Genomic DNA, 115,343 nt, shown 5'->3' with positions numbered 1-115,343 from the left:
TTATCGATGTCAGTGCAGCAAATATGGCAGGGATGAAAAAAGCCTTATCCCTTGCTAATCGCATTATTATCCCTGTATGCCCCAGTCAAGCCGATTTATGGTCGACGCAACGTTTTCTCCTCACAATAGCTAGCCTGATTAATACCAACGCCCCACCGCCTCAAGTACTCGCCTTTATCAATCGCGCCGATACCCATTCCGCCATTCGTGAAACAGAAGAAACCGAAAACGCATTAAGCAGTCTGCAAGGCATTCGTGTGTTAAAAACACGGCTATGTCAACGTACCGTTTACCGTCGCTCTTTTAGCGAGGGTTTAGCCGTTTACGAACTAGAACCAAGTTCTAAAGGAGCGCAAGAGTTTGAAGCCTTTGCACAGGGAATTTTTGGCAATTTATCGTAATTTTTTATTGTGTAATCAGTATTTAACCGCCACGCCGAATATAACTTAAGGTATGATGGGTTAATAACTCACCTTTTAAATTCATGCATTTAGCAATTCCAAAAATAATCCGTGCGCCAACTTTGAGTAGTTCTGCTTGACATAAAAAATCTTCTTGTTTTGCCCCTTTTAAAAAAGCCGTTGTCATTTCTGATGTTACTGACATTTCAGCGTGTTTAAACTTTGTTAAAATGGCAAACCACATAGCAGCATCAGCCGCTGCCATGTATAAAGGGCCACTGACAACCCCACCTGGTCGCTCAAAGGCATGATTAAAGGGAACACGCAAAGTGCAAACCCCTTCGCTGATACGCTCTACTTGAAAGCCATAAACATGTAAAAAAGGCTTATCATCAATAAGTTGCTGTAACTCTGCCTTACTCAATCCTGCTAATGGGGTATGCATCATGATGCCCTCTCGTGCAATTTATTATTTTTCTTGGTTGACTCGTTTTACATATTCTTCTATTAATTGACAGATTTCATCTAATTGAAATCCTTTCGCTAATTGGCGAATCTGATGGATAAAAGGTTGTAACACTTGTTCTGTATCTTCATTCTCTAACGTATTTAATTGTTTGAAAATACCATTAATATGTCCCATCGTGGCGAGTTCATGTAAAGATTGCAGAATAAATACAGAAGGTAGTGGGATTGCTTGTGGAGTTATCAGTTGTTCTTTATCGTCATGTGTAAATAAAGGGTCTATGGTTTTAACAGCCATATGCGGCTGTGAACCAGCATATATCCATGTTAATCCTAATAATTCTGATAAAACATTTAATAATTCTTCTATTTTAATGGGTTTGCTTAAAAACGCATTAATTGTGAAAGAAAAAGAATCATCCAGTAAACTGCTGGAATCTGCCACAATTGGAATATTTTTTAATTCTGGTAGCTTACGTATTTGACGGATGACCTCAAAGCCATCCATCACAGGCATGACAAAATCTGTAATTACTAAATCAGGGTAATATTGTTTAGCTTTTTCAATGCCATCTAAACCATTAATTGCTTCAAAGACATCAAAGCCTAATGGTCTGAGTAGATTGCATAATAGCTCTCGATTTTCCCAATGGTCATCAATCACTAAAATTTTACGGCGTATGCCAACATAACCCGTAACCATGGCATATTTATCGAATTTTTCGATCTCGTGTTCTGCAACTTCTGGTAAATGCAGAATAAAACTGAAACAACTGCCTTTTCCAACTTCACTATTAACTTTTAGTTCTCCGCCCAACATTTCTAATAGGTGTTTGGTAATTGCCAGCCCTAACCCTGTTCCATCAGGACGATATTTAGGGTCGCCTACTTGTTTAAAAGGTTCGCAGATATGTTTCAAATCGTCTGCTGCAATGCCAATGCCTGTATCTTTAACTTGGAAATGTAAGCAGTCACCTTGATAACTGACACAAAATGTAATGCCGCCGCGATGAGTGAATTTAATGGCGTTACTGAGTAAGTTGATTAAGATTTGTCTTAAGCGTTTTTCGTCCGTACAGATAAAACGGGGTAATGGAGTGAGTACTTCATACCAAAAACTCACATTTTTTTGTTGTGCATTATTCGTAAAGTAGCTGACTAGCCCCTCTAATAGTTGGATTAAATTGAAGTTGGTAGGATAAATTTCTAGGCGATTGGCTTCTATGCGGGTTAAATCCAAAATATCGTTAATCAGGGTTAATAAGTATTCGCCACTGCGTTGAATGGTTTGAATGCCTTCTTGTTGTAAAGCGGTTAAATTTTCATCGTCTTCTAAAATTTGGGTGTAGCCTAAAATGCCATTTAAAGGTGTTCGTAATTCATGGCTCATGGTTGCTAAAAAGGTGCTTTTGGCACGGTTAGCGGCTTCTGCGGAGGCTTGCGCTTGGGTACGGGCGATGATTTCATCCTCTAAATTTTTAAAGGAAATGCGCAGTTGTTGTGCCATTTGTTGAAAAGAGTTTGCTAATTCGCCTAATTCATCTTGGCGGGAAATTTGGAGCAGTGGCTGGGATTGCCAATCCCCATTGGCGAGCGTTTGTGCCGCGTGATTGAGTTCTGTAATTGGGCTAATAATCCAGCGGGTAGTTAAAAATCCGATAAAAATCGCAACTAATAAGGCAAGTAGCGATAATATAATGGTTATTCTTGTGCTTTCGTGAATCTGTGCCATAAAGTCTGATTCAGGAATTAAGACAACGATTAGCCAATCTAAACCGTAGTTGTCTTTGTAGGGAGTTACTTGTAAAAAGTAATGTTCGCCTGACCACGTAATATCAAACTGTTGTTCTTCGGTAATATTGGTAAATTGTGATACTGTTTCGAGTAAACTTTGTGCGGTATAACGGGTTAAGTTATTGTGACTTTCCATCACGTTTAAGCGTTTTTTTGTGTTGTCATCCCCCATTTTGAACAGTTCTTCTTCTGTTGAGCTTGCGACTAATAGACCGCTTTTACGCTCAATCACAAACATTTGTCCTGTCTGGCTTTGTTTTAAATTACTTAAAAAATCACTGATATAGTCTAAACGTAAGGTACTGGCTAAAATGCCTAATGGTTTTTCATTGTGATCAATAACAGGAATGCTTGCTGTTAATTGTAAGGCGGAGGTATCTAGGGCGATAAAAATATCACTCCAATACAGCCCATGATGTGTCATCGGATTGGTGTACCAAGAACGGGTGCGGGGGTCAAAGTGGTTAGAACGGGCGATTTCTTCATTGGTGTAATAATCGTAATTAATGAGATTGAATTGTGTTTTTTGGCTAGAGAGTGCAAAACTAAATTTTTCGTTTTCAATGCGGCGAATGGCTAGAAAATCTTTTTCTTCATTCGCCATGGCTAATGAATTCACCGTTTTATAAGTATGAATTTGTTCACGGAAAAAGACTTCCCATTGTTTTAAATCCTGCATTTTAAAGAAACCTTGTTTTACAAGGGTTAAATTACTTTGCACGATGTATAAGGGGGTTGATAAGTAGCTGGCTAAATTGTCTTGAATATTTTTAGTGATTTCACTACGTAAATTTTTGCTTAATTTTTCAATGGCTTCTTGTCCATTAGAAAAAGAGAGCCATGCAACAAGGCTGGCTGTTAGCACCAGTTGAATAAGGAATGGAACGGTTAAAATAATCCGTAGTGGAAATGCTGAAATGTAATGAGTCGTTTTTTCTAAAATAGCGTTAGTATTCCACATAAATAATTCCAACCTTCCCTATATTCAGATGTGCTATCTATGGATAGTGAATAGTCCATTTTAAGCATTCTTTATTCTTTCTTTGTTAAAAACTTGAGTGGGCATTATTAGAAAATATTGAAAGTGTCATAAAACAATGGTTCATCTTTATTATTATTAAATATTAAACCCATTCTCATACGTTATAACAAGTTAAGCCTCAAGTTTTAAACAAAAACTATACCGTATTTATCTTAAATTATTGTAAATATATTGTTTAAAAAAGTGGCATAACATCCTATTTGTAGTAGGCTTTAAATAAGTAATGGAACTATTCAACAGCGAATTTAAAAGAAATTAGTGACAATGAATAAGACTACTCAAGCTGTTATCACAAGGAGGCTATATGCGTACCTTAAGGCATTTTTTATCCTTTTTTAGCTATATTAGTTTGTTGTTATTAAGTGGATTGGTAGGGAGCAGTTCTGCATTTGCCATTAGTTATCCCCTATTAGAAGGGGCGATGGGCATGGATACACAGGGAGAGTTGTTTTATCCAGATGTCCAATTTTCTGGGGGGACTGCAATTAATGGGCAATCCACTTATCAAACGCAAATTTCACAAAAATTAACGGATACAGCCGATGTTGTTGGCACAATTCAAGTTGCCCCAGCGGATGTCGGCAAGCAAGCGGATATTTTTGTGTTCGCGGTGACAACGCTGGAAGGCTTTTCAGAAGAATATTATTTTATGTTAGGCGCGAACCTATATATCGATTTATGGGATCAATATACCAATACCATTGTGCCATTTATGCCAAAAGTTACATTAGGAGAGCAGGAAAGTTTTACTATTTATAGCGGTAGATTTTTCTATGCAGGACAGCTTGATGTATTTTTTGGCTATCGTTTAGCTGATGGCACGTTTATTTATAGTAATCAGCCTATCATTATTACGATTAAGAGTAGCAGCACAGAGCCAGACCCGAATGAGCCTGATATACCAACAACAGACAATGACCCCATTAATGGCATCTCAGCCTTAACAACTTATCGCTTTACTGGTCAAGAGAGTAAAACCCTTGTTGGTACAAGCACAGAATCCGCTTCAGGATTTAATTGTACAGGCACGGTAAACAGTGCTGACCAAATCGGACGTTTAGCCCTTGTTTCTCTGTTTTATGATAATGGGTGTTATACGGATGGACGATATAACAATAACAATTATTTAGTTGATAAAGGTCTAGTTAGTAGCTCAACACAACAGCAATTTGAAGCGTATCGTATTTCCCCACCTACTGCGAAAGCACAATCGTTTTTAGCGTCTCAACATGCCATTTATTATCAATTTCCAAGTCAAGTTGATTACAACGTTTATCGCTTAGATAGTTCAGGCTTAAATAAAGTAGCCAGTGTCAGTGCGGCAAATATTCAATTAAATCAATGGACACCTATCAAAACATTGATAGTCAGTGAATTAAGCGAAGCAGTGACTTATGTCATGATACCCGCCAGTCAAAACATAAGCGCGTATCCCAGCATTGCAACGGGCATAGAAGCGGCACATTTAGCAACAACAAGTTTAGGTACACCGTTTAAATATCGGTATAGCCTTAATGGTTTTCCGTTTGATACAAAAACAGACTTTCCTTATAGTCCGAATCAATGGCAAAACATTTATGCACAACCCCGTCAATTTTTCTGGGTCAGCCGTAGCGATGGGCAAAAAGGCGTTATTTGGCAGGATAAGAATAGTAACAATGTACAAGTCACATGGTTAGCGAACGATTTACGAAGCTACAGCACACAAGCGTTAAACACCAATGGGGCAATGCTTGTCGCAGCAACCAGTGACGGCAACGGCTCATTGTATGTCTTAACGATACAAACGGGTGACGGTAGTAGTAATAACAGCGCACGCACAGCCATGTTATATAAATTCGCGGAAAGTGGGATGTTAAGCACGATGCAAACCCTAGATACTTCAAAAACTGGGTTAAATATCGTCAGCTTTAACACGGATAATGTGGCGAGTTTACGTTACAGCCAAGGATTGCTAGGACTTATCATTGGACGCAAAATGCACGCGGGTAATGATGGTTTAAATCATCAAGGGGCAATTGCCGTTGTTTTTGATGCTAATTCTTTAAGTTTGCGGAAGAATTTTGGGCAAACATCAGGACATTCTTTTGAAAATATCCTGACTGTGAATGCACAAGCGGAATTTATTGGCGTGGACTTAGGCGATAACTATCCGCGTGGTATTCATTTACACCGCTTCACCGATAGCCGTATCGATTCCCGTGTAGTGTACACGTTTAAAACCGAGCATGGCACGAGTGCCACAAATCCCGCAGGTAATAGCTATCCTTTTTATGCAAGCATCAGTGATAGCACACATCCTTATTATCAATGGTCAAATGACAATCGGGTTTATACCGAACTGGGTGGCGTGATTGAAGGACAACAGGGTTATACCGTAGTGTTTGCAGGCGAGAAAAGCCCGACAGGGGTTGCTTTAGACAATAGTCGTGTGGGTAACTATCTCAATGACCCGCGCAATATCGGACTTGTGCAAGTGGTTAAAGATTTTGCCAATGTCAGCACAACTGATAACAATGTTGTTCCTGATGGTTTGGTAACAACGAATGGTCTAACAGAAACGGGTGGATTCTACACTTTTAACGGTACATGGGCAGCACAACGTAATACAGGCATTGTTTGGCTAACAGATTATCAGGATAAAACAACTGCTAACGTTTCGCGCCTTAAATCTCTCAAACTGAACGATGGCAATATCTTGTTATTATGGGAATTATGGACAAATAGCCATTACGTCAATACTTACGCCCTAAAAATTACCGAACAAGGGCAAAAACTCAGCGAAATTACCGCACTGGGTACAGAAGTTCGCTTGCAACGTACTGACGACATTTGGCTAAATAACAACAGCGTTTATATTGCTAATGGTAATAAAATGGAGCAAAAGCTAGAAATCATTGTGTTGCCTTTAGCAAACTAGAGGTCATGATATTATAATTTAAGAATCATCCCCTTCTTTAACTGAGGAAGGGGATGAACTTAACCATACCATCTAAGGATAAATTATGATGAACTATGAACAACTGCGATTAGAGAAAGAAGCACGACATGCTAACTATTACAAACATATTGAAGATATTATGAAAGGAGTATGCCCACCCAATTCTGCGATGCGCTCCTGTAAATATAATAATGCACGTACATCTTCACATAAATTAGTCCATCCATCTTCGCTTAAATCTGCTTTATAAGCATGATTGACTATTTATCACCATTTGAACAGTTATATCAACTCAATTCCGAAGCCTATGCAAAACTAGATGAACTTAGTCGCCCTCCTATTGCTTGCTTGAAGAGCCGCCTTGCTAATCATGCTAAACCACATATAAAACCACAATCTCTTGAACGTACACGAATACGCCTTCTGATAATGCCTATTATTTATTACCTTCAAGACCAATTAATTGAAAATGGTTTCCGCCAAACTAAAAAGCAAATCGATTTATTAATACAACTAATTGAATCACAAGAAAGTATTAACTTATCTCTATTACATCAGATTTATTTAATAGAAATACTAGAATTTTTTGCAAATCCGCCTGAACCAATAACAGAATTACCAACACATTTCATACAAGAAGAATTACCTAGATGTTTAACGAAAATTTCCACGAAAATAGAAAAACGGAGAGCACGACTTAATCATGTTTAGCATTCAACTAGGAAAAACAAATGCTAACAGTTGATTTTTTTGGACAACAAGACCAAGCACGACAAAAAACGCGCTGGTTAATTATCTACTTTATCATTGCGTTAATTGTCATTGTGGGTTTTATTAACCTCACTTTTTTCTTGTTGGGGGGAATATTTCATTTCCACCACTATAGTTTTCTTCAATGGTGGAGCAGTTTGCCCAGTCATTGGATAACAGGCATTACCCTAAGCATTATCATAGGGGGAACAATACGCCGTTTGTATCAATTGCGCGAAGGTGGAGAAGCACTCGCCATGCTCATTGGTGCAATTCCTGTAGAACTAGATACCTATCGTGAAGAAGAACGGCGTTTAATGAATGTTGTAGAAGAAATGGCAATTGCGGCGGGCATTCCTGTCCCTAAACTCTATGTGTTACAAAAAGAATACGGCATCAATGCCTTTGTTGCAGGCTATCGCCCTTCAGATGTGACGCTGGTTGTCACCCGTGGCGCGTTAGAACAACTAGACCGACGTGAACTGCAAGGCATTGTTGGACACGAATTTAGTCATATCTTACATGGTGATATGCGTTTAAATTTACATTTAATCGGTATTCTTGCGGGCATTCTTGCCATTGGACAAATGGGCTTTTATATCTTTAGTGGTGGTACTTATCAATATGAAAATCGGCTAAACCGTGATTTACGCAACGTCTATTTTTTTCCACTTGCTTTGCCATTTTCCATCCTGCTCGTGAGTTTAGGCTATATCGGCGTGTTTTGTGGCAGAGTTATTAAAGCCGCGATTTCCAGACAACGTGAATTTCTCGCTGATGCCGCCGCAGTCCAATATACCCGTGACCCTGCGGGCATTGTGGGGGCATTACTAAAAATTAAAGGTCATTACATCGGCTCAAAACTCTACAATTATCGTGCAGAAGAAATGAGTCATCTATGTTTTGGCTCTACATTCAGCTTATCGCGTTTACTCTCAACTCATCCGAGTTTAGATGAACGGATTACCCGCATCGACCGTGCGTATCCTTATCGTTTAAAGTTTGGCAAATTGGGTGAAAAAACCACCAGTCAATACACAGCCCCGTTAAGCGAGGAATATCTCGGTTTAAATGACACACTCACGTCTTCAGCCCCAACACCGACAACGGTTAAAACCGTCATTGCCTCAATTGGTAATCCAACCCCTGAGCATTTAGCTTATGCAACAAATATTTACCAACAAATTCCCACTGATTTATTAACCCTCGTACATCAACAAACAGGGGCAAAAATTCTAATCTACGCCTTATTATTTCAAGGCAAGCCGACAGACAGACAAGTACGGGAAACATGTTTAAGTCGAGCAGAATCAACAGAGATTTTGCAACAAGTGATTGTTGTACGCCAACAATTGGATAAATTGGGCGATAAATTTCGTTTACCTTTACTAGACCTCGCGTTGCCTGCCTTGAAAAAATTACCCTATCAAGCGCGTACCCAATATTTAGAAACAATTCAACAGTTAATTCAATCAGATGGTAAAGTAAGTTTGTTTGAATATGTTTTAGAAACTATTTTGCGTCATCAGTTAGAAACATCATACTTAAAACCCACGTTAGGACAAAAACGTTACACACAATTAGCTGATGTACTTCAAGAAATCAGTATCATCCTCTCGTTATTAGCCCATGTCGGCAGTGGTAAAACTGCCTATCAACAAGCCTTAAAAACCCTAACGCCGCAAAAACTTCCCTTTCTTTCGATTGCCATGTGTAAACCACATCAACTAAACATTGCAATCAGTCATTTACAGCAACTTCCGCCCCAATTAAAAAAACAAGTTATTGATGCCTGTACAACCTGTATTCTTGCAGATAATCAAGTAGAAACGACCGAATTAGAAGTGTTGCGTGCTATTGCTGAAAGTTTAGATTGTCCCATGCCACCATTAATTGGATAATGAAGATGAGAGTAATAAAATAATGAATGATTTTTTAATATTGAGGCGATGCTGTGGAACAATTTGACGGAACAACAATTTTATCAGTGCGACGTAATGGGCAAGTTGTGATTGGTGGCGATGGACAAGTCACATTTGGCAATACCACCTTAAAAGGAAACGCCCGTAAAGTAAGACGCTTGTATCAAAATAAAATCATTGCAGGATTTGCAGGTGGCACAGCGGATGCGTTTACCTTATTTGAACGCTTTGAAGCAAAATTAGAAAAACATCAAGGGAATTTGACCCGCTCAGCAGTTGAATTGGCAAAAGATTGGCGTACTGACCGCATGTTACGCCGTTTAGAGGCGATGCTTGCCGTTGCTGACCAAACCGCTTCATTGATTATTACAGGAAATGGGGATGTCGTTGAGCCTGAGCATGGCATTATGGCAATTGGTTCAGGCAGTATGTTTGCCCAATCAGCCGCTCGCGCTTTGTTAGAAAACACAGAATTAACAGCGGCAGAAATCGTCGAAAAATCCTTACATATTGCCGCTGATATTTGTATTTACACCAATCATAATTTAACCATTGAAGTGTTAAATGCGGGGTAAACAATATTGTTAAAGCGTGCATCATTATTTAATGAGCACGTTTTCCCATGCTTGAATATGGGTGAATGGTTTCCAATATTCTTGTTTCATTCTGGCGTTGCTGTGCCTGATATAAATCCCAACGCAATTGTAAGTTCATCCAGAACTCTACTGATATGTCAAAGAATTTTGCTAAACGTAGCGCAATATCAGGTGTTATGCCTTTATGTCCATTAATAATTTTATTAATAAAAGAATGATGAATATGAATATGAGTTGCTAAACATTTTTGACTAATACCCATTGGTTTCAAAAACTCTTCTAATAGCATTTTTCCTGGGTGGGTAGGCACACGGTGAGTAGGTACACGAACCATGTTTTAACTCCTGTGTATCTATGAATATCTAATGATAATCAATAATTTCAACTTGCTCAGCACCAGAATCTGTCCATATGAAGCAAATTCGATATTTATCATTGATACGAATGCTATGTTGACCTGCTCGATCACCAATTAATGTCTCTAACTTATTGTTAGGTGGAATACTTAAGTCACGTAATGAACTAGCAGAATCAAGTTGGTCTAAATTTTCTAACCGCAACGTCCCAAATGGTAGATGGAGATATTTTTCTTGCTAATTTAGTGTTTTTACCATTAAAAATATCTTCCGTTCCGCTGTTCTTGAATGATTTTATCATGATGTGTTCTTTTCTTATAAGAAATTATAAAATGGCATAACGTCTAATAGGAATTAGAGACATCTCGTCATTTAATTCTTGTAGAAAAGTTATCATATCTCGTATTGGTTTTAAGCTACGCACCTATAATTGTAATATAGATGCGCTTTGCTAAAAGCTGTGTAATATAAATTGTGTTTTTCTCAAATTAAAGTAAAGCATTTCATATTTAATTTTGAAAGCCTTATTTTAAACAGGCACTTACCGTTTTTATTCCACCGTCACCGATTTCGCTAAGTTTCGCGGTTTATCTACGTCCGTGCCACGAATCAGCGCGACATGATAGGCTAATAGTTGTAATGGAATGGTGTAGGCAATCGGGGAAATATATTCGTTAATTTCTCCCAATTCAATGATTTTTACAAAGTCAGAGCCTTGCATAATGGCGCGATGATTAGCAAAAATAAAGAGTTGCCCACCACGTGCATGAACTTCTTCTAAGTTAGATTTCAATTTCTCTTGAAGTGTATCATTCGGTGCAACGGCAACTACGGGCATATCCGCGTCGACCAGTGCTAGTGGACCATGTTTTAACTCACCAGCAGGATAGGCTTCAGCGTGAATATAAGAAATTTCTTTCAGCTTTAACGCCCCCTCCATTGCAATGGGATAATGTACTCCCCGCCCTAAAAAAAGCGTGTGATGCTTATCTGCAAACTCTTCTGCAATTTGTTTAATCTCCTGATTCAACTCTAATAACTTTTGTAATTGATCAGGCAGTGAGCGCATCGCCCGCACAATCACTTTTTCTAATTCTGAAATTGTGCCATTTCGTCTCCCTAAGACCACAGTCAGCATCAGTAAACAAAGTAATTGCGTGGTAAAGGCTTTTGTAGAGGCAACGCCAATTTCAGGACCTGCACGAGTCATCAAGACCATATCTGCTGCACGGGCTAATGCACTTTCAGGCACATTGCAAATGGCTAAACTAGGGCCAAAACCTAAGCGTTTTGCTTCGTGTAAAGCGGCGAGTGTATCCGCAGTTTCTCCTGATTGAGAAATACAGACAACCAGTGCATTGGGATTGGGTAAGGGTTGACGGTAGCGAAATTCACTGGCGACTTCAACACTACAGGGCAATTTTGCAAGGGATTCAATCCAATAGCGTGCAACTAATCCTGCATGGTAACTAGTCCCACAAGCAATAATTTGTACTGCATAAATTTCATCTAATAAATGATGAGCATTTGCACCAAATGCCGCTTCTAATATTTGGTCATTGTGAATACGACCTTCTAAGGTTTCTGCTAATGCGTGCGGTTGTTCAAAAATCTCTTTCAGCATGTAGTGACGAAATTCGCCCCGTTCGACTGCATCCGCACGTAATTGACTGATGTGAATAGGACGCTCGCAAACTTTACCCGCCAAATTGGTAATACTTAACTGGTCGCGTTGTAAATCGACAACGTCACCATCTTCTAAGTAAATAATCCGTTGTGTCACTGGGATTAAAGCGGCAACATCGGAAGCAATAAAGTATTCACCAATTCCTACCCCAACAACCAGCGGGCAACCTTGGCGCGTCGCATAAACATGACCTGAAGCAAGTGGGCTAATCATGGCTAGAGCATAATTGCCTTCTAGGCGTTTTAGCGTTAAACGAAAGGCTTGGAGTACGTCATGCCCTTGTGTGGTGTAATAATGGATGAGATGGACAACGACTTCTGTATCTGTTTCAGAATGAAAGACATATCCTTGTTCTTGTAAAAAAGAACGCAACGTTTGATGATTTTCAATAATGCCATTGTGTACAACAGCAATAGTATCTTGAGAAATATGCGGATGTGCATTTTTTTCAGTGGGTTTACCATGGGTTGCCCAACGTGTATGCGCAATACCTGTGGGTGAATATAATGATTTTTGTTGCAATACGCTTTCTAAGGCATTTACCTTACCGACTACACGGCGACAGGCAAGCCCTTGTGTTTGATAGTCAATGATTGCAACGCCTGCGGAATCATAACCGCGATATTCAAGGCGTTTTAACCCTTCTAATAAAATAGGAACAACATCACGTTCTGCAACTGCGCCAATAATACCGCACATACCAATTAATCCTTCATGTTAAACAGGCTTATTAAATAGGCTTCACAGGTCAATATTAATCGCTTTTGGAAGCAAAATTTAGTCATCTTAACGAATTTTGTCGCCTAAGACTTGTACCTTACCCATTTTTTTCAGTAAGGTATCTATCTATCTCTACTTTTCTCGATGGATTGATTTATGACCAGTGCAAGCGAATGGAATAGCCGTTATTTGGCGGCATCACCTCAAATTTTACAGCCCTGTGACTTATTACAACATAATGCACATTTGCTACCCAGTACAGGCATAGCGTTAGAGCTTGCGTCGGGTTTGGGAGCGAATGCTTTATTTTTAGCCCAACATGGCTTAATCACCCATGCATGGGATCATTCTGAAGTCGCTCTGCAAAAACTGGCAGAACGTGCGCAAGAGCAACAATGCCCTATTCATACAAGCGTGCGTGATGTTGTTCTCAACCCGCCACCCGCAGAGAGTTTTGATGTCATTGTTGTTGCTCACTTTCTGACACGCTCAATTGCAAAAGCATTAATGGATGCATTAAAACCACAGGGGTTATTGTTTTATCAAACTTTTACCCGTACTTGTGTCAGTGAAACAGGGCCAAAATGTGATGAATATCGTTTAGCAGATAATGAATTACTGCAACTCTTTCAAGCATTAAAACTGGTTTTTTATCGTGAAGAAGCCCGTATTGGTAATCTACAACAAGGATTTCGTGATAAAGCACAATTAATTGCGCAAAGAGTATAAGTAATATTAATTCGTTAGCTGACTTTTTTGAGAAAACTATCAGGTAAGTTCACCACTTTACGGCTGATATAGTCAAAGAAAACAACGCCCGTTTTTGCACGGGCAATTTCTTTTTGTGTTTGTTGACTACTGAGTTTAAAAAGAAAATCACAACCATATTTATTAAAATCGCAACAAACCACTTCAGCAATTAATATATCACCATGAAATGCTTCTGCTTTATAAATAATTGCGGTATCTGTCATGATAAGACCTAAGCCATTAATATCCAATTCAGAGGCATAGCCCAAGTGTTTTAAATAGCGCAAACGGCTTTCATGGATAAACGATAAAATCGCATCATTTCCCACATGCCCTCCATAATTGATATGCCCAATTAAAATGGGTATTTCTGTGGTAAACGCAAATTGTTCGGGTAAATCGAGTGTGAGTCTAGCCATGCTTTAAGCTTACCTATTGACAAATGCAGGTTATATTTTATAAGGTCAATTCAGACAATGAATTAACGTACTATGATGTAAAGTAAAGTCAATATTTGGCACAAAAAATATCTAATTATTGATACATTGGAAGAATAGTAAAGAAGAAATATACTACTTATAAATAAGCTCTTTGATTAAATTGACTAAAATAGCAAGATAGCTATTGAACTTTTCCTGCATTTACTGTTTAGAACATTATGCGCCGCCCTTATTGGATTCCTCAACATGCAAGCCCTTTCGACTTCCCTAACATTGACAGTGCGTTAGCTCATCCTGATGGCTTATTAGCAATTGGTGGTGATTTAAGTCTAAGTCGTCTTATCATTGCTTATCGTCGTGGTATTTTTCCTTGGTATAGTGAAGACCAACCTATTTTATGGTGGTCTCCCAGTCAACGAATGGTACTTTATCCTGACGCGCTAAAAATCTCCCGAAGTTTAAAGAAAACGATTCGTAAGCAAATTTTTACCATTACTTTAGACCAAAATTTTCGCCAAGTCATGCAAGCCTGTGCAGAGCCACGAGTGCATCAAAAAGGCACATGGATAACTGCCGATATGATAGATGCTTATTGTCGCTTGCATGAATATGAATTCGCACATTCAGTGGAAGCGTGGCATGATGGACAACTGGTAGGGGGGTTGTATGGGGTTGCAATGGGAAAAATATTTTTTGGAGAATCGATGTTTTGTCGAATGACTGATGCCTCTAAAGTTGCATTCACACACTTAGTTTTGCAATTGCAACGATGGGGCTTCAAATTAATCGATTGTCAAGTTTATACCAATCATTTAAATAGCTTAGGTGCACAAGAAATTCCTAGAAAACAATTTCGTCTGCTATTAGAGCATTTATCTGAAATGCCATCTTATACAGGTAGTTGGAAATTTGATGAGGATTTAATTCAAACAGCATTTATTTTGGAAACATAGGTGGTATGATGAATTTTCGCACTCAATTTAATTTATATGCCACCCCACCTCACGAGTGTAGTTATCTTTCTGGCAGACAAGCAACCACTATTTTTATTGACCCTCATTTCCCGAAAGACAAAGCCTTATACAGTACCTTATCACAACATGGCTTTCGTCGTAGTGGTGAACATTTATACCGTCCGCATTGTCACAGTTGTGATGCCTGTGTTCCTGTACGAATTCCTGTTTGTTTTTTTGAGCCAAACCGCACACAACAACGAATTTGGCGTAAAAATCAAGATTTAGTAGTTAAAGCAGTAGCGGGTGGTTTTCGTGAAGAACATTTTCAATTATATAGTCGCTATTTAGCCGCTCGACATGCTGGTGGTGGCATGGACAATCCAACTCGTCATAGTTATATGCAATTCCTAACTAGCAGTTGGGCAGAAACGATTTTTTATGAATTTTACTTACAAGATGAATTAATTATTGTTGCAGTTGTTGATCATTTTGAACAAGGGCTTTCTGCGGTTTATACATTTTTTAACCCTGACTATCCAAAACGGAGTTTGGGTGTTTATGCGGTTTTATGGGAAATTGAAGAATGTAAACGATTGAGAAAAGAGGCTTTATATTTGGGATATTGGATTAAAAATTGCCAAAAAATGAGTTATAAAGTGAATTACCAACCTTTAGAATATTATCGACATGGTTTGTGGCAACCAAAACCCTAGAAATTAAAAAGCCTTCTTATCGAAGGCTTTTTTGTGTGCTTAATTTTGATGAGTTGTGTCTGATGCAGGCGTTGCTGGCGGTGTGGTTTCAACAACTTTTTCTGCTTCTAGTCCTGCTTCTTTACTGGCTTTCACAGGTTGTGAGGCAATCAACTTATCACGGTTATTCAAAAACAACTTTTCACCGATTCCAGGTACATGTTTTAATTCTTCAATGGATTTAAACAAGCCATTTTCAGCACGATATTTAATAATAGCCGCCGCTTTTTTAGGGCCGATGCCGATGAGTTCTTCGTCTAACACAGCTTCGGTTGCAGTATTAATATCAACTTTTGAGATAGTCGCAGCCGTTGCAACTGCCTCAGTTGATTGTGTTTCCGTTGCGGAAATAGGTGATGCAGATAATATAAACAAACCCAATACGCCTACCAACATTTTTTTTAACATTGTTATAACGCTCCTAATTACTTAACATATTGGTTATGATGATTTTTCCAAGTGTTTTTTTGTAAAAACCTTAGAAAAACAGAGTATAACAAATTTATTCTTGTTTACAAGTGCCTATCGTCTTTTTTTGTTTTTCATAGGCATAAAAAAAGCTGATTTACTATTCAAAGTAAATCAGCTTTAATTTTTTAAGATTTTATAAATAGTTACAGTTAAACACCCATTGCACTAAAGCAGAAGTTTAAAAGAACTTGAGGAACTAGCCCTAATAATAGGATAAATAAGCCATTAGTGCTGAGTGCGACTTGCATATCAGTTTGTGGTGTAATTGATGTTGTATCTTCAGGTTTATCAAAATACATCAGTTTTATAATACGTAAGTAGTAGAAAGCACCAATCACTGAGAAGATAACCGCAAAAATTGCTAGCCAGATGTAACCCGCTTGAATCACTTCTGCTAATACAACCCACTTTGCCCAGAATCCTAATAAAGGTGGAATGCCTGCCATAGATAACATTAGGATTAACATAATGAAAGCGAACCAGCCATTGCGTTCATTAAGACCTTTTAAATCTTCTAACCGCTCCGCATCAAAACCAACACGGCTTAATAATAAGAGAATGCCGAAGCTACCCAATGACATTAAGGTATAAACGATGGTGTAAAACATGGCAGCACCATAGCCTTTAGCAGAGCCAGCAATCACACCTAACATTAAAAAACCAACATGGGAAATCGTAGAGTAGGCTAACATCCGCTTAATATTGCTTTGAGCAATTGCCACAATATTCCCTAACCCCATAGACAGGAATGATAGCAATACTAACATGCCCTGCCAGTGGCTTTGTAAACTGCCTAAGCCTTCAACTAACAGACGGATTAAAATCGCAAACGCTGCAATTTTAGGTGCGGAGCTAATAAATAGTGTTACGGCCGTGGGCGCGCCTTGATAAACATCAGGTACCCACATATGGAAGGGAACAGCCCCTAATTTGAATGCTAAACCAATAACAATGAAGACTAAACCATACACCAGCATGGTTTTATTAGCCGTATTTGCATTAATGGCTTGTGCAATTACATTTAAGTCTAATGAACTCGTTACGCCATAAAGCATAGACATGCCATATAGCAGCATGCCTGAAGCAATTGCCCCTAAAACAAAATATTTCATTGCAGCTTCAGTTGCTTGATGGGAATCCCGTTGCATTGCAACCATGCCATATAAGGATAAAGATAATAATTCTAATCCTAAATAAACTAATAATAGGCTATGGGCAGAGACCATAACGAGCATGCCTAATGTTGCAAATAAACCTAAAACGAAAAACTCACCTCTTAGCAAGCCCCTATCACGTAAATAATCGCGTGAGTAAATAAACGCGAAAAATACTATGGTTAAAATGAATAACTTGAGAATAGCAGCCATCGCGTCATTTACATACAAGCCACTCATTACGACCATTCGACTGTCAGGATAAGTCGCAATCACCATTAATGCAGCCCCTATCAATGTTCCTTGGGTTAATTGATAGGTAAGATTCCGCAACTGTTCAGGCAAGTAAACATCTACCAACAGTACCACACATGCCAGTGTCAATAATAAAATTTCTGGCATCAAATATCCTAGCTCTGCGGCTACAAACTCAAAACTCATGTTCATTTTCCTTGAAATAAACAACGGTTAGGCATGTTCTGATTGAAAGAACATGCCTAAACCGCTTACATCAATTTGGATTGCGAGATATGTTCTAACAAGTGTTGTACTGAAACTTGCATCACGTCTAACAAAGGAGCGGGATAAATACCAAAGAATAAAACTGTCACAGCAAGAATTGCTAAGATAGTTGTTTCTCTTGCATTAAGATCATGCAACGTTGCAACGCCTGTAGGCGCAAGTTGCTCAGATTCAGCACGCCGTCTGCGACGATTAGAGAATTGCTCTAAGTGGTCTAAGTTGTAGTTATGCACCTTTCCAAAAATAACCCGTTTTACCATCCATAAGGTGTAAGCAGCCCCTAAAATCAGGGTTGTTGCTGCTAAAAAGGCAATCCAGAAGTTTGCTTTGAACGCGCTCAGAATAACTAAAAACTCACCCACGAAACCAGAAGTACCTGGTAATCCCGCATTACTCATTGCAAAGAACACAGAGAACATCGCAAATAGTGGCATTGTGTTAGCGACCCCACCATAATCATGAATCATCCGACTATGTAAACGGTCATATAACACACCAACACACAGGAACATCGCGCCAGAAATGAAACCATGGGAAATCATTTGCACCATCGCGCCTTGAATGCCCATTGCAGCACCAGCAGTTGCAGCCTCTGGCGGAATTTGCGTATTGGCTAAAATACGAAATACCATGAAGAAACCCAATGTTACAAATCCCATATGAGAAATAGAAGAGTAAGCAATGAGTTTTTTCATGTCTTTTTGCACAAGTGCAACAAAGCCAATATAAACAACTGCAACTAGTGATAAAAATATCATGAACCAATCTAAATCTTTACTGGCATCGGGCACAATAGGTAAGGTGAACCGTAAGAAACCATATGCACCTAATTTCAACATGATAGCAGCTAGAATGACAGAGCCACCTGTTGGTGCTTCCACGTGTGCATCAGGCAACCATGTGTGTACAGGCCACATCGGTACTTTCACCGCAAATGCCATAAAGAAAGCAAAGAAAATTAAAACTTGTGCTTGAAAGCTAATTTTTAATTGGTGGTAATCTAAAATGTAGAAACTGTCTGATTGTGAGTAGAGATATAACAACGCAACCAGCATGAAGACAGAGCCCAAGAAGGTATAGAGGAAAAACTTAATCGTTGCATAAATACGATTAACTCCCCCCCATATCCCAATGATGATAAACATGGGCACTAACATCGCTTCAAACATAACATAAAAGAGAATTGCATCTAATGACGCAAACACACCAATCATGACACCTTCCATTATCAGGAAAGATGCCATGTATTGAGCTGATTTATATTGAATAACTTCCCAACCTGCTAATACAACAAGAACGGTTGTAAAGGTCGTTAATATAATCAGAGGCATAGATATACCATCAACACCTAAATGATAATAGATGTTAAATGAAGGAATCCATGCCAATCTTTCACTGAACTGCATAGCAGGGGTTGTGCTATCAAAACCAAAGAAAAGTGGTAATGACAACACAAAAGTGACGATGGAAATTGCCAATGCCACGGGTTTTGCTGTGGTGCCACTATTGTCCTGACGACCCACTGCTAACACCCAAAAACCACCAAGAATAGGCAGCCAAATTAATAAACTGAGTAAAGGTAAGTCAGCAAACATCCTGTTTTCCTTAAATTAAGCAGTACCGTAAAGGACAAACACACTAAGTAAGACAGCAAGCCCGATAATCATGGCAAACGCATAATGATATAACAGCCCCGTTTGTACATGTCGGATTGTACCTGATAGCCAAGCAACCACTTTTGCTGACCCATTGACGATATAACCATCAATTGTTTTTACGTCACCAAATCGCCATAACCATGTTCCAACGTGTCGCGCACCGCCCGCAAAGAACCATTCATTAAATTGGTCAAATCCATATTTATTGAGTAGCACTTTTTGAATCTTTTGCACAACAGATAGTTGCGTAATACGTGTGACGAGTTGAGGATGAATCAGATAAAGATAAGCCGCTGTAAATAATCCGCCCATTGCCAACCAGAAAGGTGGCATCATCATCCCATGCTTAATAAAGGCTAAAACGCCATGATATTCTTCTGCTTCAAAAACACGATGTGTTTCCTCAACAAAAATCGCGCCTTCAAAGAACTTGCTATATAACATTGGTTCTACAAACAATGCACCTATGATAATAGAAGGTATTGCCAGTAATATCAGCGGAAGGGTAACAACAGCGGGGGTTTCATGCAGATGTTCACGTGTATGTTCATCAATACGCTCTTTTCCATGGAAAACGAGAAAAAACATACGGAAACTATACAAAGCGGTGATAAAGACACCAATTAAGACAGAGAAATACGCAAAACCTGCCCCAGTACGTCCCATTTCACTTGCATGATGTGCGGCTTCAATAATGGCATCCTTAGAGAAGAAACCAGCAAACCCAGGAAAACCAATCAATGCTAACGAACCAATTAATGAAGTGATATAAGTAATCGGCATGTATTTATATAAACCGCCCATCTTACGAATATCTTGCTCATGGTGCATGGCAATAATGACAGAACCCGCTGCTAAGAATAATAAAGCTTTAAAAAAAGCATGGGTCATTAAGTGGAAAATGCCTGCTGCATACGCAGATGCCCCTAATGCAACTGTCATATATCCCAATTGAGACAGCGTAGAATAAGCAACTACACGCTTAATATCATTTTGTACTAGCCCTAAGAATCCCATGAAGAGAGCAGTAATAGAACCAATCACTAATACAAAACTTAATGCTGTTTCACTCAACTCAAACAGCGGTGACATTCTGGAAACCATGAAAATACCCGCTGTCACCATTGTTGCCGCATGAATTAATGCAGAAATGGGGGTAGGACCTTCCATAGAGTCTGGCAGCCACACATGTAACGGAACTTGTGCAGATTTACCCATCGCCCCAATAAATAACAAAATACAAATGACCGTCATTAATGACCAATCCCAACTTGGAATAATTTGTATTGTTGTGTCTTTAAATGTTTCTGTTTGTGCGAAGACTTCAGCGTAGTTAAGGCTATTGAAGTACATCAATACGGCCGCGATGCCTAATAAAAAGCCGAAATCACCAACACGATTTACTAAAAAAGCTTTTAAATTTGCATAGATTGCGGTGTCACGTTGAAACCAGAAGCCAATGAGGAGATAAGATACCAAACCAACAGCTTCCCAACCAAAGAAGAGCTGTAGGAAGTTATTTGACATAACCAACATCAACATGGAAAAGGTAAACAACGAAATGTAACTAAAGAATCGTTGATAACCAGCATCATCAGCCATATAACCGATGGTATAGATATGTACCATTAAAGAGACAAAGGTCACTACAACCATCATGGTAGCGGTTAAGGTATCAACTAAAAAGCCAACCTCAAAACGAATACCACCTGAGACTAACCAAGTGTATAAGGTTTGATTAAAAGGCTCATTTCCATCAATAGCGATGTACTTAAAGGTAAATATGGAGAGAATACAGGCGATTGCAACGCCAAGAATGGTCACCGTATGTGCGGTACGACGGCTAACGGAAAACAATCCCGCAGTAATCGCACCTACCAAAGGTGCCAGCACAATAGTCAGGTAAATTGTTTGCATATCAACCCTTCATGCTGTCTAAGTCTTCAACGTTAATCGTATTCTTATTACGGAATAAGACGACTAGGATAGCTAATCCAATAGCAGATTCAGCAGCAGCAACAGTGAGGATGAAAAATACAAAAATCTGTCCTGTGATATCTGCATTAAAATAGGAAAAAGCGATAAAGTTCATATTGACTGCGAGTAACATCAGCTCAATGCACATTAATAAAATAATGACATTCTTTCGATTAAGAAAAATACCGGCTACACTCAGACAAAATAAAACCGCTCCTAAAATTAGGAAGTCAGAAAGAACAAGCATGGGAATTAGTCCTTCTTTTCGGCTGGCATCTTAACAAGGCGAATACGGTCTGCACGGCGAACATGAATCTGCTTTTCAGGTGTCAGATACTTTGTGCGACGGGAAGAACGCATAGTCAAGGTAATTGCGGCAATAATAGCAACTAACAAAATCACTGCTGCAATTTCAAATGGATAAACGTAAGTCGTGTAAAGCACTTGAGCAATTGCTTCAGTATTCGATTTACCATCGATCATCATACCAATGGGTTCAACCGCATGACCTTTTGCATTCCACAAGACTAAAACCATTTGGATAAGAATCAGCGCACTCACAAATGCACCAATAGGCAAGTAGCGTGTAAATCCTTCTCTTAAGACTGTGATATTAATGTCTAACATCATCACAACGAAAAGGAACAACACCATGACCGCACCAACATAAACCAGTACTAAAGCAATTGCGAGAAATTCTGCATGCAATAGCAACCAAATAGCGGCCGATGAGAAAAATGCCAGCACCAAAAACATAGCAGCATGAACAGGGTTACGAACACTAATCACACGGCTAGCGGCAAACACCAAAACGAGGGAGAAAAGATAAAAAAGAAGTTTTTCAGATATCATATAGTACTCTATGCTGTTTTTGTTTGAACCAAATGACTCATTACCAAAGTCTGAAACCTGTCACACGTTGGCGTTTTACAAGGCGATCATCCTCATAGTACCGCTCGGCAACTAACTTACCGCTTTTATCGTACTCTTCCGTAATCCCATTGAGCTTGCCATTTTCAAAATGGTGCTTCATCCATAATTCACCGCTACGATAATAAATAAGGGCAGAGATAGGCTCACCATCCAAAAACTCCCAATCTCCCTGCAACTTACCGTTATTATGATAACCTTTAGCGTTACCATGACGTTTATCATTTCGATAATTACGAACAGCCTTTAACTGCCCATTTTGGTAATACTCAGTTTCCTGCCCATTCAACTTATTATTAAGCAGTGTTCGCTCACGCAATTTCTCACCAGTTTGATAAAACTGAATTTGAGTTTCTTGCCGATTACCATCTACTATCTTGATTTCACGTTCTAGTTTGCCGTCTTTAAGAAATTCTTTAGAAGAAATCAACTTGCCATCTTTATAATTGAATTCCCCTTTTTTCTCCCCTGTCTCATAAAACTCACGTACTAAACCGTGAAATTTACCGCTCAGATAAGAATATTCAAAATGTAAAGCCCCATTTTCATAATATTCTTTTTCTGGTAGCCCTGCTGGCAGGGTAGGTTCTGAATACGCTACTGGTGCAATTCCCAATAATAAAGGAAAAAGTAGAACTTTCATAAACCGCATAAGTATTTCTCCTTATTGAGCTAAGGAGAAGCAAAGTATTAACGATAACGTGAATCCTTAGCACGATCAGCGGCTAACTGCTTCTCCATTCTATCGCCAACAGCCAGTAATTTTTCCTTGGTCATTAATAAATCACCACGTTGTTCACCGTGATATTCAAAAATACGTGTTTCAACAATGGAGTCAACTGGACAGGATTCTTCACAAAAACCGCAGAAAATACACTTTGTTAAGTCAATATCATAGCGTGTTGTACGTCGTGTGCCATCTTCACGCACAGCAGAATCAATCGTGATAGCAACTGCAGGACAGACAGCTTCACATAGTTTACAAGCGATACAACGCTCTTCGCCATTAGGATAACGCCGTAACGCATGTAAGCCACGGAAACGATGTGATAAAGGGGTTTTTTCATCAGGATACTGAACGGTAATCTTTCTATCAAACAGGTAACGCCCTGTTAACTGCATCCCTTTTACTAATTCCCACAAGAAAAGGCTTTTTAAGTAATTCAATGCTCTGTTCATAATCTAGTAAACCTTTATGCAAACCAAGGTGGCAATTTAGCAACCACAGCAACCCCAATAACAACAATCCAAACAATTGTAATAGGGATAAAGACTTTCCAACCTAAACGCATAATTTGGTCATAACGATAACGGGGGAATGTTGCACGGAACCATAAAAATAGGAATAAGAACAGAGATACTTTTAAGGCAAACCAAATAAAGCCATGTTGTGCTAAGAAAGTACCATCAAATGCGGAGATGCCTTGGAAAGGAGATAACCAGCCACCGAGGAACATGAGTGCGGCAAGGGCAGACACTAGAATCATATTGGCATATTCTGCAAGGAAGAATACCGCGAATAACATCCCTGAATATTCCACATGGAAACCTGCGACAATTTCAGATTCCCCTTCAGCAACGTCAAAGGGAGCACGGTTTGTCTCTGCAACTGCAGAAATGAAATAAATAATAAACAGCGGGAATAAGGGCAACCAATACCAGTGAAGGATACTACCAGATTGTTTTAAGACAATTTGACTAAGGTTTAGGCTATGTGCTGCCATCAACACGCCCACTAAAGCAAACCCCATTGCAATTTCATACGCAACAATTTGTGCAGCAGAGCGCATTGCCCCTAAAAATGCGTATTTAGAGTTAGATGCCCAACCCGCAATAATTACTCCATAAACCCCAAGTGATGTCATTGCAAGGATGTATAACAGTCCTGCGTTAATATCAGTCAGAACTAATCCTTCTGCAAATGGAATAACCGCCCATGCAGCAAGTGCAGGCGCGATAGAGAGAACAGGTGCAGATAAGAAGAGAAAGCGATTTGCATTAGAAGGAATAATAATTTCCTTAAACATTAACTTAATCGCGTCCGCTAAAGGCTGTCCAACCCCTCTCAAACCTAACAAATTAACACGGTTAGGGCCTATGCGAATTTGAATATAACCGATGACTTTACGCTCTGCGAGCGTTAAGTAAGCCACACATCCCATCAAAGGCAAGACAATGGCAACAATCTTAATGATGTAATAGAGTGTTTCAAGCATGGGGAAGTCCGTATTTACTGAAAACTGTAGGGTTATTCGTTAAGTAAGGCAGTAAGGATAAGGTTTTTATCCTTACTCCACTTCATGACCTATGCAACACTGAGTTTTAAACGACCATGCCATGAACCTAACACAGCCGTTGTTTCCTGTCCTGCATAAATCAGGGCGCAATCATCAGGAACACGTTCATCAATCACAATCGCTAATTGAAGCGTTGCATCACCTTGTTTAACTTTAACTTGTGCTGCTTTACCTAATCCTTGCTTATTAAGGGTCAGGGTATTTAAATGAATACCTTGTGTTGTTTTTGCATCTGTCGTGTTTTGTAGTGCATCAGCACGTCTGACTAAAGCATCCACTGCATATAGCGGTAATTCAGTAATGCGTTGTAACTCGCCATTGATTTGGCTGGTAGGCAAGGCAGTTGGTAAGCGAATACTGTTTGTTGTAACCGCATTTGCTCTGTCTCCAACTTGTTGTTTTAATTCATCACGTACTTCTTCTGAAGAAACATAGTCGAATCCTGCCAAATTAAAGAGATTGCCAAGCACACGCAGTATTTTCCATGCGGGGCGAATTTCTCCTGTAGGCTTCACTGCACCTGTAAAGCTTTGCCATTTTCCTTCAGTATTCACAAACGTACCTGACGTTTCTGCAAACAAGCTCATTGGCAGTACAACATGGGCATAGCTTTCTATTGCAGGCGTACAGTAAGCGGTGATAGAGACAACAAAATCAGCTTGTTTTAGGGTTTGAAGTGTTGCTGTTCCCCAAATACTGTCTAGTTCAGGTTCAACACCTAATAAGACATAACCTTTTACACCGTTGTCGGTTAATAACGCCTGTGCATCTAGCCCTGCTGTTTTTAGAGATTCACCCGCAGCACCACGATGTGGTAAAACGCCTGCTAAGTATGCGCCCACCGTATTAGCTGATTCAGCCAAATAACCTAATTTACTATTGCTTAATTGAGCAATCGCATTGGCTAATGCGTTGATAATCGCATATTGAGGATGACTGGTTGCTAATGCACCTAATAATAAAGTACTTCGCTCACCCGCTGATAGGTAGGTCGCAATTTGTTGTTGTGTCGTGTCAGGATTTATTGAAGCTACAAGAGATTCAATACCTGTAGGCACAGTTGCTGGCTGTTTCAATAATAATGCTTTTGCAATCCCTGCTAAATGAATAACCAGTTGTTCAGGGGAACTAATTAACTCTGCGGCAACAGGATAATTGAATTCATAGCGAACAGGGTTTACAAACATCACCTTGCCCCCCCGTAAACTTGCCTTACGTAAACGGTGGTTTAATAAAGGTTGTTCTTTACGAATATGTGAACCAATTACTAAAACGGCATTTGATGCTTCTAAATCGCTAATTGATTGACCTAATGAAGGGTATAACGGCGCAAATTCTTGCTGGCTGAAATCTGTTTGCCGTAATCGATGGTCAATATTATTACTGCCAATCCCACGCATTAGTTTTTGTAATAAATATAATTCTTCTAATGTTGCGGTGGCACTTGCTAATGCACCAATTGCTTTACTTTGATGGGTTTTAATGACTTTTTTCAAGCCATCAACAGCAACACTTAATGCCGTTTCCCAATCAGTTTCATGCCATTGTCCGTCCTTCTTAATCATTGGAACAGTTAAACGGTCAGCGGCTTTTAAAGCGGTATAGCTGTAACGGTCACGGTCAGATAACCAGACTTCATTAATCGCTTCATTTTCTTTGGGAACTAAGCGCATCACTTCGCCACGACGGACATGTAAATGTACATGTGAGCCAATTCCATCATGTGGCGCAATCCCATCATATTGCTGCATTTCCCACGCGCGGGCAGAGAAACGGAACACTTTATTTGTTAGCGCGCCAACGGGACAGAGGTCAACAATATTGCCTGATAATTCAGAATTTACTGTTTTTGCAACATAAGTCCCAATCTTAGTATGTTCGCCACGACCTGTTGCCCCTAATTCTGTTGTTCCCGCGATTTCTTCGCTAAAACGCACACAACGAGTACAGTGAATGCAACGGGTCATTTCTGTCGCAACAAGAGGACCTAGGTTCTTATCGGCAACAACTCGCTTACCTTCTTGGTAGTTAGACGCATCACCGCCATAACCGATGGCAATATCTTGCAACTCGCATTCACCGCCTTGGTCACAGATAGGACAGTCGAGCGGGTGGTTGATGAGTAGAAACTCCATCACCGCTTTTTGTGCTAACAGGGCTTTCGTTGAACGGGTATAAACCTTCATCCCGTCCATGACAGGTGTCGCACAGGCAGGCATGGGCTTCGGGGCTTTTTCCACTTCAACGAGGCACATACGGCAGTTAGCGGCTACCGACAGCTTTTTGTGATAGCAAAAACGTGGAATATCGATCCCATTTGCATCTGTGACTTTAATCAACATCGTGCCGGGTTCTGCTTCGTAAGTCTTGCCGTCTATTTCAATGGTTGCCATTCTTCAATCACCAAATAGTAGGGTAATACGCTTATTATACTAACGTTATCATGCTTAAAATCAGGGATTAAGCGGCCTGAGCACGCTTTGCATCCAGCATGGAATGACCGTGTTCAATGTAGTATTGAAATTCTTCAGGAAATTCACGGACAAAACTTAATACTGGCATAGAAGCCGCGTCACCTAAGGCGCAAATTGTTCTACCCATGATTTTATTTGCAATATTGCTTAATAATTCTAAATCTTCGGGCTTACCTTGTCCTATACGAATACGATGGACAACACGGTGTAACCAGCCTGTCCCTTCACGACAGGGCGTACATTGTCCACAAGATTCTTCATAGTAGAAGTAAGAAATACGGTCTAATACACGCACCATGTCAGTGGTTTCATCCATGACAATGACAGCACCAGAACCTAACATAGAACCTGCTTTCGCAATGGAATCATAGTCCATAGTGAGTTGCATCATCACATCGCCTTTTAAGACGGGAACAGATGAACCCCCAGGGATAACCGCTTTTAATTGGTGTCCTGTACGGATACCGCCAGCCATTGCTAATAATTCAGAGAAGGGTGTGCCCATGGGAATTTCATAATTTCCTGGTTTATTCACATGCCCAGAAATGGCAAAAATTTTAGAACCACCATTATTTGGCTTACCTAAGCCTAAGAACCAATCCGCCCCTTTTCTTAAAATTGTAGGGACAGAGGCAAATGTTTCTGTGTTGTTAATGGTGGTTGGTTTGCCGAATAAACCATAACTAGCAGGAAATGGGGGTTTATAACGAGGTTGACCTTTTTTTCCTTCAATGGACTCTAACAGGGCAGTTTCTTCACCGCAAATATAAGCCCCTGCGCCGTGGTGAGTATAAAGGTCAACATCAACACCAGAACCTAAAATATTTTTGCCTAACAACCCTGCATCATAGGCTTCTTGTAAAGCGGCTTCAAAACGCTCAATAGATTCGCGGAATTCACCGCGCATGTAGTTGTAGGCGACCGTTGCACCGATGGTATAAGCGGCAATTGCCATACCTTCAATAACCGCATGAGGGTTATAACGCAATATATCGCGGTCTTTAAAAGTGCCTGGTTCACCTTCGTCAGAATTGCAAACCAGATATTTTTGAATATCAGGACTTTTTGGCATGAAGCTCCATTTTAATCCTGTGGAGAACCCTGCACCACCACGTCCACGCAGACCAGATGCTTTTACTTGATCAATAATTTGTTGTGGCGGTGTTTTTTCTTGGAGAATCTTACGCCAAACGCTGTAGCCTTCGACACTTTCATAAACAGGGAGTGTCCAAGACTTTTCTAAATGAATATGCTGGAAACAGACTTCATTTGCCATAATCGTTACTCCAGACTCGCTAGAATTTCATCTACTTTGGCAGGGGTTAAGTTTTCATAGTATTTATTGCCAATTTGCATCATTGGCGCACCACCACAAGCAGCGAGGCATTCGACTTCTTTTAAACTGAATTTGCCGTCAGCTGTCACCTCACCAAAACCGACACCTAATTTATGTTGCAAATGCTCAACGATTTCATCAGAACCGCACAACATACAGGAAACATTTGTACAAACACAAATTTTATAACGCCCAACAGGTTTGTGTTCATACATAGAATAGAAGGTTGCCACTTCATAAACGGCAATGGGTTCCATGCCTAAGTAATCGGCAATCGCATCCATTAGTTCTGTAGTAAGCCAACCCCCATTTGCATCTTGCACAAGAGTGAGTGCAGGCATTACGGCGGAGCGTTTCCAATCGCTGGGATATTTTGCAATCCAACGGTCAATTTGCGCTTTAATATCAGCTGACAGTAATTTGTCTGCCATTCCTTTATGCGGTTTGCTGATGTAAGTAAGAGGAGTCGTAGAAACTGTTTGTTCTGCCATCGGATTTGTTTCCAAGTCTTATTAAAGGTGCAATGTTTAACGGTCAATTTCACCAAAAACAATATCTATCGTACCGATAATTGCCACCACGTCGGCTAACATGTGTCCTTTAGACAATTCGTCCATTGCGGCGAGATGTGGGAAACCAGGTGCACGAATTTTTAAACGGTAAGGTTTATTTGAACCATCCGACACTAAGTAAATGCCAAACTCGCCTTTAGGATGTTCGACCGCAGAGTAAACTTCTCCTGCTGGCACGCTGTAGCCTTCTGTGAACAGTTTGAAATGATGAATTAAGGATTCCATATCCCCTTTCATCGTTTCTCGGCGTGGCGAGGTTACTTTATTGTCATCCACCATCACAGGACCGGGATTTTTACGTAACCAATCAATACACTGTTTAATGATGTGATTAGACTGGCGCATCTCTTCGATACGGACTAAGTAACGGTCATAACAATCGCCATTGACACCCACAGGAATATCAAAATCGAGACGGTCATAAACTTCGTAAGGTTGTTTTTTACGTAAGTCCCATTCAATCCCTGAACCTCGCAATAAAACCCCAGAAAAGCCTAATTGTAACGCGCGTTCTGGTGTAACCACACCAATGCCGACAGTCCGTTGTTTCCAAATACGATTCTCTGTTAACAGGGTTTCATACTCATCAACGTAAGCGGGAAAACGTTCTGTGAAGGCTTCGATAAAGTCTAATAATGAGCCACGACGATGCGCATTTAACCGATCAACTTCTTTAGGATTATGCCATTTAGAAACTTCATAAGGTGCCATCACGTCGGGTAAATCGCGGTAAACACCACCAGGACGATAATAAGCAGCGTGCATCCGCGCCCCAGAAACTGCTTCGTAACAGTCCATTAAGTCTTCACGTTCACGGAAAGCGTACAAGAAGACGGTCATCGCGCCGATGTCTAATGCGTGCGCACCTAACCACATAAGGTGGTTTAGAATACGGGTAATTTCATCGAACATGACGCGGATGTATTTGGCGCGAATAGGCGGTTCAATCCCAAGCATCCGCTCAATTGCCATCACATAAGCGTGTTCATTACACATCATGGAAACGTAATCTAAACGATCCATGTAGGGGACAGATTGGTTAAACGGCTTGTTTTCTGCCAATTTTTCAGTGGCACGGTGCAACAAGCCAATGTGTGGGTCAGCACGCTCAATTACTTCGCCATCTAACTCCAAGACTAAACGCAACACCCCATGTGCGGCGGGGTGCTGGGGTCCAAAATTCATGGTGTAGTTACGAATTTCAGGCATTTTGTACTTCCTTAGTCAATAGCTCGTTGCTTTGCCTTGACGGGTGCAAACAGAAAACACGAGATTACGTGTAAAATTCAGTGAATTAATCTACATAACGGTTGTCGTGACGAATGACTTTCGGCACAAGCACGCGATTCTCAATCGTAACAGGCTGGTAAATAACCCGTTTTTTCTCTGGATCATAACGCATTTCGACATAACCATTTAAGGGGAAATCTTTGCGGAATGGATGCCCAATAAAGCCATAATCGGTAAGAATGCGTCGTAAATCGGGATGTCCTTCAAAGAGGATACCATACATATCAAAGGCTTCACGTTCGTACCAATTGGCTACATTCCAAATGTCAATAACGGAAGGAATTCGTGGTGGTTCGCCGTCGGTAAATACTCGTAAACGTAAGCGTTGATTATGTTGAATAGAAAGCAGGTGGTAAACCACCGCATAACGACGTTGAGTGGCTTCGGTGTTTTCTTGATAGATAGCTGTGCTTACACCACGACTAAATCCTGTCCCTGTCACACGGGATGAAGGTTCCCAATCGGCAATCCCATAATTCAGGTAGTCTATCCCGCAAAGGTCAATCAGGATTGAAAAACCAAAGTCGTCACGTAAACATTGGCAAGTGCTGAGAAGTTGACTGCTACTTACTTCAATAGTGATTTCGTCTAGCTTAATACAGGATTGTTGGAGCGTTACGCCAAAGTGTTGCTGTAAACGTGTCAGTAGTATTTCTTGTGCGTTAGACATAGAGAATAAGACCCTTCGGTTTAACTGGCACGTGCAATAGTATTCGTGCGACGGATTTTATTTTGGAGTTGGAGAATGCCGTATAGAAGGGCTTCTGCAGTCGGCGGGCAACCAGGAACATAAATATCAACAGGCACAATACGGTCACAACCACGAACAACTGAATAGGAATAGTGGTAGTAGCCACCCCCATTCGCACAGGAACCCATGGAAATAACCCAGCGAGGTTCAGGCATTTGGTCGTAAACTTTACGTAAAGCAGGTGCCATTTTATTAACGAGTGTCCCTGCAACAATCATCACGTCTGATTGACGTGGGCTAGGGCGGAAGACGATACCAAAGCGGTCTAGGTCGTAACGTGACGCGCCTGCTTGCATCATTTCAACGGCACAACAGGCAAGACCGAAAGTCATCGGCCATAAAGAGCCAGTTCGTCCCCAATTGATGAGTTTATCAGCCGTTGTTGTGACGATACCCTCTTCTAAAACACCTTCAATTATTCCCATTCCAAAGCCCCTTTCTTCCACTCATAGATAAAGCCAACAACCAAGATACCTAAGAATATCATCATGGCAGTAAAACCAAACCAACCCAGTTGATCGGAGACTATCGCCCATGGAAAGAGAAACGCAATTTCTAAGTCGAAAATAATAAAGAGAATGGCAACGAGGTAGTAACGTACATCGAATTTCATCCGTGCATCTTCAAATGCTTCGAAACCGCATTCGTAGGGAGAATTCTTTTCTTGATCAGGTTTATGCGCTCCCATTAGGAAACCGATACCAATAGGCGCGATGCCGACTACAAGGCCAATTATGATAAATAAAAGTATAGGAAAATAAGCTTCCAACATGACTTGGTATTACCCTCTTGGTTGCCCACTAGGAGAATGGAATGCGTATTTTAAGCTGAAATACGCAGAAAGCATATAGTAATTTTATCATTCAGATTAAAAAAAACGGCTAAAAAAACCAACAAAAATAATCAGGTTTACTAACGTAACGTTTATTAAGTTAATTTTAGAATTATTCTAATATTGTGCGTTAATCATCTTTATTGCCATTTTCACTGCACTTAATAAGCTATCTGCTTGTGCTTTGCCTGTGCCTGCTAAGGTTAATGCTGTGCCATGATCAACAGAAGTCCGAATAATGGGTAATCCCAACGTAATATTAACCGCATCTCCAAAACTTTGTTGTTTTAACACAGGTAATCCTTGATCATGATACATGGTTAAAACGACATCTACACTTTGTAACATCTGTTCCGTAAAAGCCGTATCTGCGGGGACTGGTCCTGTGAGTTGCATTCCCTGTTTTCGGAGCATTTCTAAAACGGGAATAATCGTTGTAATTTCTTCTTGCCCTAAATAACCACCTTCGCCTGCATGTGGATTTAGCCCACAGACAAGAATGTGCGGGGTTTTGCGTCCAAAACGTGTTTGTAAGTCTTTATGTAAGATTTGGATAACATTAGTTAATTTTTCCTGTGTGATGGCAGCACTTACTTGAGTTAAAGGTAAATGTGTTGTAACAAGTGCAACGGCAAGATGTGTTGATCTCAACATCATCACTACTTCAGCTGTGCCCGTTTGTTCTGCAAAAAATTCAGTATGTCCGCTAAAAGGGATTCCAGCCTTATTAATAACACCTTTATGAACAGGGGCTGTCACCAGCGCATCAAATTGATTTTCCATACATCCTTGACAAGCCTGTTGGAGCATGGTCAGTACATAGTGTGCATTACGGGGGTCTAGCACGCCTGTTTGACAGGGAACAGCTAGGGATAACGGTTTAATTTTTAAAACCCCTGCCTGTTGTGGACTAGACTGATGTCTTTCTTGTACATCAAAGCGAAGTGTCATCCCCAATTGTTGTGCACGTTCATTGGCTAATTGCGGGTCGGTAAATGCTACGATATGCGCGGGTAAAGACAGTTGTGCTAGTGCTAGGCTAATATCGATACCGATACCAGCAGGTTCACCAGTTGTTAATGCAATACGGGGTAGTTGAGAGGACATCACAATTTTATACCTTGATAATTTATTATCACTTAACACAAATGAGTCATTGCATCGATAGGGCAAATATAGTAACCGTACCATAAAGTGATTTAAATCTAGGACTAGCAGTTCTGTGAGGACTGCCAGTCCTCCATGTCGTTTTATAATACGTTTGCTATAGAATGACTCACTCACCTATCAATCACATGTATAGAAAAGGCTTTCCGTGCGAATTCTGCTTATAGAAAAAGATGGTCAAGATTATTTAAAACTTCGCCAATTAGTCGATGAACAACAGGATGATCCTGTAACGATGGAATGGGCACCCAATCATGAAAATGCGATACGATTAATTAAAAAAAATAACTATGGTATTTTTCTAATCGCTTTTTATGATGAAAGTCAACAAAGTTTTATAGATTGGTTATATGAATACACAACTGCCCCTATCATTTTTCTGATTAAATCTTGGTTTCCTAAAGCAGCACCACGTTTAGATTCGCTACGAACCGAATATATTAATAAAGCTCATATCAGTTGGGCACTCATCAAGCAAATGGTGCATCATTTTGAAACCTTGCACCAATTTCAGGAAACAGGAAATAAATTTCTTTCTGCTTTTATGCAAGCCTCAACCCCACTGTGTTTGCTCAATTCAGTGGGGACTATTATTGAAATTAATGATAATGCACTAACTTTTCTAGGTTTATCTCATGAGGAAGTTGTTAGCACACCCGCATGGGATATTCCATGGAATAAACTCACCGATAAATTACGCCGCCGTTTTCATATCGCCATTCGCATTGCCCGCCGCGCTAAAACCGCAAAATATGAAATCAATATTAAAGGAAGAACGAATAAAGCAACGACCCTAGAAGTAGCCGTGACTCCAATTGTGAATTCACAAAGCGAGGTGATTTGGATATTAGTAGAAGCCCATGATTTAAGTGCTTACAAACTTGCTGAACAACAATTACTACAGGCAAGCCAATCCGACCAACTCACAGGACTCCCCAACCGACACTTTTTTCTTGAATCATTAGAACGGGCAATGCTCAATGTACAAAATAATAAAAATTATAGAATTGCCGTTTTATACATTGATTTAGATAGGTTTAGAGTTGTCAACGAAAGTCTAGGCCCCGACATGGGCGACTGGCTGATTATGGAAATCGCACTACGCCTACAAAACTGCTTACCATCTAATGGACTACTTGCACGCTCGGGCGGTGACGAATTCATGATACTGCTGGACGAACTTTCTAATTTAACCGATGCCATTCGTCTTGCACGTACCATTAACAATGAAGTCGCTCAAGCCTTTTTACTAGACGGCTACGAAGTCCAAACTTCTGCCAGCATTGGCATTGCTTACAGCACCTATCATCAATCTAGCAATGACTTATTACGCGATGCTGACATTGCCATGTATCGGGCAAAAGCGGGCGGAAAATCCTGTTATAGCGTGTTCAATAGTAATATGCACGCTGAAGCCATGTCGCGCTTACAAATTGAAGCAGAACTCAATCGCGGGATAGAACAAAACAATTTTGTACTGGTATATCAACCTCAAATTGACTTACAAAATAAAGCATTATTAGGGGTAGAAGCCCTAGTCCGCTTTTATCACCCTAAATATGGACTGATGTCCCCATTAAAATTTATTCCTATCTTAGAAGACACAGGCATCATCATTAAAATTGGAGAATGGATTTTACAAACAGCGTTAAAACAACTGAAAAAGTGGCAAGACGAAGGCTTATCCATTAAACATGTCGCTGTTAATCTCTCAGCAACCCAATTTCGCAATAAACATCTACTCGAATCAGTGAAAGAAGCCTTAACCATGTCAGGAGTAGCCGCTGAATATTTAGAACTAGAACTCACTGAAAGTTTACTGCTTGAGGATACCGAATCTGCTGTAAGAACCCTTAAACAATTTAAAGATATGGGAATTCGTGTGACCATTGACGACTTTGGAACGGGTTACTCATCCCTCAGTTATTTACGTCGCTTCCCTGTTGATAGTCTTAAGATTGATAAATCTTTCATAAAAGGCGTTGTTTCTGAACCTGAAGATATCGCCATTACGGTTGCAACTATCGACATGGCACATGCCTTAGGCTTAAATGTGATTGCTGAAGGGGTAGAAAACGAGGAACAACGCGATTTTCTCCGCGACCATGGTTGTGACTGTGCACAAGGCTACTTTTACTCCCCCCCTATCAATCACGAAGACTTTTCCAAATGGGCAACCACCTACCGAGAAACCCTGAACCCAACAGGGACAATTAACACGCCCTAGCCTTCATTCACCAACTTATTTAGATAGTTAATGCGTTATGCTCTACTGGCGACTTTCCAGTTTTTACCTCATTTACTTTACCAGTCTTGGCGTGCTATTACCTTACTGGGGGTTATATTTACACTCACTGGGTTTTGATGCGCAAACCATTGGACAACTTGTTGCGATTCCAATGGCGACAAAAATTATTGCGCCCACTTTATGGAGCTGGATAGCGGATCGAACAGGCGAACATGTCCGTCTTATCCGCTTAGGTTCTATTGGCGCATTATTCTGTTTTTTAGGGGTTTTCTATGTAGAACATTTTCTTGCCTTTGTGACCGTGATGATAGGCTTTAGCTTTTTTTGGAACGCCTGCATTCCACAAATGGAAGTGACAACACTTGCCCATCTTGGCGAAAAAAAACACCAATACACCCGTATTCGTCTATGGGGGTCTATCGGATTTATTATTACTGTTACTACAACGGGATATTTACTTGATAAATATGGTGTATATTTAGTACCTTATTTACTCGCCAGCACATTTGCACTGATTTTTATCGCCAGCTTTACCGTTCCTGCTCCCCCTGAGCACACGCTCGCCAACACCACCGCAACAACGCATAAAGCTGACAGCGTTATTTTTTGGCAACTTTTAAAACGCCGTCCTGTAATTGTGTTAATCATTGCTTTTTTTCTCATGCAAGCCAGCCATACCCCTTACTACACCTTTTTCACATTACATTTAGAAGAGAATCACTATAGCCGTGAAATTATTGGCTATTTATGGGCATTAAGTGTGGCTGCAGAGGTAATAGTTTTCTGGGGTATGCATCATCTACTGCGACATTTTCAGTTAAAAACGCTCTTAATTCTCTGTTTTGCATTAGCAGCAATACGCTGGTTAGTCGTTGGTTATTATGCAGAACTGATGATAGTGATTGTCTTTTCGCAACTTTTACATGCGGCTAGCTTTGGACTCTATCACGGTGTTGCTGTGCAATTTATGCATCATTACTTTATAGGCAACACCAGTAGTCGAGGACAAGCACTATACAGTGGTTTAGGATATGGAGCAGGTGGCGCGATGGGCACATGGTTGAGTGGTTATAGTTGGTCATTCTTGGGGGCGCAAATCAGTTTTACCCTTGCAGCATTGTTGTGTATTATTGCAATGATATTATGTGCTTGGGGATTAGAAGAGATTAAAACGGGTAAAAATAAGCTAACCTGAGTTCTACGAGTTTATTTTAAAAAGACAACAGCTTGTCTGAATCAGGATTTTCAGGATTAGCAGGATTTAAAACCCTCAAACCAAGAAATTAATGCGAATCACGCTTTTTAATTCTGCTAATTCTGAAAATTCTGTGAATTCTGATTCAGACAAAAAAAGACCTGCTAGGATTTGAAAAGCTAGCAACTTGAGTTCGGCGAGTTTTATAAAACAAAACAGAGACCTGCTAGGTTTTTAAAACCTAGCAGGTCTTTTTTGCCTAAATTTTAAGGTAATAACACGGTTGACCCTGTCGTTTGCCGAGATTCTAAAGCCTCATGCGCTTTAGCCGCATCTTTTAACGCAAAAGTTTGATTGACATCAATCTTGACTGCCCCTGACGCAACGACGGAGAATAAATCTGTCGCACAAGTCAAAAATTGTTGGCGGGTAGCGGTATAACTCATTAAAGTAGGACGGGTTAAGAATAATGAACCTTTCGCGCTGAGTATGCCAATATCTAAGGGGGGGACAACGCCAGATGATTGCCCAAAACTGACTAACATGCCTAACGGTTGCAAACAATCTAAGGATTGCATAAAGGTATCATTGCCCACCGAATCATAAACGACGGCTACGCCTTTCCCATCGGTTAATGCTTTTACCCGTTCAACGAAATTTTCTTTCGTGTAAATAATCGTATGGTCGCAACCATGCGCTTTGGCTAATTCCGCTTTTTCCGCACTACTAACAGTACCGATAACCGTCGCACCGAGCTTTTTCGCCCACTGACAAGCAATTAATCCCACACCGCCCGCAATTGCGTGAAATAAAATTGTATCGCCTGCTTTTACAGGGTAGGTTTGACGTAATAAATACTGTGCAGTCATGCCTTTAAGCATCATTGCCGCAGCAACAGAATCACTCACACCTTGCGGAATTTTAACGACTCGTTCCGCATCAATCAGACGGGTTTCGGCATACGCGCCAAGGCTAACCCCATAAGCAACACGGTCGCCAACCGCTAAATCTGTAACGGCAGAGCCAACCGCTTCAACAATACCCGCCGCTTCCATTCCAGGGATAAAAGGATAGTTTGCTGCTTTATAAAGCCCTGTTCGGAAGTAAACGTCGATGTAGTTCAGCCCTATTGCCGTGTGACGAATGCGCACTTGTTGCGGAGCAGGCTCGCCAACGTTGACAGCTTCCCAACGTAATACATCGATGCCACCCGTTTGATGAATTTGTATTGCATGACTCATGAGTATTGACTCTCTACAATCAAGGAAAAGGTCATTGCATATTGATGTTGAATCATTAACGCTTCAAGGTCTCAATCGGTTTTAACCATCCGCGTGTTGCATCTAATGCCGAATAACGGGTTAAATCTACATGTAGTGGGGTGATAGAAACAAAGCCATGACGAATTGCATGAAAATCAGTGCCAACGCCTGCATCTTGTTCTGCACCTGGTGCACCGACCCAGTAAATATTCCGTCCGCGCGGGTCTTGGTCTTTAATTACAGGGGCGGCACGGTGGCGACTGCCTAAACGGGTGACTTGCATCCCTTGTAATTCCTGAAAAGCGACATTTGGCACGTTGACATTTAAAATTGTATCAACAGGTAGAGGTAAATCACCGCCGTGAAATTGTTGCAGTAACAGTTCGACAACAGTGGCAGCCGTTTCATAATGTTGGGGGTTTGGATAACCTGCCAATGAAACCGCAATCGCGGGTAAGCCTAAAAATCGCCCTTCCATTGCAGCGGCAACAGTGCCTGAATAAATCACATCATCCCCTAAATTCGCTCCTTCATTAATGCCTGACACAACAATATCGGGTAATTCTTCCAATAAGCCTGTAATGGCTAAATGCACACAATCTGTCGGCGTTCCATCTACATATAAAAAACCATTTTCTGCGGTATAAGCACGTAAAGGATTTTCTAGCGTTAATGAATTACTGGCTCCGCTGCGATTTCTATCGGGCGCGACAACGGTAACATCGGCAAAGTTTTTCAATTTCTTAACTAAACACGCAAGACCCGCAGCGCGATAACCATCATCATTACTGACTAATATTTTCATGAGTAATTTGTCGATATCAATTAAGTGTTAAAGGAATGATTGAATGATTTGCGTGAGCTAACTTAAAGTGTTTTTTCTTCAAACTCGCAAAATTCAGCAATCTTGCACTGTACACATTTAGGATTGCGTGCTGTGCAGGTATAACGACCCTGTAAGATTAGCCAATGATGTGCACCCATTTGATAAGCGGGAGGAACGACTTTTAACAGTTTATCCTCCACCTCACGCACCGTTTTTCCTTTGGCTAAACCTGTCCGATTGGAAACGCGGAAAATATGTGTATCAACGGCAATCGTTGGCTCGCCAAACGCTGTGTTTAAAATGACATTTGCGGTTTTCCGTCCTACACCTGCTAATGCTTCTAAAGCCGCTCGTTCACGTGGGACTTCTCCCTGATATTTTTCTATCAATGTTTCACAGGTTTTTAAAATATTCTTTGCTTTAGCATTATATAAGCCAATCGTTTTAATATACGCTTTTAAACCTTCCTCACCTAAGGCAAGTATGGCTTGTGGCGTATTTGCGACTGCATATAAGCGAGCCGTTGCTTTATTCACGCTCACATCGGTTGCCTGTGCTGAAAGAATAACCGCAATTAATAATTCAAAGGTAGAGCGATAGACTAATTCTGTTTGTGGGGTTGGGTTTTGTGCTTCTAAACGGGCAAAAAGTGCCTGACATTGTGTTGCGTTCATTATGTCTCATCATTCATAAAGATAAAGTAAGCTACGAGGCTTGTTCAGTGGCAGGAATAGCTCGAGAGAAAGGGCGAAACAAGAACGGATAGCGTTTTATAAACTGCATGGTTAAAACAACTAATAAATCTAGTAAACAATAAAATGCACCCGCACCTAAGGGCGGATTATGGCTATTTATCCCTAACCAAGCGACTTCTGGCAACCAGTACCAATTCCCTAACCCTGTACCTACAATTTCCAAGCTTAATGCCATGACAAACATGCTGGCATATAATTTCTTCCAACGTCCAAACAATATGCACAACATAAAAATTAATGACAGCAAACTGCTTAATGTATCTATTTGATGGAAAACATTAAATATTACTAAAGGCAAGGTTAAACTGGGGACAACCCAAATAATCCAATTTGGCAACCGTCGTGCAACTAATAGCCCCGTGATGAATAATAAAACATGCCCTGCTGGAACAAATAAAGGCACATTATCCAAACGATAAATATACAATCCCCATACTAATGAGAGAAAAAGCTCCCCTAACGTGGCATAAACAAGGCACAGGATGAGCTTAACGCGAAGCACAGGACTGTGTTGCCAAAGAATGCGTAAAAAAATTGCCCAAACAATCAGATTAACGCCCAGTTGACCATAATCAGGAACATATTGGTCAATAAATAACCCCGAAATAAATAGGCAAGGAAAAAAAAACAGTGTCATTGTGTGCCAGATAATAATGCTAAGAGTAATAGGGAAAGTATCGATAAAAGCAGGATTTTATCTACTCAGCCCAAGGATAAAAAGCACAAAATCATTGCTCATGCACCTTGATGTTACGATACGTTTAAAAAATTTAAGCTTTAATACAACGCCTATAATGCTTATTCAATTAGCCACGATTTAACACAAACATAACCTATGTTGACGAATACCCTTGATGTGACCAGCGAAAACCCAGATATAAGCCGCTCCCCCGATTGGACAGCCCTATATCTCTTTAATTTTTATCGCTTAATCATAGCTCTTTTATTTGTCATCACCTTTATTACAGACTCTGCTCCAAGCTTTTTAGGACGCTATGACGAACCCCTATTCCTAATTGTTGCGTGGGTTTATCTTGGCTTTGCCCTGACTTGCATCTTTATGACCGACTACCGCTACCCCTCTTTTAATCTGCAAGTGCTAGGACAAATCCCCATTGATATCTTACTCATCACCCTATTAATGCACACCAGTGGCGGGGTTAGTAGTGGTATGGGCATGTTATTAGTTGTTTCAGTGGCAGGGGGGAGTTTACTGTCTGAAGGACGCACGGCGTTTTTTTTCGCTGCAATTGCTAGTCTTTGCGTATTAGGACATGTTTTTTACGCAGATGCCTTTAACTGGTTTCAAACAACCAGCTATACACACGCCAGCATGTTAGGGGCAACCTTTTTCGCAACTGCATTTTCAGCCTACACACTGGCAAAACGTGTTAGAATCAGCGAAGCTTTAGCACGACAACGCGGCTTGCATGTTCAATATCTCGCCCAACTAAATGCCGAAATTGTGCAACACATCCAATCAGGCATTTTAGTCATTGACGTAGTAGAACGTGTTCGCCTATTCAATGAAGCCGCTACGCGATTATTATCTCTCCCAGAGGACCCTTCAGGACGCACACTCACTGCGGTTTCTCCTGAATTAGCAAAACAATTTACCCATTGGCAAACAAAACGCTTCAACACCTCCGAAGTATTCCGTCCTCCACGCGGTGAAACAGAAATTATTGCAACCTTTACCTATCTAAATCGTGGAGAATCCCTAAGCGTTCTAATCGTATTGGATGATGCCACCCTCACAACCCGACGCGCCCAACAACTTAAACTTGCCTCATTAGGACGTTTAACTGCTAGCATTGCGCACGAAATTCGTAACCCCTTAGGCGCAATCAGCCAAGCAGGACAACTCCTTGCAGAGTCAATCCAATTAAATGCCAGTGAAACACGCTTAGTACAAATCGTCGTGACCCAAGCACAACGAGTCAACAATATTATTGAAAACGTACTCCAACTCAGCCGCCGCGAAACCAATACCCAACAATTCTCACTCAGCGAATGGCTATTAGAATTTGCCGAAGAATACCGCATACAACACGGTTTAACGAATACACAATTCGTCGTAGAAACCCCAAATCAACCCCTATTTGGCTACTTTGACCCGACCCAACTTTACCAAGTCGTTAGCAACCTCTGTGATAATGGTCTGCGTTACAGCCAACATGAACCATTATTAACCCTCGCATTAGGCGATACAGAAGACTCTAAACGTCCCTATTTAGAAGTGATTGACACAGGTAAAGGGATGCCTGAAGCCGTTGCAGCCCAAATTTTCGAACCGTTTTTCACCACAGAAGCAAAAGGTACAGGCTTAGGACTGTATTTAGCGCGTGAAATTTGCGAAGCAAACCAAGCCGTTTTACAGGTAGTGAACAACAGTGAACAAGGCTGTTGTTTTCGTATTTTATTGACCAATCATACAGACAACGCCATTTCTTACATGATGTAAAAAAGCGATTATTTTATCTGCCTCACCGTTGTCTTTAGTTCCTGTCATTTTTAACAAATACTGAGAAAAATTATGTCACGTCCGAAATGTCTTGTTGTTGATGATGAACCCATCATTCTTGAACTCTCAGCACAGACACTTAGTCCGATGAATATTGATTGTGTCGGTGTTGGCACATACACAGATGCCTGCGAACAACTGAAGACACAAACCTTTGATTTGTGTTTAACCGATATGCACTTACCTGATGGTAATGGCATTGATTTAGTCAACCTTATTCAACGGGAATATAGCAACATCCCTGTTGCCGTCATTACTGCTTTTGGTAGCGTTGAATCTGCCGTACAAGCCTTAAAAGCAGGCGCGTTTGATTTTGTCACCAAACCTGTCGATATTAAAGAATTACGTAATCTTGTTGCCACTGCCCTAAAACTCGCGGAAAAACATGAAGAAAGTTTTTCCTCACTGGTCGGCGAATCCACAGCCATTCAAGCCCTGCGGGTTAAAATTGCCAAATTAGCGCGTAGCCAAGCCCCTGTTTACATTCGCGGTGAATCAGGTGTTGGCAAAGAAGTCGTTGCCCGATTACTTCACGCACAAGGCGCACGTGCCAGTAAACCCTTTGTCCCCGTCAACTGCGGTGCAATTCCCACTGAATTGATGGAAAGCGAATTTTTCGGACATAAAAAAGGCAGTTTCACAGGCGCGACGGCCGACAAACAAGGCTTATTCCAAATTGCACAAGGAGGCACTTTATTTTTAGATGAAGTTGCCGACCTCCCATTACATATGCAAGTCAAACTCTTGCGCGTCATCCAAGAAAAGCAAATGCGACCTGTTGGCGCGACCAAAGAAATACCCGTCGATGTCCGCATTCTCAGCGCAACACACCGAGACCTTGCTGATTTAGTCAAACAAGGCAAATTCCGCCAAGACTTATTTTATCGAATCAACGTAATTGAGCTACATGTCCCACCATTGCGAGAGCGTACACAAGATATTCCCTTACTGGTTGAACGCATTTTACAAAAACTCACTGAAGGCAACGGCAATGCAAAATTACGCTTGTCCGCCAATGCGATGGCATTTTTACAAAGCTATCATTTTCCGGGGAATGTACGTGAATTAGAAAATATTTTAGAACGTGCAATGACACTGTGTGATGATAATGTCATTCAAATAGATGACTTACAGTTACCCAAATTAGAGGAAGCCTCAAATAACCATGATGAATATACCGAAGATGATTTACTGAGCATCGCCACATTAGAAGAAAATAGCGCAGGTTTAGACCCTTTACTTGAAGATTTAGAACGCGATAAAATCATGAAAGCCCTAGAAAAAACAAAAGGTAATAAAACCCGTGCCGCACGTTTATTAGGCATCAGTTTTGGCGCATTACGCTACCGCCTGACTAAATTTAAATTGCATTCTAACTCTGAACAAAATGAATAAATAAATCGCTTCATTTTCATCTCGTTTTCATCGAGTGGATGAAAACGAGGAATTCTGATTAAACCTGCCAAACGCCATGCACTATGCCCACAAAGAAAAATCCAAACACATCCGCCAAAAAAAGCGATAAAAATAAACCTGAACACGACCCAAGCTATAAACGTTTTTTTTCCTATCCTGAAATGGTAAAAGATTTATTAGAAGGGTTTGTGCATGAAGAATGGGTAAAAGAATTAGATTTTAATACATTAGAAAAAGTCAGCGGACAATTTACCAGCCACGATTTAAGAAGCCGTGATAATGATGTGATTTGGCGAATTCGTTGGAAAGGTAATTGGTTATATGTCTATATTTTGCTGGAGTTTCAATCTACGGTTGATGATTACATGGCAGTGCGTTTAATGGTTTATATTGGTTTACTCTATCAAGACCTATTAGACGCAAAAATTATTACTAACAAAAAACTCCCGCCTGTATTACCGATTGTGCTCTACAATGGACAAAGTCGTTGGAACGCACCGCTCAATGTTTCTGATTTAATTGAACCTTCTCCCCTTCAAAAATATCAACCTCAACTACATTACTTATTAATTGACGAAGGTGTTTATAACCCGAGCGACTTATCAAGTTTACATAACCTAGTTGCAGCATTATTTCGTTTAGAAAAAGCCCAAAATGAAATAGAAGTGTCGCAAGTACTAGACTTATTGATTAAGTGGCTAAAAGAGCCTGCACAACAAGAGATAAGACGCACTTTTGCAGCATGGTTAAATCGGGTTTACCTACCACACCATTTACCGAAGAGCACAATCTCAGAATTAGTAGACTTACAGGAGATAAACGTTATGTTAGCGGAACGAGTCGCCAACTGGTATGAATCAGCAACACAAAAAGGTTTACAAGAAGGGATACAACGGGGAATAGAACAAGGCATACAGCAGGGTATACAGCAGGGCATACAACAAGGCATACAGCAGGGTGTGCAAAAAGGTGTACAACAAGGCAAACTTGAAGGTCTTGCAGAAGGTGAAGCAAAAGGCACATTAAAGGGCATCAAAACTGCGTTAATGGCTATTTTAACCATGCGTTTTGGTGAAATATCTCCTACGATACAACAAAATATCGATACCATTCAGGATGTAGCACAGTTAGAGCAATTAACGTGTCAAGCTATCGTAGTCGACTCTTTGGAAATATTTCAGCAACAGCTTTTACCAACAACACACTAATTTTTATCAAGACAGGTTTAGCAGACACGTTATGATTTGCTAAACCTACACTTTATCCTAAAAGCTTAATAAATTTTGGTTTATTGAGACTAAAACAGATACTTTGGTCATTCCCCTGTTAAACGCATATCCTTGATGTTGTAAGCCATGACTGAAGAAAAAGCCCCCGTAAATTCCGCCCCACCCGTCCCTGCATCACCACCAATTCAAAATTTTCCTTCATCTGTTTACGAATCTTCTACCAATAAAAATACTTATTTGCTGAAAGGTTTGGCAGCTGACCGATTTGAATTATACGGTGATGATGTTGTTGGTTTATTAGTCCAAGATTTGGCAAAAAGCCTTGAGTTATATCGTAAAGAGGCAGAGTTAGGCATCCCCGAAGCGCAGAACCAACTCGGACTTATTTATGCGTTAGGTAAAAATACCGACGTGGATTATAAAAAAGCGGGCTATTGGTTTCGGGAAGCGGCACAACGTGGGCATTACCGCGCACAGTACAATTTAGGATTATTTTGTTATCGTGGTCGTGGCTTACCTAAAGATGAAGAACAAGCCGTTTATTGGGTGACTAAATCCGCACAACAGGGTAGCCCAGAAGCACAAAATTTATTAGGTCTATTTCATTGTTTAGGCTGGGGTGTGCCTGTAAATACAGAACGTGCCGTGTTTTGGTTTCAACAAGCCGCGCAACAGGGTTATAAATACGGTGGCTTTAATCTCGCCATGATGTATAACAATGGTTTTGGTTTTACAGAAAAAAATCAGCTGTTAGCGTTTCGTTATTTCTTAAAAGCAGGTGAGCTAGGGATTGCAGAGGCACAAAATCAGGTTGGTTTTGGATATAGTTATGGGATTGGAACAACCGCTGATAAAGTGAAGGCAGTTGAATGGTATCGTAAAGCCGCAGAGCAAGGGCATGTTCGTGGACAATATCATCTTGGGGTAATGTATGAACAGGGATTAGGCGGATTAAATACTGATGAAAAACAAGCCTTAGAGTGGTATCGAAAATCTGCCGAAAAAGATGATTGTGATGCACAATATCATTTAGGACTGTTTTATTTAAATGGCATGGGGGGATTGCGTAAAAATATGGAGGAGGCGGTTAAATACTTAAAAAAAGCCGCAGCCGCTGATATTAAAGACGCAAAAGATGCACAGATACGTTTAGCAAAATTGTATCAAACAGGTAGCGGTAATATTGGGATAGATATGCAGCAAGCATTGCATTACTACTCGCTAGTCGCCCAACAAGGCGACGAACAAGCCCAATTTCAATTAGGCTTGTTGTATGAGTATGGTTATGAAAACGGCGACGATGTGATTAAAAAAGATTTTGTTTTAGCAAAGCAGTGGTATCAAAAAGCAGCAGAACAAGGACATGTAGAGGCTTGGATTAATTATTTATGGCTACGTTGGTTAAAGTGGCTCATCCCTTCACTTTAAATCCGCTGTGACCTTTTTCGTAACCGTCATTTTTATGACAGGTGTAACACGTTACACACTGAGCGTGGAATCCGTAGGTATTTCCCGTTTTTACTGTAAAGAAAGTTGAAAACTGGGTAAAACACGTTTGATATTCGTCAACATACGGTCTTGCCAAGTAATATCTCGTAATCCATGCACCACAACTTGCGTTTGTTGTTTGCGTTCCATGAGCATGAGGAATTTAGATAAGGTATTAATCCCTGAGCTATTCATCAGCTCTAATGCACGTAAATCAATAGTAATTTTAGGTAAATCTTTCGCAGCTAATTCGTTTAGCATTTCTAAAATAGGGGTATAAGCCTTGCTGTCTTGTAATTGCAATTTTCCCTGAAATGTCACTGTTCCCGTGAACATATTGCTTTCAATACGATAATCTTCTGCTTTTAATTTCTTAAACATGATAGATAACTCCTAAAGTCCGATTGTTCTGAAATACCTTGATTTCCCCTTTTAGCAGAAAACATGCCATCGTTTAAAGATTAGCACGATATCAGGGTAACTCTATTATATATAAAGTATTTTATTAAATAATAAATACCTATTTTGCAATCGTAACGGAAAGGGATAAACGCTATATAATGAATAATTCACGTTAAAGTATGATAAACCAACACCCTTAATATGACTGTCAATCATTTTATGAAAGACAGATGACTATGGCAGGACGGTTAATGAGCGCGTTATATGACCAGCAACAGCCTTTTTTAGAATTAATCCCACAGTTAGCAGAAGCACTACTCGTTTACCAGCAAGACGGTAAAATCATTGCGTGTAACCCACAAATGACACAATTATTGGGGGTTCGTGCAGAACAATTATTGGAACAAACGCATTTACCCTGTTCCTGTATTTGGGAAAACGGAATGGAAATTAGTCCAGAAGATTTTCCTGCTCATATTGTGCTACAAACAAAACAACTTTATGCGAATCAATTAATTGGTATTTATCGCGCTGACGACCAACTGATTTGGACATTAGTCACCGCTTATCCACTGAATATTAACCATCAAGAACAATGTGTGATTTGTAAATTTGTTGATATCAGCACTTATATCCAACGTGAAGAATCTTTATCAACCAAACTCAATTTTTTTACCCAATTATTTGAAAATACCACTGTTGGCATGGCAATTACCGATATTCAAGGACAATTTGTTTATCTGAATACGGCTTTTTGCGACCTGTTTGGCTATCGTTTTGAAGAATTGATTCACCAGCCTTTTACCTGTTTATTAGCCCCCGAATTGCACACTAAGGCAATGCAATGGCATGTCAGATATTTGACAAATGCCTCCAGTAATAGTGGTAATTGGCCATTACAGCACCGTGACAAACACCTGTTACGCCATCATATTGCCGAAAGTCAATTAATGGACGAGAAAGGACATTTATTTAAAATCACCACAATTACCAATTTACAACATTATTATCAACATAATAACCTGATTTTACCTGATTTAAGTCACTATACGATGTGGCTACCGCAACTGTTACGGGCTTTATCCATTACATTACTCAGTGTTGATAAACGAGGTATTTTAGTTTTTGCTCAAGGCGATAATTTAGAAATTTTAGGTATTCATGCCGATGATTTAGAACAACCCCTGTTTAAAACTGACTCCCCTATCCTGCGTTTTTCTGCCCAAATCAAACAAGCTTTGCTTGGCGAGACATTACAAGAAACTTTTCAGCAAAATAATCGATTGTTTAATCTACATTTCTTGCCACTCATGGATTTAGATTTCTGTGTTGGTCTCTTACTGCTTTTACAAGACACCACCGAACAGCATCGCCTCTCTGCCCGTGTTAAAACCCTAACCCAAGAAACTAATTTACTCATAACTCATGCAGAACTAGGATTGCTCACAACACAAGGGCAATACATCACTCGCGTTAATCCGCGTTGCGAATCGTTATTCGGGTATAGTCAAATTGAATTGCTGAGTCTGTCTATACAACAGCTATTTGTAGATTCAAGGGATTATGACTATATCAATCATCTCATCACTGAAAAAAATTTCGATTATCAACCGCGCCAATGGTTACGTCGCAAAGATGAAACCACGTTTTATGCGCATATTCGCTTACAACCCAGCCAAACCCAAAAAACCCTATGGCTGGTTGAAGACTTGACAGTTAAACAACAAACACAAGAATCGCTTGCAATTGCAGATATTGTTTGGACAAATAGTGATAACGCCGTTTTTCTACTTGATAGTGAACACCGAATTCTCCGCGCAAATCCTGCCGCGACCCATTTTACAGGTTACTTTGAAGCAGAATTGACCGAACGTTTTTTACAAGATTTACAAGTTGAATGGTTAGATAATCATATTAATGAAGCAATTACCAGCGCGTTACAACATAATCGCCATTGGCAAGGCATGGTATGGCAACGACATAAACGTGGCGGTATTTATCAATGCCATTTAACCGTTCAACCCTATCAGCCCGCGTCGCTCCCTGAACGACGCTATATCGTCATTCTTAACCAACTTCATAACCAACGTTCTGCTTTACATGACCCCTTAACGCAATTGGCGAATCGTGCGTTATTCTGTCATAACCTCAATAAAACCCTTACTTCGGCAAAGCGCAATCATAAAACCTTCGCCTTACTACTGATTAATATCGATAACATGGCAGATATTAATCAACAATTTGGCTACGTATTAGGGGATAAATTTTTACAACGCTTAGGCACGAGTTTTGAGGAAATTTTAAGACATAGCGATTTAGTCGCACGTTATGACGGTGCACAATTTATCATTGCCTTGGGTGAAATCAGCGAGCCACAACACGCGGGATTAGTGGGAGAAATGCTCCTGTTTAAAGCAACCCAACCACTGAATTTAGAAGATTGCTTATTACAATCTAAAGCCAGCATTGGCATCGTGGTTTATCCACAAGACCAAGGAGAAGTCAATGAATTACTAACCATGGTTGAACTGGCAACCCAACAAGCGCAACAGTTAGGCGGTGACCAATGCCTGTTTTATAACCTTGCCTTACAAGCACTCCATAAATCTTAAGTAATAAATATAGATACATCGCTATGAAACTGCGTCGAGCTTTGCAAGATTGCCAAGAGACCGTGAAAAAGTTTCACACGCATCATTTACGGGTACTCAATGACTTTCGACTGGTCGCTACGGCTAAAGCCCTACCAGATTTTGCGATGGAAGCCAAAATACCTAAAGAAAGCGAGCTATTACTGCTATATGAAAAATTTCAACAAGCGATTCAAAACCAGCAGTGGCAAACCATTACCGCACGTGATTGGCGACGGGCGGCGTGGGTGCTGTGGTATGGTCAGCGCGGGCGCACATTAGCTGAAAATGACTTATTTTTAAAATATTTCTGGCGACAACTACGTGGCAATGCGGCGGCAATTAAACGGCTTATCCGTGTATATTTACGCGAATTTGACCAACAACCGCCGAATTTATTAGAAATTTCGCAATTCATTCTTGCGCAAGTGCTCAAAGCACCAGCAGATTCTATGCTGGCACGCTGGAAACAGTATAATGAGGTATATCAGATATTTATCCCGCAAGGCAATGGGATTGATAAATTAGCACAAGCCTGTTTACATGCTGATACGGCGCAAATATTGACGGATGCAGGTTTAACAGGGGAATTGTTAAACAGCGGCTATGCCCGTGTCGCTTACCGTAAAGCCCTTGAAGAGTTGGAGGAATATTTATTACAGGGTTCAGAAAAAGAACTCTCGCGCTTATTAGCATGGACAGATGACGGTGGACGCTTGCGTTATCCCAGTTGTCGGCGCGAATTAGCTCATGCCTTACTACTCCCTTGGCAACTGAACGAACCAACCCCCGCACTAAAACAACGAATTCAAATTTTTTTATTGCAATATTTACAAGACCCGCGTGTCTCTCCTGCATTATGGCAAGGTGTGCAAACAGAGGCTTTACAAGTATTTTACCGCTGGATGGTAGGTTCTACCCTAGAAACTTTTTTCAGTATCCTAGACCAATGTGCATTAGATGCACAATGGCGATACCGCCGAGCGTTTTGGTGGGCATATTATGAACGGCAATATATCGATGAAGCATGGCTTGCCGTGGGTAAAACCATTCAGAAATTTCTAGCAAAACGTCCAGAATTAGCACAAAGCCTGCAAAATGCTTACGGCACATTAGATGGGGCAGGGGTGCGCGGGAATCAAACCGTTTTATTGTTCCGAATTCGGAATGTGATTATCGCGGAATGGAGTCATGGCGGAAAATGTCATGTATGGCTCACGGATAGTCCTGATAAACCTTTGTTTTATCAAGAAACTTATTTGCGCGATATGGTCACGGCTAATTCACTGAAGTTAAAAGAGAAAAATCGTCAAGCAGGGATTACACATTACAATAATGAAGCGGGTGGCTGGCAAACTGAGCTAGAACATTTTATTTATGAACAAACCCGTATAGACATGTCACCCGCCGACTATATGCCGAAAATTTAGGCGTACCAGTAAATAATCACTATCAGGAACAGGACTATCGGCGCGATACCGACAATGCGTAAAATTTGATGGTAGTCGTTGATTTTATCGCTAATGACGCTAGTTGCATAATTTTCGCTGGGGTCATCCGCTTGATAAACGACTTCGACAGTGTCGTCATTGCCTAAATAAGCCAGCTTTGGTGTGGGGAATAACACAGTATTCTGATAAGTTTGTTGATTAATGTTAAAAACATAACTCACAGCCGTAGTACGACTTCTCGCTTGCTTTTGCATAATTTGCGCACGAACACGTTGTCCTGCACGCTCAAGTAATTGTAAATCAGCAATTTTACTGGACAAAAAGACAAACATCATGCCCGCTACCATCAGTAATGTTACCATGAGTGCCAGTAAAAATAATAATGTAATCATAGAGTCCTCATATTTTTGTGGAGGGGAATATTGGTTTTAGTCATTATGCACTTTATATCTTAACCGCTGTCAGGTCGGACAGATTTATTATTATAACTGGTTTGCAATAAACAACTTTGATATTAGAGGCATTATGATTGAAAAACAGATTGAACGTGTAATTTTTGGCAGTCGCTGGTTGCTTGCCCCGTTTTATATTGGTCTTGTTGCAACCTTAGTCGTGTTATTAGTCAAGTTCCTATTTAAGTTCGTGGAGATGCTGTTTAGTATCTGGAGCATGGAGGGAACGGCGTTAGTCTTGCCTATTTTAGGATTAGTTGACCTTGTTTTAGTCAGTAATCTGCTGATTCTAATTATTTTTAGTGGGTATGAAAATTTTGTTTCTAAGATTGACGAAGCGAAAACACATGATGACCGCCCTGATTGGATGGGCAATGTCGATTATGGCTCTTTAAAAATTAAAGTAATTGGTTCTATTGTGGCGATTTCTTCTATTGATTTGCTCAAAGCCTTTTTTGCGATTGAGCATTATGATAAGGAGGATTTAATGTGGTTAGTGATTGTGCATTTAACCTTTGTAATTTCTGGAGTGTTATTTGCGGTGATGGAGCGTTTATCCCATCCTGCTCATCCTGAACCTGCTACCGCAACAGCAGATAAGCCTCACCACTAAGCTATTATTGAATAATATAAGTTGTATGACGCGATTTAGCCATTCATCGATGATAAATCGCGTCATAGCGCGATAATTATTTAAGAATGGGTTTTATCATGCGTGATGAAGATGATGATTTAGACGATAAGGTACGTTTAGATAAATGGTTATGGGCTGCCCGTTTTTTTAAAACGCGCAGTTTAGCCATTGATGCGATTACTGGTGGAAAAGTCCATATTAATCAGCAACGCACTAAACCTGCAAAAGAGGTGCATATTGGTGATGAGGTGCGTATTCAGCAAGGCTATTTTGAACGCACAGTGATTATAAAAGGTTTATTAAAACAACGTCGCCCCGCCGCTGAGGCGGCTTTATTATATGAGGAAACCACAGAGAGTCTTGCAAAACGTCAAACTCAGCAAGAGCAACATCAGTTAGAGAGGTTAGTACGTCCTACAAAAGCAGGTCGTCCCACGAAACGCGATAGACGCTTGATTCATCGCTTTACGCAGGACGAAGGCGGGAAAAAGGATTAAAGTTAAAATTGATAATGTACTTGTAAAGCGACTTCCCGAGAAGTGACAGGTAACGGCGCGTGTCCGCCATTGTAGGGCTGAATCAGTTCTAAATTTTCTGCAAAAATATCATAAATGCCTAAGCCAAACTCCCATTGTTTGGCAGATTTAGGCTGATAACGAAAAAAGAGATTTGTCAGCATTGTATTCGGCGATTCAAATAAAATGGGGGTTTCTGTTTCATCTACTCGGGCATAACCATAACGCTGACTGAGGAAAATCCACGAGGGATTAATCGACCATGAAGCAGATAATTTAATATGGCTATTCAGCGTAATTTTATGGGCAGGAAAGGCTAAATTAAGGTCGTGCTCTTCTCCTGTTTGCCAGTTCATTGATTTATAAGTATTAGCACTATCATTAGGGATGGCATAGCTGTAATTGAGCGTTGCGTATCCCCACGACTTTATCAAACGAAATTCTGCTTCTAATCCTTGTGTTCCCGATTGTTCTGCATTGAAATAGGTTTGCGTAATGGTGTTGGGGATAACATCATAAACAATCGTATCTTTGGTTTGGATATGAAAGAGGTTAATGGTTAAAACCATTTCTTTATTGAATTGATAACCTACTTCTGTTTCAAATACATCGGTCTGCTCTGGCTTTATATCGGGATTTAAGTAGTCATTTTCTACCGTTGGACTACGATACGCCCCACTGTATAACAGTTTAAAATGCCATTGATTATTAAAATATTTGGTATAAGCAAGGCGTGGTGATAAATCATCCCCAAATTTGCTATGTTTGTCATAGCGTGCTCCTAGGGTAAAATTTCCCCATGGACTTTGCCACGCACCTTCTAAAAAAGCGGTGAGGTTGTGATAGTTGGATAAATGCCGTACTTCGGTCGAGCGGTCTATATTGCGGTCATAAAACATTTCTAAACCGCTAGATAGGGCTAGCGTATCACTGAATAAATAACGGGGATTAATATTGAGTAAAATACGGTCAGTTGTTGCACGGGTTTGATATTGGTCTATTAATAATTGATTCCATGTATCTTGGTGCGATAGAGTCACTTGCGTGTCGATGGAAAGTTTAGGGTTAATATGCTCAATATAGCGGTTTTGCCATGCAAGGGTACGAAAATCATTATTCCATGCAATCGGTTCAATTGTGCCAAATAAATCGCGGTTAGTAGTTCGATAATTATCAACTAATAAGCGACTGCTAAAATTTTTATATTGAAAACCTAAATTTAAAAATGCAGGGTCTAATGTATTTTCATTTGCCAGTGAAAAACGGTCGCCATAAGGGTCGATATAATCGCGGTCGCTCCGTCGTCCTGTGCCAAGATAACCCATTGCGGTGAATTTAGCGTCTCCAAGACTTTTTCCTGCCATTAAATTTATAGATTGTCGTGCTGTTGCCGATTCCATTTTGCCATAAGTGACAGAGGCATGAACCCCGTTTAAATCACTTGCTTGCTTACTAATAATATTAATAACGCCTAGTTCAGCAAAACCGCCATAGAGCACAGAGCCTGCCCCACGAATAATTTCTATACGTTTAATTTGTTCAACAGGATAATGATTGCCCAATGGATTATTGCCGAAACGTCGTTCGGTCATTTCTATCCCATCGATGAGCAATAAAATTTTTCCTTCATGTGCCCAACTGCCCCGCATACCTAAGCCAACAATATTGCTCACATCGACACCAAAGTTAAACCCTGGCACAAGGCGGAGAATATCGATTAAATCCCGCGCGCCACTGTTTGCAATTTCTTCTTCTGTCACAATGGTTACGATGCTCGGTGTTTCTGCTAAATTCTTTTCTAGCGTTTTAGTCGCAACTTGAACCTTAACATGCATTAGCTCTTCTATTGATAAATCAATGATTTCATCATCAGTATTAGCATTCGTGGTGTATGCAATGGTCAAGGAGCTATAAGGTAGTAGTAGGCTCAAGAGAGGGAGTATAGAAAGGTGATTGAACATAACGTGCTTAACTCATCAAAAATTAAAATTGGGTTTAGTATCAATTAAAATAACAGGAGTAATAAGAATAAGTTAAAATTTATTGTATTGTTAAAGTTGATACACTTAGGGATAGCAACGAGGAAAATTGTAAAAGATGCGTAAACATTATCTTTTCCCCATTTTTGCTGGTTTAATCATGCTGATGGGTGTTAGCTTATTAGCCGTCGGCTTTATAGAATTTAATCACGCCCGCGATAGTGTGAATTGGCTAGAAACAACAGGAAAAATCATTCAGTCTCATGTGAGTCAAAAATCCGTGAGTCGTGATCAACATGAACAACTGATGTACATTCCACAAATTCGTTATGAATACACATTTGAAGGTCGTATTTATCAATCTGACCGTGTTAATTTTTTGCCTCAAAGTACAACACAAGTAGATGCAGAAGCGGTTAGCCAACGCTATCCCGTTGGTAAAATCGTTACGGTTTATTGTAATCCTGATAATTTACAACTGGCTGTTTTAGAAGTTGGCGCAAGTCAGCAAAACTATGAACCTTTGATTTTAGGTGTTTTTCTATTGGTTCTGGGTTCATTTTTACTGAGAAAGCACTATAAAAAGTAGTTAATATTCTTGTACGCAAAATATATGCCCTGAGTGAAATATTAATCATGTCTTATCAAATAGAGGTTCATTATAATCGGGCGATGATTCGTTATGCGTTGAATCGCTTTATGTTGCAACGGATTGGTGTATGGACATTATTACTCACTATTGCCGCTCTGTTTTGTATGCCTATTTTGTTGATTTTTTGGAATAATTTAATTTTATTAATGTTTACCATTGGTTTATGGCTGGGGGTTAGTCTATGGGGGATTATTTATCTATTACGTCTGCGTCAAAGTGAATTAATTCTTTCTAAAATGTCTTGCCCTGTTGCACAAATGACATTCACGCCCCAGCATGTCATTGTCTCTTCGAGCTTAGGCTCAAGCGAATTAAAATGGTTAGCATTCGATGAAATTCTCCAATTTAAGCAAGCGTGGTTGCTGATTTATGCACGCTCAGGCTATATCAATATTCCTGTTCAGGCGATGTCTGATGAATTACGTGCTTTTATTCTGGCTTGTTTTAAACAAGCTCACGCCCAGCAAGCACCGTTAAAATAAGCAGTCTTAATCTTAAGGAATGCCTAATAATTTATGTGTTTGCAAACTCAACCGCCATTGTGGATGTGTTAAACAATACTGAATTGCTTGCTGTGTGTTTAGCTGATGGTTTTCGTTATCCAGTGGTTGTAAAAAAAAATGTTGGAAATTTAAGTGTGCAAACCGTTCAGGCATCGCGTGGTATTGAGGGTACACTAATTTTAATTCTTGCCCACTGGTTAACACTAATTGGGTATTCGCTTTTGGACTGACACAAATCCAATCAATGCCTGCGGGGGCTGGCAGTGTTCCATTGGTTTCTATGGCAACGCTAAATCCTGCACGGTGCAATGCAGAAACTAGCGCGCTATCGAGTTGCAATAAGGGTTCGCCCCCTGTGCATACAACATAAGGTTGAGCGCGTGCGTCTTGTTGCGCTGACCATGTTTGTGCAATTGCAGCAGCAAGTTCATTGGCTGTTTTAAATTTGCCACCGCCTTCCCCTGTAATACCATTGAAATCAGTATCACAAAACTGACAGGTTGCGGTCGCTCTGTCTATTTCTTGTCCTGACCATAAATTGCAGCCCGTAAAACGACAAAACACGGAGGCTCTGCCAGTTTGAGCACCTTCACCTTGTAAGGTATAAAAAATTTCTTTTATATGATACGTCATTGTTTTACAACTACCCTTGTCACTCGCTTGTCTTTCCAAACGTCTGGTTTCTGATTATCCTGTTTACCCTATTTTTTACTGTTTAACGCCTTTCATCACTCATGTCTGCTACCGCTATTTTACGTTCTCCCCGCTTCCAAATCTGTTGCCTGCTGGTGTTTTTTCTTGGGTTATGGCTTACTGCTTGGTTGCCTGTTTTTTCTTTTACCTTTCATGATGATGATGGGCATGTGATGCGGGTTGCTTTAAGTTATCCGTGGCATACATTTTTAACAGACCCCGCAGCGTATCAAGAATTATCAACCGCGCATTATATGCCATGGGTCTTATGGAGCTATCAACTGGATTTAGGGTTAGCAGGAGATGCAAATCCTGATATTTTTTTTATCCATCAATGGCTATCTCTGACGGTTTTAATTTTATTAATCAGTTTATTGGCGTGGCGAATTGCAGGACGTTATCAAGCGGGTGTCATTGCGTTATTACTCTTACTCACCCATCCTAGTTTATTTCAATTATTAACAGAAAATTATACCCGTCACTATGTCGAAGGTGGCATTAGTATCACCGTATCGAGTTTGGCGTTATTGCAGTGGTGGCGAACTGCACAAGCACGTTGGTTGGGACTTTGCTTATTTTTTTATGCCTTGGCAGTGTTGGCAAAGGAAATTTATTTAATCGTTCCATTACTGTATTTCTGGCTACCACAATTTCAACTGTCGTGGGTGAATTTACGCCGTATTACAGGATTAATTGCAGGTTATTTCTGCATTGCTGTTGCTTATCTCTTGTTACGTCAAACCCTATTAAGTACGGTTGGGGGGGGCATGGAAGGGATGAGTTTGCAACCTTTATTAACCGAAGTATTTCAAGGATTAACAAACGTAACAACTTGGTTTACCGCGCAAAATATGCTGGTTTTGAGCGCGACCTTACTGGCGTTAGTCTTAAGTCAATCACGCCTTAAATTATCTTTTTTCCTCATACTCGCCAGTGCCTTTTTAATCTTACCATCCATTTTTGCCCCGCATATGTGGCGTAGTCCTGAAGAACATGCCGCCCGTATTTTATTATCAAGCTATTTATTTTTAATTCTTTTTACCGCTGTGACGCTTCCGATAGGGTTTGCACATTATCGTCAACGCTTTACGGAACAAACACAAACACGTTTAGTGATTATCAGCTTATTGTTCGTGTTTAGTTGGGGCGTATGGGGAAGCGTACAAAATCATGCCCGTGCTGAAAAAACACAGCAATCTGCGAATGATTTAATCACCAATGCATTATTAACGGTTCCCGTTACTTATGATGCCTTAGTTGCGCCTAAAGGTTTTGTGATGGGGGAATTGCACTGGACTGTCCGTTATTTTCACGGTAGCACGCCAGAATTATTATGGTTAGAGCAGGATATTGTGCAACGCTTACAAACAGGAAAACGGGTCGGTTATGTTGACCCAGCTTGTCATTGTGTGAAATTGTTAGAAACTCCGCCACAACACTGTCAAACCTATTTGCCCAGTGACGCAATTCAAGCTGTATTTCGCTATGAAATTTCAGGGCAACTGATGTGGGATATTCAATTGCAGGGGCGTACAGGAGAGGCAGGCGTTTTTTTTATTGATCGTCAACATGTCGCGCCTTTACGGGCATTTACAGCGCGAGTCAGTCGTGCCCGTCAGGGAGAACCCTATCGTTTTTACTTTACAGGAGAGACGGGAGAATGTTGGGTTAGTCCGATTTATCATATTAATTTCTAATTAACCTGAGGTTGGTGAGTTTCTTTTAAAAAGACAAGCGTTTGTCTGAATCAGGATTAGCAGGATTAAAAGGCGTGATTCACCTGACTTTTGGGTTTGAGGATTTTAAATCCTGTTAATCCTGAAAATCCTGATTCAGACAATGTTTTAATCTTGTCTGGTGAATCCAGATGAAAAACAAGAGAATAATCTCTGCCAGTCCTTCAACCCTTTTCGCGTGTTCCGACAGACCTGCTAGGTTTTCAAAACCTAACAGGTCTCTGTTTTATTTTATAAATCTCGCAGAACTCAGGTTAATTAATTAGAAAATACAGACTATTAAGCAATACAATTTAAATAAGCCTGTTCGATATTCGGACTGTTGAATTGTGCGCAACAGTCGGCAGGCGTTCCCACAAAACGTAATTGTCCCGCGTGTAAAATTGCCATGCGGTCGCATAAGTTTTCAACATCTACTAATAAATGCGTACTAAAAAATAGGCTCACCCCTTGAACTTTTAAGTCCAATAAATAACGCTTTAAATAAGCGCGTGCTTTAGGGTCTAAACCGCTCATAGGTTCATCCATGACCAATAATTTTTTTTGTGCGGCAAAACAAGCCGCTAACCCTAATTTTTGCGCCATGCCTTTAGAATAACTTTTTATCGGTCGTTGGAGTGCATCAACTGCTAAATCAATTGCCTGACAAATTGATATGATTCTTTCAATTTCATAAGGTTGTTGATGCAGTCGTGCCATATACTGTAAAAATCCTTGTCCTGTTAAAAATGCAGGCGGGGCAAACTGTTCAGGAAAAAATGCCAATTGTTGTCTTGCATTAGGATTGGTATGTGCTTGATTAAATAAATAGATATTTCCTTGATTAATATTGCAAAAATCTAAAAGGCTTTTGATTAAAGTCGTTTTTCCTGCACCATTAACCCCTACTAAGCCGAAAAACTCCCCTTGCTTTACTTGCAAATTAATATCAGTAAAAACAGGATGTTTCTGGGTGTAGTGTTTACTCACCGCTTGTAATTCAATCACTATCTCTTCAGGCATGATATTTATACAGATTTTGCCGCTTCAACTTTCAATACACAAAGAGAGTCACCCGCAGCAACGCATTTAGCGCGACGAACGCATGTTTTTGGCAGGCTTGGGTGTTGGTTGAGTATGCCTTGCACGATTCCACTAATCACATAACAACGTTCTTGGTCTAAACCGAATAGCATTTTTAATTTACTGCTTGGCACACTGACAAAATCAGAGCGAATAAGATGTAAGGCATTGTCTTTAATCTCAGCTTCTATAAATGTGCCCAGTGCAGGAATAACAACCTGTTGCAATGCTGCTTCAATCGTATCTTGGGCGGATAAGGCATCACGATATTCTTGAGCTAACTGTATGCCAATTAACTCGCCAAATGGGACAGATTTTTGTTCACGCTCTTTACTTTTAAACTCGCTTTCAAACTGTTGAATCAGCTCAAGTGCTCGCGGTGTTTGCCAAAACTTCAGAATATTTTCAACGGTGGGTTGGTCAGGTTGTAACAACGCTTCGGGAGATTTTTCTTGATTGGCTTCAATGCTGACAACGGCATGAACACCTGGAATGGCGACTAAATTTTTCCGCAATGAATCAGGTACATCACCTGTTGCTTCTAATGTGAGAAAGGTTTCCGCGCCGTTATTACTCAGGCGATGCCGCTCATATTTCATTCCTGATTCAATGAGTAACGCAACAGTATGTCCTAATACACCGTGATTTGTGTCGATACTGAGGGTAATTGCAACTTTAGGTCTGCTCATAAGTGGTATATCTCCATCGTCACTATTTTATTGTTATAAAATCATTGTTAGCTACGAAAAATAAAGTAAACCGCTCCCATTAAACAAAGTGCCGCCCATAAGTAATCTAGCTTTAACGGTTGTTGCATGTAAAAAAGGGAAAAAGGCACAAAAATGCTTAATGTGATGAATTCTTGCAAAATCTTGAGTTGTGGCAAACTTAACTCGGTGTAACCAATACGGTTTGCAGGTACTTGTAATAAATATTCAAATAAGGCAACCCCCCAGCTTAACAAGGCAGCTATGTACCAAGCTTGCGTATTTAAATGCTTAAGATGCGCGTACCACGCAAATGTCATAAAAATATTGGATAAACTTAACAATATCACAGTTTGTAGAATAACGGGCATAACGGTTTAACCATGTAATGAAATAAATTCCTAGAATCTTTGCCAATAGTCACAGGCATAAAATTGTTATATAACGTATTTTTGAGGAGATTGCTAGCTGTGTGTATAGCGAGAAAGTAGCGATAGAATATCATCTAACATATTAGTTTTTTATTTGAGGGTTTTTAATCCCATTAATCCTGAAAATCCTGATTCAGACAATCAGGTTTTATGCGTTTAAAACCTGAGAGGTATGAGATGTAATAGGTGTGTATAACTTTTTGCTATCAAAAAGAATAAATAACTTGCTGTTTGGGGGTAACTTCATTAAAATATATTGCCATTTTGTTTACCCCTTAGAATTACACACCCAGCATAAAATATTGAGGTTTTTAGTTATTATGAAGCCTGAAATTCATCCCGCCTACGCTGAAATCAATGTGACGTGTAGCTGTGGTAACACCTTTAAAACCCGCTCTACTACTAAAAAAGACTTACACATCGATGTGTGCTCTGCCTGCCATCCTTTTTATACAGGTAAGCAAAAGATTTTAGATACGGGCGGTCGCGTTGATAAATTCCGTCGTAAATATGGTAGCAAAGCCGCATAATTTTGTACTTTGTCGCTTATTATGGTGTTGTCCTGTTTTCCTTGAAACACGCCTACCATCCTTTTTCCCGGCAATCGTTCTCCCTGAAAGAATCAGACTGAATTTGTTCCAGTTAGCCGGGAAAAATTTCCGCTAGTCTCCTTATTCCTGCCTTTGTCTGACATGCAATCGCCTTCTCATATTCGTAGTTTTGTCCGTCGTAATGGACGCATGACCCCTTCTCAACAACTGGCTTATACTGACCTGTGGTCGCACTACGGTATTGAACCTGATGGCGTGCTTGATTTAAATGCTATTTTTGCACGAACGCAACCGAAACATTTAGAAATCGGTTTTGGTATGGGAGATGCTTTGATTGCTATGGCACAACAACATCCTGACGTTGACTACATCGGCATTGATGTTCACTTACCGGGTTTTGGTAAAGTCTTAAAGCAAATTGAAGCCGAACAATTAAGTAATATTCGCTTAATCAATGGTGATGCCGTCTTGTTGTTGCAACATCATCTTGCTATCGCTAGCTTAGATGCGGTCTATCTCTTCTTTCCTGACCCTTGGCATAAAAAACGCCACAATAAACGCCGTTTAGTTCAACCCGATTTTGTCGAATTACTCGCAAGTCGTTTAAAAGTTGGAGGACTCTTTCATTTAGCAACAGATTGGCAAGATTATGCTGAACAAATGTTGCAAGTTGTCGAAGCCTGCCCACACTTTCAAAATCTAACCGCTCCAAACAGTTACGCCCCCCGTCCTGCTGACCGTCCCTTAACAAAATTTGAATTGCGCGGGCAACGCCACGGGCATGGCGTTTGGGATTTGCGTTATCAAAAAATTGAACCAACTCAAGACTAATTAATTGTATTAAATTAATATAATTCCAGCTTGTCATCTAATTGTCATTAAACTGTCAAGGTTATTTCATACGCCTATGCTAGCTTAACCCGTCCTTAAGAACCCGTTATAGCATGAGCCAGAATTATGAAAGACAGACAATTTTATGATTTACCAGAAGAAATTGGCAATCCACACCCAAATAATCCACACTTTAACGATATTTTAGAAATTCGCTTATCTCGTCGCCAAGTGTTACAAGGAAGCTTAGGTTTAGCCATTACCTCCATGTTTGGTGTTAGCCTTGCTGGTTGTAATAGTGATGATGACGAAGAAGATTTACCCAGTCTCGGTTTTAAATCCGTTCCTGTCAGTGCAGAAGATAAACATGTTGTCCCTGAAGGCTATAGCGCGAAAGTGTTATATCGCTGGGGAGACCCTGTTTCTGATGGTCCTGCATTCCGCTTTGATGCCTCCAATACCGCAGCGGAACAAATGGTACAAGCTGGCGCGCATCATGATGGGATGCACTACTTCCCCATCGACCAATTAACAGGTGGTAACTCCTCTAGTCATGGCTTATTAGTCATGAACCATGAATATATAGACGATGCCTTGTTAAATACAACGGGTGGATACCGCGACGATAAAGCGGGCTATACCATTGAAAAAGCCAATAAAGAAATGGCTGCACATGGGGTTAGCGTCATTGAAGTGCGTAAAAGTGGCAGTGATTGGGTTGTTGTTCGTCCCTCTAACTATGCACGTCGGATTAGTACTCATACCCCGATGACCTTGAGTGGCCCTGCGGCTGGTTCACGCTTAATGCAAACCAGCGCAGATGCAACAGGGCGTGAAGTAATTGGCACAATTAATAATTGTGCTAACGGCATGACTCCTTGGGGCACTTATTTAACCTGTGAAGAAAACTATCAAAACTACTTTATTGTGCCCAATGCCAGCGAATTAACGACTGAAATGCAAGCCATTATTAGTCGTGACCGCGTCAGCAGTAGCGGAACAAATTATTCATGGGAAGTCCACTATGACCGTTTTAATGTTAATAAAGAACCCCATGAAGTCAACCGTTTTGGCTGGGTTGTCGAAATTGACCCCTTTAACCCAACTTCTAAACCTATCAAACGTACAGCCTTAGGACGTTTTAGCCACGAAAACGCCGCATACGTTCTAACCAATGATAACCGTGTGGTCGTTTACTTAGGTGACGATAAAACCAATGAATTTATTTATAAATTTGTTAGTAATCGTGCTTATGATAAAAACAACCGTACAGCCAATATGGCAGTGGGAACGGGCATTTTAGACGATGGCATTTTATACGTTGCACAGTATAAAGCAGATGGTACAGGCGTTTGGCTACCGTTGATTCATGGACAAAATGGTTTAACCGCCGAAAATGGTTTTGCCGATCAAGCCGAAGTACTGATTAAAACCCGCATTGCGGCAACCTTAGTGGGTGCAACCCCCATGGATAGACCTGAATGGGTCGCAATCAATCCTAAAAATAAACAGGTTTATATCACGCTAACCAATAACTCTGGTCGTGGCACAACCAACAACCCCGCAACAGATGCAGCAAACCCCCGTGCAAAAAACATCATGGGGCATATTCTGCGCTGGACAGAAACCAATAATGATCCTGCTGCTTTAACAATGAAGTGGGATATCTATGTTTTAGCAGGTAATCCTTCTAGTAGCGTTGCTGAAAATAAAGGCAATATCAAAGGTGATATTTTTGCCTGTCCTGATGGCTTATGGTTTGATGACACTGGACGTTTATGGATTCAAACGGACATGAGCGACAGCGTTATGCTAGATGGAGAAATGGCAGCCTTTGGCAATAACCAAATGTTAGCCTCTGACCCAACTACAGGCGAAATTCGTCGCTTCTTTACAGGTCCTATCGGTTGCGAAGTCACAGGCGTGATTACCACACCAGACCAGAAAACCATGTTTATCAACATACAACATCCAGGGGATGTGCCAAAAGGCTTGCAAACCCAATTAGGGACAAGCCGTCCAACTCCTGCAAATCCGCATGTTGCCAGTAATTGGCCCGACTTTGAATCTAATGGTCGCCCACGTTCTTCAACCATCGTGATTACGAAAAATAACAGCGGGAAAATCGGCAGTTAATAACCTGTTTTGAGTTGATAAAATCATTAAGGGTGAGTCATTTTCTTGAATGATTCACCCTTTTTCTTTTTCACAAGTCCAACACCGTTACCTTGATATTGCACGGATAACAAACTTTCCCTATCGGAAATTGTTTTAATCCCTTTTTCCGATTTCGCATATTTCTCATAGTTCGCTACAATAAGCAGATTTACCCTTGAAAAATTTGTTGTTGAGTGCTGAGGAATCATCGTGAATACGCAGGAAAAACGTACCGTCGAAATCATGGATACAACCTTGAGAGACGGCGAGCAAATGCAAAATGTCTCTTATACCCCAGAGGAAAAGCTCACTATTTCTAAAATCTTATTGACCGAAGTAAAGGTCGATAGGCTAGAAATTGCCTCCGCGAAAGCCTCTGAAGGCGAGCGTAAATCGGTGATTCAAGTTGTCAACTGGGCGAAAAGTGTCAACCTCGTTGACCGCTTAGAAATTCTCAGTTTTGTTGATGGCAATAAATCCATAGACTGGGCGAAAGCAGTTGGCATTCAACGCATTAATTTATTAACAAAAGGTTCTCACAAACATTGTACGGAACAGTTGCGTAAAACCCCTGAACAGCACATTGCCGATATTCAAAAAACCATCGATTACGCCTTAGAAAATGGCGTTGCTGTTAACGTCTATTTAGAAGACTTTTCCAATGGGATAAAAAACTCACCAGCCTATGTCTATCAAATCATTGAGGCACTGTTAAAACTCCCCATTAAACGAATTTTACTGCCTGATACCTTAGGGATTTTAAACCCCTTCGCAACTTACGAACATATCAGCGATGTGATTTGTCGCTATCCTCAAGCCCATTTCGATTTTCATCCGCATGATGATTATGGTTTAGGCACTGCGAATGCACTGGCAGCGGTTAAAGCGGGGATTCATGGCATTCATGCAACGATTAACGGCATGGGCGAACGGGCAGGCAATGCCGCGCTAGATGAGGTCGCTGTCGCGCTCAGAGATTTTCTGGACGTGCGCTTAAACATCGATGAAAAAATGCTATATAAAGCCTCGCAATACGTAGAAATGTTTTCAGGACAACGCATGGCGAATAATAAGCCAATTTATGGGAAAAATGTCTTTACCCAAACGGCGGGCATTCATGCCGATGGCGATAAAAAAGGCAATTTATACGCAAATCCCTTAATGCCTGAACGCTTCAACCGTAAACGCGACTATGCACTGGGAAAACTTTCAGGACGTGCCAATTTAGAAATGGCATTGCAAGCCTTAGAAATAGAACTGACTGAAGATGAGAAAAAAGTCTTACTGCAAAAAATCGTCGAAATCGGCGACCGTAAAGAAGTTATTACCAAAGAAGATTTACCCTATCTCATCAGCGATATTTTTGGCACAACAGGCGAACTCCCGTTTAAACTCCTACACTGTTCCGTAAATTCCACCTATGGCTTTAAATCACTGGCAGTGGTTCGCTGCTGTTATCTGGGTCAAACCCAAGAAGGCTATGCAAAAGGGGATGGTGGCTACGATGCATTTATGAATGCCATGAAAGACATCTTAACCGCCTTTCAATTGCCTATCCCGCAACTGATTGATTACATTGTGACCATCCCACCAGGCGGCAAAACTGATGCATTGGTGCAAACCATTATCACTTGGCAAGTACAACACAATGGCGACAGCAAAATGCTCACGACTCGCGGGGTGGACTCTGACCAGATTATGGCAGCCATTGAAGCCACCATTAAAATGGTCAATTTAACCATTCAACACTATGAACGGAATACTTATACAAACGACGGCAATGCAATACTGACAAGCCTCAATGTTACTGTTTAAGTTGCTTCTGTTTTTTATCTTCACTTTTTAAGACAAAAACGCAAAATGAGCTGGTTTGAAAAACTTCTGCCCTCCCGTATCCGCACGGACGGTAAAAAAAGTACCCATACTGTCCCTGAAGGCTTATGGAATAAATGCCCAATCTGTCAGGCAGTTTTATATAAGTCTGAACTAGAACGTAATTTTCACGTTTGTCCGAAATGTAGTCATCATATTCGCATTAATGCACGTCAACGCTTGGATAGTTTTTTAGACCCCAGTCCACGTGAAGAAATTGGCGCAAGCCTATCACCTACGGATAAATTAAAATTCCGCGATAGCAAAAAATACAAAGACCGCATTGTTCAAGCCCAAAAAGCTACAGGGGAAAAAGACGCACTGATAGTGATGAAAGGCGCGGTACACAGCCTGCCAGTTGTTGCCTGTGCATTTGAATTTAACTTTATGGGCGGTTCTATGGGAAGCGTGGTCGGCGAACGCTTTGTTCGGGGCGCGCAAGTCGCATTAGAGCAAAAAATTCCCTTTATCTGCTTTTCTGCCAGCGGTGGTGCGCGGATGCAAGAAGCCCTGTTTTCCCTGATGCAAATGGCAAAAACCAGCGCGATATTAAATCGTTTGGGAAAAAATGGTGTCCCGTTTATTTCCGTCTTAACGGACCCCACCACAGGGGGCGTATCTGCCAGTTTTGCCATGTTAGGCGATATCAATATCGCAGAACCTAACGCATTAATTGGCTTTGCAGGTCCTAGAGTTATTGAGCAAACGGTACGCGAAACCTTGCCAGAAGGTTTCCAACGCAGCGAGTTTTTATTAAAACATGGTGTGATTGATATGATTGTCGACCGCCGTGAAATGCGCGATACCTTAGCCAGTATTTTAGGGATGTTGACCCGCCAACCCTCGCCTCTCGTTGCGTTACTGTCTCATAAAGCCAATGAAGACGAAAATGATAACGAAGCCGATTAATAGATTAACCTAAGCTCAGCAAATTTTCTAAAATAAAATAGAGACCTACTAGGCTTTGAAATCCTAGCAAGTCCATTAAAATGCGCTAAAGGACTGCCAACCCTTAGAGGACTGGCAGTCCTTTTTCTCCATCTCGCCAAACTCAGATTAACTTATAGTAAACGTACTATAAAACGATACCGATGACTGGCAGTCCTAAATTTAAATCACTTTATGATACGTTTACGATACCCTTTTCCTTCCTTATTTATGCTGATTCAACCATGCTCAATCGTAAAAATTTACTCTTAATTGCCTTAGGTTTAGGGCTATGGTGGGCTTATCGAGTTTATGGAGTTTACTACACCCCTTTACCGTTTGGCTCAACCGATTTAACCCCGATTTTGTCACAACTGGATAATTTACCCGCAGACGAATACGGCTTAGTTTTCGCCTATGTAAAACGTAGTAATGGTGACGTGTTGCCACCCTCAATGGTTGACCCAAAAGACCCCTACCGATTCACCGCTCGCAATGTCGCTGATGCCATTAAATTACAAAAAGAATTTTTAGTGGCAGAAGAAAAACAAGCGGCACGACAAAAAGCCTTTGAAGCAATGCGTGAAGAAGCACTCGCACCATTACGAGCCGTTTTAGCCCTAGCGTCAGCGAAACGGGCAATTGTTCCCCGTGCGGAGCTTGTCTTACCGCCTGAGGCTTTACAAGTCACACGGGCGAAAACCCCAAACTCTTCTTTAATTGATAAAACTCCTGTATTTATAACCAGTTATGAAGTTAAAAATCAATCAAATCGTGCCATAGTTTTTTTTGAAGCGACGGCAAGTTTTTTTAGAAAACAGGATAAGCCAACAGAATTCAATAAGATTGCCAGTTGTTTTCTGAGTGGATTACCAAATAACCTCCAAGTTTTAGCCCCGCAAGCCATGACATCTTTTCGGTGTGGTAATGTGAGAAATGAGGCATCTGCGAAAGACCGCGCGGTTGTAGCAATGCCTGATAGTGAGGTTGTGGTGAAATGGGAACCGCGTTTGATTCGGTTTGAAGATGGAGAAGAGTTAAAAATGATAGAGCCTAAACCGCTTCCTGTTGAGTATTAATGGTGGTTGATAACTGATGCCCAATCCATAAATGTCCCTTATTATCCCATTGTTTTGTTTATAAGATGGAAATACATTCTACTCCCGCAAAAATCCCAACTCAAACACTAAGGGTTGTAATTTTTCAGTTAATTCTTTGTATGCTGTTTCAAATTCAGTAAAGCTGACAGGGACGAAATCGCCGCTTTCGTTGCGTTTTTTCAAAGCATTGCGGATTTGATACCAGCCGACATCGGGGCGGTTTAGTTTGAATTCGTCGCGGATGCTACGGACATCAGTGTGGGCAAAGTAGGCTTGCCAGAGTTCGCGCCCTGCGTTTAATACGGCTTTGGCTTCTTTTGAGAGTTTCTTTTTCTTTAAATATTGCACCATGAAATCGGATTCAAAACGCGCGGGGGCATTGACTTCGCTTTCTGTAAATGGAATGAAGTGATTGACAATATTCCATTTTTTTCCGTTCCATTCCAAATCATTCGCGCTGGCGGTTAAATTGCTGCCGTTAAAGAGCATCCAAATTAAGCAGTCATTTTTGAATTCGTCAGTGAGTTCGCCCGTCGGTTGTAAAAATTGGTCGCGGTCATTGAGCCATGTGGGTTTAATTAAACGACGAACTGAAAAAATAATAGCGGCTTGCCAGAGGTTTTCAGGTGTTATATATGAGCCTCCTCCGTTACCTCCAGTAAAAATGGAAGAGGTAACCAAAGTTTCCCGTCCTGTATGTTGCAGATCATTATTGCTCGCGTACAAAAATCCAATCATGGCATTGCACGATTTTTTAAGCCTAGGGTTACTTGAAACCTTTACCGCATTTGATAGCGGTAAAGCTAGTTCGTCATTTGTCTCAGGCTTATCAAGCCAAACATTTAGATAAGTATTACTTGGTGAGTTGTAAAACCTTTTTTCACCAATTGGTTGTACTTTTTTATCAAAAACTTCAACAGTAATTTCTGTGATGGATGTTTTTTTCTTGGCATTTTGATTAGTTTTCCAGATTAAAAAGCCAATTGGAAAATCACCTTTCAAACCATCAAAAACTTTGCTGTGTACAAGAAAACCACCTAAATACTCGGCATTCCAAATACCCCTAAATTTTTCAAAGTTAGGCGAATTGACATACTTTAATTTACTAAACATAGCTAAAGTGACATTAGGAATTTCTTGTGCAATTCGTGATAAAAACTGAACAAATAATTCTTTACTGGCATATCCCAACTGCATGGAATTATTAATTTGCGTCTGCTCTACACCTTTTTTGTTTGTATCACCTTTAGCTATGCCAGACCCTGTTTCTCCATAAGGAGGATTCATTAAAACTAAAATCTTTTTCCCTTCTTTAATCGCCAGTTGCAATTCTTTGGGAACTTTATTGGTTAGGCTGTAATCAATTTTGCCCTCATCAGTAATATCATCATTCAAATAATCATATTGAAACCGATACGCGGCAACGCAAGTTTTGGTGGCTTTCATCACATCAATATCTGCTTGGTCGAGCGTGCTCATAAAAATATTGCGCGGATTCGAATGCTTCACTTCCAAATTGCCCACGCCACAACACATGTCCCAGACAATATAGTTTTTTTGCCAATTTTTCCCCAACACTTCAGTGAGTTTGTCATACGCTTTTTCTACCACATTCAACGGAGTATAATACGCCCCCTTAAAACTGCGCTCATCCAACGGAATTAAACTATCGCGCCGCTCCAACAAATAATTACGATATTCAGATTTAGGCGGACGATGATAAATTTGCCAAAACCGCCGATAGCCTTCTTTATTATTTAATTCATATAATTGCCCGTTTAAAGTGAATACGGGAGCATTGTTTTTATGCAGTAATTCGGCGGGTAAATTTGTATGCGTTGAGACAGTGCCGTCATGCATGATGTCAGCAAAAAACAGGAGTGCGTAATCTTCTTCGGGTACGCCATCAATTTCTCGCCCTATCATTTCTACCCATTTATCAAATACCTGCTTTAAATTATCAGGCGTAATTTGTGTGCGAATAATATCGCCTGACCGAATCGCCTCTTTAACTGTACTAATAAATTCTTCTTCATGCGTCGCAATTCGAAATGAGACAAAATGCGTCCCGATGTGGGCGGAGACTTCAGCCAACGCCTCTTTAGGATATTGGCTTGCAGACTTTCCCCATTTAACGGTTTTCTTTTCTAAGAAGGGTAAGACATCAGCTGTTTTCATGAGTGCAGCTTTTTCGGTATCTATCACGGCGAGAAAAGGGGGGATAGTTTCGCCTTTATTAAGTGCGTCTTGTACGTAGTGTAATAGTTGGGTAAACATCGCATAGCTGGAATATTTGCCTGTGTCTTTGGCTTCAAACCAAATTTCATCCGTGCGAATATCAATCAACCCTTTGGTATAACGTTTTAACCCCAATGCTTTGATATAAATATCTTTTACGTCTTCTTCGCTTTTGGCTTGCTGGAGTTGTTCATAGAGGGTTGGCATTTTTTATAAAATCCGTTTGAGATTTGGTAGTGCTACTAAATTTTTATAGTTTATTTCAAAGTCATTGAACTGACATTGATGATAAAATAGCATTAAGATTTATTTGTTAATAATAAAGGATTCATGATGCGTTTTTCTTTTGAGAATTTAGGTGTTTTGCCAAAGGGTGAAATTGAACTTGCCGATTTAACCGTTTTATGTGGCGCAAATAATACAGGGAAAACATATATTACTTATGCGTTATATGGTTTTTTAAAAAACTGGCGTAACCTAACTAAAATTCCATCATTAGAGTGGAATAAATTAAATAATAATTTGTATGAAATTGATTTAGAAAAACAGCTTTTCCCAAAAATTCAATCTATTTTAGATGAAGCAACGAAAGATTATCAAAAAAATTTATTACATACTGTTTTTGGAACATTTGTTGAACGATTTTCTACAACACATTTAAGTTTTAATATTGATAATTTAGATATTGTTATAAAATCACTGCATCATATTGAACTTCAACGAAATGAAAGCCATCTTGTTGGACTCAAGAAGCAAGAAAATAGCCCTATATTACAATTTGACTTCAGTTCAACAAAAGAACAACCAAACATAAATGCTATTTACAACCAGTTAGCAATTAAATATATATGTTTTGCACCTTTTTTTCCGTACCCTTTCATTATCAGCACTGAACGGACAGGTGCAATCGCTTTTCAAAACGACTTAAATCTAGGAAAAAGCCGTTTATTAGAATTACTGAATCAAGGTAAACAAATAGATTATCACGCCCAAGCCCAGCCAATTCGTGACAATATTGACTTTATCAATTCATTATCCATTTTTGAGAAAGAAACTAGCCCATTATTAATGGAATATCCTGATTTATTAATCCAATTCAAGGATATTATTGGCGGTGATTACAGGCTAAATAATGGTGTTTTACATTTCCAACCGAATAAAAATACAGAATTACGCATGAATGAAAGTTCTAGCGTTGTGCGGGCATTGGTCATTTTAGGCTATTACTTAAAACACCTCGCTAAAAAAGGTGATTTATTAATGATTGATGAGCCTGAATTAAACTTACATCCTGCGAATCAACGTAAATTAGCGCGTTTATTAGTACGTTTAGTTAATTTAGGCATTAAAGTTTTTGTAACCACGCATAGTGATTATATTGTTAAAGAATTTAATACAATGATTATGCTAAATAATGGTAGTAATCGCTTGCAAAAAATTCGAGAAAAATGGCATTACACAGATGATGAACGTTTAGCTATAGAAAAAGTGAAGTTATATATATTAAGAGAAGAATTAATATCAGCAGGACGTGGCAAAAAGAAACGCCCTATCTGTACCGTTACTCCCGCGAAAATAACGCCAACATTTGGTATAGAAGTACCAACTTTTGATAACACAATAGATGAAATGAATGCGATACAAGATGAAATTTATTATAGCCATCAGTTAGATGGGAATAAATAAATGGGAGTAGTTATTGATGCGTTAGAGAAGTTGTTTAATTCTCAAGTGATTATTGCAAATGGCGCACAACATGCGCATGTGCAATTACGTGAAGATGATTCATCCGCAAAATTAAAAAAATTAACATTAAAAGAGCTTGAACCAAATATGTTGTGTTTAGCCCCCTGATATAGGACGAAAAGTAAAAGCAACAAACAACAAGGTAATTGCTATTTGTCTGTCTCCTTTATTTTCAACAACGGACATTGGTAATCATAATCGAGCCTGTGACGGTTTATTGTTACGTGAGCAAGATGATGGAATATGTGACTTTATTTACATTGAATTAAAGTCTGATTTTCCTAGCGGTTATGAAGGGCAATTTAAAAGTACAGCTTGTTTTGTTCGTTATATTTGTGAAGTGGTAAATGAACTTTATCAGGTAAAAATGCAAATAGGACAGGAAAGATTTGTTGTCTTTCATACAGATAAAAGCAATGAAATACCAAGCATACGAAAACGCGGTACACGTGCAGGAAAAGAATCAAAAAATAAAAATCAGCCTAATAATCCTGATAAACATCTTGTTAAAGATGATATGACAGTTCCTATTTTTCAAATTTTTTAATATCCGCCACAGGCAACCACAATAAATAAGGCAAGGTTAAATACTTCGCCTCTCTAAATTTATCCAATCCTATCAGCATTTCCTCGTGTCCTGCGGTTGGTTGGGCTTGATAACTGTTAAAAATCCTGTCCCATATCGCTAAGTTAAATCCAAAATTACTGTTCATTTCGGTTTCAAGCACAGAGTGGTGAACGCGGTGCATATCGGGCGTGACGAATAGTTGACGCAAACGATTGTCCCAGCGTTGTGGCAGTTTGATATTGCTGTGGTTAAACATTGCCATGCCGTTTAGGATGATTTCGAATAGTAATACCGCAACAGCAGGGATTCCCATGATTAGAATAATTAGGAATTTAATCAGCATTGATAGGATAATTTCTAAGGGGTGAAAGCGTGCGCCTGTGGTGACATCGATATCGGTGTCAGCGTGGTGCATTCGGTGGAGTCGCCAGCAAAGGGGAATTTGGTGGAATAGGCGGTGTTGCCAGTAAATAGCGAGGTCTAAAAGAATGATAGTGAGGATGATAGTTAGCCAATCGGGAAGAAAAAGGCGGGGAAGTAGTCCTATGTTGTGGGTTTCTAGTTGTAGGGCGAGGCTGACGGCTGTTAGGGGAAAGATAAGGCGGAGTAGTAGGGTATTGAGGAAGGTCAGGGCGATGTTGTTGAGCCAGCGGGTGGTTTTGGATGTGGTGAGGGTTTTGCGGGGGGCGTATTGTTCCCAGATTGCCATGCTGATGAATAGGCTAAAAAAGCAGCTAAGTCGTAAGGTGTTTTCGTGTTGAATGAGCCAGTCGCTTATCATGTTTTTTCCTTGAGTTTGCCATTAGAATTCCATAATCGTCCTTTATAATAGCGGTTCTTTTTTTAATCACCGATTTTTTTATATTTTATGCTGACTTCTCGTTATTTAGGCGATTTTTTCGCTTTGTTGGTTGGGGCTTTGTTGCCGCTCGCTTTCGCGCCTTTTGGGTGGTATCCCTTAGCAGTTTTGTCGCCGTTTTTGTTGGCGTGTTTGTGGTTGGATGTGTCGCCAGCGCGGGCGGGATGGCGGGGTTTTTTGTATGGGGTAGGGATGTTTGGGGTGGGTGTTTCGTGGGTGAATGTGAGTTTTTATAGTTTTGGGGGAATGCCGTTGTTGGCGGCATTGGGGTTGACAGCAGGGTTTATTTTTATTTTGTCGTTGTATCCGTTGTTGTTGGGTTGGTTTATAACGCGATATTTTCCTCAGCATACTTTTGTGAAATGGTTGTTGGTGTTGCCGTGTGCTTGGGTGTTTTTGGAGTGGGTGCGGAGTTGGTTTTTATCGGGTTTTCCGTGGTTGAGTTTGGGATATAGTCAGATTGATTCGCCCTTAGCGGGGTTCGCGCCTGTTGTGGGGGTGTATGGGGTTAGTTTGGCGGTGATTTTTTCGGCGGGTGTGTTGGTCACGGTTGGCTTGATGGGGCGGTGGCGGATTTTGGTCTTGTCGTTGTTGCCTGCGGTTTGGGTAGCAGGATGGTTGTTGATGCAGGAGTCGTGGACTCAGTCTATTGATAATCCGATTAAAGTTGCGTTGATTCAAGGGAATATTCCGCAGGAGTTTAAGTGGTTAGAAGGGAAGCGTGAGGAGAGTGTGCGCCGTTATGCGGAGTTGAGTCAGCAGAATTTGGATGCAGATTTGATTATTTGGCCTGAAACGGCAATTCCTTGGTTTTATGAGCATATGCGCACTTTATTCGAGTGGATGGCGTTGCAACATAAAAATGCGCAGGTGGATTTTTTGGTAGGTGTGCCTTATTCGACGGCGGATGGTCGGTATTTTAATAGTGTCACGAATGTGAGTAGCGCGCCTGTTCGGTTTTATCATAAACATCATTTAGTCCCTTTTGGGGAATATATTCCGTTTAGTCGTTTTATTGGCGCGATTTTAAATTTTTTAAACGCGCCGTTATCGGAATTTTCGGCGGGGGAGTCGGTGCAAGAAAATTTGTTTGCAGCTCGTCAGTCGATAGGGATTTCTATTTGTTATGAGGATGCTTTTGGCGAGCGGGTGCGGACGAGTTTGCCTGAGGCAACTTTATTGGTAAATGTGAGTAATGATGCTTGGTTTGGGGATTCTATCGCGCCTCATCAGCATTTGGAGATTGCGCGGATGCGGGCGTTAGAGGCGGGGCGTTATTTATTGCGGGCAACGAATACGGGAATTTCAGCGATTATCAATCCGCAAGGAAAATTAGAAGCATTGTCTCCACAATTTCAGGTTCATGTGTTACGGGCGGAGGTGCATCCTTATCAGGGGGTCACGCCTTATATTCAGTGGGGGGATATATTCGTTGTGTTATTAACGGCTGGCGGTATTTTGTTGGGTTTAGGCTTACGTTATAAAGTGCGACAACCGCTTGTTTAAGTCGGGAAAAATGATTGTTGTATTGGGTGGGAGTAATTGCTTTTTATATAAAAAATGGGTACGATTCCCAATTCACTTCAATAAACCACAATGGCGAGGGCTTGGGGAATATGCGGCAAAAACTGGTAGCTGGCAACTGGAAAATGAATGGGTCAATAAAAGCTAATCAGCAATTGTTAGAAAGTCTCAAGCAAGGTATTACTGATATTCGCGCAGACATTGCGGTTTGTCCGCCATTTCCCTATCTTCAGCAGGTTCAAGCTTTATTACAAGGTTCTCATATTCGTTATGGGGCGCAGAATGTATCGCACGAGGCTGATGGCGCATTTACGGGCGAAGTTTCGGCTGCTATGTTGGTCGATTTAGCGTGTACTTATGTCTTAGTCGGTCATTCTGAACGGCGTGCTTTGTATGCAGAAACGGATGAACGCGTTGCAGAAAAGTTTGTCGTGGCACAGAAAGCAGGGTTAATTCCTGTCTTGTGTGTGGGCGAGTCTTTGCATGAGCGTGAAACTGGGGAAACAGAAAAAATCGTTAAACGTCAGTTAGATGCGGTTTTAACGGTTGCAGGGGTTGATGCGTTTCGTCGTGCTGTGATTGCTTATGAACCTGTTTGGGCAATTGGGACGGGAAAAACCGCAAGTCCTGAACAAGCGCAGGCAGTTCATGCGTTTATTCGTCAACATTTGGCGAGTCAAACAGCGGGGGCAAGCGTTGCGCAAACCGTGCAAATTTTATACGGCGGAAGTGTTAAAGCAAACAATGCCACAGAATTATTTGCCATGCCTGATATTGATGGCGGTTTGATTGGTGGCGCGTCTTTAAAAGCAGATGAATTTCTTGCAATATGCCAAGCGGCTCACTTAGTTTAGGTATCTATTATTATGCACGCTGTATTGATTGTTCTCTATATTTTTGTTTGTATTGGTTTGATTGGCTTGGTATTAATCCAACATGGTAAAGGGGCTGATGCGGGTGCTGCTTTTGGCAGTGGGGCTTCTTCGACAGTGTTTGGGAGTCAAGGTTCAGGCTCATTTCTAACCCGTTTAACCGCTGGATTAGCAACTGCTTTTTTTATCTTAAGTCTGGTTTTAGTGTATTTCGTTAGTCATAGCAGTACAAAAAGTCAAAGCGTGACAGACATTATTCAACCCGTCGCGCCCGTTACAACGAATACACCAGCACCGACAACCAATAGTAATACCATTACGATTCCTGTGAATGGTGGTGATTTACCACCGCAGCCAGCCAGTGGGACAACGCCAAGCGTGGAAGTAACGACAACACCCGTTTCGGGTAATTCACCTGTGCCGAGTGTAGAAGTGAGCACAACACCCGCAACACCAACCAATAACGCGCCTGCGGTTGCACCAGCTTCCGCGCCAGAAGCATCTGCACAATCACAACCTGCTCAACCCGCGCCTCCTGCAAATCAATAACGATTTTGTATAGTAGTCGTCTTACAAGACCCAACTCGTTTTTAATAATGAGTTGGGTTTTGTGTTATTTATAACCTGAGTTCTGCCAGTTTTTTTAACAGAAACTCGCCAAATTCAGGTTAAATTAAATCGTGAGGTTCAGGCGTAAAATAGCATCAGCTATTTTACGCAGATAAATTATAGTAAACACACTATAAAACGATGCGAATGACTGGTAGTCCTGTGAGGACTGCCAGTCCTAAATTTAAATCACTTTGTGGTACGTTTACTATATTTTCTTCCTTCTTGTTTTTCATCAGGATTTACCAGATAGAATTAAAAGTAGGACATGCTAAGAAGCAGGGTTTTAAATGAGTAAAACCCGACCTGTTTAGCACGCCCTAATAATTGAAGTGTTCTAAATGGATAAATTCGGAAACCGCTTAAAAAGAGGGGTAGGCAACGTGAAACAGTTATTTCAGCGTTATTTTGGTCGTTATCAATTTGTCTCAGCATTATTACTCTTTATGCTATTACCGTTGGGCATTGCGATGTTTTTTAGTTATCGGATTGCTTACGATAGTTTATTGAGTGCAGGGCTGGCACAAGCGAATAGTGACGTGACACGAACCAGTCATGAATTACATAAACAATTAGCCAATTTTTCCAGCGATTTATTATTGCTTACTCGTGTTGCACCTTTAGAAAATTTAATCAATTTAAATCCCGTCATCGATGAAGCCACAACATTAGCGCAGTTAACACAATTATTTATTACCGTTTTGAACAGTAAACAGGGTTATCAGCAACTTCAATATATCAATGCTGTGGGTCAGCCTGTTGCAGACGTTATTATTCAAAAAGGGCAAACAGTCGCAATTCCCATAAAAGACACTGTTTTAACACAGGAACAAATAGAAATATTTAATCATGCACGTCAGTTAGAAGCAGGAAAAGTCGTTTATTCCGCTGTAAAGCCTCCCCAAAATATGGCAAGCACGCCAATATCTACGCCTGTACGCATTCAGTTAAGTACGCCTTTGTATGATACACATCAACAATTTAAAGGCGTTTTAGTATTAGACATTGCAATGCGTACTTTGCTCAATAATCGTATATTGAATAATCAGCAAATTTATATTACTGATGCGGCAGGTAATTATCTTTATACACCACAACATAGTATCGGTTCATCAGAAAACACTAATAACAGTGCATTAGTCGATTTTCCTTTATTGGCGTTATATAAAAACTCGCAAAAACTGCAAACCATGACTGATTGGGATGCCAAGCGTAATGAGATTGTTGCTTTTTATAAATTTTTTCTAAATACCACAGATGCAAATTATTGGCTGATTATTAGCACACTTGAGAAAGATGCCGTATTTAATCCTTTATATACATTGAAATTAATTTTTTTAGGCATTGTCATTGCCACTTTTTTAGTATTATTAATTCGTGCTTTATTAATTGCTCAAATTCATAAGCGTTTTGAAAAGCAATTATTTGCACAAGAACATTTATTACGTTTAGTTATCAATAGTATTCCTCACTATATTGCTTGGAAAGATGTTCATGGTCACTTTTTAGGTTGCAATCAAAATTTTGCTGATTTTGTAGGCGTAGAAACGCCTGAACAGTTGTTGCAAAAAACCGATTATGATTTGCCCTTAAGCGTGTCAGTCAACCCGCACCTTGTACGTCAATCTGATGAACGGGTGATGCAGACTAATCAACCTGCTTATCATTTAACCGATATTTTGCATTTACCCAATGGGCAAGAAATTTGGGTAGAAATTAATAAAATTCCACTACATGATGCGCAACATCGAGTTATCGGTCTCTTAACCATGTTAGAGGACATTACGCAACGTAAACAAACCGAAATGAATTTACAAAATGCAAAAGAATCCGCAGAACGGGCAAATAAAGCGAAAAGTCAGTTTTTAGCCAGCATGAGTCATGAATTGCGTACGCCATTAAACGGTATTTTAGGTTATGCGCAGTTATTGCAACAAAATTATGAGTTTAATCAAAAGCAACTTGAGGGTTTAAGCATTATCCAACGAAGTGGCGAGCATTTACTGACCCTAATCAATGATGTGTTAGACCTTGCAAAGATTGAGGCGGGACGGTTTGAACTGCAATTAGGCGAAATTCGATTTCATCAATTTTTAAATGATTTAAATAGCTTATTTTCCATGCGTTCGACACAGAAAGGCGTGGCATTTTTTTATAACATGAGCAGTCATTTACCAACGGTTGTTCGCGGAGATGAGAAACGCTTACGGCAAGTATTAATTAACTTATTAGGAAATGCGGTTAAATTTACAGAGCAAGGCGGGCGTATCACGTTAAATGTTGGTTATGTCACAACTGACGCAGAAATACCGAGCACAGACGAGCAAAAAATCCGTTTTCTCATCAGTGATACGGGGATTGGTATTCCTCAGGAACAATTAGATAAGATTTTTTTACCCTTTCAACAGGCTGATAACAAAATTCATCATCAAATCAATGCTGCTGAAGGGACAGGCTTAGGCTTAACCATTAGCCGTACATTGGTTGAGATGATGGGCGGTTGTTTACAAGTGAGTAGTACTATTGGGGTTGGAAGTCAATTTTGGTTTGATATTCATTTACCGTCTTTAACAACGCAAACAGTCATGGTGGTAGAGGCAATCCCCTCACCACAAAAAATTATTGGTTATCAAGAAGGTAAGAAAAAAGTTTTAATTATCGATGATTCGGCTGAAAACCGATATATGTTGGTCAACTTGCTTTCCCCATTAGAGTTTATTCTTGCAGAAGCGAGTAATGGCGTAGAAGGTTTAGAAAAAGCCTTGCAAGTTTATCCTGATGCGATATTAGTTGATTTATTGATGCCTGAAATGGATGGTTTTGCATTAATCCGCCATTTGCGAGAATTGCCAGCCTTTAAAAACACGTTAATCATTGCGATTTCTGCTAGTACATTTGAGCATATACAAACAGCCAGTTATTCAGCAGGTTGTAACGTTTTTGTTGGTAAGCCTATCTATATTAATAACTTATTAGAAATAATTAGAAAAAATCTTAATCTCACATGGGTTTATGAAGAAGATACAACGTCTATTGCAACCCTGCCCGCACTCACGGAAACATTATCGCTACCCACGCATTTAATAGAGAATTTGTATCAATTGGCGTTAACAGGAAAAACTAAGCGGGTTTTAAATGAAGTCGAGGATTTAATTAAAAACTATCCTGATTTAACCCCCTTTTTAGAACGTATTCGTATTTTGGCGAAAAATTTTCAGAATAAGAAAATTTGTGATTTATTATATAGTTATGTTGATGTGGCTTCGATACAACGTTCTACAGAGCAATTGGACTTGCATAGCGAAGAAAAATCTGTTAAAAAGACAAGTTTCACTTAGCCCTGTTTTTAACAGTAACAGGAAGGAATCTTAAACATGTCTAGAGTATGTCAAGTTACTGGGAAACGCCCTATTTCAGGGAACAAAGTTTCTCACGCGAATAATAAAAGCCGTCGCCGTTTTCTGCCTAACTTACACATCCATCGTTTTTGGGTAGCCAGCGAAAACCGTTGGGTGCGTTTACGTTTAACCAGCAATGCCATGCGCACGATTGATAAGCAAGGAATTGATGTCGTTTTAGCAGATTTACGCAGTCGCGGAATGAAAATCTAATCTTTTTAACATGAGCCGAGGCGTATTATGCGCGATAAAATTAAACTGGTTTCTAGTGCTGGAACAGGTCATTTTTACACCACGACCAAAAATAAACGGACAATGCCTGAAAAAATGTCAATCAAAAAGTTTGACCCTGTTGTTCGTAAACACGTTGAATATAAAGAAGCAAAGATTAAATAATCTCCTTGCGCTTTAAACTCACGCACCCTATCACAATGCCCCCGTGTGCGTGAGTTTTCCCACCTGTGTGTTTAAATAATCCCTTTATCCCAAGTCCCATCAAAGAATTGTTTTTCTAAAGCAACCCGTTGACGGGGTGCAGTTTCCCGCGCTTTCATATCCCCTGTTAATGTGTCTGCTTCTGCTTGATATCCCACGGCAATCATTGCCATACAGGTGATGCCATCAGGAATATTAAACACAGTTTTCGCTTTTGCAGGGTCAAAACCACCCATTTGATGTGCCACTAAACCTAAAGCAACCGCTTGTAAACATAAGTTTTCGCTGGCCGCACCTGTATCATAACTTGCCCAACGGTTTGCATGTCCATTGTGTTTAAAATTATCGCTGGCAGTTGCCAAAATAATCACGGGGGCATTTTTCACCCATACTTGATTACCTTCAACTAAACAATCAAACGCATGTTGCCAAGCCGTCGGGTTGCTGTTTTTATCACAAATGACAAACCGCCAAGGTTCATCCCCAAAGCAAGAGGGAGCCCAACGAGCAGCTTCGACTAAGGCTAAAATCTGTTCGCGACTGACTATTTTTGTCGAATCATAAGCCCGAGGACTCCAACGATGTGCGATTAATTCATGAATCGGTGCGTTTGCTGTGGCTGGATTTGGTTGCATGTTTGGTTTCCTTTCAATGTAGAGATAACGGGATGAAATATCAGCTATTTGTCTGAATCAGAATTCACAGAATTTTCAGAATTAGCAGAATTAAAAAGCATTATTCACCTTAGTTATCCTGAAAATCCTGATTCAGACAATGTTTTAATCTTGTTAGGTCTTTTTTTGTCTGAATCAGAATTCACAGAATTTTCAGAATTAGCAGAATTAAAAAGCGTTATTCGCCTTAGTTTTTTGGTTTAAGGGTTTTAAATCCTGTTAATCCTGAAAATCTTGATTCAGACAATATTTAATCTTCTCTGATGAATCCTTTTCACATGTTCTGACAGACCTACTAGGTTTTTAAAACCTAGTAGGTCTCTATTTTTTTATAAAACTGGAGTTATGCTAAATCAAAGAGTAAAACTTCAGCATGTTCCATAGCAGTTAATTGCAAGTTTGTCTCCGCTTCAATAGTCATTGCGTCACCACTTTGCAAGACATGTCCATTAGCTTCAAGCGTACCGCGTGCGATGTGCAAATAAATCCGACGGTTAGGGCTTAATGTCATGACGGTTGTTTGTCCCTGCTTTAACTGTGCTGCGTATAACAAGACATCTTGATGAATCGTTACAGAACCAAAACGCCCATCGGGTGAACCTACGAGGACAAATTCGCCTGCTTGTTCTGCCACAGTAAAGGCTTTCTGCTCATAACTTGGCGGAAGGTTTAACTGATTGGGTTTAATCCAAATCTGTAATAAATGCACATTTTCTTGAGAAGAAGCATTATATTCGCTGTGATTTACCCCTGTGCCTGCACTCATGCGTTGTACTTCGCCTTTACGAATCACCGCACTATTGCCCATGCTATCCCGATGCGCTAATTGACCTTCTAAAATATAAGTCACGATTTCCATATTGCTATGACCATGCATAGGAAAGCCAGCGGCGGGAATAACAGTGTCTTCATTAATCACCCGCAATGCGCCAAATTGCATATGCTGAGGGTCATAATAATCAGCAAAAGAAAAACTGTGATAGGTATCTAACCAACCGTGATTTGCGTGCCCGCGTTCTTGAGAAGGACGTAAACTAAACATGATTAACCCCCTTAAAGAGTCACTAATATGCTAAAACATCAACGATAGAAACGTAATAAACGACCTGTTTAAAAGTTGACTATAGTATAGTCTATATTAGTACAATTTAAACTAAGACTTTATTGATTTATTCCTCAATCCAAAAGTTTGTTATAAATAGAATAAGATTATCAATCATCAACCCGTTGATTAGTGCAAATACCTATTTATTCATAACGTAACTGAGTGAGTGTTTCATTTGAATACCATCCGCTTTTTTATCAGCCTCTGGCTCTTATCGTTTCAATCGCTGGCTTTTGCAACAACAGAGATTCAATTGCTTGAAAGCAATTCGCAATTTGCAACCTTACAGTTAATCAGTGATGGCTTACAGCTTATCCCGACCACTGATGAGATAGGCGAAACGCAATACCAAGTTCAATTAGCAGGCGCAAGTTATCGCCCTGATGCACCGCTCCCGTTACGCGGAACGCTATTAGCAACGCCAGAAGGCGCAACGCCTCGTATTGAAATTTTAGACAGTGTCGTACAAACCATGCCCGCCCGTTTAGCTATCACGGATACAAACGGTTTACCACAAACTCCCGTTAAGTTTGGAATAACAGGAAAAATTCGTGAGCAATCCATCACGCAAGTGATTTTTAACCCCGTTTTATACGATGCAAACGCGCAACAAATAACTTTTTATCAACAATTAACGGTTAAAGTCTGGTTTAACGCTCCCACAACACGCAATTTGTCATCAACAGAGACAGAAGCACAACCCGTTTTTAATCAAGTTTTACAGCAAACCTTGCTCAATTATTCCCCTGTTACTGTATCCGCTAACAAGACGCGGGCATTGACCACAAGCACAACTTGCCCCGCAGGCAATATTCGCTTGCAGCTAATGCTAGAAAAAGACGGGATTTATTTTTTAACGAAACAAGATTTTCTTAAAATCGGTTTAGATATCAGTCAATTTGACCCGCGATGGATAGAAATGAGTTTACAGGGGCAAGCTATTCCCTTGTATGTTTTAGGGGAAGAGGATGGCGTATTTAACGATAGCGACGCGATTTTTTTCTACGCACAAGCCATGACAGGCGAATATACCCGCACTAATGTTTATGATTTAACCCTAAAATTTGATGGCACAACCCGCATGAGTCTTGCAGATGGCACGCCTCACGCTGATTTAACCCCATTAACGCAATTTCGCGCGAGTAAACGGGTCGAAGAGGATAAAGAATATTGGGGAGCAGTGCCGACAGAAGATAGTAATGGCTGGTTTTGGGCGCGTTTAATCGCAGGTGGTTCACAAGCGATGCCCGTAACTTTATCCAATCTAATCAAAGAAGCGACTGAAACTGCTAACTTGCGTGTTTATTTACAAGGGCGGGCGGGCGATGTTTACTACACACCTGACCATCATACCTTAGTCTTTTTAAATCAAGATAATATTCAAGATGCGTATTGGGATGAACAAGAGACTTTTGTCCATCAAATTGAAGTTACACAAGATAAACTGATTCAAGGTAGAAATACCATTACTTTATCGTCTTTAGGCAAAACAGGCGCAAGTGTTGATGAACTCTATGTTGATGCCTTAGAAGTGGATTACACCGCAAGTTATACCGCTGAAAATAATCAACTGACCTTTACAACGGCTGAAACAGGGCAAATAAACATCCAACTCAACGGCTTTACCTCAGATTTTATCGTTTTAGTTGATATTACCGACCCTGATAATGTAAAGCCTTATATTAATACCCAAATCACCCGCCAAACCAATGGCACTTACAGCTTATTATTCGGTGATACCCTCAGCACAGCTAAAAAATGGCTTGCCTTAGGCTTAGATGTCGCTTTACTCCATCAACCGACTGCCATGCACTTAGAAATCCCCAACGACCCGCCGTTAAAATCTCCGTGTCAACAAGCGGATTATCTTGTCATTTATCATGAAAGTTTTGATGTGAGTCGTTTAGTGAATCACTTAAAAACACAAGGTCATCAAGTATTAAGTACAACGACGCAAGATATTTATGACGATTTCAACAATGGTGTCATGAATCCACAAGCAATTAAAGACTTTATCAGTTACGCTTATCAGCATTACCAAAGCCCGCGCCCCGCTTACGTGCTATTTATTGGCGATGCGAATCAGGATTATTTAAACCGTTTAGCAGGTGGCATTAATTATGTACCTACTTATATTTTAAAAACTCCTCGTTTAGGCGATACCGCCTCCGATAACTGGTTTGTGAGTGTTAGCGGTGATGACCAACTGCCTGATTTAATCGCAGGACGAATACCTGTGCGTACACAAGCACAAGTTGAGGCAGTCACCGATAAAATTATCGCCTACACCCAACCCAGCACAACAACGGATAATTGGCAAAAAAATGTCTTATTTGTTGCAGATAATGAAACCGAATTTGAAGCCGTTTCTAACTATCTCATTACTTATCGAATTCCCAATCAAATTGCTCACAGCGTTTATTTAAATGCTTACAATGACAGTGGTTCATTAGCAAAAGCGGATATTATCAAATATTTAAATGAGGGCGCATTAGTCACCAGTTATAATGGACATGGTGGCGTAGAAAACTGGGCAGGCGAATTCATGTTCGAATCATCAGATGTGGCTTCCTTAACCAATCAAGACCGCTTAACATTTGCTGTTATACTAAGTTGTATTAATGGGCGATTTGCAAATTATCGAGCGACTGAAAACCCACTCGCAGAAGCCTTATTAAACACAGCAAACAAAGGGGCTATTGCTGTTTTAGCACCAACAGGGTTAGGGGCAAGCATTGAACACGCAGCGATGTCAGAAGAGTTGTTTAAAAATCTTTTTGTGAATCAGCAAACTGAGCTAGGTGCGTTAGTAACCAGTGCGAAAATAGAAGCCGTGACCACTTATGGGGTTTCTATCGATAATTTAGAAATTTATACCTTATTTGGTGAACCGAGTTTGCATATCCAATTACCATAAATTTTTAGGGAGTTTATTTAACATGCAAGAACGTTTAAAACAGGCTTTACCGCTATTTTTCACGCTGGGATTAACTGCTGGTGTGCAGTTTGATGCGTTAGCAGTGGAGTTACAGACTGACGGGGGAACTTGTACCGTGACTAATACTGCAATTGGTGGTGGGACAACAACTGCAGTTTTAACAACGAATTTACCTGCTGGAGTTGCTTGCACAAGACAATATTGGACATTTGATAATACAACCAATTGCTCAAATGCAACCTTGACTTTCAGTAGTTTTGGTGGCTTTCCTATTCCCCATTTTTTCATTCCCAATGTCTATAAATTAGTATGTAGTAACGTTGCACCAGCTGGAACAAACAACACTGACTATTTTACAAATACTAACTTTAATGCAGGTGCGTCCACCGTTGCCAGTGCTAATTTTGTCGGTGGTGCAAATCCCAATGGTATTATTATTTTTAATAGTGTCACTTTCACATCGACTACATTGAACTCTTGCGTCCTCTGCTCTACCCAAGAAAACCAAAACCCTTCAGGCGGCGCGGGTGGAGCTGGCGGTGACCTCCTCGTCACCCTCTCCAGTTTCAACGCCATCAGCTTGCCCGACAGCGTAAAGCTCACATGGAAAACCGCGTTTGAGCTAGACAATGCAGGCTTTCATATTTGGCGCAGTGACAGCAAAGACGGCACATATCAACGCCTAACCAGTGCCTTGATTCCTGCGGATGGTGTCGGCAGTGCTTATGGCTTTACCGATAACACCACGATTGTAGGACAACGCTACTACTACAAATTGGAAGATATCGATTTGCACGGCGTGAGCACATTTCATGAACCTATCACCGCCATGCCTAACGCCATTACCATCCTAAGCCCCGCCGATAACAGCACGGCGGATAAAACCCAATCGCCTACTTTAGCATGGACAACAGAGAGTTACACAGGATTCAAGCTACAATACTCTGTTGATAATGGACAAACCGTTTACGAACTTCCAGCAACCAGCACATTTACGCCCCCATTCAACGACTGGCAAACACTGGTCGAACAGTTACCAAAACCGACTAATCTCATTTGGCGTGTGGTTGGACAAGATGAAGTGGGCAATCAGGCTTATAGCGAAATACAACATTTAACGATTGAATAGAGGCAAGGCTTATGAACGACACGCAACAACCTAAACCGACAGAAGAAACCGTCGACGACCGTCCCTTATATGAACCGCCAAGCATTAAGGTTTTTCAACAAGATGAATTACTGAAAAATGTTGCCGTTCATGGATGCAGTCCATTTGATGAATAAGTGATTGATAAAACTCACTCATAAAAAAGGCGTTTCTACCATGAATCGCCTTTTTTTATGGAAATTAATCAATTATATAAATTGAGTTCTACGAGATTTTAAAAAGACAACAGCTTGTCTGAATCAGAATTTTCAGAATTAAAAAGACAAGAAAATTAAAAGAATAAAAAATTATATTTTTAATTGTTTTTAATTCTGCTAATTCTGAAAATTCTGTGAATTCTGATTCAGACAAAAAAAAGACCTACTAGGTTTTGAAAACCTAGTAGGTCTGTTTGACCTTACTTTAATCGGCAAGATTAAAATATTGTCTGAATCAGAATTTTCAGAATTAACAGAATTTCCAGAATTAAAAAGACAAGAAAATTAAAAGAATAAAAAACTATATTTTTAATTATTTTTAATTATTTTTAATTGTTTTTAATTCTGCTAATTCTGAAAATTCTGTGAATTCTGATTCAGACAAAAAACAGACCTAGTAGGTCTGTCGGAACACGCGGAACTGAAAATACGCCCCTTTTTTTACACGTCACTTAAACCATGAAAACCGCTATTATTATCAATCGCTATGCAGGCAGTATGCTGGGAAAATCGCCCATAGACCAAGCGAAAAAATTACACCGTTGGGCACATGCAGCAGGGTTAAATGCGCGAATTTTCGTAATTAAACCCAAATGGTTAAAAACAATATTAACCCGTTTAATCAATGCCGATTTTGAGCGGATTATCGTTGGTGGGGGCGATGGAACATTAAACACAGCCGTTAATTTACTCGCAGGAACATCCATTATTTTTGGTGTACTACCGTTAGGCACATTTAACCAATTTGCACGAGAATTAGGCATTCCACTGGATATTGAACAAGCTTTGCTTGTTTTAGCAAAAGCAGAAGCACAAAGCATTGATGTAGGGGAAATTAATGGACATTTATTTTTAAATAAATCGTCTATCGGTATTCATCCGCGAGCGATTGAAATTCGGGAACAATATCGCCGTCGCTGGGGCTGGAGCAAAGCCGTTGCCGTGAGTATTGCGCTGTTTAAAACCGTGTGGCGACCGCCCAAATTACGCTTGAAAATCACGTCTGATAAGCAACAGCAAATCATCGTAACGCCTTTTTTATTGGTTGGAAATAATAGTTATGAAAGCGAATTTTTAGCGTTTCCGAAGCGAATTGCTTTAAATGATGGCTTATTAAGTGTTTTATATACTCACAGAATTAGTCGCTTTACCTTGCTTAAAATGGCAATTCAAGCCTTATTTGGTAAACCATTAAAACAAGTTCCTGAATTAGCCAATATTACAACATCTGATTTTTATGTAGAAAGTCGTCGGACTTATTTAAAACTCGCGGTAGATGGCGAAGTGTATAAAATGAAACCGCCTTTACATTTTAAAATTCATCATCGCCGTTTACGGGTTTTAATCCCTTCTCTATAAATAAAATAACCCTGTTAAACCATCTCAAGGCGCGATATGGACGAATTACGCGATATACGCGGACTCAGCGAAATTTCATGGTTTCCGCTGGCAAATGGTTGGCTTATTGTTTTAAGCCTTATTGCTATTATTTGTTTTATCTTGATTTATCGCATGATACGCCGTTATCGACAACACCAGCGTTGGCAATGGTCTGCTTATCAAATATGGCAACAACTCAATCCACTCACCGTAAATAATCCGCAACAATTACAGACGAATTTGCAAACGCTCAACATTTTATTAAAGCGCGTTGCTATCCAACGTTATGGGCGGGCGGAATGTGCTGGTTTAACGGGTCAAGCATGGCTCGTATGGCTGACGATACATGACCCAAAAGGGTTTAATTGGCAAACGGATGGCAATCTTTTGCAGTCGCAGTTATACGCATCCCCTGAACAATGCCAACAATTGCTTGAATATAAGAGCGAAATCACCGCAATTTATCACGCAGTCGGCGCGTGGATTGAGGTTTAACATGTTTACTTTTCAATGGGTTTGGTTTGCTGTTTTACTGCCCTTACCTTACTTGATTAATCGTTTTTGGAAAGTTAAACGAAATCAAGCTAATCAGATAAATCCCCCGCATTTAAGACTTATTACTATCCAGCGTGCACAACAAGCTTTTCAACAGGGGACAATAACGCCTTTATCGAAATCTTATCGAGGGCAATGTGTGGCATTGTGGTTGATATGGATAGGATTAGTATTTGCTGTAATGCAGCCTCAATGGATTGAACAACAAACCGTTATTAAACAAGAAGGTTATGATTTAATGCTAGCGGTCGATTTATCAGGCTCTATGGATAATGCTGATTTTTTTCTACCAACAGGGGAACGGGTTAATCGTTTGCAAGCGGTGAAATCTGTTTTAACGCCTTTTATTGAAAAACGTATCGGCGACCGAATTGGTCTAATTCTTTTTGCTAATCACGCCTATTTGCAAGCACCTTTAACGCTGGATAATCTCGCCGTAATTAATATGTTAGAACGCGCAGAAATCGGCATAGCAGGGCGAGATACCGCTATCGGTGACGCGATTGGTTTAGCGGTGAAAAAATTACGTGAACGTCCTGAAAAATCAAGAATTTTAATTTTATTAACCGATGGGGATAATAATGCAGGGGTGTTACAACCTGAGCAAGCCGCAACTTTAGCAAAACAATATGGTATTCATATTTATACGATAGGGGTAGGCAGTCAGGAAAATACGGGCAATAGTGGTTTTAACGCACAATCGTTGCAAAACATCGCAGATACAACGCAAGGTCGTTATTATCCCGCTAGCGATTTGCACGCCTTAAACAAGGTTTATATTGATATTGATAGCTATCTACAGCGCAGTACAGCAGAAAGTCGGGTATATATTCAACGCACACCGCTTTATCATTATCCGCTTATTATTGCGATGCTTGCCTTGTTGAGTTTACCGCTGTTGCAGAGGCGTACAGACTGAATAATATGACAAATTCGTCATGATGCTTAGGCGCATAACATGCTATAATTAAAACAATTTTTATTAAACGAAATAGGTTATAAAGTATGCAAAAACAAACAGGTTTTACCTTATTAGAAATGCTGGTTGTACTGGTTATCATTGGTTTATTAGCAGGACTTGTTGGCCCTCGGTTAATGGGACAAGCAGAAACTGCGAAAATTAAAACCACTGATACGCAAATTAAGATGCTTAAAGGTTCATTAGACACCATGCGTTTAGACATTGGACGTTATCCCACGACTGAGGAAGGGCTTGCATTATTGACGAGCACGCCACAAGACCAAGTGATTAAATCCTTGTGGAAAGGTCCTTATATTGATGGTGCTGTTCCTGTTGACCCTTGGAATCGTCCTTATCAATACAGCAATACTAAAAGCGCAAGTGGCAATCCGTTTACTCTCTACTCATTTGGGGCAGATGGGCAAAAAGGGGGTTCTGAAGAAAATAGTGATATTGGCTTTACGGCGGAAAATTAAAATTTTCAATATCAATCTATGGGTTAGTGCTGGATGAGAAAAGATATTCCCCCTGTAACTAGGGGGAATTTTGTTTATGAACAAATCAGTTGATAGGTAATCGTTTTGCTGTTTTTTAAATGAAGTTGTATCAATATCGAGTTATTCATCTCGTAAGAATAAACGAGAATAATTAAATAGTCCTTTAAAATCAAGAAGAGAGTTCTACTTTTCGAGGGTTGTAAAATGGGCAGTTTTTTTGAAAAACGATATCTATATTTTATTGATTTAATTAAATATTTTCTTATGCAAGAAATATGCAAAAGAGTTCTACTTTTTCGGGCAATTTTTCGTGAAAATTTTGGCTTGCAAGCAAGTGAAAGATATGCGATTATTTTGACCGTCGGGGTTACAGCTGATTCGCCAAAGCAGGCGGTTGAAACTCCTCAACTACCGCTGGAGAAATTTCGACCGTTGGTTACAGCTGATTCGCCAAAGCAGGCGGTTGAAACATATCCGTAAGCGATTTGTATTGTTGGGCAATGGTTACAGCTGATTCGCCAAAGCAGGCGGTTTATTGAAGACAATAGAAATAAAAAAGCCTCAGTATGTTGATACTGAGGCTTTTTTATTGTCTGAATCAGGATTAGCAGGATTAAAAATCCTTAAACAAAAATCTCGCAAAACTCAGGTTAAATTGATTGTTGTACCGTTGGCGCGTTCACGACTACAGGCTTAACCACTTTTTTGCTTAAACGTTGGTCTATCATATTTTTTAAAACAATTAGTAACGCTAACCCAAAAAATGCACCAGGCGGTAAAATTGCAATGAGAAAGCCTTTGTAATGTTCAAAAACGGTAATGGTCATCGCTCGTCCCCATTCGCCGAACATGATTTCTGCTTGTGCGAATAGCGTCCCATGTCCTAATAATTCTCGTAAACCCCCTAATAAACTTAATGCCAGCGTAAACCCTAACCCCATCATTAAACCATCTAACATAGATTTATCAATCGCATGACGCGAGGCAAACGCCTCCGCCCGTCCAATGACAAAGCAGTTAGTCACAATTAAAGGGATAAATATGCCTAAAACCATATATAAATCATAGTAAAAGGCTTTCATCAATAGTTCGACAGCGGTTACAACAGCGGCAATAATTAACACAAAAATCGGGATGCGTACCTCATTCGGCACAATATGGCGAATTAAAGACACGCTTGCATTGGTCACGATTAAAATGAGTGTCGTCGCAATGCCTAAGCCTAAGCCATTCACTAATGTCCCTGTGGTCGCCAGTAGCGGGCATAAGCCCAATAACTGTACAAAACTGGTGTTATTGCGCCACAAACCATCATAAATAATCTCACGGTATTCAGTTGTCATCTTTTTAACATCACATCAGTTTATCGATAAATTTTAAGTCTAGTGTATTTTAATAAGGTTTAAATACAAACCAGATAAATGCAGATTTTAATAAATACAGGCTTGTCCATTCGGTAAGCGTTTAAAGCGTTTATAACTCCATTGATATTGACTAGGACAGTGTTGAATACAATTTTCTATCCCTTGATTTAAGGCACTCACTGCTAATTGAATATCATCAGAATCAATATCATCAGGCGCGGGCAAAAAATGAATGTGAAATCCTTCCCCATTGGGTAAACGTTCCGCGTAGGTAAAAATAACGGGAGATTGGTTCTTGCGGGCAAACCGTGCGACTAACGTCATGGTATAAGCAGGACAGTGAAAAAAAGGCGCAAATTCCCCTGTGCCTTCTTGATGTGGCACTTGGTCGGGTAAAATCCCTGCAATTTCACCGCGCTTTAGGGTTTGATATAACGCTCTAATCCCTGCTTGGTCAGTAGGAACAAGACGCGCTCCAATGCGTTCTCGTCCGCGTTTAATTAAATCACTTAACCCTGTTCTTTTCGGGGGACGATATAAGCTAGTAATTTCATAATGTGCTGATGCATAAAGCCCTGCCATTTCCCACGAACCTAAATGTGGTGTCAATAAAATTACACCTCGTCCTTGTTGAATCGCTTGTTTTAAATACCCTTCACCGCTGACTTGACGGACTAATGACATGACACGTCGTGGCGACCAAAGCCATACTGCGCCTAACTCACTAAAAGTTTTACAAGTTTCAATTAAACTGGCTTTAATTAACTGCTGTTGTGCTTGCGGTGAAAGGTGAGGATAACAGACAGTAATATTTTTACGGGTAATATACGCAATGGGCGAATTAGGAAAATAAACCAATATCCGCCCAATGTAAGAAGCAATGGCATGTACTTTGCTCAAAGGAAGAAAAGCAAAGAGATATAAAAAAAATTTAATTAAAAAGTCACGCATTTACTTCTGTTCTGTTGTTTCCGATGAGCTTGTAGCACTTGTCATAGGCTCAAATTTCATGAACCATAGGATATATAGTTTTAAAAATGCTAGTAGAAATGGGGTTGCGTGTAGGAATAAATCAAAGATATCGATAGGTCTGCTCAATGTCCCTTGCCATAACATCGTTAGCTTTTCAAAAAGATGGGGTTGTGGGGTAAATGGTGCAAGTCCTAAGGTTAGGCAGAAAAAGATAATAAAAAACCATGGTAACTCGTGCAACCAACGTAACATAAAAAATCCCCTTATTTTGGATGTAAAACGTAAATTAAGGTCTTTTACCATATTTGATAATTAATTGACTTAAAAAACGTTGATAAATTGTCATACAGTTGTATTAAGCTTCTACAAAAAAGCAGATTTTGTTTTGAGACAGACAATAAGACGGTTATTATTATGAATAGGCTTTCTACACCACCTCTCTCTGTAATACCATCCTCTTTTTTACCAATAAAACGACCTGATATGCTGCTCGATGACACTGCCAAAAACGATCCAACTACCGACGAAATCGAACGGTTACGTCGTCGTATCAGCGATTTAGAACAGGAAAAAGCCGACTTAGAATTATTATTAGTCACCACCACAGAACATGCCGATGCCTTTGAACGGCAATTGACTAAAGCACGCGATTCATTAGAAAGCGAGGTTACCCGCCGCACGCAAGAACTCGCCGAAAAAAATATTCATTTACAGCGAGAAATTTACGAGCGCACCAAAATTGAGGCAGAGCTAAGACATTCTCGAGATGTCGCCGAACAAGCTAGCCGTGCAAAATCTTCTTTCTTAGCGAATATGAGCCACGAATTGCGCACGCCTTTAAACGCTATTATCGGCTATAGCGAGATGTTACAGGAAGACATTGCAGATTTGGGTTATGATGAGTTATTACCTGATTTACAAAGAATTCAAGGCGCGGGCAAGCATTTATTAGGATTAATTAATGATGTCTTAGATATTACCAAAATCGAAGCGGGGAAAATGGATGTACATAATGAATCTTTTAACCTCAGCGCAGTGATTCAAGATGTCACAGAAACAGTATTGCCGATTGTACAACACAAGGAAAATATGTTGTCGGTTGAACAGCATCCACAAGACTTAGGTGAAATTTACGCAGATTTAACCAAAGTTCGGCAAATGTTATTAAATCTATTAAGTAATGCGGCAAAATTTACTGATAAAGGTAAAATTGTTTTAAGTGTTACACGTACTTTAGATAATGAAGCAAAAGAATGGGTTATTTTTAAAGTGTCTGACCAAGGCATTGGGATGACTGAAGAGCAAGTCGGTAAACTGTTTCAACCCTTTACACAAGCTGATAGTTCAACAACCCGTAAATATGGCGGAACAGGCTTAGGCTTAGCGATTACTAAACGGTTTGCAGAAATGATGGGCGGGCATATTCAAGTCACTAGCCAACTTGGGCGCGGTAGTATTTTCACGATTCGTATGCCTACCCGCTTGAATATTGCAAAATAAGTGAATAACCGTTTATTTAAGATATTTTCTTAATAGGGCACAAGTTTTCTAAAAATTGTTGGGTACAAACTTGCCATGAATACTGCTCTGCGTGATAACGACAACGTTCTGCGGGAATTGTTAAAGCGCGTTGTACCGCCAATTCTAAATTTTCATCCAAACACCCAGCCCCCGACTCTCCAATCACATCTAAAGGGCCTGGCACAGGGTACGCGGCAACAGGCGTGCCCGATGCTAAAGATTCTAATAAAACCAATCCAAAGGTATCGGTACGGCTTGGAAATACAAACACATCCGCCGCCGCATAATAACGTGATAATTCTTCCCCCGTTTTCGCGCCCACAAAACGCACATCGGGATATTGCTGTTTTAATAAATCTAACTGAGGGCCATGCCCAACAACGTATTTTGTCCCTGCTAATTTCAATTTTAAAAACGCTTCAATATTTTTTTCTACTGCTACTCGTCCCACATAAAGAGAGATAGGACGAACATCGTTTAAAAAATCTTTTGCCTGTGGGCGGAATAAATGAATGTCCACTCCTCTCGACCAAAAGGCTAAATTTTGAAATCCTTGTGTTTCCAGCTCTTGCCGTAAACTCTGCGTTGCGACCATCACACGACTCGATAAGCCATGAAACCAACGCAATAAGCGATAACTCCAGCGGGTTGGAATACCAAAACGGGCATGAACATACTCAGGAAATTTTGTGTGAAAAGAGGTTGTGAAACGTTTACGTTGTCTCGCACAAAAAAGACGCGCAGCTAACCCTAAAGGTCCTTCAGTGGCAATATGAATTGTATCAGGGTCAAACTCTTGAACTAATTGTTCTATTTTTTTAGTTGGACGTAAGGCTAAACGAATTTCAGGATAAGTTGGGCAAGGAATGGTTTTAAATAAATCAGGAGTGACCATTAACACTTGATGCCCCATCGTTTCTAAAAACTGGCGGGTGGTGAGCAGTGTCCGCACAACCCCATTAATTTGAGGTAACCACGCGTCGGATACTATCAGAATCTTCATGCACTTGCTTCTTATGGTGTGGAGGTTGATGGTTATCTGTCCATTCCATAATGAACAAGTTGCCGTCCCAGTCTTCAATTAACGCGGTACAACTTTCTACCCAATCCCCATCATTACAATACAAAATATCATCAATCATGCGGATTTCAGCTTTATGAATATGACCGCAGACAACGCCGTCTAATTCGCGCCGCCGTGCTTCTTCGGCTAACACTTGTTCAAAGGCTGTAATAAAATTCACCGCATTTTTAACTTTATGTTTTAAATAAGCGGATAAAGACCAATAGGGATAACCTAATTTACGCCGACAAAGATTATAAAAATGATTCAGGCTTAAAACCATTTCATAAGCCCAATCGCCTAATAAGGCTAACCAACGGGCATATTGAATCACGCCATCAAATTGGTCGCCATGAATGACTAATAAGCGTCGCCCATCGGCGGTAGTGTGTATCATTTCATCCACGACATGAATATCGCCAAAGGTAATATTTAAAAATTGGCGAGCGGCTTCGTCATGATTACCAGGGATAAAAAAGACTTTTGTCCCTTTACGGGCTTTTCTCAAGACTTTTTGAATCACATCATTATGAGATTGTGACCAATACCAAGATTTTTTTAATCGCCAGCCGTCGATAATATCGCCGACTAAATAGAGGTATTCCGATTCATGATTTTTTAAAAAATCAAGGAGGAAATCCGCTTTACATCCCCGCGTGCCGAGATGAATATCTGATAACCAGATTGCTCGATAATGTTTAGTTGGCGGTGTCACGGTGCTGACCCTTTCATGGCTACAGTCTTTATCGGGCGGGTATCATGACAGTCCAGTGTGTCAACAATATGACATCGTTATTTGTTTAAATTGGAGTTTTTATCGTGGATAAAACGAGTTAAGTGTTTTTAATCCTAATCTAAGTTCTGCGAGTTTTTAAAAAGATAACAGCTTGTCTGAATCAGAATTCACAGAATTAGCAGAATTAAAAAGCGTAATTCACCTGACTTTTTGGTTTTAGGGTTTAAATTCTGTTAATTCTGTTAATTCTGTTAATTCTGAAAATTCTGATTCAGACGATGTTTTAATCTTTTCGCATGTTCCGACAGACCTACTAGGTTTTGAAAACCTAGCAGGTCTTTGTTTTAATGTTTAGATTAAAACAAGTTATAAAATGCAGATTTACCTGCATAAGTGGCTTGTAAGCCTAACTCTTCTTCAATCCGAATCAGTTGATTGTATTTAGCGATACGATCAGAGCGTGACATTGAACCTGTTTTAATTTGTCCTGAAGAGGTTGCAACGGCTAAATCGGCAATAGTGCTGTCTTCGGTTTCGCCTGAACGGTGGGAAATAACAGCGGTATAACGGGCGCGTTTTGCCATTTCAATCGCGGCAAGGGTTTCCGTTACTGTGCCGATTTGATTGAGTTTAATCAGAATCGAGTTTGCAATCCCTTTTTGAATCCCTTCTTGTAAAATTGCGGTGTTGGTGACAAATAAGTCATCGCCAACGAGTTGGACTTTTTTGCCTAAGCGTTCTGTTAAAATTTTCCAGCCAGCCCAGTCGCTTTCGTCCATGCCATCTTCAATGGTTAAAATAGGATATTGGTCGACCCATTTGGCTAAATAGTCGACAAATTGGGCAGAGTCTAATTGTTTCTTTTCAGAAGCAAGGTCGTATTTGCCATTTTTGTAGAATTCGGAGCTAGCAACGTCTAAGCCTAACCAAATGTCTTGCCCTGCTTTAAAACCGGCTTTGTTAATCGCTTCTAAAATGATTTCAATGGCAGATTCATTAGAGGGTAAATCAGGTGCAAAACCGCCTTCATCACCAACAGCGGTATTTAAGCCACGGGCTTTTAATACGCTCTTTAAGGCGTGAAACACTTCTGCCCCATAGCGTAAGGCTTCGCGTAAGGAGCTCGCGCCAATGGGCAGAATCATAAATTCTTGCATGTCGACATTATTATCAGCATGTGCGCCACCGTTGATGATGTTCATCATGGGGACGGGCATTTGCATCGTGCCACTACCGCCTAGATAGCGGTATAAGGGGAGTTTGTGCTCTAAGGCGGCGGCTTTAGCAACCGCCATAGAAACGCCTAGCAGGGCATTCGCGCCTAAACGACCTTTATTCGGTGTGCCGTCTAGGGTTAGCATGGTGTGGTCAATTGCGGTTTGTTTGTCCACAGGCATCCCAACCAGCGCGTTATTGATTTCGGTGTTGATGTGGGCAACGGCTTTTAAAACCCCTTTACCGAGATAGCGGCTTTTATCGCCGTCGCGCAATTCTAAGGCTTCCCGTGAACCCGTTGATGCACCTGATGGAACAGCAGCGCGTCCTAATACGCCTGATGTGGTGATAACATCACATTCAACCGTTGGATTCCCTCTTGAATCAATAATTTCGCGTGCGTGGATTTTTGTAATAAGTGACATTTGGCTTCCTTGAGATAATGACTAAAAGCTTTAACACGAAACAAAATATTTTATGCGCTTAAACGTAAACCCTCCAGTTTAAACCACATAAAAAGAGTAATTATTATTTAATAAGTTTGTTTATCAATGAGTAATCGACAGCCCTTGTCGGAGTAACGCCTAATATAAACAAGATTTGTACCAATATGAGGCGATTAGGCAGTTTTATCATGAGAGGAGAAATTGGATAGTAACGTAGCCGTGTATTAAGAAAGATGTAATTGAAAATGCTGTTGAATGTATTTAACCCCTTGGGCGAAATCTTCACCTAATGGCATTGCACCTATTTGGCGAATTTCATCATGATAGATACTAGAGGCTTCTCCCCCAATCCAGACAGGAATTTGTACTTTTTGAATGAGCAGGGGTAAGTTATGTTTTAACAGCGGTCGTAATGTATTTGCATGGCTAGATAATACAATGGCGTGACTGCGTGAGCGTTTAACCGCAATGGGAAGTTCACTTAAAGGCAGATTTGCACCAAGAATAACCGTTTCAAATCCCTCTGTATGTGCAGTAAGGGCGAAAAGCAGTAAACCGATTTCATGACATTCCCCTTCAGCACAGGCACAGAGTAAGCGAGTTCCATTTGTCATGCCTAAACGATGGTGAAAACGTGCACCTAACTTGTTACGAATATAAACCGAGAAGAAATGTTCTTCCGCAATACACCCTTCTGCTGTATCCCACCGATTTCCTAATAATTGCATTAACGGAAGGATTAAATCTCGCGTCACAATATCAATGGGGTATAAAGCTAATACTTCGTTATAGGTAGCATCTAAACAGGATTCATCTAAGCGACTGATTGCGACAAGCATATGTTGCAAATAATGCCCCCAAACAGATTCGACCCTCACTTCTGTACCCTGTTGCAAGCGTTGCTGTAATGCTTGTTTCATTTGACTGATAGGAATACCTGAGTCTAATAAATCAACAATGCGACAAATCAAGTCAATATCTTGTTGCGAATACAGCCGATGACCTTTATCCGTTCGATAAGGGGTAATTAATCCATACCGTCGTTCCCATGCACGCAAGGTAATCGGATTAACGCCCGTTAAACTGGCAACTGTCCGAATAGGATAACGATAAGCGTCTAATTGAATAGCTTCTCTTAACATTCTGGTATGTCTTAGATAAATTTAACAGCGGTTAGGTAAAATATAGGGTAGCACGCTCAAAACAGATTCCTTCGCTACAATATTAATAGACGATTGTTTTATCAAGTTGCGAAATTTTGTATTTTTGTTAAAAAACTGGTATTCCGCAATCTTGATACGCATCATTTTTTAACTGATTGATAATATATTAAATGACTTATGCCTATCCGTGCGATTTGTTTTGATTTAGACAATACTTTATGGTCAATAGACCCTGTGATTAAACAAGCAGAAAAAGCCTTGTTCGATTGGTTACGACAACATTATCCAAAAATTCCTAAGCAATTTAGTGTGAACGAATTAGCAAAGCGTCGACAACGATTATTAGAAGAACAACCCGAATTATTAAATAATTTAGGGTTATTACGAAAAATGGGGTTAGCACAAGCTGCCGTCGAAGCTGGCTATAAAGCTGAAATAGCCGAACCAGCCTTTGAAATTTTTCAACAGGCCCGCCATCAAGTCACTTTTTATCCCGATGTGCTCCCCGTCCTAAAACGCTTACAAAAACGCTATATTCTAGGCACATTAACCAACGGTAGCGCAGATATTAACCGTGTTGGTTTAGGCGATATTATGAGCTTTTCCCTGATGGCAAGCGATGTAAACGCAGCAAAACCCCATCCAGCATTATTTGAAGCGGCTTGTCAGCGAGCCAGCGCACGACCTGAAGAGGTTGTCCATGTTGGTGATGATGAAGATTGCGACGTTGCAGGCGCGCTTGCTGTGGGGATGAAAGCTGTCTGGCTAAATCGCATTTATAAAACCCCCTCAGGAAAATATCAACCACATGCCATTATTACCAATTTAGGTGAATTAGAACGCTTATTACAAACATGGGAATCAACCTTATAGACAGAAGCGGTCTGTCACTTTGAAAAAACTTGATAAAAGCACATAATTAACACCTAAATGCGTTTTCACCCCATAAGGTCATAAAAATATGTTTGACAATTTAACCGAACGTTTAGGCAAAACCCTTAAGAACTTACAAGGGCAAGGACGTTTAACAGAAAAAAATATAAAAGAATCATTACGTGATGTACGGATGGCTTTTTTAGAGGCAGATGTTGCCTTACCCGTTGCTAAAGCATTTATTGAGCGCGTACAAGAGCGGGCAATTGGACAAGAAGTTATTGGTAGCTTAACCCCCGGACAAGCCTTAATTCGGGTCGTGCGCGATGAATTAATTGCTTTAATGGGGGAAAGTGAAGAATTAAATTTAAGAGCTGTACCACCCGTTGTTATCCTCATGGCAGGATTACAAGGGGCAGGAAAAACAACGACCGTTGCAAAATTAGCCCGTTGGCTTAATGAACGGCAAAAGAAAAAAGTGATGGTTGTCAGTTGCGACATATATCGCCCTGCCGCTATTCAACAATTAGAGCGTTTAGCCAATGACGTGGACGCGCTGTTTTTTCCCAGCGATGTTTCACAAAAGCCCGTCGACATCGCCCAAGCCGCCATTGCCCAAGCCCGTAAACAAGGCGCAGAAGTTTTACTCATTGACACCGCAGGACGGTTACATGTCGATGAGCAAATGATGGGAGAAATTAAAGCCTTACATGCAGCAGTCAAACCAACAGAAACCTTATTTGTGGTTGACAGCATGACAGGGCAAGATGCAGCAAATACGGCAAAAGCTTTTAACGATGCCTTACCCTTAACAGGAGTCGTGCTGACTAAAACTGACGGTGATGCACGGGGTGGCGCGGCATTATCTGTGCGCTATATCACGGGTAAACCGATTAAATTTATTGGGGCAGGCGAAAAAACAGCCGCTTTAGAACCATTTTATCCTGACCGTATCGCCTCTCGTATCATCGGGCAAGGCGATGTCTTAAGTCTGATTGAAGAAGTCGAACGCAAAGTTGATAAAGATCAGGCGGAAAAACTGGTTAGTAAGTTAAAAAAAGGCGGAAAAGGCTTTGATTTAGAAGATTTCCGCGACCAATTAGTACAAATGCGCAATATGGGCGGAATCGCCAGTATGATGGATAAATTACCTGGAATGGGACAAATTCCTGTTAATGTTAAAAGTCAGGTAAATGACAAAGAATTTATTAGAATGGAGGCGATTATTAACTCCATGACCCCACAAGAACGGCGTTTCCCATTACTGGTCAAAGGCTCACGTAAAGACCGCATTGCTAAAGGCTCAGGAACACAAATCCAAGATGTCAACCGTCTCTTAAAACAATTCACCCAAATGCAGAAAATGATGAAAACCTTGGCGAAAAAAGGTGGCATGATGGGTATGTTAAAAGGGCTAAAAGGCAAACTACCCCCAGGAATGCAATTTTAACGCAAGCCTACCCTGCCCTTGCTGTTTAAGACAGTAAGGGCATGACGAAAGAGAGTCGGAATAAAAAAGCAGAGACATAAAACAATACTTTTTAGCGCAGGCAATGGATAGTTATTTATTTAATATTTTTTAGGTGTTTCACTATGTTCTTACAGCTAACCGTTGCATTTGCTCATATTCTTGCCATCACTGCCAGTTTTCTCGGTGCAATCCTATTAGCCGTTATGTTGACACAAGCAATATTTAACCCATTGATTATTTTCAGTTGTCTTTTTTGCCTGATTAATGGCGCACGTCTATCCATTAAAGTGCGGGCTTTTTGGCAACGCCATTACCAACGACACAAAACATTTTCAGTATAAATTCAGCAACAGAATCACCATTCAATTATTGACAAATACAAATAGTTAGCCTAACAACGGCACTGCCTTTGCATTATTTCACAAACCCACGCGCTAAAACGGGGGATAATTGGGTGTAGCCATTGCCCCATTGTTTAGCGTTGTTTCCCTGTCAAACAAGGTCACTCCTCACAATGACACTCATTAAACTGTCTCCGCTTAATCAACGTCGTTTACGCCTTTTTTTAGCCAATCGTCGCGGGGTCTGGTCATTATGGCTTTTCCTATTCCTTTTTTTTGTCACCCTGTTTGCCGAAATCATCGCTAACGATAAGCCGCTACTGATTTACTATCAGCATGAATTTTATTTTCCACTGATTCATAACTATACCGAACAAGATTTCGGGGGCGATTTACTCATTCCCGCAAACTATCGTGACCCAGAAGTACAAGCCCTCATCAATCGACATGGCTGGATAATTAATCCTATTATTCCCTATAGTTACAGCACTATTAATTATAACCTGCCCACGCCTTCACCTTCACCACCCAGCGCAGAAAATTGGTTAGGGACAGATGACCAAGGACGCGATGTATTAGCCCGTTTAATTTATGGATTTCGAATTTCAGTACTATTTGGCTTAATTTTAACAGTCCTAAGCTCATTAATAGGCATTGCAGCAGGCGCAATACAAGGCTTTTTTGGTGGTTGGATAGACTTACTCAGTCAACGATTTATCGAAATCTGGTCGAGTATGCCAACCCTATACGTCCTTATCATTCTTGCTAACGTGATAACACCCAGTTTCTGGTGGTTATTACTGATGATGTTACTATTTAGCTGGATGTCCCTTGTTGGTGTAGTACGGGCAGAGTTTTTACGAGCGCGGAATTTTGACTATATCCGTGCAGCAAAAGCCTTAGGCGTTAGTAACTTAACCATTATGCTACGCCACACGCTACCCAATGCGATGGTTGCTACCTTAACGATGTTACCATTCATCATGAGCGGTTCTGTCACCACCTTAACCGCATTAGATTTTCTCGGACTGGGATTGCCCGTCGGTTCACCCTCTTTAGGAGAATTACTCCTACAAGGACGCGACAATTTACAAGCCCCATGGTTAGGCATTACCGTCTTTATGGTACTCGCCGTAATGTTAAGCCTCTTAGTATTTATCGGCGAAGCGGTGCGTGATGCTTTTGACCCGCGAAAAAACACAAACCCTATACCACGTCGCAAACCCAGCAAAACAACTGTACAAACCCAGTCAACACCTACCACAGATTTATTGGCAGTAAATCACTTATCCGTTGCCTTTCATCAAGGACAAGAACCACATTTAGCCGTTAAAGGCGTGAGTTTCCAATTAAACAAAGGGGAAACCTTAGCAATTGTTGGCGAAAGTGGCTCAGGCAAATCAGTCACCGCATTATCTATCCTGCAATTACTGCCTTATCCACTTGCCTCCCATCCGACAGGTAGCATTCAATTTCGCCAACAAGAGCTACTTGGCGCGTCACCCGCCGTCTTGCGGGATATTCGTGGCAACCGTATCAGCATCATCTTTCAAGAACCGATGACTTCCTTAAATCCCCTACATACGATTCGCCAACAAATTGGAGAAGTGCTGTTTTTACACAAAAATATGAGCGTTGCTCAAGCCAATGCACGCATTATTGAATTACTAACCCTCGTTGGCTTACCCGATGTGGAAAAACGCTTAAATGCCTATCCGCATCAACTCTCAGGTGGACAACGACAACGGGTAATGATTGCCATGGCGTTAGCAAATGAACCCGATATTCTTATCGCTGACGAACCAACAACCGCGCTTGATGTCACGATTCAAGCGCAAATTCTGCAACTTTTAAAGCAATTACAACAACGCCTACAAATGGCAATGCTCTTCATTACCCATGATTTAAGCATTGTACAAAAATTTGCCGACCGTGTTTGTGTCATGCAAAACGGCGAACTGGTCGAAACCGCAGAAACTGCAACCTTTTTTCAGCAACCGCAACATCCCTACTCACAACGCCTGCTCAACGCCAAACCCAGCGGTAAAGCCATCCATGTTGCACCTGACGCGCCCGAAATCCTGCGTGCGGAAAATATCAAAGTCTGGTTTCCACTCAAACAAGGCTTATTACAACGGGTAACAGACTATGTGAAAGCCGTCGATGATGTAAGTTTCAGTATTAAAGTTGGGCAAACTTTAGGGATAGTTGGCGAAAGTGGTTCAGGTAAAACCACGCTTGGGCTGGCTTTACTACGTTTAGAACACTGTCAAGGCGGTATCTACTTTCAAGGGCAAGCCCTTCAATACATGCCTTTTTCTACAACTTTGCGTGCTTTACGTCGTACCATGCAAATTGTTTTTCAAGACCCATTTAGCAGCCTAAGCCCCCGCTTATCGATTGGGCAAATTGTTGGCGAAGGCTTAGAAATTCATAAAATTGGCAAAGATGCGAAAGAACGCGAACAATTGATTATTCAAGCCTTACAAGAAGTTGGCTTAGACCCTGACACCCGTCACCGCTATCCCCACGAATTTTCTGGGGGACAACGACAACGGATTGCTATTGCGCGGGCGATGGTGTTAAAACCAAAACTGCTGATTTTAGACGAACCAACTTCCGCATTAGACCGCTCGGTACAAGCACAACTTATTGATTTACTCAGAGACTTACAAGCCCGTTACCAACTCACTTACATCTTTATCAGCCATGATTTAGCCGTGATTCGAGCATTAAGCGATGAAATTATCGTGATGAAGCAGGGCAAAGTAGTAGAACAAGGGGCAACCTCTCTTATTTTTACCCAACCACAACAGGCTTATACTAAAACTTTAATTGCGGCAGCATTTAATTTAGAAGCAATTTAACGCTGAGTTTATCGCTATCAGGAGCTAACATCATGCCGAACTGCCCTGTCTGTAAAGAAATTCATTTATTAACAAACCCATTAGAAGACAATTTAATAGCCTATCACTGTTTACAATGTGGCGGGCAATGGATACGACAGAAAGATTATCAAGCGTGGTTGACGCATAAAGGAAGTATCCTGCCTGAGAAAGCCCCGTCTGAAACTGTGCCAGAGCCATTAAACACCAAGCAAATTAAAATTTGCCCTGATTGCGGACATTTACTGCTGAAGTATCAAGTTGGAAAAGGGACAGATTTCACCCTAGACCATTGCAGTCATTGTGGCGGTGTTTGGTTTGATAAAAATGAATGGTTAGCGTTAAAAGATAGAAACTTACATGACGAGGTCGATAAAATCATCACGGATATTTGGCAAAAAAATGTCCGTTTAGAAGCCAGCCGTCAAACATTCCAAACTTTTTATTTACAACAGTTTGGTCAAGCTGACTATGAAGAAATTCAACGGATAAAAGCATGGCTCAGTCAGCATCCAAAACGCGACGCGCTGTTAAATTATCTACAAATTAAAGACCCATATTCGGGAACGTAATCTTAACCTGAGTTTGGCGAGATTTTAAAAAAAGACAAGCAGTTGTCTGAATCAGGATTTTCAGGATTAGCAGGATTTAAACCCTAAAACCAAAAATTTAAGGTGAATCACGTTTTTTAATTCTGCTAATTCTGAAAATCCTGTGAATTCTGATTCAGACAAAAAAATATCTGCTAGGTTTTGAAAACCTAACAGGTTTCTGTTTTATTTTATAAAATTCGCCAAACTCAGGTTATAGCAAACGTATTATAAAACGACATGAAGGACTGGCAGTCCTCACAGGACTGCTAGTCCTAGATTTAAATCATTTTATGGTACGGTTACTATAATAACCTGAGTTCGGCGAGTTTCTTTTAAAAAGACAACAGCTTGTCTGAATCAGGATTTGCAGAATTAACAGAATTAACAGAATTAAAAAGACAAGAAAATTAAAAGAATAAAAAATTATGTTTTTAATTCTGAAAATTCTGTGAATTCTGATTCAGACAAAAAAAGACCTGCTAGGTTTTCAAAACCTAGCAGGTATCTGTTTTATTTTATAAATCTCGCCGAACTCAGGTTATAATACGAATCACGCTTTTTAATCCTGCTAATTCTGAAAATCCTGTGAATTCTGATTCAGACAAAAAAATATCTGCTGAGTTTTTAAAACCTAACAGGTCTAAAAAATCGCCAAATTTAAGCCGTTTAGTTTTTTGCTTCAATCATTTGCTCATACCATAGTAAAAAGGTGATGAGCATCCATAATTTTAAGCCGTGTCGTCCTGTGTGTAGAGTTTCCATGTCATAACTGATTAATTTCTGAACATATTCAGGATTAAATAAACCTGTCCGCTTTAAAAAAGATTTACTTAATAATCGTTTACCATAACGTTGCATTTCCCCTTGAAACCAAAAACGGACAGGAACCATCATGCCCGATTTGGGGCGTTGGATAATGGGCAAGGGAACAAAATCCATCATAGCTTTTTTTAACACACTTTTTTCAATTGAGCCTTCTAGCTTCAACGCGGGTGGACACTGCAAACTGGCTTCCATGATTTGCTTAGAAAATAAAGGGGGTAATGCCAATAATTGATTGGCAGAACTCATTTTATCGACTTTTACCAGAATCAAATTCGCGCCTTTTAAGCGCATATTCATACACATTAACTTATTCAAAAAATCGACGGGTTTTTCTGCTTGAAAAAATGGGGTTAGCAGTTGGGTTAAATGACTTTCTATGTCTAAACCGCGTAAAATATCGGGGGTAAATAATTGCGATAAATCGGTAAATGCCCGTTGAAACGTGTGTAAGTAGTTCCTTTCTAACCAATCACCATGAGATTCATTAGGTAACGCACCGTATAAACGCGCCAGTAACATCGGAATATTTTTAGGGCCTCCAAAACATGGGTCGCCCCCTTCACCATTTAAAACCACATCGGTTATTTTTGCGGCTTCCCGCGCCAGTAAATAATTAGGCACGGTGACAGGGTCGCCGATAGGGTCATCTAGTCGCCAGATAATTTCCCGAAAATCTTCTAAAAAATCTCGTGGACGGATGTGTAGCCAATGATGGTCGGTTTTATAACGTTCTACCATTAAGCGCACGAATTCGTTTTCATTGGGGTATTCCGTGCCGAAATGTACAGAAAAAGTGGGGATTTGTTGCTCGGGCAACAGTTGGCAAGCGGTTGCTAATACGGAACTGGAGTCGATACCGCCTGAGAGAAAGACCGCAGGTGTATGACGGCTGACTTGTAAGCAATCGCGGGTTGAGGCAATCAGGCGCGAGCGCACCAGCTCCACGTAGTCCATCGGTGGCGCGTCGGCTGTCCACTCTCCTGTTTCTACCGTGAAATAGCGTTGTAAATGTACTTCACCTGCTTGAAAACGTAGGTATGTACCCGCTTGTAACTCATAGATATTCTCGAACATTGTGCGTTCAGTGGGAATAAAACTGAAGGTAAAATATTCAGGCAAGGCACTGTAACGCATCCGTCGCGGTAGTGGGGCGTAGGCAAACAAGGCTTTTATTTCGCTGGCGAAAAGTAAATAGCCTTGGTAAACAGTCCAGTAGAGGGTTTTAATGCCTGCATGGTCACGGCATAAATAGCAGGTTCTGCCATCGCTATAGGCAAAAACATATGCCCCTGTGAGTGTGCTTATGGCAGTTTCTGGATTGATTTTAAAGGGTTGAAAGAATTCAGGGGTTAATCGGCTGGTTTGATTGGCTTGACATAAATTAGTTGTTGTCGTTTGTTCAAAGAAAACACCATCATATGCCATAAGTTGTTGTTGATGTTGGGCAATTTGGGTTTGTTTCCCCCAACGAGATATGCCACGCCCAACAGCTAACACCGTGCCATCAATGAGGGTTAAACTGTCTTTTTCCCAGCCTTGATGACAGCGATGGCTCAAGCGGGTTGCCATCTTTGTTAATAAGTTGTCATTTGCTTGACCGACATAGCCAAATAAACAGCCCATGAATTCTCCTGTTATTGTGTAGGTTGTTTTACAGTCTTATATTGTCCCATATTGGCAAACATGCCATTTTAAAACAGGATGTTATTGTTGTGAGTGGTTACAGTTATCATCATTTTTTATCTATCGCGCTGTATAAAAAATTAATTTTTAAATCGGGTTTTTATCTGGGTTGGGGGTTATTACTCATTGCGCCACTTGCTTGTAGTGCGAATCCAAGTCAGCCTTATTCCTTGTCACATCGTTATGGCGTAAACGATGATTATATGCAAATTCGGTTACAAGGAACGGTTTTAATCCCAACACAGGATATTGAGGGTTTAACGCTGGGGGGGCTATCAGGCATTGCATGGGATGAGGATGAGCGGCGGTTATATGCCGTGTCAGATACGGGTCGCTTGTTTCATTTTCGGGTAACGTTTAACGTCTCGCATCAATTACAGTCGGTGATACCAATTGCCAGTTATTTATTAAAAAATCAACAGGGTATTAGTTTAAATACCATTCGTCGTCAACGCGATGCAGAAGGCTTAAGCCTACTTAAAGGCAATAATGGCATTCAAGGTGATAGTGAATTAATCATTGCGTTTGAAAGAAATCCCCGTATCGAGCGATATCGTCCAACAGGGGAATGGTTAGGCGCGTATGTTTTGCCAATATCGTTGCGAAAAGTTGATAGTTATGCGTCGTTTAATGAAGCGTTAGAATCGGTCGCCTCACATCCGACACTGGGTATTTTAACGGTGCCTGAATTGCCTTTAAAACAAGAAACAGCGCAGATTATTCAAATTTTTAACCTAAAAGGGCAATCATGGACATTGCCCGCGTACAGTGCGCCAAATAGTGCCGTGACGGATTTGGCGGTGATGGCGGACGGTTCATTATTGCTGTTAGAGCGTGCATTTACGTCGATTTTTTCACCGCTGATTATTAGCTTACGCCAAGTCTATTTATGCAACCCGAAAACAGGAAAAAATAGTACACAAGTGCAACAAATCGCTGTTTTTGATAGTAGCAAAGGATGGTCTATCGATAATTTTGAGGGTTTAGCCCATCATCAAGGGGCGTTTTTCTTCATGATAAGTGACGATAATTATCGAATGTTGCAAAGTACCTTACTCACTTATTTTGAAGTCCGTGCAAATCCTTTGAGTTGTCCTTAAAAGGTTAAATCCACACTGATAATTAACCAATAATTTCATCATCAATTTGTTGTCGTAAGCGTTCTATCACGGTGACTAAATGTCGTAAACCGATGGGTTTAGCCAAATATTCATTTGCGCCGACGCTTAAACAGCGTTCTTTATCGCCGGTCATTGCCAGTGCTGTTACCGCAATAATGGGCGTACTTTTAAAACTCGGGTCAGCGCGTAAATGGGTAATAGCATCTAAACCATTCATCACAGGCATTTGAATATCCATTAAAATAACATCAGGACGTAATTTATTCGCGGTTTCTATCGCTTCTATCCCATTGTGTGCAACGGCAATACGGTAGCCTTTTAAACTGAGATAGTCAGAGATAGAAAGAATATTCGCATCGTTATCATCAACGATTAGTATCAGCGGATTATCGCTGGGCTTTTGCACTTCGATAGTTGTCTCTGGCATAGGTCTTGACGGGGTTGGTGTTTGATCAATGTCATTGGGTTGCCAAGGTAAGCTAATAATAAATCGACTCCCTTTACCCACTTCGCTACTAACTTGAATATCCCCCCCATGTAAAGCCGTTAAGCGGCGCACTAGAGCAAGTCCTAATCCTGTTCCCTCTTCCTGTGTTGTGCTCAGTTGAATAAATGGCTTAAATAAATTTGGCAATGCATTTTTATCAATACCGATGCCTGTATCCCAAATATGAATTTCTAATAATCTTTTATCGGCAATGCCTTTATATTCCAAACCAATTTCCCCTTTTTCAGGGGTAAACTTGACCGCATTAGTCAAAAGATTGATTAAAATTTGTTTTAACCGTCGCTCATCAGCATCAATTTTATTGACATGATGATCATAATGAGTGGTTACACGAATTTTTTTACGCAGTGCTTGTTCACGGATAAAATTCATACTGGTCTGGCAAATATCTTCTAGGACAACGCGTTGTATTTCTAGCTCCATTTTACCCGCAGCAATTTTTGATAAATCCAAAATATCGTTAATGAGTGCTAATAAATGTCGTCCGCTGTTTTCTATATTTTTTAAATACTTCTGCTGTTGTGCATTAACATTGCCGTACACCTGTTCTTGTAAAATTTCAATTAACGCTAAAATAGAATTTAATGGAGTGCGTAGTTCATGGCTCATATTGGCTAAGAATTCATCTTTTAAGCGTGATGCACGGAGTAACTCTTGATTTAATAAGCCTAATTCCTGCGCTTGTTGTCTAACTGCCATTTCCATTTCATAACGAGTCGTTACATCGCGTGCAGTGCCACGATACCCCACAGATTTGCCCTTTGCATTAAAAACAGGCACACCATTGATTTCTAAAATCACTAAGTGCCCATCTTTATGCACCCACTGATGTTGAAGATATCGAAAGACTTTTTCTGTATGTAAACATTGGCTAACGGTTTGAATGGCTTGTTCTCGTTCCTTTGTCACAATAAATTCATATAAAGAATGTCCCTGAATTTCCTCAGGGGTATAACCTAATAACTCTTTGACTTTAGGGCTAGAATACTGATTTCTAAATTGCATATCCGTTTCCCAAACCCAATCACTACTGGCTTCAATTAAAGAACGGAAACGGTTTTCACTCGCTAATAAAGCCTGTTCAGCATTTTTTTGCTCGGTGATGTCTTCCAAAATCACCAAGAGCATAGAAACTTTTTTATCCTGCCCAATCACTGCAACCTTACGAGTATGTGCAATCCGCTCACCTCGGTCTTTGGTATGGATAACTTCCTCAGGTAAATCGACTAAGGTTTTATTCGTCAAAACATGACGATCATAAGACTGATAAAAACTCGCTTCTTTAGCGGGGAAAAAATCGTAATCTGTTTTGCCTAATACTTCATTTTCTGTGAGTCCGAATAACTCTTCACAGTGTTTATTCCATAAAATAAATCTTAAATTTTCAGGGTCTTTTGCGAATAAAGCGACAGGTAAATGACTCACAATGGTATTTAAAAAATCCTTTGTTTGTAACATTTCCGATTCAGCGAGCTTGCGTTGTGTGATGTCTGACTCAATCGCGACATATTGCGCAATTTGACCTCGTTTATCATAAATTGGTTGGGTTTCTATCGAAACCTCATAACGCCGCCCTGTTTTACTATAATTGACAATTTCTACTTGAAATCCATCACCTTCTACTAACTTTTGATGAATATATTTAACTGTTTCAGGATTAGTCTCTATCCCTTGTAAAAAATGCCCAGGTACACGACCAATCACCTCATGCAATTTATACCCTGTTAATCGTGTAAATCCCTGATTAACCCATTCAATTTTTTGATGTGCATCGGTGATAATGACAGCATTATTTGTTTTTTCAACGACTAAGGCTAATTTGCGAATTTCATCTTGATTATGCTTTTGTTGTAATAACATTGTGTTTAATGTCTGCGCGAGGATGCCAAGTTCATCCATGACTAACGCGGGCACTAAAATGACTTCATTATCTGTTTGTTTAGCAATGACATCGCGCATAATTTCTGCGGGATGCAAGACAAGGCGGTTAAATAATAAATAAACAGCCGTACTGATAAGAACAATAAACCCTAAACTAAAAGAGAAAATATGCCATAGCGTTTCATTTTGTACGGTATAAAGATCATTAATATTCACCGTTAATAAAATGGCACTTTGCGATGTAATATCTTTATTATTCGTTAGTTTTTCATTTAAGGATAAAGGCATTATTAAACGCAATTCTTGATGATTAACCTGTGTATAATAAGATTTGTTGTTTTTTACTGCGAATAATAAATTTTGATAAAGTGTGCTATCAGAAAATACGCTGCTTAACGGTTTATTAATCATTTGTTGGTTAGTGGTCGCTATAATCTTGAGCGGTTCACCGCTCAGAATAATGATTTCTTCTACATTCTCAGTACCTTTTAAGATAGAAATAAAATCTTGTATTTGCTCTAAATTAGTAAAGCTTTTTTCCGTTGCATAACTAATCAATTGTATGGTTTGCTTTGCTTGCTTTAATATTTGAGCTTCAAACTTATTGAGGAAAAATAAGCTAAATAGCCATGTAAAACAAATTATCCCAAATAACCCTATTGTTATTAATGGAATAGAAAACCGCCAGCGTAAAGATAAGTATTTAATCTTAGTATTTTTATTGTCTGTTGTATTCATAGATATATACTCGTAACTAAAAATTACTTTTTTGAAACCCATTCAAATTTAATAAATTGTATCTATTTGTAAAAATAGTATTATTCAATGAAAAAAGAATATTATCTAAAACATAATTAAAAAATTTAAAGATTATACTCACTTTTTTTTCAATTAAACAATAGGTTAATTATGTTATTTATGCTAAGTTTGATTAAAAAATTTAATCAAATTTACGTTGTTTATATAGTTAATCTAATTGATATAAAGCAGCCTCCTATTGAAGCCTCACTGCAAATTGTTAAAATTTGTTATAATTAGACGTTTATTTTCTTTTTTGCTAGGGAAGCATTTTGTCGTTTAGTTATCATGCCTACACCACTCGCCCGTTATCAACGTGATTTAAAACGTCCTGATTTTGTTTCTGATGAAGCGCAAAAACAGGCTGTGCATTGCACTCAACAACTGTATGAAGCCTTAATTCATGCGCAAACTCCGCCTGTTGACAGTTTATTAGGGACTTTACGCGCTAAACTGCGTCAGCGAAAGAAAGAGCCGATTAGAGGCTTATATTTTTGGGGGGGGGTTGGACGCGGTAAAACTTATTTAATTGATAACTTTTATGAATGTCTGCCTTTTCAAGAAAAAAAGCGCATTCACTTCCACCGCTTTATGCGACAAGTTCATGAAGATTTGCAGCAATTTAAATCTATGCAGAATCCGTTAACGCATGTTGCAAGGCAGTTAGCCGAGCAAATCCGTATTTTATGCTTAGATGAATTTCATGTTGCAGATATTACCGATGCAATGTTGTTAGCTGGTTTATTAAAAGCACTTTTTGACCAAGGTGTTACTTTAGTCTCTACTTCTAATGTTGCGCCTGATAATTTATATAAAGGCGGGCTACAACGGGAGCGGTTTTTGCCAGCAATCGCGTTGTTAAAACAATATACGCAAGTTTTAAATGTGGATGGTGGTGTCGATTATCGTCTCAGAGCCTTAGAAAAGGCTGAAATTTATCATTATCCTTTAGATGCGCAGGCAGATATTAATTTGGAAAACAGTTTTTCTGCAATTGCGCCAGAAGCAGGGGAACATTGTTTGCCCTTAGAAATTAATGGGCGCATGATTCAAACAATACGCTGTGCTGATGGGGTGATTTGGTTTGATTTTGAGGTGTTGTGTAATATCCCGCGTGCAGTTAGTGATTATATTGAGATTGCTCAATGTTTTAATACCGTGTTTTTAAGCAATATTCCTTTGTTAGATGAGTTTAAAGAAGACCATGCGTTGCGCTTAATTAACTTGGTCGATGAGTTTTATGATCGAAATGTAAAATTAATTGTGTCTGCCGCGACACCGCCCGAAAAGTTATATATAGGGAAAAAACAGGCTTTTCAGTTTCAGCGCACGATTAGCCGTTTATTAGAAATGCAGTCACATGAGTATTTACAACGTCCTCATCTACCCTAAGTTTGTTCTGCCGTAACACAGGGCAATAAATGCTTAGTTTATCTATAGATGGTTCACTAAGCTTGCCCTTAAGTGCTAGTCTCACCTCGTCAGCAAAATAATTTCAATCGTTTTTATTCCGCCATCATTTTCATTGTTAAAGAGCCAACAAAAATTATGTTGTATCTTATAGTTGAACTGTTAAAAATCAGTATGTTGGCAATTATTTTGTTGAGTGTTTACTTACTCGCACAGCAAGATAAGGATTTGCGTAGAGAAGGGATTAGTTTAGTTGTTTTAGGATGTGTGTTTTTACTGATTCAGTATCTATATCCGCTTATGGCAGATATACCATCATGGACGAAGGCTGTTTTTCACTCACATCTTTTTAGTTTTTTAGGCTATTTATTTTGTGCAATTGGATTAATTTATTTATTTCCCTTAACAGCACATTTAATCCGTCATCGTGTCATAGAAGCTCAAAAACTTAATATTACAGCGCGTACACTAGCGGAGTTACGGGCAGAAGAGACTTTATCCCGTTTAAATGCGTTGATTCAAACCTCTCCATTAGCTGTGCTTGAGTGGGATGAACAGGGCATTGTGTTGCGTTGGTCATTGTCTGCTGAAAAAATTTTTGGATATAGCGAAGAGGAAGTCTTAGGCAAGAATATTTTTGCTTTAAATTTCATTTATAAAGATGATATTGAACAGACGTTGGTAGTACGAGATAGGTTAATTACACGAACAGAGTTAAGTAATGTTAATTTGAATCGGAATAATACAAAAGATGGTCGGGTGATTTATTGCGAGTGGCACAATTCAGTACAGCCTGCAACGGAAAATTGTCGTTTATCTGTTTTGTCCTTTGCTCAAGATGTTACTGAACGGGAAGTGAATCATCGAGCCTTGCGCTATAGTGAGTTGAAATTTCGCCAAATTACTGAAAACTTAAGCGAAGCCTGTTATGTGATTGATGTTGCAACTCAGCAATTAATTTATGTAAATAAGGCATTTACTCATGTTTGGGGATTGTCAGAAAATATATTGTGTTCACAGCCTCGTGCGTGTTTGATGTCGATACATCCAGATGATAGAGAGCGGGTAACAAATTCTTTTTATGAAACTTTTTTACAGCAGCGGAGTAAAGAACTTTATCAGACTGAATATCGTTTATTAAAACCAGACGGCAGTATTTGTTGGATACGTGATCGTTGTTATCCCGCGTTGAATGAACAAGGGGCAGTCTATCGACTTATCGGCATTGCCGAAGATGTCACTTATTATAAAAATACGGAGATTCTCTTACGGGAACAAAGTACGTTATTGGCACAGCAAAATGTTGAGCTAACACATAGTTATGAGGCATTGCAATTTCATGTGGATAATTCGCTGTTTGCAGTGATTGAATGGGATGCGCATGGGCAAATTAATTATTGGTCAACAACAGCAGAAAATTTATTTGGTTGGTATGCCAGTGAAGTATTAAGTCAGCATTTATTTAAGTTTACGAAAATTTGGATATTTCAAGAAGATATTCCCATTGTTAAACGGCTGGTGCATGAGATTATTCATGAGAAGAAGCAGAAAGATACTTGCATCGTCCGTCATATTACTAAAAACAAAAGCGTTTTATTTTGTGAGTGGTATATCTCAGTTCGTTTAAACCCGCAAGGGCAGATCGTTTCCCTGTTAAGTTTTGCCCTTAATGTCACCCAACGCGAGCAGTTACGCCAGACCTTACAAGACAGTGAGGAAAAGTTCCGCCAATTAGCCGAACATATTGATGAAGTGTTTTATATTTTAGATGTAAACACCAATCAGATGGTTTATATCAGCCCCAGCCATCAAAAAATGTGGGGACAAACACATGAAGCAATTCTGAATAATCCGAATTTATGGACAGCGATTATTCACCCAGAAGATAAAGAGCGGGTTGAGACCACATTCAAGCAGTTTAAACAGCATCCACAAACAGAGTTAACGCAAGAATATCGAATTGTTAAGGCTGACCAACAAATTCGTTGGATTCGTGACCGAAGTTACTCTATTTATCGTCCTAATGGCGAAATCTATCGAATTGTCGGCATTGCTGAAGATGTGAGTGATTATAAATATGCTGAAATGGCAGTTACTCAAAGTAAAATAGAATTACAACAACGTAATTTTGAAATACGTGAATTATACGAATTTACACAACAATTGAATTACCGCTTAAATATTGACGATGTTGTGAATATTTTTTATGAACATTTATATCGTCTTATACCTGCTGTGACTTGTAGCTGTTTAATTAGTAATAATTTAAACAATTATAAAGTCTCTCTCATTAGCCGCGAAAAGTTAAGCCCTAGCCTGTTACAAGAAATACAAGAAGAAATTCTTTCCAGCTTTAATTCTATCAGCCCTAATCACACGCTAACTGCAAGAGATATCAGCTTTACATGGTTAAAACAGCACAGTTTGCAAAGTCCACAAGTGCCCGTTAACAGCTTGGCAAATCGGCTAAATATTCCTTTAGAAAATGCAATAGGCATGCATCACTTAATAGAAAATAAAAGCATTCTTTGGATAGGCTCAGTGATGTCCAATGCTTTTACCCATAGCCAACTACGTCTTTGCTACATCCTGATCAACCATTTAGCCAATGCGTTTAAACGTATTCAAGAAATGTTTATTCGGGAACAACAAGATTTACAAAACATTGTCATGTATTTACCTGTTGGTGTTATCTTATTTGATAAAACTGCCAAAATTTTATTTGTTAATCAACAAGCAAATTACTATCTGCCGTTTTTAATTACGGAAGAAACCAGCTATTTAGATGAAAAATTAGTCGCACATCTCATTGAACATGCGAGTACAGCACGCTTTTATAAACAAAGTTTTATCTTTGATGCGTTATTCTTAGAACTCACCATTCACCAATTAGATTATGGTAGTTACAGCGCGCATTATTTAATGGTTATTCAAGATATTACCGAACAAAAACGCACAGAAAGTGCTTTAAAAGCCGAACGTTTATTACTCGCGCAACAAGTAGAAAAACGCACCGCAGCATTAAGCGATGCCAATCTGGAATTAGCAAAAGCAAATCGTCTAAAAGATGAATTTCTTGCCAACATGAGCCATGAACTCCGTACCCCACTGAATGCCATTTTAGGAATGTCAGAATCTTTAAATGAAGGCGTTTATGGCGATTTAAACGAAAAACAACACAAATTCCTACGCCATATTAATGAAAGTGGTCAACATTTACTGGCATTAATTAATGACATTCTCGACCTTTCAAAAATTGAAGCGGGTAAAGTCCAACTGCTTTTAGATACAACCAATATCGATGAATTATGTCAGAGTTGTTTAACCTTTATTAAGCAACAAGCTGAACAAAAAGGGTTAAAAGTTCACTTCCAAGCCGACCCCGATGCAAGCACAATTTATGCGGATCAACGGCGATTAAAACAAATTTTGTTAAATCTCCTCAGTAACGCAGTTAAATTCACAACCGATGGCGGGGAAATTGGGCTAGAAGTAAAACGCGACACAGAAAAACAAGCC

At 40.1% G+C, this 115,343-nt stretch carries 100 protein-coding genes (2 of these 100 only partly in view); 53 read left to right on the top strand and 47 right to left on the bottom strand.

Going from position 1 to position 115,343, the window contains the following annotated elements; translation table 11 throughout:
* On the top strand, window positions 1–401 hold the 3' portion of the coding sequence (locus tag BEGALDRAFT_RS09410; RefSeq protein WP_002686027.1) for a nucleotide-binding protein. 232 nt of this gene lie to the left of the window's left edge; 401 of the gene's 633 nt are visible here — the last part of the coding sequence; the start codon falls outside the window, past its left edge; its stop codon occupies window positions 399–401.
* A gap of 22 nt (window positions 402–423) precedes the next feature.
* Here the strand turns inward: BEGALDRAFT_RS09410 and BEGALDRAFT_RS09405 are convergent, their stop codons facing one another.
* The gene (locus tag BEGALDRAFT_RS09405) at window positions 424–849 is read right to left on the bottom strand and encodes a PaaI family thioesterase (protein ID WP_002686025.1); all 426 of its coding nucleotides are present in this window, start codon (window positions 847–849) and stop codon (window positions 424–426) included.
* Between the two features lie 21 nt (window positions 850–870).
* Window positions 871–3,621, bottom strand: a complete 2,751-nt coding sequence (locus BEGALDRAFT_RS09400; RefSeq protein ID WP_002686013.1) for a HAMP domain-containing hybrid sensor histidine kinase/response regulator — start codon at window positions 3,619–3,621, stop codon at window positions 871–873.
* A 385-nt stretch (window positions 3,622–4,006) separates the two neighbouring features.
* On the opposite strand from BEGALDRAFT_RS09400, the gene BEGALDRAFT_RS09395 reads away from it, so the two are divergent.
* The 4 genes from BEGALDRAFT_RS09395 (at window position 4,007) to hslV (ending at window position 9,890) form a co-directional block, all read left to right on the top strand.
* A complete protein-coding gene (locus BEGALDRAFT_RS09395; protein ID WP_002686011.1) occupies window positions 4,007–6,622 on the top strand; it encodes a hypothetical protein in 2,616 nt (871 codons plus the stop codon).
* Between the two features lie 273 nt (window positions 6,623–6,895).
* Window positions 6,896–7,354 (top strand): hypothetical protein, encoded by a 459-nt coding sequence (locus BEGALDRAFT_RS09385; RefSeq protein ID WP_040294932.1) that lies wholly within the window; start codon window positions 6,896–6,898, stop codon window positions 7,352–7,354.
* Between the two features lie 20 nt (window positions 7,355–7,374).
* Window positions 7,375–9,294: a M48 family metallopeptidase gene (locus tag BEGALDRAFT_RS09380; protein ID WP_002686008.1), complete on the top strand. Its 1,920-nt coding sequence runs from the start codon at window positions 7,375–7,377 to the stop codon at window positions 9,292–9,294.
* A 53-nt stretch (window positions 9,295–9,347) separates the two neighbouring features.
* Window positions 9,348–9,890 (top strand): ATP-dependent protease subunit HslV, encoded by a 543-nt coding sequence (gene hslV, locus BEGALDRAFT_RS09375; protein ID WP_002686007.1) that lies wholly within the window; start codon window positions 9,348–9,350, stop codon window positions 9,888–9,890.
* A 28-nt stretch (window positions 9,891–9,918) separates the two neighbouring features.
* Here the strand turns inward: hslV and BEGALDRAFT_RS09370 are convergent, their stop codons facing one another.
* The 3 genes from BEGALDRAFT_RS09370 to glmS all read right to left on the bottom strand — a co-directional run bounded on the left by BEGALDRAFT_RS09370 (window position 9,919) and on the right by glmS (window position 12,653).
* Window positions 9,919–10,245, bottom strand: coding sequence for a HigA family addiction module antitoxin (locus tag BEGALDRAFT_RS09370; protein WP_002686005.1), 327 nt, complete (start codon window positions 10,243–10,245; stop codon window positions 9,919–9,921).
* 28 nt (window positions 10,246–10,273) lie between these two features.
* Window positions 10,274–10,471, bottom strand: coding sequence for a type II toxin-antitoxin system RelE/ParE family toxin (locus BEGALDRAFT_RS09365; protein ID WP_081484164.1), 198 nt, complete (start codon window positions 10,469–10,471; stop codon window positions 10,274–10,276).
* Window positions 10,472–10,817: 346 nt separating this feature from the next.
* A complete protein-coding gene (glmS, locus tag BEGALDRAFT_RS09360; RefSeq protein WP_002686004.1) occupies window positions 10,818–12,653 on the bottom strand; it encodes a glutamine--fructose-6-phosphate transaminase (isomerizing) in 1,836 nt (611 codons plus the stop codon).
* 177 nt (window positions 12,654–12,830) lie between these two features.
* Here glmS and BEGALDRAFT_RS09355 point away from each other — a divergent pair, with 177 nt between their 5' ends.
* On the top strand, window positions 12,831–13,403 hold the full coding sequence (locus BEGALDRAFT_RS09355) for a class I SAM-dependent methyltransferase (protein WP_002686003.1): 573 nt from the start codon (window positions 12,831–12,833) through the stop codon (window positions 13,401–13,403).
* A 14-nt stretch (window positions 13,404–13,417) separates the two neighbouring features.
* Here BEGALDRAFT_RS09355 and BEGALDRAFT_RS09350 read toward each other — a convergent pair whose 3' ends face one another.
* The gene (locus BEGALDRAFT_RS09350; RefSeq protein WP_002686002.1) at window positions 13,418–13,843 is read right to left on the bottom strand and encodes an acyl-CoA thioesterase; all 426 of its coding nucleotides are present in this window, start codon (window positions 13,841–13,843) and stop codon (window positions 13,418–13,420) included.
* Window positions 13,844–14,082: 239 nt separating this feature from the next.
* Between BEGALDRAFT_RS09350 and aat the strand changes: the two genes are divergently transcribed.
* Entirely contained in the window at window positions 14,083–14,817 is a 735-nt protein-coding gene (aat, locus tag BEGALDRAFT_RS09345) for a leucyl/phenylalanyl-tRNA--protein transferase (protein WP_002686001.1), read from the top strand.
* A 5-nt stretch (window positions 14,818–14,822) separates the two neighbouring features.
* Complete coding sequence (locus BEGALDRAFT_RS09340; RefSeq protein WP_232281978.1) at window positions 14,823–15,533, top strand: arginyltransferase; 711 nt, start codon at window positions 14,823–14,825, stop codon at window positions 15,531–15,533.
* A 39-nt stretch (window positions 15,534–15,572) separates the two neighbouring features.
* Here BEGALDRAFT_RS09340 and BEGALDRAFT_RS18775 read toward each other — a convergent pair whose 3' ends face one another.
* The 17 genes from BEGALDRAFT_RS18775 to pdxA form a co-directional block, all read right to left on the bottom strand.
* On the bottom strand, window positions 15,573–15,980 hold the full coding sequence (locus BEGALDRAFT_RS18775) for a ComEA family DNA-binding protein (RefSeq protein WP_002685999.1): 408 nt from the start codon (window positions 15,978–15,980) through the stop codon (window positions 15,573–15,575).
* A 212-nt stretch (window positions 15,981–16,192) separates the two neighbouring features.
* Entirely contained in the window at window positions 16,193–17,638 is a 1,446-nt protein-coding gene (nuoN, locus tag BEGALDRAFT_RS09330; RefSeq protein ID WP_002685994.1) for an NADH-quinone oxidoreductase subunit NuoN, read from the bottom strand.
* Window positions 17,639–17,703: 65 nt separating this feature from the next.
* The gene (locus tag BEGALDRAFT_RS09325) at window positions 17,704–19,314 is read right to left on the bottom strand and encodes a complex I subunit 4 family protein (RefSeq protein WP_002685993.1); all 1,611 of its coding nucleotides are present in this window, start codon (window positions 19,312–19,314) and stop codon (window positions 17,704–17,706) included.
* A 15-nt stretch (window positions 19,315–19,329) separates the two neighbouring features.
* Window positions 19,330–21,294 carry an NADH-quinone oxidoreductase subunit L gene (gene nuoL / locus BEGALDRAFT_RS09320; protein ID WP_002685992.1) on the bottom strand — a complete coding sequence of 655 codons (1,965 nt, stop codon included), beginning with the start codon at window positions 21,292–21,294 and terminating at the stop codon, window positions 19,330–19,332.
* A gap of 1 nt (window position 21,295) precedes the next feature.
* Entirely contained in the window at window positions 21,296–21,601 is a 306-nt protein-coding gene (nuoK, locus tag BEGALDRAFT_RS09315) for an NADH-quinone oxidoreductase subunit NuoK (RefSeq protein WP_002685991.1), read from the bottom strand.
* 5 nt (window positions 21,602–21,606) lie between these two features.
* Window positions 21,607–22,206, bottom strand: coding sequence for an NADH-quinone oxidoreductase subunit J (locus BEGALDRAFT_RS09310; RefSeq protein WP_002685990.1), 600 nt, complete (start codon window positions 22,204–22,206; stop codon window positions 21,607–21,609).
* 40 nt (window positions 22,207–22,246) lie between these two features.
* The gene (locus BEGALDRAFT_RS09305; RefSeq protein WP_002685988.1) at window positions 22,247–22,936 is read right to left on the bottom strand and encodes a toxin-antitoxin system YwqK family antitoxin; all 690 of its coding nucleotides are present in this window, start codon (window positions 22,934–22,936) and stop codon (window positions 22,247–22,249) included.
* 38 nt (window positions 22,937–22,974) lie between these two features.
* Window positions 22,975–23,463, bottom strand: coding sequence for an NADH-quinone oxidoreductase subunit NuoI (gene nuoI / locus BEGALDRAFT_RS09300; RefSeq protein ID WP_002685986.1), 489 nt, complete (start codon window positions 23,461–23,463; stop codon window positions 22,975–22,977).
* Window positions 23,464–23,477: 14 nt separating this feature from the next.
* A complete protein-coding gene (gene nuoH, locus BEGALDRAFT_RS09295) occupies window positions 23,478–24,500 on the bottom strand; it encodes an NADH-quinone oxidoreductase subunit NuoH (protein WP_002685985.1) in 1,023 nt (340 codons plus the stop codon).
* Window positions 24,501–24,589: 89 nt separating this feature from the next.
* Entirely contained in the window at window positions 24,590–26,974 is a 2,385-nt protein-coding gene (gene nuoG, locus BEGALDRAFT_RS09290; RefSeq protein WP_002685983.1) for an NADH-quinone oxidoreductase subunit NuoG, read from the bottom strand.
* Between the two features lie 67 nt (window positions 26,975–27,041).
* On the bottom strand, window positions 27,042–28,331 hold the full coding sequence (gene nuoF, locus BEGALDRAFT_RS09285) for an NADH-quinone oxidoreductase subunit NuoF (RefSeq protein ID WP_002685981.1): 1,290 nt from the start codon (window positions 28,329–28,331) through the stop codon (window positions 27,042–27,044).
* 5 nt (window positions 28,332–28,336) lie between these two features.
* Window positions 28,337–28,882 (bottom strand): NADH-quinone oxidoreductase subunit NuoE, encoded by a 546-nt coding sequence (gene nuoE, locus BEGALDRAFT_RS09280; protein WP_002685980.1) that lies wholly within the window; start codon window positions 28,880–28,882, stop codon window positions 28,337–28,339.
* Window positions 28,883–28,918: 36 nt separating this feature from the next.
* A complete protein-coding gene (locus BEGALDRAFT_RS09275) occupies window positions 28,919–30,172 on the bottom strand; it encodes an NADH-quinone oxidoreductase subunit D (RefSeq protein ID WP_002685978.1) in 1,254 nt (417 codons plus the stop codon).
* Between the two features lie 85 nt (window positions 30,173–30,257).
* On the bottom strand, window positions 30,258–30,923 hold the full coding sequence (locus BEGALDRAFT_RS09270; protein WP_002685976.1) for an NADH-quinone oxidoreductase subunit C: 666 nt from the start codon (window positions 30,921–30,923) through the stop codon (window positions 30,258–30,260).
* Window positions 30,924–30,943: 20 nt separating this feature from the next.
* Window positions 30,944–31,429 carry a NuoB/complex I 20 kDa subunit family protein gene (locus tag BEGALDRAFT_RS09265; protein WP_002685968.1) on the bottom strand — a complete coding sequence of 162 codons (486 nt, stop codon included), beginning with the start codon at window positions 31,427–31,429 and terminating at the stop codon, window positions 30,944–30,946.
* Entirely contained in the window at window positions 31,420–31,776 is a 357-nt protein-coding gene (locus tag BEGALDRAFT_RS09260) for an NADH-quinone oxidoreductase subunit A (protein WP_002685967.1), read from the bottom strand. The genes BEGALDRAFT_RS09265 and BEGALDRAFT_RS09260 overlap by 10 nt, the downstream gene beginning before the upstream one ends.
* 177 nt (window positions 31,777–31,953) lie before the next feature.
* Window positions 31,954–32,943: a 4-hydroxythreonine-4-phosphate dehydrogenase PdxA gene (gene pdxA / locus BEGALDRAFT_RS09255; protein WP_002685964.1), complete on the bottom strand. Its 990-nt coding sequence runs from the start codon at window positions 32,941–32,943 to the stop codon at window positions 31,954–31,956.
* A gap of 208 nt (window positions 32,944–33,151) precedes the next feature.
* Between pdxA and BEGALDRAFT_RS18195 the strand changes: the two genes are divergently transcribed.
* Both BEGALDRAFT_RS18195 and BEGALDRAFT_RS09245 read left to right on the top strand, forming a co-directional pair.
* Entirely contained in the window at window positions 33,152–35,230 is a 2,079-nt protein-coding gene (locus BEGALDRAFT_RS18195) for a putative bifunctional diguanylate cyclase/phosphodiesterase (protein WP_002685962.1), read from the top strand.
* 37 nt (window positions 35,231–35,267) lie between these two features.
* Window positions 35,268–36,446: an MFS transporter gene (locus BEGALDRAFT_RS09245; protein ID WP_002685960.1), complete on the top strand. Its 1,179-nt coding sequence runs from the start codon at window positions 35,268–35,270 to the stop codon at window positions 36,444–36,446.
* 266 nt (window positions 36,447–36,712) lie between these two features.
* Here the strand turns inward: BEGALDRAFT_RS09245 and BEGALDRAFT_RS09240 are convergent, their stop codons facing one another.
* The 4 genes from BEGALDRAFT_RS09240 to BEGALDRAFT_RS09225 all read right to left on the bottom strand — a co-directional run bounded on the left by BEGALDRAFT_RS09240 (window position 36,713) and on the right by BEGALDRAFT_RS09225 (window position 39,926).
* Complete coding sequence (locus BEGALDRAFT_RS09240; RefSeq protein WP_002685958.1) at window positions 36,713–37,687, bottom strand: quinone oxidoreductase family protein; 975 nt, start codon at window positions 37,685–37,687, stop codon at window positions 36,713–36,715.
* Window positions 37,688–37,742: 55 nt separating this feature from the next.
* Complete coding sequence (gene surE, locus BEGALDRAFT_RS09235) at window positions 37,743–38,513, bottom strand: 5'/3'-nucleotidase SurE (protein ID WP_002685956.1); 771 nt, start codon at window positions 38,511–38,513, stop codon at window positions 37,743–37,745.
* Between the two features lie 62 nt (window positions 38,514–38,575).
* On the bottom strand, window positions 38,576–39,208 hold the full coding sequence (gene nth, locus BEGALDRAFT_RS09230; RefSeq protein ID WP_002685954.1) for an endonuclease III: 633 nt from the start codon (window positions 39,206–39,208) through the stop codon (window positions 38,576–38,578).
* A 31-nt stretch (window positions 39,209–39,239) separates the two neighbouring features.
* Complete coding sequence (locus tag BEGALDRAFT_RS09225) at window positions 39,240–39,926, bottom strand: hypothetical protein (protein ID WP_002685953.1); 687 nt, start codon at window positions 39,924–39,926, stop codon at window positions 39,240–39,242.
* Between the two features lie 198 nt (window positions 39,927–40,124).
* Here BEGALDRAFT_RS09225 and BEGALDRAFT_RS09220 point away from each other — a divergent pair, with 198 nt between their 5' ends.
* The 4 genes from BEGALDRAFT_RS09220 (at window position 40,125) to BEGALDRAFT_RS09205 (ending at window position 45,886) form a co-directional block, all read left to right on the top strand.
* On the top strand, window positions 40,125–41,753 hold the full coding sequence (locus BEGALDRAFT_RS09220; RefSeq protein WP_002685951.1) for a sensor histidine kinase: 1,629 nt from the start codon (window positions 40,125–40,127) through the stop codon (window positions 41,751–41,753).
* Window positions 41,754–41,825: 72 nt separating this feature from the next.
* Window positions 41,826–43,208: a sigma-54-dependent transcriptional regulator gene (locus tag BEGALDRAFT_RS09215; protein ID WP_002685950.1), complete on the top strand. Its 1,383-nt coding sequence runs from the start codon at window positions 41,826–41,828 to the stop codon at window positions 43,206–43,208.
* Window positions 43,209–43,291: 83 nt separating this feature from the next.
* Window positions 43,292–44,437: an Rpn family recombination-promoting nuclease/putative transposase gene (locus tag BEGALDRAFT_RS09210; protein ID WP_002685948.1), complete on the top strand. Its 1,146-nt coding sequence runs from the start codon at window positions 43,292–43,294 to the stop codon at window positions 44,435–44,437.
* A gap of 147 nt (window positions 44,438–44,584) precedes the next feature.
* Entirely contained in the window at window positions 44,585–45,886 is a 1,302-nt protein-coding gene (locus tag BEGALDRAFT_RS09205; protein WP_002685940.1) for a tetratricopeptide repeat protein, read from the top strand.
* A gap of 90 nt (window positions 45,887–45,976) precedes the next feature.
* Here the strand turns inward: BEGALDRAFT_RS09205 and BEGALDRAFT_RS09200 are convergent, their stop codons facing one another.
* Window positions 45,977–46,327: a SiaC family regulatory phosphoprotein gene (locus BEGALDRAFT_RS09200; protein ID WP_002685939.1), complete on the bottom strand. Its 351-nt coding sequence runs from the start codon at window positions 46,325–46,327 to the stop codon at window positions 45,977–45,979.
* Window positions 46,328–46,584: 257 nt separating this feature from the next.
* Here BEGALDRAFT_RS09200 and BEGALDRAFT_RS09195 point away from each other — a divergent pair, with 257 nt between their 5' ends.
* Together BEGALDRAFT_RS09195 and BEGALDRAFT_RS09190 are read left to right on the top strand one after the other, a co-directional pair.
* A complete protein-coding gene (locus tag BEGALDRAFT_RS09195; RefSeq protein WP_040294931.1) occupies window positions 46,585–48,960 on the top strand; it encodes a sensor domain-containing protein in 2,376 nt (791 codons plus the stop codon).
* Between the two features lie 23 nt (window positions 48,961–48,983).
* Window positions 48,984–50,408: an EH signature domain-containing protein gene (locus BEGALDRAFT_RS09190; RefSeq protein WP_002685937.1), complete on the top strand. Its 1,425-nt coding sequence runs from the start codon at window positions 48,984–48,986 to the stop codon at window positions 50,406–50,408.
* Here the strand turns inward: BEGALDRAFT_RS09190 and BEGALDRAFT_RS09185 are convergent.
* Window positions 50,405–50,821 carry a DUF3592 domain-containing protein gene (locus BEGALDRAFT_RS09185; RefSeq protein ID WP_002685936.1) on the bottom strand — a complete coding sequence of 139 codons (417 nt, stop codon included), beginning with the start codon at window positions 50,819–50,821 and terminating at the stop codon, window positions 50,405–50,407. The two genes, BEGALDRAFT_RS09190 and BEGALDRAFT_RS09185, sit on opposite strands and share 4 nt — an antisense overlap.
* A gap of 133 nt (window positions 50,822–50,954) precedes the next feature.
* On the opposite strand from BEGALDRAFT_RS09185, the gene BEGALDRAFT_RS09180 reads away from it, so the two are divergent.
* Window positions 50,955–51,494, top strand: coding sequence for a TIGR00645 family protein (locus tag BEGALDRAFT_RS09180; protein ID WP_002685935.1), 540 nt, complete (start codon window positions 50,955–50,957; stop codon window positions 51,492–51,494).
* Window positions 51,495–51,592: 98 nt separating this feature from the next.
* The gene (locus BEGALDRAFT_RS09175; protein ID WP_002685934.1) at window positions 51,593–52,012 is read left to right on the top strand and encodes an RNA-binding S4 domain-containing protein; all 420 of its coding nucleotides are present in this window, start codon (window positions 51,593–51,595) and stop codon (window positions 52,010–52,012) included.
* A 2-nt stretch (window positions 52,013–52,014) separates the two neighbouring features.
* On the opposite strand, the gene BEGALDRAFT_RS09170 is transcribed toward BEGALDRAFT_RS09175, so the two are convergent.
* Complete coding sequence (locus BEGALDRAFT_RS09170) at window positions 52,015–53,991, bottom strand: TonB-dependent receptor plug domain-containing protein (RefSeq protein ID WP_002685932.1); 1,977 nt, start codon at window positions 53,989–53,991, stop codon at window positions 52,015–52,017.
* A gap of 136 nt (window positions 53,992–54,127) precedes the next feature.
* Between BEGALDRAFT_RS09170 and BEGALDRAFT_RS09165 the strand changes: the two genes are divergently transcribed.
* Window positions 54,128–54,598: a DUF3592 domain-containing protein gene (locus tag BEGALDRAFT_RS09165; RefSeq protein ID WP_002685930.1), complete on the top strand. Its 471-nt coding sequence runs from the start codon at window positions 54,128–54,130 to the stop codon at window positions 54,596–54,598.
* Between the two features lie 47 nt (window positions 54,599–54,645).
* Entirely contained in the window at window positions 54,646–55,143 is a 498-nt protein-coding gene (locus BEGALDRAFT_RS09160; RefSeq protein WP_002685928.1) for a YcxB family protein, read from the top strand.
* Window positions 55,144–55,155: 12 nt separating this feature from the next.
* Here the strand turns inward: BEGALDRAFT_RS09160 and queE are convergent, their stop codons facing one another.
* Window positions 55,156–55,797 (bottom strand): 7-carboxy-7-deazaguanine synthase, encoded by a 642-nt coding sequence (gene queE, locus BEGALDRAFT_RS09155; protein ID WP_002685926.1) that lies wholly within the window; start codon window positions 55,795–55,797, stop codon window positions 55,156–55,158.
* Window positions 55,798–55,898: 101 nt separating this feature from the next.
* On the opposite strand from queE, the gene BEGALDRAFT_RS09150 reads away from it, so the two are divergent.
* A complete protein-coding gene (locus tag BEGALDRAFT_RS09150) occupies window positions 55,899–57,554 on the top strand; it encodes a hypothetical protein (RefSeq protein WP_002685925.1) in 1,656 nt (551 codons plus the stop codon).
* 318 nt (window positions 57,555–57,872) lie between these two features.
* Here BEGALDRAFT_RS09150 and BEGALDRAFT_RS09145 read toward each other — a convergent pair whose 3' ends face one another.
* From BEGALDRAFT_RS09145 to BEGALDRAFT_RS09135, 3 genes are read right to left on the bottom strand one after another with little or no spacing between them, the layout of a single operon-like run.
* Window positions 57,873–58,595, bottom strand: coding sequence for an ABC transporter ATP-binding protein (locus BEGALDRAFT_RS09145; RefSeq protein WP_002685923.1), 723 nt, complete (start codon window positions 58,593–58,595; stop codon window positions 57,873–57,875).
* A 5-nt stretch (window positions 58,596–58,600) separates the two neighbouring features.
* The gene (locus BEGALDRAFT_RS09140) at window positions 58,601–59,344 is read right to left on the bottom strand and encodes a hypothetical protein (protein WP_002685917.1); all 744 of its coding nucleotides are present in this window, start codon (window positions 59,342–59,344) and stop codon (window positions 58,601–58,603) included.
* A 47-nt stretch (window positions 59,345–59,391) separates the two neighbouring features.
* Window positions 59,392–59,733 carry a DMT family protein gene (locus BEGALDRAFT_RS09135; RefSeq protein WP_002685916.1) on the bottom strand — a complete coding sequence of 114 codons (342 nt, stop codon included), beginning with the start codon at window positions 59,731–59,733 and terminating at the stop codon, window positions 59,392–59,394.
* A gap of 380 nt (window positions 59,734–60,113) precedes the next feature.
* Between BEGALDRAFT_RS09135 and rpmE the strand changes: the two genes are divergently transcribed.
* The 6 genes from rpmE (at window position 60,114) to BEGALDRAFT_RS09100 (ending at window position 67,210) form a co-directional block, all read left to right on the top strand.
* Window positions 60,114–60,323 (top strand): 50S ribosomal protein L31, encoded by a 210-nt coding sequence (gene rpmE, locus BEGALDRAFT_RS09130; RefSeq protein ID WP_002685914.1) that lies wholly within the window; start codon window positions 60,114–60,116, stop codon window positions 60,321–60,323.
* A 162-nt stretch (window positions 60,324–60,485) separates the two neighbouring features.
* Entirely contained in the window at window positions 60,486–61,175 is a 690-nt protein-coding gene (gene trmB, locus BEGALDRAFT_RS09125) for a tRNA (guanosine(46)-N7)-methyltransferase TrmB (RefSeq protein ID WP_002685912.1), read from the top strand.
* Window positions 61,176–61,301: 126 nt separating this feature from the next.
* Window positions 61,302–63,311 carry a PhoX family protein gene (locus tag BEGALDRAFT_RS09120; RefSeq protein WP_002685910.1) on the top strand — a complete coding sequence of 670 codons (2,010 nt, stop codon included), beginning with the start codon at window positions 61,302–61,304 and terminating at the stop codon, window positions 63,309–63,311.
* A 231-nt stretch (window positions 63,312–63,542) separates the two neighbouring features.
* On the top strand, window positions 63,543–65,147 hold the full coding sequence (locus tag BEGALDRAFT_RS09110) for an alpha-isopropylmalate synthase regulatory domain-containing protein (protein WP_002685909.1): 1,605 nt from the start codon (window positions 63,543–63,545) through the stop codon (window positions 65,145–65,147).
* 45 nt (window positions 65,148–65,192) lie between these two features.
* The gene (accD, locus tag BEGALDRAFT_RS09105) at window positions 65,193–66,113 is read left to right on the top strand and encodes an acetyl-CoA carboxylase, carboxyltransferase subunit beta (RefSeq protein ID WP_002685907.1); all 921 of its coding nucleotides are present in this window, start codon (window positions 65,193–65,195) and stop codon (window positions 66,111–66,113) included.
* 263 nt (window positions 66,114–66,376) lie between these two features.
* Window positions 66,377–67,210, top strand: coding sequence for a hypothetical protein (locus BEGALDRAFT_RS09100; protein WP_002685905.1), 834 nt, complete (start codon window positions 66,377–66,379; stop codon window positions 67,208–67,210).
* Between the two features lie 78 nt (window positions 67,211–67,288).
* Here BEGALDRAFT_RS09100 and BEGALDRAFT_RS09095 read toward each other — a convergent pair whose 3' ends face one another.
* Entirely contained in the window at window positions 67,289–69,676 is a 2,388-nt protein-coding gene (locus tag BEGALDRAFT_RS09095) for a hypothetical protein (RefSeq protein ID WP_002685903.1), read from the bottom strand.
* 123 nt (window positions 69,677–69,799) lie between these two features.
* On the opposite strand from BEGALDRAFT_RS09095, the gene BEGALDRAFT_RS09090 reads away from it, so the two are divergent.
* The 3 genes from BEGALDRAFT_RS09090 to BEGALDRAFT_RS09085 all read left to right on the top strand — a co-directional run bounded on the left by BEGALDRAFT_RS09090 (window position 69,800) and on the right by BEGALDRAFT_RS09085 (window position 71,762).
* Window positions 69,800–71,155 carry an AAA family ATPase gene (locus tag BEGALDRAFT_RS09090; protein ID WP_081484162.1) on the top strand — a complete coding sequence of 452 codons (1,356 nt, stop codon included), beginning with the start codon at window positions 69,800–69,802 and terminating at the stop codon, window positions 71,153–71,155.
* Complete coding sequence (locus BEGALDRAFT_RS19180) at window positions 71,156–71,323, top strand: hypothetical protein (protein WP_002685899.1); 168 nt, start codon at window positions 71,156–71,158, stop codon at window positions 71,321–71,323.
* A gap of 109 nt (window positions 71,324–71,432) precedes the next feature.
* Entirely contained in the window at window positions 71,433–71,762 is a 330-nt protein-coding gene (locus BEGALDRAFT_RS09085) for a hypothetical protein (protein ID WP_002685897.1), read from the top strand.
* Here BEGALDRAFT_RS09085 and BEGALDRAFT_RS09080 read toward each other — a convergent pair.
* Window positions 71,743–72,546 (bottom strand): sterol desaturase family protein, encoded by an 804-nt coding sequence (locus BEGALDRAFT_RS09080; protein ID WP_198284685.1) that lies wholly within the window; start codon window positions 72,544–72,546, stop codon window positions 71,743–71,745. The genes BEGALDRAFT_RS09085 and BEGALDRAFT_RS09080 overlap by 20 nt on opposite strands.
* Window positions 72,547–72,651: 105 nt before the next feature.
* Here BEGALDRAFT_RS09080 and lnt point away from each other — a divergent pair, with 105 nt between their 5' ends.
* The 6 genes from lnt (at window position 72,652) to rpmG (ending at window position 79,441) form a co-directional block, all read left to right on the top strand.
* Window positions 72,652–74,148 carry an apolipoprotein N-acyltransferase gene (gene lnt / locus BEGALDRAFT_RS09075; protein WP_002685893.1) on the top strand — a complete coding sequence of 499 codons (1,497 nt, stop codon included), beginning with the start codon at window positions 72,652–72,654 and terminating at the stop codon, window positions 74,146–74,148.
* A 110-nt stretch (window positions 74,149–74,258) separates the two neighbouring features.
* The gene (gene tpiA, locus BEGALDRAFT_RS09070) at window positions 74,259–75,020 is read left to right on the top strand and encodes a triose-phosphate isomerase (RefSeq protein WP_002685892.1); all 762 of its coding nucleotides are present in this window, start codon (window positions 74,259–74,261) and stop codon (window positions 75,018–75,020) included.
* Window positions 75,021–75,032: 12 nt separating this feature from the next.
* The gene (gene secG, locus BEGALDRAFT_RS19715) at window positions 75,033–75,587 is read left to right on the top strand and encodes a preprotein translocase subunit SecG (RefSeq protein WP_002685891.1); all 555 of its coding nucleotides are present in this window, start codon (window positions 75,033–75,035) and stop codon (window positions 75,585–75,587) included.
* 443 nt (window positions 75,588–76,030) lie between these two features.
* On the top strand, window positions 76,031–78,985 hold the full coding sequence (locus BEGALDRAFT_RS18185) for an ATP-binding protein (RefSeq protein ID WP_002685890.1): 2,955 nt from the start codon (window positions 76,031–76,033) through the stop codon (window positions 78,983–78,985).
* Window positions 78,986–79,021: 36 nt separating this feature from the next.
* The gene (gene rpmB, locus BEGALDRAFT_RS09055; RefSeq protein WP_002685889.1) at window positions 79,022–79,258 is read left to right on the top strand and encodes a 50S ribosomal protein L28; all 237 of its coding nucleotides are present in this window, start codon (window positions 79,022–79,024) and stop codon (window positions 79,256–79,258) included.
* Window positions 79,259–79,285: 27 nt separating this feature from the next.
* Window positions 79,286–79,441 (top strand): 50S ribosomal protein L33, encoded by a 156-nt coding sequence (rpmG, locus tag BEGALDRAFT_RS09050; RefSeq protein WP_002685888.1) that lies wholly within the window; start codon window positions 79,286–79,288, stop codon window positions 79,439–79,441.
* Window positions 79,442–79,512: 71 nt separating this feature from the next.
* Here the strand turns inward: rpmG and BEGALDRAFT_RS09045 are convergent, their stop codons facing one another.
* The gene (locus BEGALDRAFT_RS09045) at window positions 79,513–80,115 is read right to left on the bottom strand and encodes a nitroreductase family protein (protein ID WP_002685887.1); all 603 of its coding nucleotides are present in this window, start codon (window positions 80,113–80,115) and stop codon (window positions 79,513–79,515) included.
* 382 nt (window positions 80,116–80,497) lie between these two features.
* Window positions 80,498–81,196, bottom strand: coding sequence for a pirin family protein (locus BEGALDRAFT_RS09035; RefSeq protein WP_002685886.1), 699 nt, complete (start codon window positions 81,194–81,196; stop codon window positions 80,498–80,500).
* Between the two features lie 238 nt (window positions 81,197–81,434).
* Here BEGALDRAFT_RS09035 and BEGALDRAFT_RS09030 point away from each other — a divergent pair, with 238 nt between their 5' ends.
* The 8 genes from BEGALDRAFT_RS09030 (at window position 81,435) to BEGALDRAFT_RS09000 (ending at window position 89,435) form a co-directional block, all read left to right on the top strand.
* Window positions 81,435–84,176 carry a C25 family cysteine peptidase gene (locus tag BEGALDRAFT_RS09030; protein ID WP_002685880.1) on the top strand — a complete coding sequence of 914 codons (2,742 nt, stop codon included), beginning with the start codon at window positions 81,435–81,437 and terminating at the stop codon, window positions 84,174–84,176.
* Window positions 84,177–84,198: 22 nt separating this feature from the next.
* Entirely contained in the window at window positions 84,199–85,326 is a 1,128-nt protein-coding gene (locus BEGALDRAFT_RS09025) for a fibronectin type III domain-containing protein (protein ID WP_002685879.1), read from the top strand.
* A gap of 11 nt (window positions 85,327–85,337) precedes the next feature.
* Complete coding sequence (locus tag BEGALDRAFT_RS19175; RefSeq protein ID WP_002685878.1) at window positions 85,338–85,481, top strand: hypothetical protein; 144 nt, start codon at window positions 85,338–85,340, stop codon at window positions 85,479–85,481.
* 540 nt (window positions 85,482–86,021) lie between these two features.
* Window positions 86,022–86,921 carry a diacylglycerol/lipid kinase family protein gene (locus tag BEGALDRAFT_RS09020; RefSeq protein ID WP_002685877.1) on the top strand — a complete coding sequence of 300 codons (900 nt, stop codon included), beginning with the start codon at window positions 86,022–86,024 and terminating at the stop codon, window positions 86,919–86,921.
* 36 nt (window positions 86,922–86,957) lie between these two features.
* Window positions 86,958–87,437: a DUF4381 domain-containing protein gene (locus BEGALDRAFT_RS09015; protein ID WP_002685876.1), complete on the top strand. Its 480-nt coding sequence runs from the start codon at window positions 86,958–86,960 to the stop codon at window positions 87,435–87,437.
* 1 nt (window position 87,438) lies between these two features.
* The gene (locus tag BEGALDRAFT_RS09010; RefSeq protein ID WP_002685875.1) at window positions 87,439–88,416 is read left to right on the top strand and encodes a vWA domain-containing protein; all 978 of its coding nucleotides are present in this window, start codon (window positions 87,439–87,441) and stop codon (window positions 88,414–88,416) included.
* Window positions 88,417–88,502: 86 nt separating this feature from the next.
* The gene (gspG, locus tag BEGALDRAFT_RS09005; protein WP_002685874.1) at window positions 88,503–88,934 is read left to right on the top strand and encodes a type II secretion system major pseudopilin GspG; all 432 of its coding nucleotides are present in this window, start codon (window positions 88,503–88,505) and stop codon (window positions 88,932–88,934) included.
* A 225-nt stretch (window positions 88,935–89,159) separates the two neighbouring features.
* A complete protein-coding gene (locus BEGALDRAFT_RS09000; protein WP_040294926.1) occupies window positions 89,160–89,435 on the top strand; it encodes a hypothetical protein in 276 nt (91 codons plus the stop codon).
* A gap of 170 nt (window positions 89,436–89,605) precedes the next feature.
* On the opposite strand, the gene BEGALDRAFT_RS08995 is transcribed toward BEGALDRAFT_RS09000, so the two are convergent.
* The 3 genes from BEGALDRAFT_RS08995 to BEGALDRAFT_RS08985 form a co-directional block, all read right to left on the bottom strand.
* Complete coding sequence (locus tag BEGALDRAFT_RS08995; protein WP_002685871.1) at window positions 89,606–90,298, bottom strand: electron transport complex subunit E; 693 nt, start codon at window positions 90,296–90,298, stop codon at window positions 89,606–89,608.
* Window positions 90,299–90,385: 87 nt separating this feature from the next.
* Complete coding sequence (locus BEGALDRAFT_RS08990; protein WP_002685868.1) at window positions 90,386–91,270, bottom strand: lysophospholipid acyltransferase family protein; 885 nt, start codon at window positions 91,268–91,270, stop codon at window positions 90,386–90,388.
* The gene (locus tag BEGALDRAFT_RS08985; protein ID WP_002685867.1) at window positions 91,271–91,543 is read right to left on the bottom strand and encodes a hypothetical protein; all 273 of its coding nucleotides are present in this window, start codon (window positions 91,541–91,543) and stop codon (window positions 91,271–91,273) included.
* Between the two features lie 231 nt (window positions 91,544–91,774).
* Here BEGALDRAFT_RS08985 and BEGALDRAFT_RS08980 point away from each other — a divergent pair, with 231 nt between their 5' ends.
* Window positions 91,775–92,791: a sensor histidine kinase gene (locus tag BEGALDRAFT_RS08980; protein ID WP_002685865.1), complete on the top strand. Its 1,017-nt coding sequence runs from the start codon at window positions 91,775–91,777 to the stop codon at window positions 92,789–92,791.
* Between the two features lie 16 nt (window positions 92,792–92,807).
* Here the strand turns inward: BEGALDRAFT_RS08980 and BEGALDRAFT_RS08975 are convergent, their stop codons facing one another.
* The 4 genes from BEGALDRAFT_RS08975 to BEGALDRAFT_RS08960 form a co-directional block, all read right to left on the bottom strand.
* On the bottom strand, window positions 92,808–93,815 hold the full coding sequence (locus BEGALDRAFT_RS08975; RefSeq protein WP_002685863.1) for a glycosyltransferase family 4 protein: 1,008 nt from the start codon (window positions 93,813–93,815) through the stop codon (window positions 92,808–92,810).
* Entirely contained in the window at window positions 93,772–94,590 is an 819-nt protein-coding gene (locus tag BEGALDRAFT_RS08970; protein WP_002685858.1) for a UDP-2,3-diacylglucosamine diphosphatase, read from the bottom strand. The genes BEGALDRAFT_RS08975 and BEGALDRAFT_RS08970 overlap by 44 nt, the downstream gene beginning before the upstream one ends.
* Before the next feature lie 377 nt (window positions 94,591–94,967).
* A complete protein-coding gene (eno, locus tag BEGALDRAFT_RS08965; protein WP_002685856.1) occupies window positions 94,968–96,251 on the bottom strand; it encodes a phosphopyruvate hydratase in 1,284 nt (427 codons plus the stop codon).
* A 245-nt stretch (window positions 96,252–96,496) separates the two neighbouring features.
* A complete protein-coding gene (locus BEGALDRAFT_RS08960) occupies window positions 96,497–97,414 on the bottom strand; it encodes a MerR family transcriptional regulator (RefSeq protein WP_002685853.1) in 918 nt (305 codons plus the stop codon).
* A gap of 198 nt (window positions 97,415–97,612) precedes the next feature.
* On the opposite strand from BEGALDRAFT_RS08960, the gene BEGALDRAFT_RS08955 reads away from it, so the two are divergent.
* From BEGALDRAFT_RS08955 to BEGALDRAFT_RS08935, 5 genes are all read left to right on the top strand, one after another.
* Complete coding sequence (locus BEGALDRAFT_RS08955) at window positions 97,613–98,308, top strand: HAD family hydrolase (protein WP_002685851.1); 696 nt, start codon at window positions 97,613–97,615, stop codon at window positions 98,306–98,308.
* Window positions 98,309–98,396: 88 nt separating this feature from the next.
* Window positions 98,397–99,758 (top strand): signal recognition particle protein, encoded by a 1,362-nt coding sequence (gene ffh / locus BEGALDRAFT_RS08950; RefSeq protein WP_002685849.1) that lies wholly within the window; start codon window positions 98,397–98,399, stop codon window positions 99,756–99,758.
* Window positions 99,759–99,901: 143 nt separating this feature from the next.
* Window positions 99,902–100,120, top strand: coding sequence for a hypothetical protein (locus BEGALDRAFT_RS08945; RefSeq protein WP_002685848.1), 219 nt, complete (start codon window positions 99,902–99,904; stop codon window positions 100,118–100,120).
* A 173-nt stretch (window positions 100,121–100,293) separates the two neighbouring features.
* Window positions 100,294–102,987, top strand: a complete 2,694-nt coding sequence (locus BEGALDRAFT_RS19710; RefSeq protein ID WP_002685847.1) for a dipeptide ABC transporter ATP-binding protein — start codon at window positions 100,294–100,296, stop codon at window positions 102,985–102,987.
* Window positions 102,988–103,019: 32 nt separating this feature from the next.
* Window positions 103,020–103,577 carry a zf-TFIIB domain-containing protein gene (locus tag BEGALDRAFT_RS08935; RefSeq protein WP_002685846.1) on the top strand — a complete coding sequence of 186 codons (558 nt, stop codon included), beginning with the start codon at window positions 103,020–103,022 and terminating at the stop codon, window positions 103,575–103,577.
* 687 nt (window positions 103,578–104,264) lie between these two features.
* On the opposite strand, the gene BEGALDRAFT_RS08930 is transcribed toward BEGALDRAFT_RS08935, so the two are convergent.
* The gene (locus BEGALDRAFT_RS08930; protein WP_002685845.1) at window positions 104,265–106,046 is read right to left on the bottom strand and encodes an asparagine synthetase B family protein; all 1,782 of its coding nucleotides are present in this window, start codon (window positions 106,044–106,046) and stop codon (window positions 104,265–104,267) included.
* 89 nt (window positions 106,047–106,135) lie between these two features.
* Here BEGALDRAFT_RS08930 and BEGALDRAFT_RS08925 point away from each other — a divergent pair, with 89 nt between their 5' ends.
* Window positions 106,136–107,206, top strand: a complete 1,071-nt coding sequence (locus tag BEGALDRAFT_RS08925) for an esterase-like activity of phytase family protein (protein ID WP_002685844.1) — start codon at window positions 106,136–106,138, stop codon at window positions 107,204–107,206.
* Window positions 107,207–107,228: 22 nt separating this feature from the next.
* On the opposite strand, the gene BEGALDRAFT_RS18180 is transcribed toward BEGALDRAFT_RS08925, so the two are convergent.
* A complete protein-coding gene (locus BEGALDRAFT_RS18180) occupies window positions 107,229–110,354 on the bottom strand; it encodes a PAS domain-containing sensor histidine kinase (RefSeq protein ID WP_002685843.1) in 3,126 nt (1,041 codons plus the stop codon).
* Window positions 110,355–110,702: 348 nt separating this feature from the next.
* Here BEGALDRAFT_RS18180 and zapE point away from each other — a divergent pair, with 348 nt between their 5' ends.
* On the top strand, window positions 110,703–111,806 hold the full coding sequence (zapE, locus tag BEGALDRAFT_RS08915; RefSeq protein WP_002685840.1) for a cell division protein ZapE: 1,104 nt from the start codon (window positions 110,703–110,705) through the stop codon (window positions 111,804–111,806).
* A gap of 156 nt (window positions 111,807–111,962) precedes the next feature.
* A protein-coding gene (locus BEGALDRAFT_RS18175) for a PAS domain-containing hybrid sensor histidine kinase/response regulator (protein ID WP_002685839.1) crosses the window boundary here: on the top strand, window positions 111,963–115,343 show its 5' portion. The gene runs 696 nt beyond the window's last position; only the first 3,381 of its 4,077 coding nucleotides appear in the window; its start codon is at window positions 111,963–111,965; its stop codon lies off the right edge, out of view.

Origin of the sequence: Beggiatoa alba B18LD (assembly GCF_000245015.1) — a bacterium.
Classification (GTDB): Bacteria; Pseudomonadota; Gammaproteobacteria; order Beggiatoales; family Beggiatoaceae; genus Beggiatoa; species Beggiatoa alba.
The sequence above is the reverse complement of the archived record's forward strand: the minus strand, read 5'-3'. Positions and strand labels throughout refer to the sequence as shown.

Bases quoted from the DNA above. Each gene is read 5' to 3' on its own strand.
- BEGALDRAFT_RS09405 (WP_002686025.1), bottom strand. From the start codon at position 849: ATGATGCATACCCCATTAGCAGGATTGAGTAAGGCAGAGTTACAGCAA.
- BEGALDRAFT_RS09400 (WP_002686013.1), bottom strand. From the start codon at position 3,621: ATGTGGAATACTAACGCTATTTTAGAAAAAACGACTCATTACATTTCA.
- BEGALDRAFT_RS09395 (WP_002686011.1), top strand. From the start codon at position 4,007: ATGCGTACCTTAAGGCATTTTTTATCCTTTTTTAGCTATATTAGTTTG.
- BEGALDRAFT_RS09385 (WP_040294932.1), top strand. From the start codon at position 6,896: ATGATTGACTATTTATCACCATTTGAACAGTTATATCAACTCAATTCC.
- BEGALDRAFT_RS09380 (WP_002686008.1), top strand. From the start codon at position 7,375: ATGCTAACAGTTGATTTTTTTGGACAACAAGACCAAGCACGACAAAAA.
- BEGALDRAFT_RS09370 (WP_002686005.1), bottom strand. From the start codon at position 10,245: ATGGTTCGTGTACCTACTCACCGTGTGCCTACCCACCCAGGAAAAATG.
- glmS (WP_002686004.1), bottom strand. From the start codon at position 12,653: ATGTGCGGTATTATTGGCGCAGTTGCAGAACGTGATGTTGTTCCTATT.
- BEGALDRAFT_RS09355 (WP_002686003.1), top strand. From the start codon at position 12,831: ATGACCAGTGCAAGCGAATGGAATAGCCGTTATTTGGCGGCATCACCT.
- BEGALDRAFT_RS09350 (WP_002686002.1), bottom strand. From the start codon at position 13,843: ATGGCTAGACTCACACTCGATTTACCCGAACAATTTGCGTTTACCACA.
- aat (WP_002686001.1), top strand. From the start codon at position 14,083: ATGCGCCGCCCTTATTGGATTCCTCAACATGCAAGCCCTTTCGACTTC.
- BEGALDRAFT_RS09340 (WP_232281978.1), top strand. From the start codon at position 14,823: ATGATGAATTTTCGCACTCAATTTAATTTATATGCCACCCCACCTCAC.
- BEGALDRAFT_RS18775 (WP_002685999.1), bottom strand. From the start codon at position 15,980: ATGTTAAAAAAAATGTTGGTAGGCGTATTGGGTTTGTTTATATTATCT.
- nuoN (WP_002685994.1), bottom strand. From the start codon at position 17,638: ATGAGTTTTGAGTTTGTAGCCGCAGAGCTAGGATATTTGATGCCAGAA.
- BEGALDRAFT_RS09325 (WP_002685993.1), bottom strand. From the start codon at position 19,314: ATGTTTGCTGACTTACCTTTACTCAGTTTATTAATTTGGCTGCCTATT.
- nuoL (WP_002685992.1), bottom strand. From the start codon at position 21,294: ATGCAAACAATTTACCTGACTATTGTGCTGGCACCTTTGGTAGGTGCG.
- nuoK (WP_002685991.1), bottom strand. From the start codon at position 21,601: ATGCTTGTTCTTTCTGACTTCCTAATTTTAGGAGCGGTTTTATTTTGT.
- BEGALDRAFT_RS09310 (WP_002685990.1), bottom strand. From the start codon at position 22,206: ATGATATCTGAAAAACTTCTTTTTTATCTTTTCTCCCTCGTTTTGGTG.
- BEGALDRAFT_RS09305 (WP_002685988.1), bottom strand. From the start codon at position 22,936: ATGCGGTTTATGAAAGTTCTACTTTTTCCTTTATTATTGGGAATTGCA.
- nuoI (WP_002685986.1), bottom strand. From the start codon at position 23,463: ATGAACAGAGCATTGAATTACTTAAAAAGCCTTTTCTTGTGGGAATTA.
- nuoH (WP_002685985.1), bottom strand. From the start codon at position 24,500: ATGCTTGAAACACTCTATTACATCATTAAGATTGTTGCCATTGTCTTG.
- nuoG (WP_002685983.1), bottom strand. From the start codon at position 26,974: ATGGCAACCATTGAAATAGACGGCAAGACTTACGAAGCAGAACCCGGC.
- nuoF (WP_002685981.1), bottom strand. From the start codon at position 28,331: ATGGCAAATGAAGTCTGTTTCCAGCATATTCATTTAGAAAAGTCTTGG.
- nuoE (WP_002685980.1), bottom strand. From the start codon at position 28,882: ATGGCAGAACAAACAGTTTCTACGACTCCTCTTACTTACATCAGCAAA.
- BEGALDRAFT_RS09275 (WP_002685978.1), bottom strand. From the start codon at position 30,172: ATGCCTGAAATTCGTAACTACACCATGAATTTTGGACCCCAGCACCCC.
- BEGALDRAFT_RS09270 (WP_002685976.1), bottom strand. From the start codon at position 30,923: ATGTCTAACGCACAAGAAATACTACTGACACGTTTACAGCAACACTTT.
- BEGALDRAFT_RS09265 (WP_002685968.1), bottom strand. From the start codon at position 31,429: ATGGGAATAATTGAAGGTGTTTTAGAAGAGGGTATCGTCACAACAACG.
- BEGALDRAFT_RS09260 (WP_002685967.1), bottom strand. From the start codon at position 31,776: ATGTTGGAAGCTTATTTTCCTATACTTTTATTTATCATAATTGGCCTT.
- pdxA (WP_002685964.1), bottom strand. From the start codon at position 32,943: ATGTCCTCTCAACTACCCCGTATTGCATTAACAACTGGTGAACCTGCT.
- BEGALDRAFT_RS09245 (WP_002685960.1), top strand. From the start codon at position 35,268: ATGCTCTACTGGCGACTTTCCAGTTTTTACCTCATTTACTTTACCAGT.
- BEGALDRAFT_RS09240 (WP_002685958.1), bottom strand. From the start codon at position 37,687: ATGAGTCATGCAATACAAATTCATCAAACGGGTGGCATCGATGTATTA.
- surE (WP_002685956.1), bottom strand. From the start codon at position 38,513: ATGAAAATATTAGTCAGTAATGATGATGGTTATCGCGCTGCGGGTCTT.
- nth (WP_002685954.1), bottom strand. From the start codon at position 39,208: ATGAACGCAACACAATGTCAGGCACTTTTTGCCCGTTTAGAAGCACAA.
- BEGALDRAFT_RS09225 (WP_002685953.1), bottom strand. From the start codon at position 39,926: ATGACACTGTTTTTTTTTCCTTGCCTATTTATTTCGGGGTTATTTATT.
- BEGALDRAFT_RS09220 (WP_002685951.1), top strand. From the start codon at position 40,125: ATGTTGACGAATACCCTTGATGTGACCAGCGAAAACCCAGATATAAGC.
- BEGALDRAFT_RS09215 (WP_002685950.1), top strand. From the start codon at position 41,826: ATGTCACGTCCGAAATGTCTTGTTGTTGATGATGAACCCATCATTCTT.
- BEGALDRAFT_RS09210 (WP_002685948.1), top strand. From the start codon at position 43,292: ATGCCCACAAAGAAAAATCCAAACACATCCGCCAAAAAAAGCGATAAA.
- BEGALDRAFT_RS09205 (WP_002685940.1), top strand. From the start codon at position 44,585: ATGACTGAAGAAAAAGCCCCCGTAAATTCCGCCCCACCCGTCCCTGCA.
- BEGALDRAFT_RS09200 (WP_002685939.1), bottom strand. From the start codon at position 46,327: ATGTTTAAGAAATTAAAAGCAGAAGATTATCGTATTGAAAGCAATATG.
- BEGALDRAFT_RS09195 (WP_040294931.1), top strand. From the start codon at position 46,585: ATGGCAGGACGGTTAATGAGCGCGTTATATGACCAGCAACAGCCTTTT.
- BEGALDRAFT_RS09190 (WP_002685937.1), top strand. From the start codon at position 48,984: ATGAAACTGCGTCGAGCTTTGCAAGATTGCCAAGAGACCGTGAAAAAG.
- BEGALDRAFT_RS09185 (WP_002685936.1), bottom strand. From the start codon at position 50,821: ATGATTACATTATTATTTTTACTGGCACTCATGGTAACATTACTGATG.
- BEGALDRAFT_RS09180 (WP_002685935.1), top strand. From the start codon at position 50,955: ATGATTGAAAAACAGATTGAACGTGTAATTTTTGGCAGTCGCTGGTTG.
- BEGALDRAFT_RS09175 (WP_002685934.1), top strand. From the start codon at position 51,593: ATGCGTGATGAAGATGATGATTTAGACGATAAGGTACGTTTAGATAAA.
- BEGALDRAFT_RS09170 (WP_002685932.1), bottom strand. From the start codon at position 53,991: ATGTTCAATCACCTTTCTATACTCCCTCTCTTGAGCCTACTACTACCT.
- BEGALDRAFT_RS09165 (WP_002685930.1), top strand. From the start codon at position 54,128: ATGCGTAAACATTATCTTTTCCCCATTTTTGCTGGTTTAATCATGCTG.
- BEGALDRAFT_RS09160 (WP_002685928.1), top strand. From the start codon at position 54,646: ATGTCTTATCAAATAGAGGTTCATTATAATCGGGCGATGATTCGTTAT.
- queE (WP_002685926.1), bottom strand. From the start codon at position 55,797: ATGACGTATCATATAAAAGAAATTTTTTATACCTTACAAGGTGAAGGT.
- BEGALDRAFT_RS09150 (WP_002685925.1), top strand. From the start codon at position 55,899: ATGTCTGCTACCGCTATTTTACGTTCTCCCCGCTTCCAAATCTGTTGC.
- BEGALDRAFT_RS09145 (WP_002685923.1), bottom strand. From the start codon at position 58,595: ATGCCTGAAGAGATAGTGATTGAATTACAAGCGGTGAGTAAACACTAC.
- BEGALDRAFT_RS09140 (WP_002685917.1), bottom strand. From the start codon at position 59,344: ATGAGCAGACCTAAAGTTGCAATTACCCTCAGTATCGACACAAATCAC.
- BEGALDRAFT_RS09135 (WP_002685916.1), bottom strand. From the start codon at position 59,733: ATGCCCGTTATTCTACAAACTGTGATATTGTTAAGTTTATCCAATATT.
- rpmE (WP_002685914.1), top strand. From the start codon at position 60,114: ATGAAGCCTGAAATTCATCCCGCCTACGCTGAAATCAATGTGACGTGT.
- trmB (WP_002685912.1), top strand. From the start codon at position 60,486: ATGCAATCGCCTTCTCATATTCGTAGTTTTGTCCGTCGTAATGGACGC.
- BEGALDRAFT_RS09120 (WP_002685910.1), top strand. From the start codon at position 61,302: ATGAAAGACAGACAATTTTATGATTTACCAGAAGAAATTGGCAATCCA.
- accD (WP_002685907.1), top strand. From the start codon at position 65,193: ATGAGCTGGTTTGAAAAACTTCTGCCCTCCCGTATCCGCACGGACGGT.
- BEGALDRAFT_RS09100 (WP_002685905.1), top strand. From the start codon at position 66,377: ATGCTCAATCGTAAAAATTTACTCTTAATTGCCTTAGGTTTAGGGCTA.
- BEGALDRAFT_RS09095 (WP_002685903.1), bottom strand. From the start codon at position 69,676: ATGCCAACCCTCTATGAACAACTCCAGCAAGCCAAAAGCGAAGAAGAC.
- BEGALDRAFT_RS09090 (WP_081484162.1), top strand. From the start codon at position 69,800: ATGATGCGTTTTTCTTTTGAGAATTTAGGTGTTTTGCCAAAGGGTGAA.
- BEGALDRAFT_RS19180 (WP_002685899.1), top strand. From the start codon at position 71,156: ATGGGAGTAGTTATTGATGCGTTAGAGAAGTTGTTTAATTCTCAAGTG.
- lnt (WP_002685893.1), top strand. From the start codon at position 72,652: ATGCTGACTTCTCGTTATTTAGGCGATTTTTTCGCTTTGTTGGTTGGG.
- tpiA (WP_002685892.1), top strand. From the start codon at position 74,259: ATGCGGCAAAAACTGGTAGCTGGCAACTGGAAAATGAATGGGTCAATA.
- secG (WP_002685891.1), top strand. From the start codon at position 75,033: ATGCACGCTGTATTGATTGTTCTCTATATTTTTGTTTGTATTGGTTTG.
- rpmB (WP_002685889.1), top strand. From the start codon at position 79,022: ATGTCTAGAGTATGTCAAGTTACTGGGAAACGCCCTATTTCAGGGAAC.
- rpmG (WP_002685888.1), top strand. From the start codon at position 79,286: ATGCGCGATAAAATTAAACTGGTTTCTAGTGCTGGAACAGGTCATTTT.
- BEGALDRAFT_RS09045 (WP_002685887.1), bottom strand. From the start codon at position 80,115: ATGCAACCAAATCCAGCCACAGCAAACGCACCGATTCATGAATTAATC.
- BEGALDRAFT_RS09035 (WP_002685886.1), bottom strand. From the start codon at position 81,196: ATGTTTAGTTTACGTCCTTCTCAAGAACGCGGGCACGCAAATCACGGT.
- BEGALDRAFT_RS09025 (WP_002685879.1), top strand. From the start codon at position 84,199: ATGCAAGAACGTTTAAAACAGGCTTTACCGCTATTTTTCACGCTGGGA.
- BEGALDRAFT_RS19175 (WP_002685878.1), top strand. From the start codon at position 85,338: ATGAACGACACGCAACAACCTAAACCGACAGAAGAAACCGTCGACGAC.
- BEGALDRAFT_RS09020 (WP_002685877.1), top strand. From the start codon at position 86,022: ATGAAAACCGCTATTATTATCAATCGCTATGCAGGCAGTATGCTGGGA.
- BEGALDRAFT_RS09015 (WP_002685876.1), top strand. From the start codon at position 86,958: ATGGACGAATTACGCGATATACGCGGACTCAGCGAAATTTCATGGTTT.
- BEGALDRAFT_RS09010 (WP_002685875.1), top strand. From the start codon at position 87,439: ATGTTTACTTTTCAATGGGTTTGGTTTGCTGTTTTACTGCCCTTACCT.
- gspG (WP_002685874.1), top strand. From the start codon at position 88,503: ATGCAAAAACAAACAGGTTTTACCTTATTAGAAATGCTGGTTGTACTG.
- BEGALDRAFT_RS09000 (WP_040294926.1), top strand. From the start codon at position 89,160: ATGGGCAGTTTTTTTGAAAAACGATATCTATATTTTATTGATTTAATT.
- BEGALDRAFT_RS08995 (WP_002685871.1), bottom strand. From the start codon at position 90,298: ATGACAACTGAATACCGTGAGATTATTTATGATGGTTTGTGGCGCAAT.
- BEGALDRAFT_RS08990 (WP_002685868.1), bottom strand. From the start codon at position 91,270: ATGCGTGACTTTTTAATTAAATTTTTTTTATATCTCTTTGCTTTTCTT.
- BEGALDRAFT_RS08985 (WP_002685867.1), bottom strand. From the start codon at position 91,543: ATGTTACGTTGGTTGCACGAGTTACCATGGTTTTTTATTATCTTTTTC.
- BEGALDRAFT_RS08980 (WP_002685865.1), top strand. From the start codon at position 91,775: ATGCTGCTCGATGACACTGCCAAAAACGATCCAACTACCGACGAAATC.
- BEGALDRAFT_RS08975 (WP_002685863.1), bottom strand. From the start codon at position 93,815: ATGAAGATTCTGATAGTATCCGACGCGTGGTTACCTCAAATTAATGGG.
- eno (WP_002685856.1), bottom strand. From the start codon at position 96,251: ATGTCACTTATTACAAAAATCCACGCACGCGAAATTATTGATTCAAGA.
- BEGALDRAFT_RS08960 (WP_002685853.1), bottom strand. From the start codon at position 97,414: ATGTTAAGAGAAGCTATTCAATTAGACGCTTATCGTTATCCTATTCGG.
- BEGALDRAFT_RS08955 (WP_002685851.1), top strand. From the start codon at position 97,613: ATGCCTATCCGTGCGATTTGTTTTGATTTAGACAATACTTTATGGTCA.
- ffh (WP_002685849.1), top strand. From the start codon at position 98,397: ATGTTTGACAATTTAACCGAACGTTTAGGCAAAACCCTTAAGAACTTA.
- BEGALDRAFT_RS08945 (WP_002685848.1), top strand. From the start codon at position 99,902: ATGTTCTTACAGCTAACCGTTGCATTTGCTCATATTCTTGCCATCACT.
- BEGALDRAFT_RS19710 (WP_002685847.1), top strand. From the start codon at position 100,294: ATGACACTCATTAAACTGTCTCCGCTTAATCAACGTCGTTTACGCCTT.
- BEGALDRAFT_RS08935 (WP_002685846.1), top strand. From the start codon at position 103,020: ATGCCGAACTGCCCTGTCTGTAAAGAAATTCATTTATTAACAAACCCA.
- BEGALDRAFT_RS08930 (WP_002685845.1), bottom strand. From the start codon at position 106,046: ATGGGCTGTTTATTTGGCTATGTCGGTCAAGCAAATGACAACTTATTA.
- BEGALDRAFT_RS18180 (WP_002685843.1), bottom strand. From the start codon at position 110,354: ATGAATACAACAGACAATAAAAATACTAAGATTAAATACTTATCTTTA.
- zapE (WP_002685840.1), top strand. From the start codon at position 110,703: ATGCCTACACCACTCGCCCGTTATCAACGTGATTTAAAACGTCCTGAT.